Annotated in this window: 104 protein-coding genes, 2 tRNA genes and 2 pseudogenes (2 of these 108 cut by a window edge); 63 read left to right on the plus strand and 45 right to left on the minus strand. The window is 63.8% G+C overall.

Annotated elements, in window-relative coordinates:
• A protein-coding gene (trmL, locus tag L1O02_RS29080) for a tRNA (uridine(34)/cytosine(34)/5-carboxymethylaminomethyluridine(34)-2'-O)-methyltransferase TrmL (protein ID WP_016963309.1) crosses the window boundary here: on the plus strand, positions 1-295 show its 3' portion. It extends 161 nt beyond the left edge of the window; only the last 295 of its 456 coding nucleotides appear in the window; the start codon falls outside the window, past its left edge; its stop codon occupies positions 293-295.
• A gap of 184 nt (positions 296-479) precedes the next feature.
• Here trmL and secB read toward each other — a convergent pair whose 3' ends face one another.
• From secB to L1O02_RS29095, 3 genes are read right to left on the minus strand one after another with little or no spacing between them, the layout of a single operon-like run.
• A complete protein-coding gene (gene secB / locus L1O02_RS29085) occupies positions 480-962 on the minus strand; it encodes a protein-export chaperone SecB (RefSeq protein WP_016963308.1) in 483 nt (160 codons plus the stop codon).
• A gap of 42 nt (positions 963-1,004) precedes the next feature.
• Entirely contained in the window at positions 1,005-1,259 is a 255-nt protein-coding gene (gene grxC / locus L1O02_RS29090; RefSeq protein ID WP_060837109.1) for a glutaredoxin 3, read from the minus strand.
• On the minus strand, positions 1,259-1,672 hold the full coding sequence (locus L1O02_RS29095; protein WP_060837108.1) for a rhodanese-like domain-containing protein: 414 nt from the start codon (positions 1,670-1,672) through the stop codon (positions 1,259-1,261). The genes grxC and L1O02_RS29095 overlap by 1 nt, the downstream gene beginning before the upstream one ends.
• Before the next feature lie 165 nt (positions 1,673-1,837).
• On the opposite strand from L1O02_RS29095, the gene gpmI reads away from it, so the two are divergent.
• From gpmI to L1O02_RS29120, 5 genes are all read left to right on the plus strand, one after another.
• Entirely contained in the window at positions 1,838-3,379 is a 1,542-nt protein-coding gene (gpmI, locus tag L1O02_RS29100; protein WP_060842225.1) for a 2,3-bisphosphoglycerate-independent phosphoglycerate mutase, read from the plus strand.
• Between the two features lie 183 nt (positions 3,380-3,562).
• Positions 3,563-4,483 (plus strand): DUF1460 domain-containing protein, encoded by a 921-nt coding sequence (locus tag L1O02_RS29105; protein ID WP_235759197.1) that lies wholly within the window; start codon positions 3,563-3,565, stop codon positions 4,481-4,483.
• 162 nt (positions 4,484-4,645) lie between these two features.
• Positions 4,646-5,932 carry a murein hydrolase activator EnvC gene (locus L1O02_RS29110; protein ID WP_060837105.1) on the plus strand — a complete coding sequence of 429 codons (1,287 nt, stop codon included), beginning with the start codon at positions 4,646-4,648 and terminating at the stop codon, positions 5,930-5,932.
• A 31-nt stretch (positions 5,933-5,963) separates the two neighbouring features.
• Positions 5,964-7,274, plus strand: coding sequence for a S41 family peptidase (locus tag L1O02_RS29115; RefSeq protein ID WP_016963303.1), 1,311 nt, complete (start codon positions 5,964-5,966; stop codon positions 7,272-7,274).
• 116 nt (positions 7,275-7,390) lie between these two features.
• On the plus strand, positions 7,391-8,197 hold the full coding sequence (locus tag L1O02_RS29120; RefSeq protein ID WP_235759199.1) for a divergent polysaccharide deacetylase family protein: 807 nt from the start codon (positions 7,391-7,393) through the stop codon (positions 8,195-8,197).
• Positions 8,198-8,275: 78 nt separating this feature from the next.
• Here the strand turns inward: L1O02_RS29120 and L1O02_RS29125 are convergent, their stop codons facing one another.
• The 7 genes from L1O02_RS29125 to L1O02_RS29155 form a co-directional block, all read right to left on the minus strand.
• Positions 8,276-9,031 (minus strand): ABC transporter substrate-binding protein, encoded by a 756-nt coding sequence (locus tag L1O02_RS29125; RefSeq protein ID WP_129406281.1) that lies wholly within the window; start codon positions 9,029-9,031, stop codon positions 8,276-8,278.
• Between the two features lie 63 nt (positions 9,032-9,094).
• A complete protein-coding gene (hisF, locus tag L1O02_RS29130; protein WP_060837102.1) occupies positions 9,095-9,865 on the minus strand; it encodes an imidazole glycerol phosphate synthase subunit HisF in 771 nt (256 codons plus the stop codon).
• A gap of 92 nt (positions 9,866-9,957) precedes the next feature.
• The gene (gene hisA / locus L1O02_RS29135) at positions 9,958-10,707 is read right to left on the minus strand and encodes a 1-(5-phosphoribosyl)-5-[(5-phosphoribosylamino)methylideneamino]imidazole-4-carboxamide isomerase (protein ID WP_060837101.1); all 750 of its coding nucleotides are present in this window, start codon (positions 10,705-10,707) and stop codon (positions 9,958-9,960) included.
• 91 nt (positions 10,708-10,798) lie between these two features.
• Entirely contained in the window at positions 10,799-11,062 is a 264-nt protein-coding gene (locus L1O02_RS29140) for a DUF2164 domain-containing protein (RefSeq protein ID WP_060837100.1), read from the minus strand.
• Positions 11,063-11,701 (minus strand): imidazole glycerol phosphate synthase subunit HisH, encoded by a 639-nt coding sequence (hisH, locus tag L1O02_RS29145; protein ID WP_060837099.1) that lies wholly within the window; start codon positions 11,699-11,701, stop codon positions 11,063-11,065.
• On the minus strand, positions 11,701-12,294 hold the full coding sequence (hisB, locus tag L1O02_RS29150; RefSeq protein ID WP_011058736.1) for an imidazoleglycerol-phosphate dehydratase HisB: 594 nt from the start codon (positions 12,292-12,294) through the stop codon (positions 11,701-11,703). Before hisB ends, hisH begins: the two co-directional genes overlap by 1 nt.
• A 236-nt stretch (positions 12,295-12,530) precedes the next feature.
• On the minus strand, positions 12,531-14,192 hold the full coding sequence (locus L1O02_RS29155) for an OFA family MFS transporter (protein WP_235759201.1): 1,662 nt from the start codon (positions 14,190-14,192) through the stop codon (positions 12,531-12,533).
• A 342-nt stretch (positions 14,193-14,534) separates the two neighbouring features.
• Between L1O02_RS29155 and L1O02_RS29160 the strand changes: the two genes are divergently transcribed.
• The 5 genes from L1O02_RS29160 to L1O02_RS29180 all read left to right on the plus strand — a co-directional run bounded on the left by L1O02_RS29160 (position 14,535) and on the right by L1O02_RS29180 (position 19,750).
• Entirely contained in the window at positions 14,535-16,760 is a 2,226-nt protein-coding gene (locus tag L1O02_RS29160; RefSeq protein ID WP_235759203.1) for an AsmA family protein, read from the plus strand.
• Complete coding sequence (gene mutY, locus L1O02_RS29165; RefSeq protein WP_235759205.1) at positions 16,757-17,824, plus strand: A/G-specific adenine glycosylase; 1,068 nt, start codon at positions 16,757-16,759, stop codon at positions 17,822-17,824. The genes L1O02_RS29160 and mutY overlap by 4 nt, the downstream gene beginning before the upstream one ends.
• Positions 17,821-18,093, plus strand: a complete 273-nt coding sequence (locus tag L1O02_RS29170) for an oxidative damage protection protein (protein ID WP_047301095.1) — start codon at positions 17,821-17,823, stop codon at positions 18,091-18,093. Before mutY ends, L1O02_RS29170 begins: the two co-directional genes overlap by 4 nt.
• A gap of 105 nt (positions 18,094-18,198) precedes the next feature.
• Positions 18,199-18,274, plus strand: a tRNA-Phe gene (locus L1O02_RS29175).
• Between the two features lie 321 nt (positions 18,275-18,595).
• Positions 18,596-19,750, plus strand: a complete 1,155-nt coding sequence (locus tag L1O02_RS29180; protein WP_060842216.1) for a Fic family protein — start codon at positions 18,596-18,598, stop codon at positions 19,748-19,750.
• 73 nt (positions 19,751-19,823) lie between these two features.
• On the opposite strand, the gene L1O02_RS29185 is transcribed toward L1O02_RS29180, so the two are convergent.
• From L1O02_RS29185 to L1O02_RS29205, 5 genes are all read right to left on the minus strand, one after another.
• On the minus strand, positions 19,824-20,102 hold the full coding sequence (locus L1O02_RS29185; RefSeq protein ID WP_060842215.1) for a hypothetical protein: 279 nt from the start codon (positions 20,100-20,102) through the stop codon (positions 19,824-19,826).
• Between the two features lie 290 nt (positions 20,103-20,392).
• Positions 20,393-21,433 carry a DMT family transporter gene (locus L1O02_RS29190; protein WP_235759207.1) on the minus strand — a complete coding sequence of 347 codons (1,041 nt, stop codon included), beginning with the start codon at positions 21,431-21,433 and terminating at the stop codon, positions 20,393-20,395.
• Between the two features lie 210 nt (positions 21,434-21,643).
• A complete protein-coding gene (locus L1O02_RS29195; protein WP_129406277.1) occupies positions 21,644-22,102 on the minus strand; it encodes a carboxypeptidase regulatory-like domain-containing protein in 459 nt (152 codons plus the stop codon).
• 258 nt (positions 22,103-22,360) lie between these two features.
• Complete coding sequence (locus tag L1O02_RS29200) at positions 22,361-22,942, minus strand: hypothetical protein (RefSeq protein WP_235759208.1); 582 nt, start codon at positions 22,940-22,942, stop codon at positions 22,361-22,363.
• A 104-nt stretch (positions 22,943-23,046) separates the two neighbouring features.
• Positions 23,047-23,367, minus strand: coding sequence for an isochorismate lyase (locus L1O02_RS29205; protein ID WP_047301081.1), 321 nt, complete (start codon positions 23,365-23,367; stop codon positions 23,047-23,049).
• Between the two features lie 122 nt (positions 23,368-23,489).
• Here L1O02_RS29205 and L1O02_RS29210 point away from each other — a divergent pair, with 122 nt between their 5' ends.
• The 3 genes from L1O02_RS29210 (at position 23,490) to L1O02_RS29220 (ending at position 25,372) form a co-directional block, all read left to right on the plus strand.
• Positions 23,490-23,819, plus strand: a complete 330-nt coding sequence (locus L1O02_RS29210) for a hypothetical protein (protein ID WP_235759210.1) — start codon at positions 23,490-23,492, stop codon at positions 23,817-23,819.
• A 48-nt stretch (positions 23,820-23,867) separates the two neighbouring features.
• Entirely contained in the window at positions 23,868-24,836 is a 969-nt protein-coding gene (locus tag L1O02_RS29215; protein ID WP_235759212.1) for an alpha/beta fold hydrolase, read from the plus strand.
• Between the two features lie 125 nt (positions 24,837-24,961).
• Positions 24,962-25,372 carry a hypothetical protein gene (locus tag L1O02_RS29220; protein ID WP_060837088.1) on the plus strand — a complete coding sequence of 137 codons (411 nt, stop codon included), beginning with the start codon at positions 24,962-24,964 and terminating at the stop codon, positions 25,370-25,372.
• 81 nt (positions 25,373-25,453) lie between these two features.
• Here the strand turns inward: L1O02_RS29220 and L1O02_RS29225 are convergent, their stop codons facing one another.
• Positions 25,454-25,774, minus strand: a complete 321-nt coding sequence (locus L1O02_RS29225; protein WP_060837087.1) for a hypothetical protein — start codon at positions 25,772-25,774, stop codon at positions 25,454-25,456.
• Positions 25,775-26,160: 386 nt separating this feature from the next.
• Complete coding sequence (gene gabP / locus L1O02_RS29230; protein ID WP_060842210.1) at positions 26,161-27,552, minus strand: GABA permease; 1,392 nt, start codon at positions 27,550-27,552, stop codon at positions 26,161-26,163.
• 565 nt (positions 27,553-28,117) lie between these two features.
• Here gabP and L1O02_RS29235 point away from each other — a divergent pair.
• The 6 genes from L1O02_RS29235 to L1O02_RS29260 all read left to right on the plus strand — a co-directional run bounded on the left by L1O02_RS29235 (position 28,118) and on the right by L1O02_RS29260 (position 34,291).
• Positions 28,118-28,891 (plus strand): ABC transporter ATP-binding protein, encoded by a 774-nt coding sequence (locus L1O02_RS29235; RefSeq protein ID WP_016964770.1) that lies wholly within the window; start codon positions 28,118-28,120, stop codon positions 28,889-28,891.
• Between the two features lie 13 nt (positions 28,892-28,904).
• Complete coding sequence (locus L1O02_RS29240) at positions 28,905-29,657, plus strand: ABC transporter substrate-binding protein (RefSeq protein WP_011058718.1); 753 nt, start codon at positions 28,905-28,907, stop codon at positions 29,655-29,657.
• A gap of 65 nt (positions 29,658-29,722) precedes the next feature.
• Positions 29,723-30,415 carry an ABC transporter permease gene (locus tag L1O02_RS29245; protein ID WP_060837085.1) on the plus strand — a complete coding sequence of 231 codons (693 nt, stop codon included), beginning with the start codon at positions 29,723-29,725 and terminating at the stop codon, positions 30,413-30,415.
• Positions 30,415-31,104, plus strand: coding sequence for an ABC transporter permease (locus L1O02_RS29250; protein ID WP_060837084.1), 690 nt, complete (start codon positions 30,415-30,417; stop codon positions 31,102-31,104). The genes L1O02_RS29245 and L1O02_RS29250 overlap by 1 nt, the downstream gene beginning before the upstream one ends.
• 49 nt (positions 31,105-31,153) lie before the next feature.
• A complete protein-coding gene (locus tag L1O02_RS29255; RefSeq protein ID WP_235759214.1) occupies positions 31,154-32,365 on the plus strand; it encodes a methyltransferase in 1,212 nt (403 codons plus the stop codon).
• Between the two features lie 294 nt (positions 32,366-32,659).
• Positions 32,660-34,291, plus strand: coding sequence for a BBE domain-containing protein (locus tag L1O02_RS29260; protein ID WP_235759217.1), 1,632 nt, complete (start codon positions 32,660-32,662; stop codon positions 34,289-34,291).
• 381 nt (positions 34,292-34,672) lie between these two features.
• On the opposite strand, the gene L1O02_RS29265 is transcribed toward L1O02_RS29260, so the two are convergent.
• On the minus strand, positions 34,673-36,256 hold the full coding sequence (locus tag L1O02_RS29265) for an amidohydrolase (protein ID WP_235759219.1): 1,584 nt from the start codon (positions 36,254-36,256) through the stop codon (positions 34,673-34,675).
• A gap of 293 nt (positions 36,257-36,549) precedes the next feature.
• On the opposite strand from L1O02_RS29265, the gene L1O02_RS29270 reads away from it, so the two are divergent.
• The 9 genes from L1O02_RS29270 to L1O02_RS29310 all read left to right on the plus strand — a co-directional run bounded on the left by L1O02_RS29270 (position 36,550) and on the right by L1O02_RS29310 (position 47,254).
• On the plus strand, positions 36,550-37,467 hold the full coding sequence (locus L1O02_RS29270) for a LysR substrate-binding domain-containing protein (protein WP_235759221.1): 918 nt from the start codon (positions 36,550-36,552) through the stop codon (positions 37,465-37,467).
• A gap of 149 nt (positions 37,468-37,616) precedes the next feature.
• The gene (locus L1O02_RS29275; protein ID WP_060837079.1) at positions 37,617-38,708 is read left to right on the plus strand and encodes an ABC transporter ATP-binding protein; all 1,092 of its coding nucleotides are present in this window, start codon (positions 37,617-37,619) and stop codon (positions 38,706-38,708) included.
• 91 nt (positions 38,709-38,799) lie between these two features.
• The gene (locus L1O02_RS29280) at positions 38,800-39,912 is read left to right on the plus strand and encodes an ABC transporter substrate-binding protein (protein ID WP_060842204.1); all 1,113 of its coding nucleotides are present in this window, start codon (positions 38,800-38,802) and stop codon (positions 39,910-39,912) included.
• A 10-nt stretch (positions 39,913-39,922) separates the two neighbouring features.
• On the plus strand, positions 39,923-40,759 hold the full coding sequence (locus tag L1O02_RS29285) for an ABC transporter permease (protein WP_060842203.1): 837 nt from the start codon (positions 39,923-39,925) through the stop codon (positions 40,757-40,759).
• Positions 40,760-40,766: 7 nt separating this feature from the next.
• Complete coding sequence (locus tag L1O02_RS29290) at positions 40,767-41,582, plus strand: ABC transporter permease (RefSeq protein ID WP_060842202.1); 816 nt, start codon at positions 40,767-40,769, stop codon at positions 41,580-41,582.
• Between the two features lie 524 nt (positions 41,583-42,106).
• On the plus strand, positions 42,107-42,583 hold the full coding sequence (locus L1O02_RS29295; protein WP_108545862.1) for a formate dehydrogenase subunit gamma: 477 nt from the start codon (positions 42,107-42,109) through the stop codon (positions 42,581-42,583).
• Positions 42,583-44,142, plus strand: coding sequence for a formate dehydrogenase beta subunit (locus L1O02_RS29300; RefSeq protein WP_235759223.1), 1,560 nt, complete (start codon positions 42,583-42,585; stop codon positions 44,140-44,142). Before L1O02_RS29295 ends, L1O02_RS29300 begins: the two co-directional genes overlap by 1 nt.
• Positions 44,139-47,036, plus strand: coding sequence for a formate dehydrogenase subunit alpha (gene fdhF, locus L1O02_RS29305; RefSeq protein ID WP_060842199.1), 2,898 nt, complete (start codon positions 44,139-44,141; stop codon positions 47,034-47,036). The genes L1O02_RS29300 and fdhF overlap by 4 nt, the downstream gene beginning before the upstream one ends.
• The gene (locus tag L1O02_RS29310) at positions 47,033-47,254 is read left to right on the plus strand and encodes a formate dehydrogenase subunit delta (protein WP_060837073.1); all 222 of its coding nucleotides are present in this window, start codon (positions 47,033-47,035) and stop codon (positions 47,252-47,254) included. Before fdhF ends, L1O02_RS29310 begins: the two co-directional genes overlap by 4 nt.
• A gap of 49 nt (positions 47,255-47,303) precedes the next feature.
• Here L1O02_RS29310 and L1O02_RS29315 read toward each other — a convergent pair whose 3' ends face one another.
• Positions 47,304-47,948, minus strand: a complete 645-nt coding sequence (locus L1O02_RS29315; RefSeq protein ID WP_060837072.1) for a hypothetical protein — start codon at positions 47,946-47,948, stop codon at positions 47,304-47,306.
• Positions 47,949-48,180: 232 nt separating this feature from the next.
• Here L1O02_RS29315 and L1O02_RS29320 point away from each other — a divergent pair.
• From L1O02_RS29320 to L1O02_RS29330, 3 genes are all read left to right on the plus strand, one after another.
• Positions 48,181-48,256, plus strand: a tRNA-Thr gene (locus L1O02_RS29320).
• A 424-nt stretch (positions 48,257-48,680) separates the two neighbouring features.
• A complete protein-coding gene (locus L1O02_RS29325) occupies positions 48,681-49,067 on the plus strand; it encodes a cytochrome c family protein (RefSeq protein WP_108545860.1) in 387 nt (128 codons plus the stop codon).
• Positions 49,068-49,098: 31 nt separating this feature from the next.
• Positions 49,099-50,229 carry a hypothetical protein gene (locus tag L1O02_RS29330; RefSeq protein WP_108545859.1) on the plus strand — a complete coding sequence of 377 codons (1,131 nt, stop codon included), beginning with the start codon at positions 49,099-49,101 and terminating at the stop codon, positions 50,227-50,229.
• A gap of 70 nt (positions 50,230-50,299) precedes the next feature.
• Here L1O02_RS29330 and L1O02_RS29335 read toward each other — a convergent pair whose 3' ends face one another.
• Both L1O02_RS29335 and L1O02_RS29340 read right to left on the minus strand, forming a co-directional pair.
• Complete coding sequence (locus L1O02_RS29335; RefSeq protein ID WP_108545858.1) at positions 50,300-50,995, minus strand: tetratricopeptide repeat protein; 696 nt, start codon at positions 50,993-50,995, stop codon at positions 50,300-50,302.
• A gap of 5 nt (positions 50,996-51,000) precedes the next feature.
• The gene (locus L1O02_RS29340) at positions 51,001-51,666 is read right to left on the minus strand and encodes a hypothetical protein (protein ID WP_235759225.1); all 666 of its coding nucleotides are present in this window, start codon (positions 51,664-51,666) and stop codon (positions 51,001-51,003) included.
• Between the two features lie 136 nt (positions 51,667-51,802).
• On the opposite strand from L1O02_RS29340, the gene L1O02_RS29345 reads away from it, so the two are divergent.
• The gene (locus tag L1O02_RS29345) at positions 51,803-52,651 is read left to right on the plus strand and encodes a hypothetical protein (RefSeq protein WP_146189223.1); all 849 of its coding nucleotides are present in this window, start codon (positions 51,803-51,805) and stop codon (positions 52,649-52,651) included.
• 80 nt (positions 52,652-52,731) lie between these two features.
• Here L1O02_RS29345 and L1O02_RS29350 read toward each other — a convergent pair whose 3' ends face one another.
• The 3 genes from L1O02_RS29350 to L1O02_RS29360 form a co-directional block, all read right to left on the minus strand.
• Complete coding sequence (locus tag L1O02_RS29350) at positions 52,732-54,015, minus strand: OprD family porin (RefSeq protein WP_108545855.1); 1,284 nt, start codon at positions 54,013-54,015, stop codon at positions 52,732-52,734.
• A gap of 239 nt (positions 54,016-54,254) precedes the next feature.
• Positions 54,255-54,644 (minus strand): nuclear transport factor 2 family protein, encoded by a 390-nt coding sequence (locus tag L1O02_RS29355; protein ID WP_016963609.1) that lies wholly within the window; start codon positions 54,642-54,644, stop codon positions 54,255-54,257.
• Positions 54,645-54,671: 27 nt separating this feature from the next.
• On the minus strand, positions 54,672-55,367 hold the full coding sequence (locus L1O02_RS29360; protein WP_060837067.1) for a DsbA family protein: 696 nt from the start codon (positions 55,365-55,367) through the stop codon (positions 54,672-54,674).
• Between the two features lie 263 nt (positions 55,368-55,630).
• Between L1O02_RS29360 and L1O02_RS29365 the strand changes: the two genes are divergently transcribed.
• The gene (locus tag L1O02_RS29365; protein ID WP_235759227.1) at positions 55,631-57,730 is read left to right on the plus strand and encodes a TonB-dependent siderophore receptor; all 2,100 of its coding nucleotides are present in this window, start codon (positions 55,631-55,633) and stop codon (positions 57,728-57,730) included.
• 60 nt (positions 57,731-57,790) lie between these two features.
• Here the strand turns inward: L1O02_RS29365 and L1O02_RS29370 are convergent, their stop codons facing one another.
• From L1O02_RS29370 to L1O02_RS29385, 4 genes are all read right to left on the minus strand, one after another.
• On the minus strand, positions 57,791-57,991 hold the full coding sequence (locus tag L1O02_RS29370; protein WP_016963613.1) for a hypothetical protein: 201 nt from the start codon (positions 57,989-57,991) through the stop codon (positions 57,791-57,793).
• A 238-nt stretch (positions 57,992-58,229) separates the two neighbouring features.
• The gene (gene aguA / locus L1O02_RS29375; RefSeq protein WP_060837065.1) at positions 58,230-59,336 is read right to left on the minus strand and encodes an agmatine deiminase; all 1,107 of its coding nucleotides are present in this window, start codon (positions 59,334-59,336) and stop codon (positions 58,230-58,232) included.
• A 5-nt stretch (positions 59,337-59,341) separates the two neighbouring features.
• Positions 59,342-60,220 carry an N-carbamoylputrescine amidase gene (gene aguB / locus L1O02_RS29380; RefSeq protein ID WP_016963615.1) on the minus strand — a complete coding sequence of 293 codons (879 nt, stop codon included), beginning with the start codon at positions 60,218-60,220 and terminating at the stop codon, positions 59,342-59,344.
• 269 nt (positions 60,221-60,489) lie between these two features.
• Positions 60,490-63,408: an aminotransferase gene (locus L1O02_RS29385; RefSeq protein WP_108545853.1), complete on the minus strand. Its 2,919-nt coding sequence runs from the start codon at positions 63,406-63,408 to the stop codon at positions 60,490-60,492.
• 219 nt (positions 63,409-63,627) lie between these two features.
• Between L1O02_RS29385 and rfbB the strand changes: the two genes are divergently transcribed.
• The 7 genes from rfbB (at position 63,628) to L1O02_RS29420 (ending at position 70,819) form a co-directional block, all read left to right on the plus strand.
• A complete protein-coding gene (gene rfbB, locus L1O02_RS29390) occupies positions 63,628-64,710 on the plus strand; it encodes a dTDP-glucose 4,6-dehydratase (protein WP_108545852.1) in 1,083 nt (360 codons plus the stop codon).
• The gene (gene rfbA, locus L1O02_RS29395) at positions 64,707-65,582 is read left to right on the plus strand and encodes a glucose-1-phosphate thymidylyltransferase RfbA (protein ID WP_060842189.1); all 876 of its coding nucleotides are present in this window, start codon (positions 64,707-64,709) and stop codon (positions 65,580-65,582) included. Before rfbB ends, rfbA begins: the two co-directional genes overlap by 4 nt.
• Positions 65,579-66,124 (plus strand): dTDP-4-dehydrorhamnose 3,5-epimerase, encoded by a 546-nt coding sequence (rfbC, locus tag L1O02_RS29400; protein ID WP_108545851.1) that lies wholly within the window; start codon positions 65,579-65,581, stop codon positions 66,122-66,124. The genes rfbA and rfbC overlap by 4 nt, the downstream gene beginning before the upstream one ends.
• Positions 66,121-67,002 carry a dTDP-4-dehydrorhamnose reductase gene (gene rfbD, locus L1O02_RS29405; protein WP_108545850.1) on the plus strand — a complete coding sequence of 294 codons (882 nt, stop codon included), beginning with the start codon at positions 66,121-66,123 and terminating at the stop codon, positions 67,000-67,002. Before rfbC ends, rfbD begins: the two co-directional genes overlap by 4 nt.
• Positions 67,003-67,036: 34 nt before the next feature.
• On the plus strand, positions 67,037-68,845 hold the full coding sequence (locus L1O02_RS29410) for an ATP-binding protein (RefSeq protein WP_060837059.1): 1,809 nt from the start codon (positions 67,037-67,039) through the stop codon (positions 68,843-68,845).
• Between the two features lie 74 nt (positions 68,846-68,919).
• A complete protein-coding gene (locus tag L1O02_RS29415) occupies positions 68,920-70,326 on the plus strand; it encodes a sigma-54 dependent transcriptional regulator (protein WP_060837058.1) in 1,407 nt (468 codons plus the stop codon).
• 37 nt (positions 70,327-70,363) lie between these two features.
• Positions 70,364-70,819, plus strand: coding sequence for a YiiD C-terminal domain-containing protein (locus tag L1O02_RS29420; protein WP_060837057.1), 456 nt, complete (start codon positions 70,364-70,366; stop codon positions 70,817-70,819).
• Between the two features lie 58 nt (positions 70,820-70,877).
• On the opposite strand, the gene cysQ is transcribed toward L1O02_RS29420, so the two are convergent.
• The gene (cysQ, locus tag L1O02_RS29425) at positions 70,878-71,705 is read right to left on the minus strand and encodes a 3'(2'),5'-bisphosphate nucleotidase CysQ (RefSeq protein ID WP_108545849.1); all 828 of its coding nucleotides are present in this window, start codon (positions 71,703-71,705) and stop codon (positions 70,878-70,880) included.
• A gap of 11 nt (positions 71,706-71,716) precedes the next feature.
• Complete coding sequence (gene nudE / locus L1O02_RS29430; RefSeq protein WP_060837055.1) at positions 71,717-72,283, minus strand: ADP compounds hydrolase NudE; 567 nt, start codon at positions 72,281-72,283, stop codon at positions 71,717-71,719.
• A 65-nt stretch (positions 72,284-72,348) separates the two neighbouring features.
• Here nudE and yrfG point away from each other — a divergent pair, with 65 nt between their 5' ends.
• Complete coding sequence (gene yrfG, locus L1O02_RS29435) at positions 72,349-73,011, plus strand: GMP/IMP nucleotidase (protein WP_060837054.1); 663 nt, start codon at positions 72,349-72,351, stop codon at positions 73,009-73,011.
• A 49-nt stretch (positions 73,012-73,060) separates the two neighbouring features.
• Here the strand turns inward: yrfG and lysM are convergent, their stop codons facing one another.
• Positions 73,061-73,501, minus strand: coding sequence for a peptidoglycan-binding protein LysM (gene lysM, locus L1O02_RS29440; protein ID WP_060837053.1), 441 nt, complete (start codon positions 73,499-73,501; stop codon positions 73,061-73,063).
• A 136-nt stretch (positions 73,502-73,637) separates the two neighbouring features.
• Here lysM and L1O02_RS29445 point away from each other — a divergent pair, with 136 nt between their 5' ends.
• From L1O02_RS29445 to L1O02_RS29460, 4 genes and pseudogenes are all read left to right on the plus strand, one after another.
• Positions 73,638-74,525 carry a LysR family transcriptional regulator gene (locus L1O02_RS29445; RefSeq protein WP_060837052.1) on the plus strand — a complete coding sequence of 296 codons (888 nt, stop codon included), beginning with the start codon at positions 73,638-73,640 and terminating at the stop codon, positions 74,523-74,525.
• 184 nt (positions 74,526-74,709) lie between these two features.
• Positions 74,710-74,808: pseudogene (locus L1O02_RS29450) on the plus strand (sulfurtransferase FdhD); the annotation flags it as partial.
• Positions 74,805-77,153 carry an FdhF/YdeP family oxidoreductase gene (locus tag L1O02_RS29455; RefSeq protein ID WP_108545848.1) on the plus strand — a complete coding sequence of 783 codons (2,349 nt, stop codon included), beginning with the start codon at positions 74,805-74,807 and terminating at the stop codon, positions 77,151-77,153. The pseudogene L1O02_RS29450 and the gene L1O02_RS29455, both read left to right, overlap by 4 nt.
• Positions 77,154-77,452: 299 nt before the next feature.
• Positions 77,453-77,926, plus strand: a complete 474-nt coding sequence (locus tag L1O02_RS29460; protein WP_060837050.1) for a YMGG-like glycine zipper-containing protein — start codon at positions 77,453-77,455, stop codon at positions 77,924-77,926.
• 179 nt (positions 77,927-78,105) lie between these two features.
• Here L1O02_RS29460 and L1O02_RS29465 read toward each other — a convergent pair whose 3' ends face one another.
• From L1O02_RS29465 to L1O02_RS29480, 4 genes are all read right to left on the minus strand, one after another.
• Complete coding sequence (locus tag L1O02_RS29465) at positions 78,106-78,540, minus strand: thioesterase family protein (RefSeq protein WP_108545847.1); 435 nt, start codon at positions 78,538-78,540, stop codon at positions 78,106-78,108.
• A gap of 112 nt (positions 78,541-78,652) precedes the next feature.
• Positions 78,653-80,587 (minus strand): ATP-dependent DNA helicase RecQ, encoded by a 1,935-nt coding sequence (locus tag L1O02_RS29470; protein WP_108545846.1) that lies wholly within the window; start codon positions 80,585-80,587, stop codon positions 78,653-78,655.
• Positions 80,588-80,762: 175 nt separating this feature from the next.
• The gene (locus L1O02_RS29475) at positions 80,763-81,893 is read right to left on the minus strand and encodes a polysaccharide deacetylase family protein (protein ID WP_060837047.1); all 1,131 of its coding nucleotides are present in this window, start codon (positions 81,891-81,893) and stop codon (positions 80,763-80,765) included.
• A gap of 67 nt (positions 81,894-81,960) precedes the next feature.
• The gene (locus L1O02_RS29480) at positions 81,961-83,133 is read right to left on the minus strand and encodes a tetratricopeptide repeat protein (RefSeq protein ID WP_108545845.1); all 1,173 of its coding nucleotides are present in this window, start codon (positions 83,131-83,133) and stop codon (positions 81,961-81,963) included.
• 232 nt (positions 83,134-83,365) lie between these two features.
• On the opposite strand from L1O02_RS29480, the gene L1O02_RS29485 reads away from it, so the two are divergent.
• The 5 genes and pseudogenes from L1O02_RS29485 to L1O02_RS29505 all read left to right on the plus strand — a co-directional run bounded on the left by L1O02_RS29485 (position 83,366) and on the right by L1O02_RS29505 (position 87,012).
• Positions 83,366-83,719 (plus strand): DUF1493 family protein, encoded by a 354-nt coding sequence (locus tag L1O02_RS29485; RefSeq protein ID WP_060837045.1) that lies wholly within the window; start codon positions 83,366-83,368, stop codon positions 83,717-83,719.
• Positions 83,720-83,854: 135 nt separating this feature from the next.
• The gene (locus L1O02_RS29490; protein ID WP_108545844.1) at positions 83,855-84,349 is read left to right on the plus strand and encodes a helix-turn-helix transcriptional regulator; all 495 of its coding nucleotides are present in this window, start codon (positions 83,855-83,857) and stop codon (positions 84,347-84,349) included.
• Positions 84,346-85,618: pseudogene (locus tag L1O02_RS29495) on the plus strand (HipA domain-containing protein). The gene L1O02_RS29490 and the pseudogene L1O02_RS29495 overlap by 4 nt, the downstream one beginning before the upstream one ends.
• Positions 85,619-85,680: 62 nt before the next feature.
• Positions 85,681-86,535, plus strand: coding sequence for a DMT family transporter (locus L1O02_RS29500; protein WP_235760274.1), 855 nt, complete (start codon positions 85,681-85,683; stop codon positions 86,533-86,535).
• A 198-nt stretch (positions 86,536-86,733) separates the two neighbouring features.
• Positions 86,734-87,012, plus strand: coding sequence for a hypothetical protein (locus L1O02_RS29505; protein WP_060837042.1), 279 nt, complete (start codon positions 86,734-86,736; stop codon positions 87,010-87,012).
• A 72-nt stretch (positions 87,013-87,084) separates the two neighbouring features.
• Here L1O02_RS29505 and L1O02_RS29510 read toward each other — a convergent pair whose 3' ends face one another.
• Together L1O02_RS29510 and hslO are read right to left on the minus strand one after the other, a co-directional pair.
• Complete coding sequence (locus tag L1O02_RS29510; RefSeq protein ID WP_060837041.1) at positions 87,085-88,629, minus strand: phosphoenolpyruvate carboxykinase; 1,545 nt, start codon at positions 88,627-88,629, stop codon at positions 87,085-87,087.
• 179 nt (positions 88,630-88,808) lie between these two features.
• Positions 88,809-89,711 carry an Hsp33 family molecular chaperone HslO gene (gene hslO / locus L1O02_RS29515; RefSeq protein ID WP_060837040.1) on the minus strand — a complete coding sequence of 301 codons (903 nt, stop codon included), beginning with the start codon at positions 89,709-89,711 and terminating at the stop codon, positions 88,809-88,811.
• Between the two features lie 99 nt (positions 89,712-89,810).
• Here hslO and L1O02_RS29520 point away from each other — a divergent pair, with 99 nt between their 5' ends.
• Entirely contained in the window at positions 89,811-90,623 is an 813-nt protein-coding gene (locus tag L1O02_RS29520; RefSeq protein WP_060837039.1) for a phosphatase PAP2 family protein, read from the plus strand.
• 77 nt (positions 90,624-90,700) lie between these two features.
• Here L1O02_RS29520 and L1O02_RS29525 read toward each other — a convergent pair whose 3' ends face one another.
• Positions 90,701-91,105, minus strand: a complete 405-nt coding sequence (locus tag L1O02_RS29525; protein ID WP_235759229.1) for a S4 domain-containing protein — start codon at positions 91,103-91,105, stop codon at positions 90,701-90,703.
• Between the two features lie 115 nt (positions 91,106-91,220).
• Here L1O02_RS29525 and L1O02_RS29530 point away from each other — a divergent pair, with 115 nt between their 5' ends.
• The 3 genes from L1O02_RS29530 (at position 91,221) to rimK (ending at position 93,402) form a co-directional block, all read left to right on the plus strand.
• Complete coding sequence (locus L1O02_RS29530; RefSeq protein WP_235759231.1) at positions 91,221-92,000, plus strand: EAL domain-containing protein; 780 nt, start codon at positions 91,221-91,223, stop codon at positions 91,998-92,000.
• Positions 92,001-92,083: 83 nt separating this feature from the next.
• Positions 92,084-92,500: an ATP-dependent zinc protease gene (locus tag L1O02_RS29535; RefSeq protein ID WP_231979043.1), complete on the plus strand. Its 417-nt coding sequence runs from the start codon at positions 92,084-92,086 to the stop codon at positions 92,498-92,500.
• A complete protein-coding gene (gene rimK / locus L1O02_RS29540) occupies positions 92,497-93,402 on the plus strand; it encodes a 30S ribosomal protein S6--L-glutamate ligase (protein WP_007931744.1) in 906 nt (301 codons plus the stop codon). Before L1O02_RS29535 ends, rimK begins: the two co-directional genes overlap by 4 nt.
• A gap of 129 nt (positions 93,403-93,531) precedes the next feature.
• Here the strand turns inward: rimK and L1O02_RS29545 are convergent, their stop codons facing one another.
• Both L1O02_RS29545 and ompR read right to left on the minus strand, forming a co-directional pair.
• A complete protein-coding gene (locus tag L1O02_RS29545; RefSeq protein ID WP_060837036.1) occupies positions 93,532-94,845 on the minus strand; it encodes an ATP-binding protein in 1,314 nt (437 codons plus the stop codon).
• Between the two features lie 105 nt (positions 94,846-94,950).
• Positions 94,951-95,691: a two-component system response regulator OmpR gene (gene ompR / locus L1O02_RS29550; RefSeq protein ID WP_016966992.1), complete on the minus strand. Its 741-nt coding sequence runs from the start codon at positions 95,689-95,691 to the stop codon at positions 94,951-94,953.
• Positions 95,692-96,053: 362 nt separating this feature from the next.
• Here ompR and L1O02_RS29555 point away from each other — a divergent pair, with 362 nt between their 5' ends.
• The 7 genes from L1O02_RS29555 to tauD all read left to right on the plus strand — a co-directional run bounded on the left by L1O02_RS29555 (position 96,054) and on the right by tauD (position 104,472).
• Positions 96,054-98,378 carry a Tex family protein gene (locus tag L1O02_RS29555; protein ID WP_060837035.1) on the plus strand — a complete coding sequence of 775 codons (2,325 nt, stop codon included), beginning with the start codon at positions 96,054-96,056 and terminating at the stop codon, positions 98,376-98,378.
• Entirely contained in the window at positions 98,378-98,761 is a 384-nt protein-coding gene (locus L1O02_RS29560) for a PaaI family thioesterase (RefSeq protein WP_060837034.1), read from the plus strand. Before L1O02_RS29555 ends, L1O02_RS29560 begins: the two co-directional genes overlap by 1 nt.
• A 215-nt stretch (positions 98,762-98,976) precedes the next feature.
• On the plus strand, positions 98,977-100,560 hold the full coding sequence (gshA, locus tag L1O02_RS29565; RefSeq protein WP_060837033.1) for a glutamate--cysteine ligase: 1,584 nt from the start codon (positions 98,977-98,979) through the stop codon (positions 100,558-100,560).
• A 175-nt stretch (positions 100,561-100,735) separates the two neighbouring features.
• The gene (tauA, locus tag L1O02_RS29570) at positions 100,736-101,713 is read left to right on the plus strand and encodes a taurine ABC transporter substrate-binding protein (protein ID WP_060837032.1); all 978 of its coding nucleotides are present in this window, start codon (positions 100,736-100,738) and stop codon (positions 101,711-101,713) included.
• A gap of 27 nt (positions 101,714-101,740) precedes the next feature.
• A complete protein-coding gene (gene tauB / locus L1O02_RS29575; protein ID WP_235759232.1) occupies positions 101,741-102,535 on the plus strand; it encodes a taurine ABC transporter ATP-binding subunit in 795 nt (264 codons plus the stop codon).
• Positions 102,532-103,371, plus strand: a complete 840-nt coding sequence (gene tauC, locus L1O02_RS29580) for a taurine ABC transporter permease TauC (RefSeq protein ID WP_129406249.1) — start codon at positions 102,532-102,534, stop codon at positions 103,369-103,371. The genes tauB and tauC overlap by 4 nt, the downstream gene beginning before the upstream one ends.
• 261 nt (positions 103,372-103,632) lie before the next feature.
• Entirely contained in the window at positions 103,633-104,472 is an 840-nt protein-coding gene (tauD, locus tag L1O02_RS29585) for a taurine dioxygenase (RefSeq protein WP_235759234.1), read from the plus strand.
• 60 nt (positions 104,473-104,532) lie between these two features.
• Here the strand turns inward: tauD and lpdA are convergent, their stop codons facing one another.
• Together lpdA and L1O02_RS29595 are read right to left on the minus strand one after the other, a co-directional pair.
• Entirely contained in the window at positions 104,533-105,987 is a 1,455-nt protein-coding gene (gene lpdA, locus L1O02_RS29590; protein WP_060837028.1) for a dihydrolipoyl dehydrogenase, read from the minus strand.
• Positions 105,988-106,144: 157 nt separating this feature from the next.
• Positions 106,145-107,740, minus strand: a complete 1,596-nt coding sequence (locus tag L1O02_RS29595) for a DHA2 family efflux MFS transporter permease subunit (protein ID WP_235759236.1) — start codon at positions 107,738-107,740, stop codon at positions 106,145-106,147.
• A gap of 76 nt (positions 107,741-107,816) precedes the next feature.
• Here L1O02_RS29595 and L1O02_RS29600 point away from each other — a divergent pair, with 76 nt between their 5' ends.
• Entirely contained in the window at positions 107,817-109,016 is a 1,200-nt protein-coding gene (locus L1O02_RS29600; RefSeq protein WP_235759238.1) for an HlyD family secretion protein, read from the plus strand.
• A gap of 90 nt (positions 109,017-109,106) precedes the next feature.
• Here the strand turns inward: L1O02_RS29600 and mgrA are convergent, their stop codons facing one another.
• The 3 genes from mgrA to L1O02_RS29615 form a co-directional block, all read right to left on the minus strand.
• On the minus strand, positions 109,107-110,144 hold the full coding sequence (gene mgrA, locus L1O02_RS29605) for an L-glyceraldehyde 3-phosphate reductase (protein WP_060837025.1): 1,038 nt from the start codon (positions 110,142-110,144) through the stop codon (positions 109,107-109,109).
• Positions 110,145-110,246: 102 nt separating this feature from the next.
• Positions 110,247-111,575 carry an LLM class flavin-dependent oxidoreductase gene (locus L1O02_RS29610; protein ID WP_235759240.1) on the minus strand — a complete coding sequence of 443 codons (1,329 nt, stop codon included), beginning with the start codon at positions 111,573-111,575 and terminating at the stop codon, positions 110,247-110,249.
• 103 nt (positions 111,576-111,678) lie between these two features.
• Positions 111,679-112,890: the 3' portion of a TonB-dependent receptor gene (locus tag L1O02_RS29615; protein WP_235759242.1), read on the minus strand. 1,047 nt of this gene lie beyond the right edge of the window; 1,212 of the gene's 2,259 nt are visible here — the last part of the coding sequence; its start codon lies beyond the right edge, outside the window — the gene reads right to left on this strand; it ends in the stop codon at positions 111,679-111,681.

Below are 112,890 nucleotides of genomic sequence, written 5' to 3' on the forward strand. Positions count from 1 at the left end.
CGCCACCCTGCAACGCCATGCCGACCTCGCCAGTTGCCTGGAAAGCCTCGGCCATCCGCGCCTGTTCGCCTTCACCACCAAGGGCTCGCGGCCCTTCCATGACGCCAGCTTCAAGGAGGGCGACGCCTTCCTGTTCGGCCCCGAGAGCCGTGGCCTGCCGGCGGACGTGCTGGACGCCCTGCCGGGCGAGCAGCGCCTGCGCTTGCCCATGCGCGAAGGCTGCCGCAGCCTGAACCTGTCCAACACCGTAGCCGTGGCGGTCTATGAAGGCTGGCGACAACTGGGCTTCAAGTAACCATTCTCTGCAGCCGCTGCCGCAGGCTGCGACAAGGCCCGAAGGGCCTTCCTGCAGGCGCGATCACGGCACCCACCTCGTGGTCGATCACAGCCTGCGGCGCCGGCGCCAGGGTTTGGACAGCTGACGCCCGAGCATGAAAAAAGCGCCGTGACAGGCGCTTTTTTCGTACCACAGCCAGTGCTTACTGAACGGTGTTTTCGCCGGCGGACTGCAGGCGTTGCAGTTCCTGGGCGTACAGCGCATCGAAGTTCACCGGGGCCAGCATCAGGGCCGGGAACGAACCGCGGGTCACCAGGCTGTCCAGCGCTTCGCGAGCGTAAGGGAACAGGATGTTCGGGCAGAAGGCACCCAGGGTGTGGCTCATGGAAGCCTCGTCCAGGTTCTTGATCAGGAAGATACCGGCCTGCTGCACTTCAGCGATGAAGGCCACTTCGTCGCCGTTCTTCACGGTCACGGACAGGGTCAGCACCACTTCGTGGAAGTCGGCTTCCAGGGCCTTCTGACGGGTGTTGAGGTCCAGGCCGACGCTTGGCTCCCACTGCTGACGGAAGATGGCCGGGCTTTTCGGCGCTTCGAAGGACAGGTCACGCACGTAGATGCGCTGCAGGGAGAATTGCGGTGCGCTTTCGTCTTCGGCAGCAGCAGTGTTCTGTTGGTCAGTCATCTCAGATCCTTCTTGATCTTGGGTCTAATAGGGTTAGGAATTTCAGGCCGCCAGCAGCGCGTCGAGCTTGCCGGCGCGCTCCAGGGCAAACAAATCATCACAACCACCTACATGGGTGGCGCCGATCCAGATCTGCGGCACGGACGTGCGTCCGGCTTTCTGGGCCATGTCGGCGCGCACCTGCGGCTTGCCATCGACCTTGATCTCTTCGAAGGCTACGCCTTTGCTCCCGAGCAGTTGCTTGGCCCGCGAGCAGTAAGGGCAGTAATCACTGGAGTAGACGATGACCTGGGGCATTACTTCACCAATGGCAGGTTGTCGGCTTTCCAGCTGGAAACACCGCCGGACAGTTTGGCAGCGGTGAAGCCGGACTTCATCAGTTCACGGGCATGGGTGCCGGCGTGCTGGCCTTGGGCGTCCACCAGGATGATGGTCTTGGCCTTGTGCTTCTCCAGTTCGCCGACACGGGCGGCCAGCTTGTCCTGGGGAATGTTCAGCGCGCCGACGATGTGGCCGGCGGCATAGTCCTTGGACGGACGGATATCGATCACTACGCCCTGCTCGCTGTTGACCAGCGCGGTCAGTTCACGGGTGCTGAGGCTGCGGCCACCGCGGCTCAATTCATGAGCGATCAACAGAGCCAGCAGGATGGCGAAGGCGCCGACGAGCAAGTAGTGTTCAGTGGCGAATTGAATCAGGTGAGCAACCATCTAAGGAGGTTCCAGGGCGTTAAAATGTCGGCCAGTATACACAGCCCTCAAGGTCGGCCAAACCCCGCCCGGCGGTGACGCCACCGGAACTTCGCTTTAAACTGCCACTCCGTTTTTCAACACCTCCTTTTTCAACACTTTCCTATCCAGCCACGAGTGGACGCCATGACTACCACGCCTAAACCTTTGGTCCTGATGATTCTGGATGGCTTCGGTCACAGCGAGAGCCACGAATCCAACGCCGTCTATGCGGCCAAGAAGCCGGTCCTGGATCGCTTGTGCGCCAGCATGCCCAACGGCCTGATCTCGGGCTCGGGCATGGACGTCGGCCTGCCGGATGGGCAGATGGGCAACTCCGAGGTGGGCCACATGAACCTGGGCGCCGGTCGCGTGGTGTATCAGGACTTCACCCGGGTGACCAAGGCCATCCGTGACGGCGAGTTCTTCGAGAACCCGACCCTGTGCGCCGCCGTGGACAAGGCCGTGGCCGCCGGCAAGGCCGTGCACATCCTCGGCCTGCTGTCGGACGGCGGCGTGCACAGTCACCAGGACCACCTGATCGCCATGGCCGAGCTGGCCTTCAAGCGCGGTGCCGAGAAGATCTACCTGCACGCCTTCCTCGATGGTCGCGACACCCCGCCCAAGAGCGCCCAGTCGTTCATCGAACTGCTGGACGAAAGCTTCAAGACCCTGGGCAAGGGCCGTATCGCCAGCCTGATCGGCCGCTACTTCGCCATGGACCGTGACAATCGCTGGGACCGCGTGGCCCAGGCCTACAACCTGATCGTCGACGGCCAGGGGCAGTTCAACGCCGCCACCGCCCAGGAAGGCCTGCAAGCGGCCTACGCCCGTGAAGAGAGCGACGAGTTCGTCAAGGCCACCACCATCGGCGAGCCGGTCAAGGTCGAAGACGGCGATGCCGTGGTGTTCATGAACTTCCGTGCCGACCGGGCTCGCGAGCTGACCCGGGTCTTCGTCGAGGACGACTTCAAGGACTTCGAGCGCGCGCGCCAGCCAAAGCTGGCCGGCTTCGTCATGCTCACCCAGTACGCCGCCAGCATCCCCGCGCCGGCAGCCTTTGCTCCGGGCAGCCTGGAAAACGTGCTGGGCGACTATTTGGCGAAAAACGGCAAGACCCAGCTGCGCATCGCCGAAACCGAAAAGTACGCCCACGTGACCTTCTTCTTCTCCGGCGGCCGTGAAGAGCCGTTCCCAGGGGAGGAGCGCATCCTGATCCCGTCGCCGAAAGTCGCCACCTACGACCTGCAGCCGGAAATGAGCGCTCCGGAAGTCACCGACAAGATCGTCGACGCCATCGAGCACCAGCGCTACGACGTGATCATCGTCAACTACGCCAACGGCGACATGGTCGGCCACAGCGGCGTGTTCGCCGCCGCGGTCAAAGCCGTGGAATGCCTGGACCTGTGTGTCGGACGCATCGTCGATGCCCTGGAAAAGGTCGGTGGCGAAGCCCTGATCACCGCGGACCACGGCAACGTCGAGCAGATGTCCGACGCCTCCACCGGTCAGGCCCACACCGCTCACACCACCGAGCCGGTGCCCTTCATCTATTACGGCAAGCGCGCCCTGAAAGTCCGCGAAGGCGGGGTGCTGGCGGATGTGGCACCGACCATGCTCAAGTTGCTGGACCTGCCTCAGCCTGAGGAAATGACCGGCACCTCGATCCTGGTCGATCCTGCGCACTGAAACCCTCAGGTCGCCGTTGCATGAAAAACGCCCGATGCAGTCCATCGGGCGTTTTTCATTGCGGCTTCGCCCCGCTCCAGGCGCGGCGCGAAGGCCCAAGCGCAAGACAGCGCCACCAGACAAACACCTGCCACTTGCTGAATAATGATTATCGTTATCAGAACTGCCCGCAGAGAGAATCCCATGAACAAGATGGCTACGCTGTTTCTAGCCTCCCTCCTGTCAGGCTGCGCAAGCCAGGTTCCTGCCCAACAGTCGCAGGCCCCCGGGGGCAGCGCCCCCGAACAGCCACACACCCAGGTGGCCATGGACCCGCTGACCGCCGGCAAATTGCGCACGCTGTTGAGCATCCAGCCCCAGCAGCACGCTGCCGACATCGGGCAGATGAACGACCTCATTTCACGGGAGTTCCTGCAGACGCCTTATGCGCCGAACAAGCTGCAGGGCTCTGCCACCCTGGCCGAAAAGCTGGTCGTCGACTTCAGGGGCCTGGACTGCTTTACCTACCTGGATTATGTCGAGGCATTGCGCCAGTCCCGCGACGAGGCCGGCTTCATCCACAACCTGGTGCAGATTCGCTACGTCAACGGCGACGTCAATTTCCTCAACCGCCGCCACTTCTTCACCGACTGGGCCCATGCCGGACAGCCCTTGGCCGATGACGTCACCGCCCTGCTGGGTGCCGATGCGGTGACCGTCGCCAAGCACCTCAATCAAAAGGCCGATGGCGGCCATTACCTGGCGGGGCTGCCCGTGGCCGACCGCGACATCACCTACATTCCCAGCGCGCGGATTGACCGGCATGTGCTCGGCAGCCTGCGCACCGGCGACTACATCGGCATCTACACCCCGCTCTCGGGCCTAGACGTCACCCACACCGGGCTGTTCATCAGGACCGCCCAGGGGCCTGTCCTGCGCAATGCGTCCTCGAAGCAGAACCAGCGCGTGGTGATCGACTCGCCGTTCATGGAGTACGTCCGCGACGTCCCGGGCATCGTGGTCCTGCGCGCCCGGCCAACCGACCTGGCCGATCACCCTGCATCCACCTCCCAGAGCAGCGCCCAGGCGCACCAGCATCCGCCCCACGCGCAAGCGCCTGGCTGATCGCCGCGGAAACCGCTGGCAGGCTGATAGCAAATGGCCCAATAACCGCCCGGAAAGGGCTTTTTATGACGAACGCCGCAAAGCAGTTGGCTTTGAGGCGTTTTTTTTGCCGCGATGGGCGGGCATACTAGGCCGTCCCTTTCCCTGGTGTCGCCCGCCTCTATGCTTCGCGCCCTGATTGCCCTTGCTCTGATCTGCCTGCTCCAACCGGCTTTTGCCGACGAGCGCGCGCAAACCCAACAACAGTTGGACGCCACGCGTCAGGACATTGCCGAGCTGAAGAAACTGCTGGGCAAGCTGCAGGAAGAAAAATCCGGGGTGCAGAAAGAACTGCGCGGCACCGAAACCGAGATGGGCAAGCTGGAAAAGCAGGTCGAAGCCCTGCAGAAAGAGCTGAAAAAAAGCGAAGCCGAGCTGCAGCGACTCGATGAGGAGAAAAAAAAACTCCAGAGCGCGCGCACTGAACAGCAGCGACTGATCGCCATCCAGGCCCGCGCCGCCTACCAGAACGGGCGCCAGGAATACCTCAAGCTGCTGCTCAACCAGCAGAATCCGGAAAAATTCGCCCGTACCCTGACTTACTACGACTACCTGAGCCAGGCGCGCCTGGAGCAGTTGAAGAGTTTCAACGAGACCCTGCGCCAGCTGGCCAATGTGGAAAAGGACATCTCGCTGCAACAGGCCCAGTTGCTGGTGCAGAAGAGCAGCCTCGACACCCAGCGTGAAGAACTCGACAAGGTCCGCAAGGAGCGGCAACTGGCCCTGGCCAAGCTCAACGACGACGTGAAGGCCCGGGACGACAAACTCAAGGCCCGCGAGCAGGACCAGGCCGACCTGGCCAAGGTGCTCAAGACCATTGAAGAAACCCTGGCCCGCCAGGCCCGCGAGGCAGAAGAAGCGCGCCAGAAAGCGCTGATCGCCCAGCAGGAAGCCGAAAAAAAGCGTTTACGTGAGGCCCAGGCCGACGCCAGCGATGCCCCGCGCAAGCCCGTCAGATCAAGCCCGGGCGCCTTGGTTTCCAGCGCCGGCCCTTCCTTCGGCGGTGCATTTGCCGCCGCCCGGGGAAAACTTCCATGGCCGGTTGATGGTCGATTGCTGGCACGCTTTGGTGAAACCCGTGGCGATGACTCCCGTTCCAAGTGGGACGGGGTGATGATCAGCGCCGCCGCCGGCAGCCAGGTACACGCCGTGCACGGTGGCCGGGTGGTGTTCGCCGACTGGCTGCGCGGCGCCGGGCTGCTGGTGATCCTCGATCATGGCAACGGCTACCTGAGTCTCTACGGGCACAACCAGACCCTGCTCAAGGAAGCCGGTGATGTGGTCAAGGCCGGAGAGTCCATCTCCACCGTGGGTAATAGTGGCGGACAGGACACTCCTGCGCTGTACTTTGCAATTCGTCAGCAGGGCCGCCCCAGCGACCCGGCACAGTGGTGCCACGCGCAAGGATAAGCGCTGCATCTAAATTAGGAGTTCGTTCGACATGCTGCATTTGTCCCGCCTTACCTCGCTGGCCCTGACGATCGCCCTGGTGATCGGAGCGCCTCTGGCGTTTGCCGCCGAAACCGCTCAATCAGCGACCGCCGCGACCACCAAGGCACCTTTGCCGCTGGAAGAACTGCGCACCTTTGCCGAGGTCATGGACCGGATCAAGGCGGCCTATGTCGAACCCGTGGATGACAAGACCCTGCTGGAGAATGCCATCAAGGGCATGCTCAGCAACCTCGACCCGCACTCGGCCTACCTGGGCCCGGAAGACTTCGCCGAACTGCAGGAAAGCACCAGCGGCGAATTCGGCGGCCTGGGCATCGAAGTGGGCGCCGAAGACGGCTTTATCAAAGTGGTGTCGCCGATCGACGACACGCCAGCGTCCAAGGCCGGCATCCAGGCCGGCGACCTGATCGTCAAGATCAACGGCCAGCCGACCCGTGGCCAGACCATGACCGAAGCCGTGGACAAGATGCGCGGCAAGATCGGCCAGAAAATCACCCTGACCCTGGTGCGCGACGGCGGTACGCCGTTCGACGTGACCCTGGCCCGCGCCACCATCCAGGTGAAGAGCGTGAAGAGCCAGTTGCTGGAGTCGGGCTACGGCTACATCCGCATCACCCAGTTCCAGGTCAAGACCGGCGAGGAAGTCTCCAAGGCCCTGGCCAAGCTGCGCAAGGACAACGGCAAGAAGCTCAACGGCATCATCCTCGACCTGCGCAACAACCCGGGCGGCGTGCTGCAGGCGGCGGTGGAAGTGGTCGACCACTTCATCACCAAGGGCCTGATCGTCTACACCAAGGGCCGCATCGCCAACTCCGAGCTGCGCTTCTCTGCCACCGGCAAGGACGAAAGCGAAGCCGTGCCGATGGTGGTGCTGATCAACGGCGGCAGCGCCTCGGCTTCGGAAATCGTCGCCGGCGCCCTGCAGGACCAGAAACGCGCGGTGCTGATGGGCACCACCAGCTTCGGCAAGGGCTCGGTGCAGACCGTGCTGCCGCTGAACAACGACCGCGCGCTGAAGATCACCACCGCGCTGTACTTCACCCCCAACGGCCGCTCGATCCAGGCCCAGGGCATCGTTCCGGACATCGAAGTGCGCCGCGCCAAGATCACCAGCGAGGCCCAGGACGGCGAGTACTTCAAGGAAGCCGACCTGCAGGGTCACCTGGGCAATGGCAACGGCGGCGCCGACAAGCCGAGCGGTTCGACCAGCAAGGCCAAACCGATGCCACAGGATGACGACTACCAGCTGGCCCAGGCCCTGAGCCTGCTCAAGGGGCTGAGCATCACCCGCGGCAAGTGATTGAACCCTTCGCCGGCAAGCCGGCTCCTACAGGAGCCGGCTTGTGTAGGAGCTGGCTCGCCAGCGAAGCGCCCGCCAGGGCGCCCATTCCCCTATAAGGCCCGATTCCGATCCCCATGATTTCCCGCCGCCCATCCCTGTTCCGCCCGTTCTGGGCCCCGCTGCTGGCCCTGCTGTGCTTCTTCACTGCTGCGACCCACGCTGCCGAACCGGCACCTGCGGCACCCAAGGCCTACCTGAGCCTGATCATCGACGACCTCGGGCAGAACCTGCCCCGCGACCGCCGCGTGCTGGCCCTGCCCGGCCCGGTGACCACGGCGATCATGCCCGACACGCCCCACGCCGCCGAGTTCGCCCGCGAAGCTCACCGGGCCGGCAAGATCGTCATCCTGCACATGCCCATGGACCCGGCCACCGGCCCCTTCGCCTGGCACCCCGAGCTGCCCATCGAGGAGCTGCAAAAGCGCCTGGAGGCTGCCTTCCAGGCCGTGCCCTACACCAGCGGCATCAACAACCACATGGGCAGCCGCATGACCGCCCAACCGCAAGCCATGGCCTGGCTGATGGCCGACTTGCAGCGACGCCACAAATTCTTCGTCGACAGCCGCACCAGCGCCCAGACGGTCGCCGCCGCCGAAGCGCAGAAGATCGGTCTGGCCAGCGTTTCCCGGGATGTGTTCCTGGACGACGAACGGACGGAGGCGGCAATCAGCCAACAGTTGCAGACAGCCATCAAACTGGCGCGCAAACAGGGTTCGGCGGTGATGATCGGCCACCCTTATCCACAGACCCTGGCCGTACTCGAACGCGAACTGCCCACGCTCAAGGCCCAGGGCATCGAGTGGATCGATATCAAGTCGATGATCAGCCTGCGCAGCAACGAAGCCATGGCCGGGCACGGCAAGAACGGCAAGTACAGATAGGACAGCCGCAAGCCTCAAGCTGCAAGCCAAAGCGCCGCCGACCTGCTGTGACTTGTAGCTTGCGGCTTGCGGCTGCTTCTAGAGATAACGCCCCATGATTTCCTCCACCAGCCCCTCTTCACGCATCGCGTCCAGGGCTGCCTGGAGCTTGGCCACCACCTCATCGGACACGTCCTTGTTCAGGGCCAGGTACAGCTCGGCGCTGTTGAAGCGCAGCACAGTCTTGAGGCCGGTGATGCCTTCCTGCTTGGCCAGGTAACGTCCCGCCGGATCGCCGGTGGCCCAGAGATCGATCTGCCCCGCCACCAGCTTTTTGGCGTTGTCCTGGTCCCGCAGCACCACCTGGGGCGCCAGGCCCTGCTTGGCCAGGGTCTGGGCAATGGCATCGCCCTTGTAGGCGCCGATCTTGTAGCTGCGCGCCTGCTCCAGGGATTCGAGGGTGATCTTGCTGCCGGCCTTGGCCAGCATGATCCAGTCGTCCGGGCCGATGGGGCCGACCCACTTGAACAGCGGCTCGCGCTCCGGCAGCCGGGCCATGACGAACACGCCATAGCCCGGCTGTTCCAGGGCCATCTTGTAGATGCGTTCCCAGGGGAAACGCAGGGTCAGGCTGTAATTGATCCCGGCGCGCTTGAACATTTCGCGGACGATATCCACGGCGATGCCGTCGATGTTCTCGCCTTGCGCGAAGTTCTTGCCGTTCTTGGCCATGTTGTAGGGGGGGAAGTTTTCCGTCAGCAGCACCAGGGCGGTGTCGGCAGTTTCAGCGGCGCGGGCCAGAGTGCTCAGGAGCAGGGTCGCGCTGGCGACAACCACAAGAAGACGTTTGAACATGACGGGATACCAGAATCCATGGCGTGCTCAAGAGTGCCGCGAGCACGCCATGCTGTCCAGTGGCTATCGCACCACGATCCCGCGCTGCGCCATGTAGGCCTTGGCCTCGGGAACCGTGTATTCGCCGAAGTGGAAAATGCTCGCCGCCAGCACCGCGCTGGCGTGGCCTTCGATGATGCCGTCGGCCAGATGCTGGAGGTTGCCGACGCCGCCGGAGGCGATGACCGGGATTCCCAGGGCATCGCTGATGGCCCGGGTCACGCCCAGGTCAAAGCCGTTTTTCATGCCGTCCTGATCCATGCTGGTGAGCAGGATCTCGCCGGCGCCCAGGCCTTCCATCTTCTTCGCCCACTCCACCGCGTCCAGACCGGTGGGCTTGCGCCCGCCATGGGTGAAGATTTCCCAGCGCGGGGGTTCGCCCGGGCCGGAGACCTTCTTCGCGTCGATGGCGACCACGATGCATTGCGAGCCGAAATGCTGCGCCGCTTCACCGACAAACTCGGGGTTGAACACCGCCGCGGTGTTGATCGAAACCTTGTCCGCGCCGGCATTGAGCAGGTTGCGGATGTCCTGCACGGTGCGCACGCCACCGCCCACGGTCAGCGGGATGAACACCTGGCTGGCCATGCGCTCGACGGTATGCAAGGTGGTATCACGACCATCGACGCTGGCGGTGATGTCGAGGAAGGTGATTTCGTCGGCACCCTGCTCATCGTAGCGACGGGCGATTTCCACCGGGTCGCCGGCGTCGCGGATGTTCTCGAACTTGACGCCCTTGACCACCCGGCCGTTGTCCACGTCCAGGCAAGGGATGATGCGTTTGGCTAAGGCCATGGGCTTAATCTCCGATGAAGAGTTGCAAGCTGCGGGCTACAAGCGGCAAGTCAGAGCCGATCGCGGTCGGGCGTTGACAGGCCGCTTGCCGCTTATGACTTGCAGCTGGCCGCGTAGCCATCACAAAAGGCCTGGGCTTCTGCCACATCCAGCGTGCCCTCATAAATGGCGCGGCCGGTAATGGCGCCGATGATTCCCGGCGCCTTGGCATCCAGCAGGGCCTTGATGTCGCCCAGGTTGTGGATGCCGCCGGAGGCGATCACCGGAATTTTGGTGGCCGCCGCCAGGGCCGCAGTGAACGGCACGTTGCAGCCCTGCATCATGCCGTCTTTGGCGATGTCGGTATAAACGATGGCGGACACGCCGTCGGCTTCGAAGCGCTTGGCCAGGTCGATCACCTGCACGCTGCTGACTTCAGCCCAGCCGTCGGTGGCGACGAAACCGTCCTTGGCGTCCAGGCCGACGATGACCTTGCCCGGGAACGCGCGGCAGGCCTCGGCAACGAACTCCGGCTCCTTGACCGCCTTGGTGCCGATGATCACGTAGCTCACGCCGGCCTTGACGTAGTGCTCGATGGTTTCCAGGGAACGGATACCACCGCCGATCTGGATCGGCAGGTTCGGGTAGCGCTTGGCGATCGCGGTGACCACCTCGCCGTTGACCGGCTGGCCTTCGAAGGCGCCGTTGAGGTCCACCAGATGCAGACGCCGGCAACCCCCTTCAACCCACTTGGCGGCCATGCTCACCGGGTCATCGGAGAACACCGTGGAATCTTCCATGCGGCCCTGGCGCAGACGCACACAGGCGCCGTCCTTGAGATCGATAGCGGGAATAATCAGCATGCTTTTTCCTTCGTCAAAAGAGCTGCAAGCTGCAAGCCACAAGCTGCAAGCATGCGTGTCTGTTGTTCTTGCAGCTCGAAGCTTGGAGCTTTCAGCTGCTCTTCTCTAATGCCCATAGGTCGCTTTCGATGCTTTCAAACCGCTCTTTGAGGTGGGTCTGCACATCGAAAATCGCCCGGTTGTAATAGTGCGGAGCAATTTCCCGGGTAAAGAGTTCAAGAATCTCCGCCGCCTCGAACGAGCCCAGGTCGAGCTCGAAGCGCTCGGCCATGAAGCGCTTGATCTTGTGCGTCGCCTCACTCTCCTGTTCGGCAGTGAGGCTCAGGATCGGCGGCTTGGATTTCTTGATCGCCATTTACCAGCGACCGTCCCAGGCGGCGAAATTCTGCAGCAACTGCAGGCCGTGGGTATGGCTCTTCTCCGGGTGAAACTGCACGGCGAAACGCGAGCCATCGGCCAGTGCCGCGGCGAAATCCACCCCGTAATGACCGCTGCCCACCACCTGCCGCGCGTTGCCGGCGTTGATGTAGTAACTGTGCACGAAGTAGAAGCGCGCCCGGTCCGGAATGCTGTGCCACAGCGGATGGTCCACCGCCTGCTTCACTTCGTTCCAGCCCATGTGCGGCACCTTCAGGTGCTCGCCGTCCTCGATCAGGCCCTTGCCGAAAAACTTCACCTGGCCGGGAAACAGGCCGATGCAGTCGACGCCCTCGTTCTCTTCGCTGTGGTCGAGCAAAGCTTGCATGCCCACGCAGATCCCGAGGAACGGCCGATCCTGGCTGACTTCACGCACCAGGGAGTCGAAGCCCAGGCGACGGATCTCGGCCATGCAGTCGCGAATCGCGCCCACGCCGGGAAACACCACCCGGTCGGCTTCGCGAATCACGCCGGCATCGCTGGTGATCAGTACCTTGCCGGCGCCCACGTGCTCCAGGGCCTTGGCCACCGAGTGCAGGTTGCCCATGCCGTAGTCGATAACGGCGACGGTCTGCATTACAGCACGCCCTTGGTGGAGGGCATCTGGCCGGCCATGCGCTCGTCCAGCTCCACCGCCATGCGCAGTGCACGGCCGAAGGCCTTGAACACGGTCTCGATCTGGTGGTGGGTGTTGGTGCCGCGCAGGGTGTCGATGTGCAGGGTCACGTTGGCGTGGTTGACGAAGCCCTGGAAGAATTCCTGGAACAGGTCAACGTCGAAACCGCCAACGGTGGCGCGGGTGAAGGGTACGTGCATCTGCAGGCCGGGACGGCCGGAGAAGTCGATCACCACGCGGGACAGGGCTTCATCCAGCGGCACATAGGCGTGGCCGTAGCGACGGATGCCCTTCTTGTCGCCGATGGCCTTGCTGAACGCCTGGCCGAGGGTGATACCGACATCCTCCACGGTGTGGTGGTCGTCGATATGCAGGTCGCCCTTGCTTTCGATGTCCAGGTCGATCAGCCCGTGCCGGGCGATCTGGTCCAGCATGTGCTCAAGGAAGGGCACGCCGATATCGAATCGGGCCTTTCCGGTGCCATCCAGGTTGATCGAGGCTTTGATCTGGGTTTCCAGAGTGTCGCGCTCGACAGATGCCTTACGTTCGGCCATCACCAGCTCCGCAAAATCATTGGGCGAAAAAGGCGAATAGTATAGGCCCGACGGCGGCCAAACAGAAACACGCAGGACAATATCCTGACGGGCGCCAGCCAATGAATACGGGCTGTACCTGTCATGACAACTTCAGGAAATGGCTTGCCGGTGAAGGCGCCGGGGCTTGCCGACCCAGACGCCGGATTCGCCGGCAGCCCGGCCCCTACGCAGGAGCCGGGCTGCCGGCAAAGCCCTTAATTGAACAGCACCGCCGTTTTCTGCAGGGTGACCCACACGCCCCACGCCAGCGGAATGCCCACTGCCAGCCAGGCGGCGATCACCAGCGGCAGGCTGGCGGATGACGCTTTCCACTCCAGCACGACACTGCTGTCGGCGCCCTTGTCGTGGCCCAGGGCCTGCTCGGCCGCCAGTTGCTCGTCGGTCATGAAGTACTTGTCGGCCACCGGGCGCACCAGCAGGTTGCACAGGAAGCCCAGCACCAGCAGGCCGGCGAGGATGTACAGGGTGATGTCATACGCCGCGGCGCGTTCGACGCCGATGCTCAGCTGGTACTCGCGCAGGTAGTTCACCAGCACCGGGCCCAGCACCCCCGCCGCCGCCCAGGCGGTCAGCAGGCGACCGTGGATCGCCCCCACCATCTGCGTGCCGAACAGGTCGGCCAGGTAGGCCGGCACCGTGGCGAAGCCGCCGCCGTACATCGACAGGATGATGCAGAACGCCGCCACGAACAGGGCAATGTTGCCCAGGTGGCCGAGGTTCGGAATCAGCGCGTACAGGGCAAAGCCCAGGGCGAAGAACACGAAGTAGGTGTTCTTGCGTCCCAGGTAGTCGGAGAACGACGCCCAGAAGAACCGCCCGCCGATGTTGAACAGGCTCAACAGACCGGTGAAGCCGGCCGCGATGGCGGCGATCTGCGACAGTTGCCCGGCATCCAGCTGGCTGAAGGTCAGGCCGTTGCCCAGCAGCTTGCCGGCGAACACTTCCTGCAGCAGCGGCGAAGCCATGCCGAGAATGCCGATACCGGCCGAGACGTTGAGGCACAGCACCAGCCAGACCAGGCGGAACTGCGGGGTCTTCCAGGCCACGTTCACGTGCACATGGCGGTGGGTGATCATCGAGTTGGCGGCTTTCTTCGCCGGTGCCGTCCAGCCTTCAGGCTTCCAGCCGGTAGGCGGGACCCGGTACGCCAGGGCGCCGCCGATCATGAACACGAAGTAGATCGCGGCCATCACCAGGAAGCTCTGCCACACGCCAACGCTGGTCGGGGTGGCGAAGTGGCTCATCAGCGCCGCCGCCAGGGGCGCGCCCACCATGGCACCGCCACCGAAGCCCATGATCGCCATGCCGGTGGCCATGCCGCGCTTGTCCGGGAACCACTTGATCAGGGTCGATACCGGGGAGATGTAGCCCAGGCCCAGACCGATGCCGCCGATGACCCCGGAGCCGATCCACATCAGCCAGATCTGGTGGGTATAGACCCCCAGGGCCGAGATCAGCAGGCCGCCGCACCAGCACAGCGCCGAAACCACACCGGCCTTGCGCGGCCCGGCGTGTTCCAGCCAGCCACCCCAGATCGCCGCCGAACAGCCGAGGAAGATGAAGAACAGGGTGTAGATCCAGCCGAGCATGGAGATCGGCCAGTCGCACTGGGACGAGAAGATCTGCGCGATGAAGCCCATGTCCGGTGCGCACGCCACCGGCGCGCTGATGCCCAGCGCCTTGGACAGCGGCAGCCAGAACACCGAGAAGCCGTAGGCCATGCCGATGCACAGGTGAATGGCCAAAGCGGCCGGCGGAACCAGCCAACGGTTGAAACCGGGCTTGGCAATGATGCGTTCCTTGGACAAGAACGCTGGCTGAGCGCCCGAACTGGCGGACGCGATGCTGGAGCTCATGGTTGTTTCCCCCAATTATTAGAATTGTTCATCGGCCACTCCTCTGCGACGACCTTGGCCCATGGGCACGGTCGTTTTATGAGTAAAGCTTCCTTTTGGCAGGCGCGACATTAAGTCGCGGAAGGACGGACGAACCGCGAGAGGTTACCATTTGCGACAAACTAAAAAACCAAACTGCCCCCACCTTTTTTCCGGCAACTGTATTGGCCGCAAGCCTGGCCAGTGGCCAAAAGAGCCCCGCCAAAACGAAAAAACCTCTAACTGCAATGGGTGACCAGCCGTCAGGTTCAGAGCGTTATACTCCCTCGCTAAATTTTGAATTCGACATACAAGGACTCGCCCATGAAAGCGTTCGGCAAAATCCTGGGTCTGGTAATTCTCGGGCTGTTGCTGATCATCGTGGCTCTCGGCTTTGCCCTGACCCACCTGTTTGATCCCAACGACTACAAAGAAGAGATTCGCCAGATAGCCCGCGACAAGGCCCACATCGAGCTGACGCTCAATGGCGACATCGGCTGGAGCCTGTTCCCCTGGCTTGGCCTGGAATTGCATGACGCGGGCGTGGCCACCCTGGCCAATCCGACCCAGCCTTTCGCCGACCTGCAAATGCTCGGCCTGTCGGTGCGAGTCCTGCCGCTGCTGCGCCGCGAAGTGCAGATGAGCGATGTGCGAGTCGAAGGCCTGAACCTGCGCCTGAACCGCAACAAGGAAGGCCACGGCAACTGGCAGGACATCGGCAAGGCCGCCCCGACCGACAAGCAGGCCGAAACCCCGGCCACCAGCACCGGCGAAGCGAGCCCGCCCGGCGGCGCCCCGGACAAGTCGTCACAGCCGATCCGCCTGGACATCGACAGCCTGACCGTGAACAACGCCCGGGTTGAGTACAACGATGAACAGACCGGCAAGCAGTTCACCGCCGAAAGCATCCAACTGAGCACCGGGCCGATACACGAAGCCACCAACACGCCGCTCAAGCTCACCGCGTTCCTGGCCAGCAGCCAGCCCGCCGTGCGCGTGCGCACCGAACTCAATGGCGAACTGCGCTTCGACCGCGCCCTGCAGCGCTATCAGTTCGAAGACATGCGCCTGTCCGGCGAGGCCACCGGCGATCCGTTGCAGGGCAAGACCGTGACCTTCGCCGCCCAGGGCCAGTTGCTGCTGGACAAGGCCGCCAACGTCGGCCAGTGGACCGGCCTCAAGGTCTCCTTCAACCAACTGCGGGCCCTGGGCGAACTCAAGGTCAACGACCTGGACAAGACCCCGCAGATCAGTGGCGGGATTTCCATCGCCCAGTTCGACCTGGCGAAATTCGTCGACAGCATCGGCCAGACCCTGCCGGCCATGGCCGCAGGCAGCCTGAGCAAGGTCGAACTGGTCAGCCGCCTGCAAGGCACGCCCAGCAGCCTGGCCCTGGAAGACCTGAACCTGAAGCTCGACGACAGCACCTTCAGCGGCCGCCTGGCCATCGAGGACTTCGACAAGCAGTCACTGCGCGCCCAGCTCAAGGCCGACACCTTCAATGTCGACCGCTACCTGCCGCCCAAGTCCGCCGAAGCCAACAGTGCCGCCACTGCGCGCAAGGCCGAAGTGCAGAGCAGCGAAGCCGACGCCATGGCCGGCGCCGGCACCACGCCGCTGCCCAACTCGCCGACCAAGGGCGCCTGGAGCACCGACAAACTGCTGCCGGTGGAACGCCTGAACAAGCTCGACGTCGACGCCGACCTGAGCTTCGGCCAACTGACCCTGGACAAGCTGCCGATTCAGAATGCCGCGCTCAAGGCCAGCGGCCAGGGCGGCCTGCTGAAACTGTCCAGCCTGCGCGGCGAGCTGTACAACGGCAGCTTCGAGGCCAACGGCACCCTTGATGTGCGCCAGAGCACACCGCAGTTGAACCTGCAGACCAAGATCAACCGGGTGCCGGTGGAACGCATCCTCGAAAGCCAGGGCCAGACGCCTCCAGTCAAGGGCCTGGTGACCCTCAACAGCAACCTCAGCGGCAACGGCAACAGCCAGAAAGCGCTGATCGACAGCCTCAACGGCAGCGCCAGTTTCGTCATCAACAACGGCGTGCTGCTCAACGCCAACATCGAACAGCAGTTGTGCCAGGGCATCGCCGTGCTCAACCGCAAGAACCTCAGCAGCACGCCCCGGGGCAAGGACACCCCCTTCCAGGAGCTCAAGGGCAACCTGACGCTGCGCAACGGCGTGGCCAGCAACCCGGACCTGAAAGTGCGCATCCCCGGCCTGAGCGTCAACGGCAATGGCGACATCGACCTGCGGGTACTGGGCATGGACTACCGGGTCGGCATCGTCGTCGAGGGCGACCTCAGCGATAACCCGGACCCGGCCTGCCAGGTGGGTGAACGCTTCACCGGCGTTGAACTGCCGCTGCGCTGCCGCGGGCCGCTGGAGCTGGGGGCCAAGGCCTGCCGCCTGGACAAGGACGGCCTAGGCCAGGTCGCGGCCAAGCTGGCCGGTGACCGGCTGCAGCAGAAAATCGACGAAAAGCTGGGTGACAAGGTCAGCCCGGAACTGAAAAACGCGCTCAAGGGGCTGTTCAAACGATGAGAGCCGAGGCGTTTTCAACGGCGGTGCTGGACTGGTACGACCGCCACGGCCGCCATGACCTGCCCTGGCAGCAGGACATCAACCCGTATCGGGTGTGGGTGTCGGAGATCATGCTGCAACAGACCCAGGTCAGCACCGTGCTCAACTACTTCGACCGCTTCATGGCCTCGCTGCCCACGGTGCAGGCCCTGGCCGAGGCCCCGGAAGACGAAGTGCTGCACCTGTGGACCGGCCTGGGCTACTACACCCGGGCGCGCAATCTGCAAAAGACCGCGAAGATCGTCATGGCCGAGTACGGCGGCGAGTTTCCCCGTGACGTGGAAAAACTCACCGAGCTGCCGGGCATCGGCCTGTCTACCGCCGGCGCCATCGCCAGCATCAGCATGGGCCTGCGGGCGCCGATCCTCGACGGCAACGTCAAGCGGGTGCTGGCACGCTTCACCGCCCAGGAGGGCTACCCGGGAGAACCCAAGGTGGCCAAGCAGTTGTGGGCCACTGCGGAACGCTTCACGCCCCACAGCCGGGTCAACCACTACACCCAGGCGATGATGGACCTGGGGGCGACCCTCTGTACCCGGAGCAAGCCCAGTTGCCTGCTGTGCCCCCTGGAGCGCGGCTGCGAAGCCCACATGCTCGGCCTGGAAACCCGCTACCCGATTCCCAAGCCGCGCAAAGAGGTGCCGCAGAAGCGCACCCTGATGCCGTTGCTGGCCAACCGCGAAGGCGCCATCCTGCTTTACCGGCGGCCCTCCAGCGGCCTCTGGGGCGGCTTGTGGAGCCTGCCGGAACTGGACGGCCTGGACGACATTCCGCACCTGGCCTCGCAGCACGCCCTGGAACTGGGCCAGCAACAGCAGATGCCGGAGCTGGTCCACACCTTCAGTCACTTCCAACTGGCCATCGAGCCCTGGCTGATCCGGGTCGAAGAGTCGGCCCTGCACGTCGCCGAGGCCGATTGGCTCTGGTATAACCTCGCCACCCCGCCGCGCCTGGGCCTTGCCGCCCCGGTGAAAACACTGCTCAAACGCGCGGCCGAAGTCTTGAATGCAGGAGAGTCGTCATGACCCGCACCGTAATGTGCCGCAAATACCAGGAAGAACTGCCGGGCCTGGAACGCCCCCCGTACCCGGGCGCCAAAGGCCAGGATATTTTCGAACACGTCTCGGCCAAGGCCTGGGCTGACTGGCAGAAACACCAGACCCTGCTGATCAACGAAAAGCGCCTGAACATGATGAATGCCGAAGACCGCAAATATCTGCAGGGTGAGATGGACAAATTTTTCTCCGGCGAGGAATACGCCAAGGCCGAAGGCTACGTGCCACCGGCTGAGTAAAACCCGCACAAAATCGGGGGCGGAACGTAAGCGGCGGTAATAATTAAACTTTTTTTCAAAACTTGCTTGACGCCCCCCTGAAAAACCCGTTTAATGCGCCCCGTTGCCCAGATAGCTCAGTCGGTAGAGCAGGGGATTGAAAATCCCCGTGTCGGCGGTTCGATTCCGTCTCTGGGCACCACCTTCAGCTTTCAGGTGGTGTTTACATCACGTGAAAGCAACCAAAAAGCCCGCCTAGTGCGGGTTTTTTGTTGCCTGTCATTCAACCCTTCCCTTCCTCCCCGCTCGACACCCCGGCTTTCTTTCCTGCACAACCCAACCGCTGCGCGACCATCACGCCACCCACACAGCGCGTCACGCCTCGGCTTTTCTCAAGTGTTCACTTAAGTGAAGAACCATTTAGAGATAATCATCTTTTGATATTCGAGCAGAACCCATATAGAACAGGGCCTACAGCAAAAAAATCATAGATAATTTTTCCGGCCTTCGAGATGTTTGCACAATGCCTGCATTCCTCCATCAAGACCTTGAGCTGCTAAACCCATCCTTCGACTCCCCTCTGGTGGACGTGCTGAGCGAGCTTGAGCACCTTCGGCGCTTGCGCTTGGAAGGCGATACGCCTCCTGCGGTCTTCTATCAGCTGAAAACAATCTTCCACATCCTGGAAAGCCTGGGTTCGGCGCGCATCGAGGGCAACCACACCACGCTTGCCGACTACATCGAGAGCAAAGTGGAAGGCACAGCCGAGGACACGGACCAGCTACGCGAAGTGGCGAACATCGAAAAAGCCATGGACTACATCGAGCAAACCATTGGCCCGGGAACACCAATCACCGACCTCATCATCAGAGAGCTGCACGCGATGACCGTCCAGGACCTGGGCCGAGAGGGCGACAAGACGCCTGGAGCGTATCGCCAGGGCGCCGTACAGATTGCTCAGGCCGCTCACCTACCTCCTGATGCCCTGATGGTGCCCAGCTACATGCAAGAGCTGGTGGAGTTCGTCAATCGGGAGGACCTGCCCAAATACGACCTGATGAAAGTGGCCTTGACCCATCACCGGTTTGCCTGGATTCACCCATTTGGCAACGGCAATGGCCGCGTGGTGCGCCTCCTGACTTATGCACAGCTGATGAAATATGGCTTCAACGTCGATACGGGTGGCCGCGTACTCAACCCCACTGCCGTTTTCTTCAATGATCGGGAACGCTACTACGCCATGCTCGCCACCGCGGACCAAGGAACCAAGGCCGGGCTGGAGACCTGGTGCACTTATGTTCTGGAGGGCATCAGGGACGACCTGGAAAAGGTCAATCGCCTCACCGACTACCGCTACCTGAGCCGGCACATCCTCGCTCCCACCATTACCTTTGCTCGGGATCGACAATGGATCACTGCTGCGGAAGAAACGGTACTGACCACAGCGATCAAGTCAGGCGTTGTTAAGTCGAGCGACATCGCCCAGGCGCTGCCCAAACTGACTGCCGGACAAAGGACCTATCAAATAAAGAAACTGGTGGACCAGGGCATGCTATTGCCCATCAGCACCAACGCCCGGCAGTACACCATCGGCTTCTCCAACAGCTACCTCATCAGAGGAATGATCAAGGCACTTCGAGAGCAAGGGTTCATACCGGCACCGCTTGAGGCGCCATGACACGCCCTCGGGCTCTCCAAGGGCGACCAGAGTCAAACTAACCCTGGCCGCACTGGCGCACCGCCTGCGCCGATCAGAAGGCCTTATTCGCCCACTCCAGCGCCTGCCCCTGGGCCACATCGAGCAGGGCCACGCCATCACCGAGCAGCAGCGAGGCGATGTCGGCGATCTGGAACAGGTCGCTGGCGTCAGCCGTTTGCGCGGTCATGCCGGACAGGCTGTTCATCAGTTTGTGAAGGGCGCGTATGCGCTGATCGGCACAGGCCAGAAGATCGACCAGCGGCGCATGAGGATTGATCAGCAGGACGGGGTTGTCCGCTGGCGTGTGTTGAAGAGGGATATATCCGTTCATTGGTGACACTCCTTGTGTATGAGGAGCTACCACCCAACTTCCTACCGGCCAGGTGGCAGCTGCACGCGGGGGTAGGAACCGGTCACAAGATCCGGCCACGCCGAAGCGTGCCCGCGTACAGCCGCCATAACGCATAGGCAGCAAACAGCACCCAAAGAGTTGGGTGCTGGTACGCATCTCATGATCGGGTTCCTACGCCCGGCCGCTGATTTGGCAGCGACCGGCGCAGAGTAAAGAGCAGGTCGGATCAGCGCAAGCCCTCACCTGGTGACTGAAAGTAACCAGCCCACTCAGTGTTTGTGCCGATGATGAACATCGGGGAAGTGCGCATGGCTATGCCGGATCGGTGCGTGCTCGTGGGGATGGCTGTGGGGCTCCGAGCCGTCCCACTCAAAGTCGTGTTCATGCTGGTGGTGCTCGTCATGCCGATGGCGATGGTTGTGCGCGAGAGGCTCGTGCTGATGCTCGTGAACGTGGTGTTCCATCAAGTGAATCCACACGCCGATGGCCATCAGTGCCGCAGCCAGCAAAAACCACAGGGAAACCGACTCGCCGAGGATCAGAATCGAGAGCGCTGCGCCAAGGAAAGGCGCCGTGGAGAAGTAGGCCCCGGTGCGCGCACTGCCCAGCCCACGCAGAGCCAGGACGAACAACACCAGGCTGACGCCGTAACCCAAAAAACCCACCAGCAGTATCGGCCCCAGCGTGGCAGCAGCAGGCAGTTGCGCGCCAACAAGCAACGCCAGGCCAGCATTGACCACCCCCGCCACCACTCCCTTGCTACCGGCGATGAATAGCGCATCGGACGCCGAGACGTTACGGGTCAGGTTATTATCGATGGCCCAGCACAGGCAGGCGCAGGCCACCGCCAGTGGCCCCAGCCAGTCATCAGCGCCGGCGTGCTGCTGCGGCCATGACAGAACGATCCCGCCCAACACGATGGCGAGCATGCCGAGCACGATCCGGCGATCGGCGTTCTCCTTGAACACCAGCCACGCCAGCACCGCGGTGAGTACCGACTCCAGGTTGAGCAGCAACGAGGCGGTGGCGCCCGCGGTCCGCGTCAGGCCGAACATCAGCGCGACCGGCGCCAGCACTCCGCCAAACAAAATCGCCCCCAGCAGCCACGGCCACTCGCGCGCCGTCAGCCCCGTCGGTCGCCAACCCCGATCGCGAACGCAACGGACAATGGCCAGGCCGACGCCACTGCCCAGGTACAGCAGCCCAGCCAGGAGCATCGGCGGAACATCCAGCCCCAGCAGCTTGGCCAGCGGCGTACTGGCGCCGAACAAGGCGGCGGCCGCCAAGGCATGGAGCACACTCAGATTCATATTCGGATCGCCTTTCAGACTGGTTGCATGCGGTTGTGCATGATGGCTCTGCCCATGTGGAAAGGATGTGAATCACCCCGCAACGAACAAGCGCATGACCCCGTTTCTGCCCGCCCATAGTAAAAACCCTGAATCTTTCGACTCAGGGTTTTTCAGGCCTGGAATGGGGCATTGTCCCTGTTCAACGCTGGGCAACACTCCCGCCCTCACTCAGTAGGCGTCATTCCAGTGCAGGTTGAGGTCGCGCGTGGCCGCCATCCGCGTATCGACCATGCTGTGTTGCACATGCCCGTTGCGCGTGGTGACGACCTGGTATTTGCCGGCCGGCAACTGCACATAGACGAACGGGCCCACCTGGTTCAGGTTCAGCACCGACCGCCCTTGCAGGTTCTGGATCGCCACGTCGATATCCGAGGTGTATTGGTTTGCCGGCCCCACGGAAAAGGTCATGTGCAGGTTGTAACCCTTGACCAGCTGGATAGCCCGCGACTCGTCCAGGCCAATACCGCCGCACAGATAGGTGATGCCATTCTGTTGTTGCGGCTCCAACTGCACGCCGGCCGGATCGATCGGCTCGCTGCTGATGGCGGCAGACTGCAGGCCAAGTGGCGCCACTGACAGCAGCGCCGCCACAACGCCGGATATGACACTCATAGGAAAGGACTTCATGATGACCACTCCCGGGTTCGTCTCGAACCGGTGAACAGAACACCACCGCCATGTCTTCAGCCCCAGGATGGCGGTGACTGGGTCTCCCCTACTGTCTCTGAATGACCAGCCCCTCTCAGGCAAGCAGCCTTGTGCTTGCAGCTCCTGTTTTAAGTGTATGCCGCGACACAGAGCGGTTTAGAACGATTCGGCGTGAAGTCTTTAACCAAAGGAATCTAGGCTCGCCGACGCGGAGACCTTGCCCGCCCAGCCACTTGTTCACTGCGAACTGGCATCCATCAACACCTTGAGCGCCGCATCGGCCTCGGCACGCTGGGCCTTGGTGGGTTTGCCGGCAAATTGGCTGCGCTGCTTGTTGAGGGTCAAGTAGGCGTTATCGCCATCGCCCCAGATGTAGGAGTAGATCAGCAGGAAACTGTCGGAGCCGGGCTGGCAGTAAGGGGCGACGCTGCGCAGCGGCGCCAGCAGTTGGATCATCTCGCCATAGTTGTCGGTGAACTCCAGCAGGGCGAACTGCCAGCGACCGGTCTGCGGATCATAGTGCGAAGCGCTGCCCGGCCCGGCCCAGATCTGCACCACCTCCTGCAGGCTGCGCGCTCCGGAATCCTGCAACCACTCGGCATCGACCCGGGCCGAGCCGTACATGTCCTTGCTGTCGAACCACTTCTGCCAATCGCTGTAGGAAATCGCCGGGCGTGGCGCTGCCGCCATGGCCTTGGCGTACTGCTCGGGGGTCATGCTGCAGCGCAGATACACCGAGGAAGGCTCGCTCGCCTGCGCCTGCCCGGTCGCCGCCAATAGCGCTGCCAGCGCCAGCCCTGTCCATGAGCGAAATTGCATGGTTGTGGTTCCTGATCGATCGAAAAAGGTCGCCAGCATACCCGCGCCGACACAGATCAAGGACGCTGCCCAATTCGATCAACGCCGAACGCCGGCCTATAAGCTCAAGCTGGCGCCTGCGCCGCCTGCCAATGCTTCATCTCCTCAGCGATAAAGTGCTGCACCAGATCGCTGTACAGCTTCTCGATGGCATCCGCGCTCAAGCCTTCGGCCTCGGCCCATTCGCGGCGGGTGGCGAGCATCGCCTTGAAGCGCTCCTCGGCCCGCACGGTGGCCGCCGAGGTCTTGAACTTCGACGCCGCCAGCACGTACTTGAAACGCGCGCCCAGCAGGGCAATGACCGCCCGATCCAGGTGGTCGATTTCCCGACGGATGTCTTCCATGCCCTGGCATTGTTCCGGGCTCATCTGCTGCTTCACTTCCATGCTCAAGACTCCATCGACGTCTGGGGATACCCGGCTTTGGCCGGGCCCGGATTATTCCCATGACGGCGCAGGGGAGTAAAGTTGCGGGCTCGCGCCCATTCAACTGCCAAGGAACTGCTCGCGTGAACCAGAAGAGAACCCGAGTCCGCCTGCCCCACCCCAAGCCCGGCAAGACCGGCAGGGGCGCCTGGGTATTCCTGCTGATCGGTGGCGTGCTGCTGGCACTCACCGCACTGCTGGGCTGGACCCTGGTGAGCGCGCTGCAGGACGGCCTGATCGTCACCCGCAACCGCGCCGGCCCGAAGCTCGTCTACAGCCAGACACAACAGCCGAACCAGTTCTATATCGAGCTGCTCTGGCAAAGCATCAGCACCCTGTTGCTGGGTGCACTGGCAGTTGCCGCGCTGTGGATCGGCCGGGTATTAATGGGCGCACAAAAAAAACATCGCTGATGCCGGATGCCGCTCCGGCATAGTGCAGCCGCCCAGGAACAAGCGCCCATGTCCCTGTTGTCCCCTCCCGACCTGCCTGCCTCGCGCCTCGCCACGGCCGGCCCAGGCCCCAGCGAAACCTTCAGCGAACCGGCGGCGGATGGCTTTGTGCTTGGCGGTTTTGCCTGGCGCCACCCGCAAGCCGATCCGAGCAGACCGGTGGTCATCATCAACCCCGCGACCTCGGTGCGCTGCCGCTACTACGTGCGTTTCGCCGACTACCTGTTCGCCAATGGCTTCGACGTCATGACTTACGACTATCGCGGCATCGGCGAGTCGCGCCCGGCCTCGCTCAAGGGGCTCAAGGCGTCCTGGTCGGATTGGGGCGCACTGGATTTCGAAGCCATGCTGCAACGGGCCCGGCGCGAGTTTCCCGGGCAGCCGATCGATGTGGTGGGCCACAGCTTCGGCGGCTGCGCCGTGGGCCTGGCGGCCTCCGCCGGGGAGATCCGCCGCGTGGCCACCATGGGCGCGCAGTTCGCCTACTGGCGCGACTACGAGCCCCGGCTACGCTGGCGCATGCTGGGCAAATGGCATGTGCTGATGCCCCTGCTGACCCGCCTTCACGGCTACTTCCCCGGCAAGCGCCTGGGCTGGATGGAGGACACGCCCGCCGGCGTGGTCCGCGACTGGGCCACCCCGCACCCACGCTATGAAGGCCGTCCCAGCGGCCGCAGGCTGGCCGCTGCGCGCAATGGCCAGCCCTTCGCCCAGGTCAGCGCCGCCGTGCTCGCCATCAGCCTCAGCGACGATCCCTTCGGCACGGTGGCGGCCATCGAGCGCCTGCTGGCGTACTTCAGTAACAGTCCGCGCACCCACTTGCGCATCACCCCGCAGGATATCGGCGAAACCGAGGTCGGCCATTTCGCCTTTTTCCACAGCCGTTTCGACACCCGGCTCTGGCCCATCATCCTCGGCTGGCTGCGCCACGGCGAACTCGACCGCAGCAGCCCGGGACGGCTGGTACCGCGCGCCTGAGCCGCCCCGCTCGCCCGGCGGCAGGTGCTCCGGCCTCGATTTGCTGGCATCCTTGGCCGCCTGAAAAGGTCGCCGCTGCCCGGCGACCCACGCGATACACCTCCCAGCATCAAGGTAAGGCGCCCATGGCATCTGCGAACAAGCAACACAAACGGGCCCAGCGGGCGAAAACCAAGGCCAAGCAAAACCGCGCCAAGCGCACCGCTCCCACCTCGGAGCTGGAACTGGACCCCAACGACAGCCGCATCGACTTCGAGTCGGTGGACCTGACCGAGCTGTTCGTGAAAATGCGCGACGCCGAGAAAACCAGCTTGCAGGCCATGTGCACCGTGTTCCTCTCGGACCCGTTGCTGGAGCTGGTGTATGAGCAGGAGGGCGACGAAGGCGCCACGGATTTCATCCTTGCGGCGCTGATCGAGTACCGCAACTGGTCCACCGAGGCCGACGAGGCGGCGGCGCTGGAGTGGATCGAGTCCGAAGCCTTCCGCAACGACTACATGGCCGCGTCCCAGGCCCTGTTCAGCACCAAGGACTGAGCCGCAAACGGGCATGAAAAAAGGGCGCATTCAGCAATGAATGCGCCCTTTTTGTTTCAGCTACAGAAGCCGGGCCTAGACTCAGGCCGCTTCCAGCCGAGGGATTTCCATGCCGATGCGCGAGCTGGCGAAGTTCAGGTCGCCGCTGGCGATGGACTGGGCCTTGAAGCCCGAGCCGATCAGGTCGCGAACATACAGCTTGTTGTACATGAACATGAACACCAGGTTGCTCAGGCCGAAAGTGAACATCGACAGCAGGAACATGATGGCCGCCCATTTCCAGTCAGCGCGGAACAGGGCCGGGATGAAACCGAAGAAGAACACGGTCCAGGAGAAACCAACTGGCGCTTCCTTGATGGCTCCGGTGTTCGGGTTTTTGAAGATGATTTTAGTGAACGCCATGCGCGTCTCCTTGCCGCCCCATTTTGAGGAACCAACGACCGGGCGATCGCCATTGGGCCCTGAATGCTCATTCTTCGAACCGGGACCGTCAGCCATGCCATGGGCAAGTGCGGACAAATCAGGAGCATGGGCCGGCGCGGATGGATCAGGGGGAGGGAAGCAGAAGACGGATTCAGAGTCCCGACAAGCGTTCAATCCCTGGCATGACAGCGCTATTCCATAGCTCCTCTCACGCAGGCACGCAAGAGCTCTTATCGAAGAGCGCGCAGGCTACTATTTCGCCAGCGGGCTGTCCACGAAACGCCAGGTAACAATTCACAAATCCGATAAAAAAGGCCGCGGTCAATGCTGACGGCGGCCTTTTTGTATGGCAAAGCGTCAAACCGTCAGTTCAGTACCAGTGCACCATTGCGCTCGGCCTTGCGCCGACGAGCCACCAACAGCCCCGCAGCGATGACGATGATACTCAGCAGGCCGGTGGCGAGGATCTCCACCCGGTGCTCTTGCTGGAACAGCATGATGCCCAGGATCGCCACGATGAACACGATCACCGCGTAGGTCAGGCCGGGGAACAGCCACATGCGGAAGGCGATCTTCTCGCCGGCGGCCATGCGCTTCTGGCGCATGCGCAGTTGCGATACGGCAATCACCAGGTACACCAGCAGGGCGATGGCGCCGGAACTGGCCAGCAGGAACTCGAACACCGCCGCCGGCGCTACATAGTTGGCGAACACCGCAAGGAAGGCTGCTGCGGTGGACAGGATCACCGCCCAGTAAGGCGTGCCGCTGGCGTTGGTGCGCTTGGCCACAGCCGGAGCGTCGCCCCGCTTGCCCAGGGAGAAGAGCATGCGCGAGGCGGTGTAGAGCGCCGAGTTCAGGCAACTGGTCACCGCCACCAGCACCACCAGGTCGACGATCAGCTTGGCGTTGGGAATGCCCATGCGATCAAGCACAGTCTGGTAGGAACCGACCTGGGCCAGGCTTGGGTCGTTCCATGGCACCAGGGCCACGACGATGAAGATCGACACCAGGTAGAACAAGCCGATGCGCCAGATCACCGAGTTGGTGGCCTTGGAGATCTGCTTGCCCGGGTTGTGGGATTCCGCCGCGGCGATGGTAACGATCTCGGTGCCCATGAAGGAGAACATGGTGGTCAGCATGGCCGCCAGCACCGCGCCCATGCCGTTGGGCATGAAGCCTTGGGTGTCCACCAGATGCGAGACGCCGCTGACCTGACTGTTGGGCAGCAAGCCGCAAATAGCCGCCAGGCCGAGGATCACGAAACCGATGATGGCCACCACCTTGATCAGGGCGAACCAGAACTCGAACTCGCCGTAGTTCTTCACGCTGAACAGGTTGGTGGCGGTCAGCAGCAGGGTGATCACCAAGGTGAAGACCCAGATCGCCACGTTGGGGAACCAGGCATGCAGGATGGTCGCGGCGGCGTTGGCCTCCAGCGGGATCACCAGCACCCAGAACCACCAGTACAGCCAGCCGATGGTGAAGCCGGCCCAGTGGCCGATGGCGCGATCGGCGTAGGTCGAAAACGACCCGGTATCCGGCGAGGCGACGGCCATTTCCGCCAGCATGCGCATCACCAGCACCACCAGGGTGCCGGCAGCGGCATAGGCCAGGAGAACCGCCGGGCCGGCTTCGGCGATGGCGTGGCCGGAGCCGACAAAGAGACCCGCGCCAATCACGCCGGCAATCGACAGCATGGTCACATGCCGTGGTTTGAGCCCCTGTTCGAGGTCATTGGAGAGTTGCGTACCGCTCATGAAAAGCACCTTTGCAACGAAAAAAGAGTCACTCCACCCGGTCGGCATTCGTTCTCGTAAAAAGAATTCAACGGGGCGTTCTTTATTTCGCACGCAAGATTTGCGCCAAAATGTTACAGAGTCCCGGGAAACAAGGCTTGGCGAACCGACCGGCGGAAATCTCAAGTCATTGAGTTCAATGGCATTTCGCCATTTCGTTACTGGCCGACTCACTTTGTAGGACGAAACTGCGCACCAGAAACACACCCCGAAAGTACCCGATGCACAATTAGGTGGCAGATCCATGACCTTTGGCCCGTTAACCCTTCCAACACCCGGCCAAAGCTGGCACCATCGCGCCTTTTTTTACGCGACACCTACCGGATTCCAGGCGGATTCCGGGTTCAAACGGGCGTTCGGTTGTTGATGGGGCGACAGTCTTCTGTGCTGATGCGACAACCTGCCACACGCCGTCTGTTTACCTCCGGTAGCGCTGTTGGCTGCGCTTGGAACCCTATGCTAGCTTGGCGCCTCGCCAGGAAGGCCGCCAACAGCAGGAGCACAATGAACTCTATGAGGACCGCACATGGCTGAGGCCACGCCCGCGCTTGAAATCCGCAACTTGCACAAACGCTACGGCTCTCAGGAGGTACTCAAAGGTATTTCGCTGACCGCACGCGACGGTGACGTGATATCGATCCTGGGTTCCTCCGGCTCCGGCAAGTCCACTTTCCTGCGCTGCATCAACCTGCTGGAAAACCCGCACCAGGGGCAGATCCTGGTCGCCGGCGAAGAGCTCAAGCTCAAGGCCGCGAAAAACGGCGAGCTGGTGGCCGCCGACGGCAAGCAGATCAACCGCCTGCGCAGCGAAATCGGTTTCGTCTTCCAGAATTTCAATCTCTGGCCACACATGAGCGTGCTCGACAACATCATCGAGGCGCCGCGCCGGGTACTGGGCCAAAGCAAGGCCGAGGCCATCGAAGTGGCCGAGGCGCTGCTGGCCAAGGTCGGCATCGCCGACAAACGCCACGCCTACCCGGCCCAGCTGTCCGGCGGCCAGCAGCAACGCGCCGCCATCGCCCGCACCCTGGCGATGCAACCCAAAGTCATCCTGTTCGACGAGCCGACCTCGGCCCTGGACCCGGAAATGGTCCAGGAAGTCCTCAACGTGATCCGCGCCCTGGCCGAAGAAGGCCGTACCATGCTGCTGGTCACCCATGAAATGAGCTTTGCCCGCCAGGTTTCCAGTGAAGTGGTGTTCCTTCACCAGGGCCTGATCGAGGAGCAGGGATCGCCACAGCAGGTCTTCGAGAACCCGCTTTCGGCACGCTGCAAACAATTCATGTCCAGCAACCGCTAACGGAGCTACACGCATGCAGAGCTATAAGAAAATCCTCCTGGCCGCTGCCGTCACTCTGGCTTTCAGCGCCAGCGCTGCCGCCGAAACCCTGAAGATGGGGATCGAGGCCGCCTACCCACCGTTCAACAACAAGGATGCCAGCGGCCAGGTGGTCGGCTTCGACAAGGACATCGGCGACGCCCTGTGCGCCAAGATGAAAGTCGAATGCACCGTGGTCACTTCCGACTGGGACGGCATCATCCCGGCCCTGAACGCGAAGAAATTCGACTTCCTGATCTCTTCGCTGTCGATCACCGACGAGCGCAAGCAGGCGGTGGACTTCACCGACCCGTACTACTCCAACAAGCTGCAGTTCATCGCCCCCAAGGCCAAGACCGACTTCAAGACCGACAAGGCCTCGCTCAAGGGCAAGATCATCGGCGCACAGCGGGCGACCCTGGCCGGCACCTGGCTGGAAGACAACCTGGGCGACGACATCACCATCAAGCTCTACGACACCCAGGAAAACGCCTACCTGGACCTGACCTCCGGTCGCCTGGACGCGATCCTGGCCGACAAGTACGTCAACTACGAGTGGCTCAAGAGCGACGCCGGCAAGCCTTATGAGTTCAAGGGCGAGCCGATGGTGGAAAGCGACAAGATCGGGATTGCCGTGCGCAAGAAAGATCCTCTGCGCGAGAAGCTGAACGCCGCCCTGAAGGAAATCGTGGCCGACGGCACCTACAAGAAGATCAACGACAAGTACTTCCCGTTCAGCATCTATTGATACTGACTTGCCTGACCGGCGCCCGCCCCCTGGGCGCCGGTCCTTAGCAAAGCCATCCAGACCCCATGAATATCGATCTCTTCGGATTCGGCCCGGTGCTCGCCGCCGGCGCGCTGATGACCGTCAAGCTGGCCCTCTCGGCGTTATGCCTGGGACTGGTGCTCGGCCTGCTCGGCGCCTTGGCCAAGACTTCCCCGTACAAGCCACTGCGCTGGCTTGGCGAAACCTATTCGACCATCGTGCGCGGCGTCCCGGAACTGCTGTGGGTGCTGCTGATCTACCTGGGCACGGTGAACATGATGAACGCGCTGGGGGAGCAATTCGGCAACCCCGACCTGGCCCTCAGCCCGTTCGTTGCCGGGGTGATCGCCCTCGGCCTGTGCTTCGGTGCCTATGCCACGGAAGTGTTTCGTGGCGCGATCCTGGCCATCCCCAAGGGCCACCGCGAAGCCGGCATCGCGCTGGGCCTTTCCAAGTGGCGGATCTTCAGCCGCCTGATCCTGCCGCAGATGTGGCGCATCGCCCTGCCGGGCCTGGGCAACCTGTTCATGATCCTGATGAAGGACACCGCCCTGGTGTCGGTGATCGGCCTTGAAGAAATCATGCGCCAGGCGCAGAACGCCGTGACCTTCGCCCGGCATCCGTTCACCTTCTACATGGTTGCGGCCGTCATGTACCTGGGCCTGACCGTGCTGTCCATGATCGGCATGCACTTCCTGGAAAAACGCGCCGCCCGCGGCTTTGTGAGGACGACGTAATGGAATGGGAAGTCATCTACAAATGGCTGCCGAAGTTCATCCAGGGCGCGACGCTGACCCTGGAACTGGTGGGCATCGCCGTGATTCTCGGCCTGCTGCTGGCCATCCCGCTGGGCATCGCCCGCTCGTCCAAGCTCTGGTACGTGCGCGCCCTGCCCTACGCCTACATCTTCTTCTTTCGCGGCACGCCGCTGCTGGTGCAGCTGTTCCTGGTGTATTACGGCCTGGCGCAGTTCGATGCGGTGCGCGAGAGCTTCATGTGGCCCTACCTGCGTGATCCGTTCTGGTGCGCTACCGCCACCATGACCCTGCACACCGCGGCCTACATCGCCGAGATCCTGCGCGGTGCGATCCAGGCCATTCCCCCCGGTGAGATCGAAGCCGCGCGGGCCCTGGGCATGTCCCGGCCCAAGGCGCTGTTCTACATCATCCTGCCGCGGGCGGCGCGCATCGGCCTGCCGGCCTACAGCAACGAAGTGATCCTGATGCTCAAGGCCAGCTCCCTGGCCAGCACCGTGACCCTGCTGGAACTGACCGGCATGGCGCGCACCATCATTGCCCGCAACTACCTGACGGTGGACATGTTCTTCACCGCCGGGGTGTTCTACCTGCTGATGTCGTTCATCCTGGTCCAGGCCTTCCGCCAACTGGAACGCTGGCTGCGGGTCGACGCCTGCCAGGGACGCTGACCTACTCCCGCTCCCGCCCGGGAGCGGGCCTGCCCCGGACTCACCGCCCATGCCCTCGATCCTCCAAGGCCCCGCGCTGCTCGATCGTTTCCAGGCCCTGGACGGCTTCCTGCTTGAACACCAGGCGCTCTGGCGCCCGCGCCCGTTCAACCATCTGCACCTGCCGTGGGAATCCACTCATCCGCAACTGGCCCAGTGGCTACGCCAACGCTCCCTGGAAGACGCCGAAGCCGCCCACAACCATCCGCAGCAGCTCCAGGCGCCGGCGCCCTTTGCCCCACTGGCGGAGCAGGCCCGAGCGCTCGGCACGCTGGGCGACCTCCCCATAAAGGCACTGCCCGCGCCTCACCCGCGCCTCAAGGTCGACGTGCCCGGGCGCAAATGGAAGCAGATCGAAGCCTTCGCCGCCTGCCTGCAATTCCAGCGCCCCCCCACTCACTGGCTCGACTGGTGCTCCGGCAAGGGCCACCTCGGCCGGCGCCTGCTGCAACCCGGGCAACAACTGACCTGCCTGGAATACGACCCGGCGCTGATCGACAGTGGCGAGCAACTGAGCCAGCACCACGGCCTGCCCGCGCGCCATGTGCAACAGGACGTGCTGGCCGATGACACGCTCCAGCAGCTCTGCGCCGAGCACAGCCCGGTGGCCCTGCACGCGTGCGGCGATCTGCATGTGCGCTTGATCCAGCTGGCCAGCCAGCAGGGTTGTCCACAGCTGGCGATTGCCCCTTGCTGCTACAACCGCACCCGCGCCAGCCACTACCAGGGCTTATCCACAGCGGCCCAGGCATCGCGCCTGGAACTGTCCCTGGAAGACCTGGCCCTGCCCATGAGCGAAACCGTCACCGCCGGCACCCGGGTGCGGCGCCAGCGCGACCGCTCCATGGCCCGGCGCCTGGCCTTCGACCTGCTGCAACGGCAAGTGCGCGGGGTCGACCAATACCTGCCAACGCCTTCGCTGCCCAGCCACTGGCTGGACAAACCCTTCGCCGACTACTGCCGCGACCTGGCCGCCCTCAAGGACTTATCCACAGTCGATTGCCAGGATTGGGCCGCCCTCGAAGCCGCCGGCTGGCAGCGCCTGGCCCAGGTGCGCAACCTGGAACTGCTGCGGGGCCTGTTCCGCCGCCCGCTGGAATTGTGGCTGGTGCTGGACCGTGCGCTGTTCCTGCAAGAACAGGGCTACGCCGTGCGCCTCGGAACCTTCTGCCAGGCTCCCTTGACCCCGCGCAATCTGCTCCTGCTGGCAGAGCGCCCTTAACCTGCCGCTGCACCGGCTCTAGCCGAAGTTCGTCGTGCAGGCCCCCTGCGGCCAGTGACCTTGTAAAACGGACATCGGACACCCCATGGGAAAGCCACAACCCATTGAAAGCCGCCGATCAGGCCGGGGGATGTCCGCAACTTCACAAAAGAAAAAAACCAAGCTCATGACGCCTACTAGTCTCTAAGACGTGCAGGGCATATGCCGCACTCAAGCCAAAGCTCTGGCGCAACTCAAGCGGTCATGTTTCGACAGGAAGTCGCCAAGCTCACCATCACTGACAGGGAGTCAACCATGAACATCATCGACCCTCAGGCACCCACCTACGAAACCCTGCAAAAGGGTTTCAACTTGCGCTGGCCACCCAGTATCGAGCAGGGCGCGAACCGAATTTATGTGTGTACGACACCTGATGAAGTTCTGACGGCAGCCAATACAGCACTGCATGATGGCTATCGCATCACGGTGCGCAGTGGCGGCCACTGCTACGAGGGCTTTGTTTCCAACAAGTTGAGCGGCGAGACACAAAACCTGGCGATTATCGACCTCGGTGAAATGAAAGGCCTGAAGTACGACGAGAGCCAAACCATCACTTCGCCCTGGGATCGCCAGAACAAGACGTATCGTTTCATGGCATTGACCGGCAATCAGAACTGGGACGGCTACCTGTCGCTGTACAAGCAGGCCGGGCGCACCCTTCCTGGCGGCTCATGTTATTCGGTCGGTTTGGGCGGGCACATCAGCGGCGGCGGTTACGGTTTGTTATCGCGCCTTCAGGGCTTGACCGTGGACTGGGTCACCGGCGTCGACCTTCTTGTGCCTGTGGAAAACTCGCGGCAACTGAAGTTCCGGCATGTTCGCGCGGACAGCCCGTCGAACAACGACAAGGCATTGTTCACCGCCTGTTGCGGCGCCGGCGGTGGCAACTTCGGCATCATCATCGGCTACTACTTCGAGCAACTGCCCCAAGCCCCGCAACAAGCCTACTGGATTCCCCTGGCCTACCCGTGGAAGGAGCTGATTCCCAACTTCTCGAACTTCCTGCGGGCCTATTGGCAATGGTTCTCGGATAACGACGCCAACGCGACCAGCCCGGTGGAAGGCGTTGGCAACGGTGGCTTGTTCACCCTGCTGAAACTCAACCATGTGGACACCTCCGACCATGTGGTGCTGGCGATCCAGTACACCGGCCCCAATGGCCGGGTCGGCGGCGCCAACGATATCCCGCTCAACGACTTCATCAGCAAGATGAACGCCGCGGCGGGCATCACGCCGACCCTGCATGACGGCTTCATCGCGCCCAACATTGCCCCGCTCAGGCACCCGCTCGCCGGCAGGAAGTTCAGAGGTGCGGTGCCTGAGCACACGGCGATGGACTGGCTGTACGTCACGCAGATGATCAACGGCTCGGGCAACAATCAGCGGGGCAAATACAAGTCTGACTATCAGGTCGAACAGTTCTCCGAACAGGCCTGCAACGCCTTGCTGACGCACTTGACCGAAGCCACGCCAGACAAACGCTTCAGCCAGTCGCTGGTACAGATCGACTCCTACGGCGGGGCGATCAATAAAAAGGGCATGGGCACCACCGCGGTTCCGCAAAGAAGCTCACTGCTCAAAGCCCAATACCAGACGTACTGGACCCACGCTGCCGACGACGCGGTGCAAATCGCCTGGATCCGCAACATCTTCACCGCCGTGCACGGCGGCAAGCCCAAGCGCCCCGCCTACGATGGCTGCTACATCAACTACCCCGATGTCGACATGAAATACACCGCCACCGGCGCGGTGGACCCCGACTGGCTGAACTTGTACTACGGCTGGAACAGCGAACTCATCAACAGACTGTCCAACCTGAAAGCCGCCATCGACCCCAACAACCTGTTTCGTCATGAACTGTCCATCCCGGCCACAAAGGCCGAGTAGGTCGCCGCCTGGCCACCCCCTGCGGCATGACCAGCGCCTGCTCGGCTGAGCCTTCGGCAACCCTGGGCCGCGGGCTCGAAGAGCAGGCTGTGGAGCCGTGCGACAGGCTGTCGCGAGCTGTGGATAAGTCTGTTGATGGAATTCCGGAAAAGCCCGGGATTGCAGGGTTCTTAGCCCCCATCATCAGCTGGTCATTTTTTGTTCACAAAATAAAAGCCCGAAAAAACAGCCAGTTGCATAAAGATGAGAACGGCTCCACAAATCCGACAGTTCCCGGCCCTGGCGACCCATCCGTTGTGCATAAACACCTGAGCGAACGGGCATAACGCCCTGCGCCCAGGTGCCAGGGAGCGACCTCAGGCAAGGGCCTGATAGTGCCCCTTACTCATCGGCCCGCGCCGGGATCCACCACTCTTCGCCCCGGGCGGTGCTGATGTACTCCGGCCAGCGGAAATCATGGGGCACCTTGAAGTCCTCGGGCAGCAGCGGCGCCTGCCAGCAGCTGCCGCCGATACCGCCGCCGGTACGTTCGACGAACTCGGCCTTGGCCGCGCTGAGCAACGCCTCGTCGGTCAGCAGGTCGACCAGGGTCGCGGCGATGGTCTTGGCCGCCACCTCGATCATCGGGTCGATGGTCTGGCGAATGCCGCCCAGGGCGTTGGACACCCAGTCCGGGTAGACCGTGCCCGGCGGCGCGCTGAGCATCGGCCGGGCCACCAGCAGGCGCACGGTCGGGCAGTGCCAGGTGTATTCCGGGTAGTCGTCGGAGGTCAGGTACTGCTGCCAGGCGGGCATTTGCAGGCGCATCTGGCGCTCGCATTCCTGGGGCTCGATCAGTTCTTCGGTGGCCGGCAGGAAGGGCTTGTCCATGGCTTCCAGGCCGAGGTTGCGCTGGATCTCGCGGGCAATCTCCCGCGCTTCTTCATCCCACTGCGGGGCCCCCACCGCCGCCAGGTTGTCGTAGGTGGCCTGGGCCATGACGTGGTTGGGCAGACCGCCCCGGGACTTGCAGACCCAGGTCTTTTTCCAGCGACAACCGGTGGCCATGGCCGCCGCGGCGGCGTTGTTGTCCATCACCTGGGAGATGGTTTCGGCCTGTTCGATGGAGTCGCAACGCAGCAGGTACTGGATCTGCGACAGGTGCGGCGGCAGGTTGTCGGCGGTGGCCTGGCCGGCGGTGAGAATCGCCTCGTTGTAGCTCCACAGGCCGGTGAACGGCAGGGTCGAGCGGCGCAGGCTTTCGTTGAGGGTGTAGAAATGCACCAGGGCGTCATTGGCCCCCGGGGCCCGGGCCGCCAGGTGGTTCTGCGGGATCGGGCTGTAGTGATCGGCGGCGATCCAGTTCTGCGGATCCTCGCAGGTGAAGCTGTAGATGTAGGCGTAGGCGATGCCGCAGTGGGTGTCCCAGGTGGTGGTGTTGTTCAGCGGCAGCATGTAGGTCGGGTGGAAGCTGATGGCCGCGTCCAGGTCATCGTAGTAGCCCTTGGCGGCGTGGACCGGTTTGGAGGCGCGGAGTTTTTCCGCCGGCTCGCCGAAGAACCTGATGCTGCCCTGCAGGCCGAATTCCACCATGGTCGCCTTGGCCGCCAGGGCCCCGCCGAGGGCGCTGATGCCCAGGGCCGAGTGCGGGTCGGTGTGCCCCGGGGCAAAGCGCGACAGGCCCTCGCGCGGCTGCTTGCGGGTGGTCGCCGCCTGACAGTTGCCGGGCACCGCGTCGTACTCGCCGTAGGTGGCCAGCAGCGGCCCCTGGCCCTGGGTGAAGGTGGCGCAGAAGGCCGTGGGCATGCCGCCGCTGCCGCGCTCGACGGTGAAGCCCTCGGCCTCCAGCAGTTCGACATACCAGGCACAGGACTTGTACTCGCGGAACGCCGGCTCGGCGTAATGCCAGATGATCTGGTGCCAGTCCGACAGTTGCTGGCGGTGGCGCTCAACCCAATCGAGAGCGAATGCTTTGTAGCGGGACATGCGCGGCACTCCTGGTTATCCAGATTCCGGCCGGCCGCTGCCCGGACGCCTCGGCGCCCGCGCAAGACCTGCAGGACCTCTTGTTGTTATAGGGATGGTCCGGTCGATTGCGGCCCGGATCGAGGTCCAGTATTGGTGAAGCGGCTGCGACATCAATCGAATTTTTTCGCCAGCAATGTCAAAGAAAATTGACCAGTTCGGCGCCGTCGCGGCCCATACTGCGACGCGGCCAGCCGCGCCTCGGCGCCTTGCCTGGGGCCGTCGTACACAGGTTCCCCCGACTCGGAGGTTGTATGCGTTATCCCTCGATCACCGCCCTGCGCGCCCTCGACGCGGTCGCCCGACTAGGCAGCGTGACCGCCGCCGCCCAGCAACTGAGCCTGACCCGCAGCGCCATCAGCCACCAGATCATCAGCCTGGAACAGAGCCTGGGTTTTGCCCTCACCGAACGGGTCGGGCGCGGCATCGGCCTGACCTACCAGGGCGAGTGCTACGCCCGGGAAGTGCGGCGCATCCTGGCGGACATCCAGGACGCCGGGCGGCGTTTCGACGGCCAGGCGGTGTCGGGCAAATTGCGCATCAGCTGCAATCCGGGCTTTGCCAGTTTCTGGCTGTGCAACCACATCAACGGCTTCCTGCGCCAATACCCCCAGGTGCAGCTGCAGGTGGTCAGCCCTCGGGCCCAGGACGACACCAGCGACGCCGAGGCCGATCTGTTCATCGCCTACGGCATCGGCGACTGGCCGGGGCTGCTGGTGGAGCAGATCGTCACCCTGCGCTTTTCACCGGTGTGCAGTCCGCGCCTGATCAACGCCATCGGCGGTCTGAAGAGCCCGCTGGACCTCAAGGACTTTCCGTTGATCCACATGAGCGACACCAGCGACTGGCGGGTCTGGCTGGCGGCCGCCGGGGCCAGCCAGGTCAATCCCGACCGTGGCATTACCTTCTCCGACGCCCATTGCGCGCAGTCCACCTGCATCGCCGCCCAGGGCGTGGCCATCGGCGACAACCTGCTCAGTGGCGATGCCCTGGCCCGGGGGCTGCTGGTGCGCCCGTTCGATATCAGCATCAGCGCCCTGCGCGGTTATTTCCTGGTGATCGATCCGGCCAAGGCCGAGCGGCCAGCGGTCCAGGCCTTCAGTGACTGGCTGAAAAACCAGCTGCAGGCCAGTGCCCAAAGCATCAGTGACAGCCCGCTGATCGAGCCTTGAAAGCCGGGTCGAATGGGAAATTTCACTCACCAATGAGGCAAAAATTATTCCATTGATGTGGCGTTGCTTTTCACAATAATGAATCCACCACCTGCTGCACTCACAATAAAAATTCAATCGTGCAGGTGGGTTTCCGGGAGATCTCTGTAGTGTCCAGCAGCCCCTCGACTCAACTCAGCGCCCAAGGAATCAGCCAGTATTACGGCAACTTCACCGCCCTGGACGGCATCGATCTGGACGTTCGCCAAGGCGAATTCCTCACCCTGCTGGGCCCCTCCGGCTCAGGCAAGACCACCCTGTTGATGATCCTCGCGGGCTTCCTCAGCCCCAGCGCCGGCAAGCTGCTGGAACGTGGCGTCGACATCAGCCGGCGCCCGGCGGAAAAACGCAACTACGGCATGGTGTTCCAGGGCTACGCCCTGTTCCCGCACATGAGCGTGGCCGACAACGTCGCCTATCCCTTGCGCATTCGTGGAGTGAAGGCCGAGGAGCGCCAGCGCCGGGTCAAGCACATCCTCGACGTGGTGGGCCTGGGGGCTCACCTGCACAAGAAGCCTTCCGAGCTGTCCGGTGGCCAGCAGCAACGGGTGGCCATCGCCCGGGCCCTGGTGTTCGAGCCGGACATGCTGCTGCTGGACGAACCCCTCTCGGCCCTCGACAAGAACCTGCGCGAGCAGTTGCAGACCGAGCTGCAACGCATCCACCGCCAGGTCGGCACCAGCTTCGTCTTCGTCACCCACGACCAGGGTGAAGCCCTGGCCCTGTCGACCCGCATCGCCATCTTCAACCAGGGACGGCTGGCGCAGATCGACACCCCGGAAACCATCTACGACCGCCCGAAAAACCGCTTCGTCGCCGAGTTCCTCGGCAAGATGAACCTGTTCCCGCTGCAGGGTCTTTCCCGCAATGGCAGCCAGGCCAGCGGCCGCTTTGGCGACAGCCCGCTGCACGCCACCACGACCGGTGACATCAGCAGCCAGCCGCAGTTGCTGGCGGTGCGCCCGGAACACATGACCCTGCACACCGAGCGCCCACAAGCCGGCGAACACAACGTGCTGCCCGCCTGCCTTGGCGAGCGGGTCTACCAGGGGTCCAGCACTCATCTGGCGCTGAACATCAGCCCGGAACTGGCACCGGTCAACCTCTCGGTGCCCGGCGATCATCCCGGTGCCCGCTTGCCCAGCGGCACCCCGGTGTGGCTGAGCTGGCCGGTGCGCCACAGCTTCCTGCTGGAAGCCTGAGCCGACCACGCTCGCTGTCGAGCGTTTGCGTAGAAAGCCAATCACACTATCGGCCGGCGCCTGGCGCATCGGCCTCGCGAGGACTTGCCCCATGAGCCAGCACCACCAACGCGACTGCATCGAAATCCTCATCGAAAAAGCCCGTGGCGGGCAGGTCAGCCGCCGCACCTTCCTCCAGGCCATGGGCCTGCTGGCGGCGGTGCCCCTGGCATTGCGCAGCGGCATCAGCTGGGCGGCGGACAAGCCGCTGGTGGTGGTCAACTGGGGCGGCGATGCGCTCAACGCCTTCCGCAGCGCCTGGACCGACAGCTTCACCAAGAGCACTGGCATACCGGTGCGCATCGACGGCGCCGGCCCCACCGAAGGGGCGATCCGCTCGCAGCTGGCCAGCGGCCGGCCGAGCTGGGACGTGGTGGATGTGGACAGCTACAGCGCCATGACCCTGGGCCGCGACAAGGTCCTGCAACCCCTGGACTACAGCGTGGTGCAACGGGACCTGGTGGCCCCGGAGCTGTCCCACGAGCACGGCATCGCCGGCTACCTGTTCAGCTACGTGATCGCCTGGGACAGCCAGAAATACGGCAACCACGGCCCCAAGAACTGGGCGGATTTCTGGAACGTGGAGCAATTCCCCGGCAAGCGCACCCTCTACAAATGGATGAACGGCATGCTCGAAGCCGCGCTGCTGGCCGATGGCGTGGCCGCCGACCAGCTGTACCCGCTGGACGTGCCCCGGGCCTTGCGCAAGATCGATGAACTCAAGCCCCACGTCCTGTCGTTCTGGGGCTCGGGCGCGGAAAGCCAGCAACTGATGATCGAAGGCGAAGCCTCCATGGGCGCCATCTGGCACACCCGCGCCACCCTGCTCCACGAGGACAGCGGCGGCCGCATCCAGTGGGGCTTCGACCATGCCTTCCTCAACGCCAGCAGTTGGGGCGTGCTCAAGGACAACCCGGCAGGCGCCGCACCGGCCATGCAGTTCATCCAGCACGCCTTGCAGCCCGCCGGCCAGCTGAAGCTGTTCGAAGCCCTGGGCAACGGCCCGTCCAACGCCGCCACCCAGCAACTGATGAGCGCCGAACAGCGGGAGATCAACTGCGCCTCCGAAGCCAACATGAAGAAGCAGATCTTCCTCGACACCCAGTGGTACGCCGACCACTACTCCAGCACCCTGGAGCAGTACCTGACCCACCTGTCCAAGTGAGCCGTCGACCATGAGTGCAACTCGAACCGCGCGCCTGGAACGCAGCCTGCTGCTGTTTCCCCTGCCGTTGCTGCTGGTGGTGTTCTACCTGTTGCCGTTCTTCGGCGTGGTGAGCTGGAGCTTCACCCTGCCCGAGCCCGGGATCGAGCAGTACCAGCGCATCGCCACGGACCCGGCGATCCACGACATGCTCCTGCGCACCCTGCGCCTGTGCCTGACCGTGAGCCTGCTGGCCCTGGTGATCGGCTACCTGCTGGCCTACTGCTGGGTGTTCAGCCCGCCGTTCTGGCAGCGCATGGTGGAGATCTGCGTGTTCATCCCGTTCTGGATCTCGGTGCTGGTGCGGGCCTTCGGTTGGCTGATCGCGCTGCGCAGCAACGGCGTGGTCAATGACAGCCTGCTGTCCCTGGGCTGGATCGACCACCCGTTGCAGCTGACCCGCAACGAGCTGGGGGTGGTGATCGGCATGCTGCACTTCATGATTCCGTATGCGCTGTTCCCACTGCTGTCGAGCATGCGCCAGCTGGATCAACGGGTGCTGCTGGCCTCCCGCGGCCTGGGCGCCGGCGCGCTGCGGACCTTCTGGCAAGTGCTGCTGCCCCAGACCCTGCCGGGGCTCTTGGGGGCCTTCATCATGGTCTTCGTGTTCTGCCTGGGCTTCTTCATCACCCCGGTGCTGCTGGGCGGCGGGCAGACGGTGATGATCGCCGAGTACGTGTTCCTGCAGATGTTCCAGACCAGCAACTGGGGCCTGGGCGCGGCCCTGAGCCTGGTGCTGCTGACCCTGGTCAGCGCGCTGATCTGGCTGCTGCTGCGCGTCACCCGTGTCAATCGACTGGTGGGTTGAGGTCACTATGAATACACATCGCACTGCATTGAGTACCCGACTGATCGCCGTGGTCGCCATGGCCTTCATGCTGTTCCCGCTGCTGACGGTGATCCCGGTGTCGTTCACCGCCAAGCGCTACCTGTCGATGCCGGACGGCAACTGGTCGCTGCGGCACTATGAGGCGCTGCTGAGCAACCCCGACTGGCTGTCGAGCATCGGCCAGAGCCTGGCGATTGCCAGCGCTACCAGCCTGATCGCCACCGTGCTGGCGGTGAGCTTCAGCCTCGGCATCTGGTACCTGCGCTCGCGCCTGGCGACCTTGCTGATCGGCCTGGTGCTGCTGCCCATGGCCATTCCGCCGGTGATCTCGGCGCTGGTGCTGTACTTCATGGAAACCAACCTGGGGCGCATCGCCCCGGGCTGGGGCTACGACACCCTGCCCGGGGTGGTGATCGCCCACGTGGTGATGGTGGTGCCCTACGGCGTGGTGACCATGCTGGTGGCCCTGAGCCAGGTGGACCGGCGCATCGAGCTGGCCTCGCGCAACCTCGGGGCAAGCCTGATGCAGACCACCTTCCTGGTGATGCTGCCGAACCTCAAGCTGGGGATCTTCTCCACCGCGCTGCTGAGCTTTGCCCTGTCCTGGGAGGAGGTGGCGGTGACCCTGTTCATCACCAGCGTCGACGTCAACACCTTGCCGCGGCGGATCTGGAGCGGCCTGCGGGACAACGTCGACCCCAGCGTGGCGGCGATCTCGGTGCTGCTGATCGGCCTGACCCTGCTGGTGCTCATGGGCCGCCTGGCCTTGCAGTACGCCGCCCAGCGCCGCGCCCGCCCCTAGCCACCGCTGTGTGGCGGGGGAGCTTGCTCCCGCTGGCTGGCGAAGCCAGCCCAATGCCTGAGTCCCGGCTCTCATCGACGAGTCGCAGGCTCAGGCTCTACGGCCGCTGCGCGCCCGAGCGGGAGCAAGCTCCCTCACCAGGGTGCCCACCCTCCTCCTGCCAACCTCCCCGGCTATAGGCGTTCAAGCTGACCGATGTCATGCCCCGGCCCCGCGTTTTATCCGATAGTGCGCAGCTCGCTCCATCCGCTTGCCCGGGCTCTTCTAGACTCAAGGGGTGGTCGCATTCGGAACCGGACACGTCGCTTTCGTGCGGTTCAATCAGAGGCAGCGTGTCAAGCTGCCCTTTATGCCCTGAACAGGTGCGGCAACGACCGCACCGGGTCCAACAAGATGCCCATTCAGGGTGCATGGCCAACGGCCTGAAACGCCGCGCTACCGTGACGTGGCAAGCAGTGCCGCAGCCGACACTTTCGGACAGCCGACAACCATCAGGTGTGTCCGTGACCGTGAGGAATTGCTGTATGCCTGATGAAACGCTGCATCTGCCGTTGATCCACACCCTGCTGGAGCGCCACAAAGGCGTCCCGGGTGCGCTGTTGCCCCTTCTCCACCAGATCCAGGAAGAGCTCGGCTACATCCCCGATCTGGCCATCCCCGAGATCGCCCACGCGCTCAATCAAAGCCAGGCGGAAGTGCGCGGGGTGATCAGCTTCTACCATGATTTTCGTACCGCGCCGCCGGCGCGGCACATCCTGCGCCTGTGCCGTGCCGAGTCCTGCCAGAGCCGTGGCTCCGAGCAGCTGGCGGCGCAATTGCGCGAGCGTCTGCACCTGGATGACCACGGCAGCAGCGCCGACGGTTCCATCAGCCTGCGACCGGTGTATTGCCTGGGGGCCTGCGCCTGTTCGCCGGCCCTGGAGCTGGACGGGCAACTGCACGCCCGGGTCAGCGCCGAACGCCTGGACGCGCTGCTGGACAGCTGCCGGGAGGACGCGTGATGCCGAGCCTCTATCTGCCCTGTGATTCCCTGGCCCGGGCCGTGGGCGCCGATGCGGTGGCCGAGGCCATCGCCGCCCAGGCCGAGCAGCGCCACCTGCCGTTGCAACTGCAACGCACCAGCTCCCGTGGCCTGTACTGGCTGGAGCCGCTATTGGAAGTCGACACCCCGGACGGACGCCTGGGCTTTGGTCCGCTGAGCGTCGCCGACGTGCCTTCGTTGCTCGATGCCCTGCAAGGCGATCCCGCCAGCCATCCCCTGGCCCTGGGCCGGGTGGAAGACCTGCCCTATCTGAAAAGCCAGCAACGCCTGCTGTTCGCCCGCGCCGGCATAACCCGGCCGCTGTCCCTGGCGGACTATCGGGCCCATGGCGGCTTCGAGGGCATGGGCCGCGCCATCGCCCTGGGCGGTGAGCAGACCGTGGCCGCGGTGCTCGATTCCGGCCTGCGTGGCCGTGGCGGCGCGGCGTTCCCCGCCGGGATCAAATGGCGCACCGTGCGCGACACGCCGCCGCAGCAGAAGTACGTGGTGTGCAACGCCGACGAAGGCGACTCCGGCACCTTCGCCGACCGCATGCTGATGGAAGGCGACCCCTTCCTGCTGATCGAAGGCATGGCCATTGCCGGCCTCGCGGTCGGCGCCAGCTACGGCTACATCTACGTGCGCTCGGAATACCCCCAGGCGGTGGCGACCCTGCGCGAGGCCCTGGACATCGCCCGGGACGCCGGTTACCTCGGGAGCAATCTCGGCGGCAGCGGCCAGGCCTTCGACCTGGAGGTACGGGTCGGCGCCGGGGCCTATATCTGCGGCGAGGAAACCGCCCTGCTGGACTCCCTGGAAGGCAAGCGCGGCATCGTCCGCGCCAAGCCGCCGATCCCGGCGCTGCAAGGCCTGTTCGGCCAGCCGACCCTGGTGCACAACGTGCTGACCCTGGCCTCGGTGCCGCTGATCCTGGAAAAGGGCGCAGCCTTCTATCGCGACTACGGCATGGGCCGCTCCCTGGGCACCATGCCCTTCCAGCTGGCGGGCAACGTGCGTCACGGCGGGCTGGTGGAACGGGCCTTCGGCCTGACCCTGCGCGAGCTGGTGGAAGGCTACGGCGGCGGCACCGCCAGCGGCCGGCCGCTGAAGGCCGCGCAAGTGGGCGGCCCGCTGGGCGCCTGGGTGCCGCCGGCGCAGTTTGATACGCCGCTGGATTACGAAGCCTTCGCCGCCATGGGCGCGATGCTCGGCCACGGTGGCGTGGTGGTGGCCGATGACAGCCTGGACATGGCCCACATGGCGCGCTTCGCCCTGCAATTCTGCGCCGAGGAATCCTGCGGCAAATGCACCCCGTGCCGCATCGGTTCGACCCGCGGCGTGGAGGTCATCGACCGTCTGCTGGCGGCCCCCGATCAAGGCCGCCGCGACGAGCAGGCGCTGATCCTCAAAGACCTGTGCGACACCCTGCAATACGGCTCGCTGTGCGCCCTGGGCGGGATGACGTCCTACCCGGTGGCCAGCGCCCTGAAGCACTTCCCCGCCGACTTCGGTCTGGCGCCCTCGGAGGCCGAGCAATGATCAGTATCTTCGACCCAGCCACAGACATCGACCTCAATGCCGTGGACTTCGGCACCCCGGCCCGCGACAGCCAGGTGCAGGTCAGCCTGAACATCGACGGGCGCAGCATCAGCGTGCCCCAGGGCACTTCGGTAATGCGCGCCGCGGCCCTGCTGGGCACCACCATCCCCAAGCTCTGCGCCACCGACAGCCTGGAAGCCTTCGGCTCGTGCCGCATGTGCCTGGTGGAGATCGACGGCATGCGCGGCTACCCGGCCTCCTGCACCACCCCCGTCAGCGAAGGCATGGTGGTGCATACGCAAACGCCGAAGCTGGCGACCCTGCGGCGCAACGTGATGGAGCTGTACATCTCCGACCACCCGCTGGACTGCCTGACCTGCTCGGCCAACGGCAACTGCGAACTGCAGACCGTGGCCGGCCAGGTGGGCCTGCGGGAAGTGCGCTACGGCTATGACGGCGCCAACCACCTGGACGATCAGAAAGACACCTCCAACCCCTACTTCGACTACGACCCGAGCAAGTGCATCGTCTGCAACCGCTGCGTGCGCGCCTGCGAGGAAACCCAGGGCACCTTCGCCCTGACCATCAGCGGCCGCGGCTTCGAGTCCCGGGTCGCGGCGGCCGGTGGCGACAACTTCCTGGACTCCGAATGCGTGTCCTGCGGTGCCTGCGTGCAGGCCTGCCCCACCGCGACCCTGATGGAAAAAAGCGTGGTGGAAATGGGCCAGCCGGAACGGGCGGTGATCACCACCTGTGCCTACTGCGGGGTCGGCTGCTCGTTCCGCGCCGAGATGAAGGGCGACCAGCTGGTGCGCATGGTTCCGGACAAGAACGGCCAGGCCAACCACGGCCATTCCTGCGTCAAGGGCCGCTTCGCCTGGGGCTACGCCACCCACCCGGACCGCATCACCAAGCCGATGATCCGCAAGCACATCAGCGATCCGTGGCAGGAAGTCAGCTGGGACGAGGCGGTGACCTACGCCGCCAGCGAGCTGCGGCGCATCCAGCTCAAGTACGGCCGCGACTCCATCGGCGGCATCACCTCCAGCCGCTGCACCAACGAAGAAACCTACCTGGTGCAGAAACTGGTGCGGGCGGCCTTCGGCAACAACAACGTCGACACCTGCGCCCGGGTCTGCCACTCGCCCACCGGCTACGGCCTCAAGCAGACCCTGGGGGAATCCGCCGGCACCCAGAGCTTCGACTCGGTGATGCAGGCCGACGTGATCCTGGTGATGGGCGCCAACCCCAGCGACGCGCACCCGGTGTTCGGTTCCCAGCTCAAGCGGCGCCTGCGTGAAGGGGCCAAGCTGATCGTCATCGACCCACGGCGCATCGATCTGGTGGACTCGGTGCACGCCCGCGCCGAACTGCACCTGGCCCTGCGCCCGGGCACCAACGTGGCCATGCTCAATGCCCTGGCCCATGTGATCGTTACCGAGGGCCTGGTCAACCAGGCATTCGTCGAGGCCCGGTGCGAGCCGGAAGCCTTCGCCCAGTGGAGCGCCTTCGTCAGCCGCGCCGACAACTCGCCGGAAGTGCTCGGCGCCATCTGCGGCGTGCCCGCTGCCGACATCCGCGCCGCCGCGCGCCTGTACGCCACCGGCGGCAACGCGGCGATCTACTACGGCCTGGGCGTCACCGAACACAGCCAGGGCAGCACCTCGGTGATGGGCATCGCCAACCTGGCCATGGCCACCGGCAACATCGGTCGCGAAGGGGTGGGGGTGAACCCGCTGCGGGGGCAGAACAACGTCCAGGGTTCCTGCGACATGGGCTCCTTTCCCCACGAGCTGCCGGGCTACCGGCACATCTCCAACCAGGCGGTGCGCCAGGAGTTCGAGCAGGCCTGGAACGTCACCCTGCAAGCCGACCCCGGGCTGCGCATTCCCAACATGTTCGAAGCGGCCCTGGGCGGCAGCTTCAAGGGCCTGTACTGCCAGGGCGAAGACATCGCCCAGAGCGACCCCAACACCCAGCACGTGACCGCGGCCCTGTCGGCCATGGAGTGCGTGGTGGTGCAGGACATCTTCCTCAACGAAACCGCCAAGTTCGCCCACGTGTTCCTGCCGGGCAGCTCGTTCCTGGAAAAGGACGGCACCTTCACCAACGCCGAACGGCGCATCTCGCGGGTGCGCAAGGTCATGGAGCCCCTGGGCGGCAAGGCCGACTGGGAAGGCACCCTGGCCCTGGCGGCGGCCCTGGGCTACCCGATGCACTACAACCATCCCTCGGAAATCATGGATGAAATCGCCCGCCTGACCCCGACCTTCACCGGCGTCAGCTACGCCAGCCTGGATCGCCACGGCAGCCTGCAATGGCCGTGCAACGACGCCGCGCCGGACGGCACGCCGACCATGCACATCGACGAGTTCGTGCGCGGCAAGGGGCGCTTCATGCTCACCGGCTACGTGCCCACCGACGAGAAGGTCAATGGCCGCTACCCGCTGCTGCTGACCACCGGCCGGATCCTCAGCCAGTACAACGTCGGCGCCCAGACCCGACGCACCGACAACGTTGCCTGGCACGCCGAAGACCGCCTGGAAATCCACCCCACCGACGCCGAGAGCCGGGGCATCAACGAAGGCGACTGGGTGGGCATCGGCAGCCGCGCCGGGCAGACCGTGCTGCGCGCCCGGGTCACCGAGCGGGTGGCGCCGGGGGTGGTCTACACCACCTTCCACTTCCCCGAATCGGGGGCCAACGTGATCACCACCGACAACTCCGACTGGGCCACCAACTGTCCGGAGTACAAGGTCACGGCGGTGGAAGTCAGCCGCGTCTACCACCCTTCCGAATGGCAGAAGCGCTACCAGGCATTCAGCGACGAACAGCATCGCCTGCTGGATGAACGCCGGCGCTCCCGGGGCGGCAAGGCGGAGGTGCGCCGATGAGCACCGCCAACCTGATCAAGATGGCCAACCAGATCGCCGCGTACTTTGCCAACGAGCCGGATCAGGCACAGGCGGTGCTGAGCGTGCGCAACCACATGCAGATGTTCTGGACCCCGGCCATGCGCAAGGACCTGCTGGCCTGGCAGACCGAGCAGCAAGGTGCCGAACTACACCCACTGGTGCAGCAAGCGCTGCGCGACACCGGCTGGGAGGCCTGACCCCGTACGCCCCGGCCTGTAGCAGCAGGCCGGGGAACCCTGCAGCGACTCAGTTACCCGGGCACCGTCTGTCCACCGGTGGCTTGGTCTGGAGCGCCAGCGGCATCACCGCCCCCGGCTTGCCCAGAGGCAACAGCTGGTACACCGCAAAGACACACATCGCAGCAGTTTCGCCACTGGCCTGGGGGATGTAGTTCAGGCCGACGTAGGCTTCGTAACTCTTGCCCGGCTCGAACATCACCACCTTCTTCACCTCGGGACAGGTGCGATAGCTGCTGCCGGATCCAGCGGCCGACACCCCGCCCCCTTCCAGCAGGAAAGGCCGACCCGCCGGCACCCGATACTCGGTGACAATCTCGTGGTACGCGCCCTCGCCCATGCGGATCGAGCCGACGTAGGCCGGCAGCTTCGGCGCGAAGCGCGGCAGCATGTCGATCTGCCGCGGCTGCAACGGAAACTGCGGGTAATTGATATTGGCTTGCTGATTGCTGCCAAAACGCCCGGCCTTGGCCAGGCGCTTGCTGTCCCCCAGGCAACCGGCATAAGCCTCCCCACGCACTTCACCGTTGGTGATCACCCGCAACTGCGCGGTCGGCACGCTCAGGGGCGGTTCCGAATAGGGCAACACCGGTTTGACACTGCACGCGCCGAGCAACGACAGCAGCGCCAGCAAGGTGATGTTTCTGGGTTTCATGACTGATCCTTCCTTTGTTTGCAGCGGCATGAGCGGCTGGGCAGGCTATCGGCCGCGTGCCGGCAGTCTGCACTGGACCTTCCGCGATCCGCCACTGGCTCACCGCCTCATCGCGCCTGGGCCCCGAGTGCCGGGAAGCCCTACGACAGAGCTGGCGCAGGCCCACGCAAAAATAGTCAGATTTCAGGGGTTTACAGAACCCCGCCAATCGCTATAATCGTCGCCCTAACACGCCGGTATAGCTCAGTTGGTAGAGCAACTGACTTGTAATCAGTAGGTCCCGGGTTCGACTCCTGGTGCCGGCACCATACAAAACGAAGCCCCTGCAGCAATGCAGGGGCTTTGTTGTTTCCGTACCTCAGAAAAGCCTCACGTCATGTCGTGAGAGCGCCCACAAATTGTCCGCACCTACGCTTTCGCTTCCTGGCCTGCACATTTTTCTTGAGCGTCTCGTCATGCACTCAAAGCCTGCTTTCTTGTGAACGTTATCTGCTCATTCACCAGAAACGCAGATTTTGCCGACACATAAAGCCACTGCCCTCCTGCGCCTTCGATCACTCATAAAATTTCACCTCGCATCGTTAAGGCAGAGCCGTGGCTGACCAACAGCACGTATCGAAATCGAGCTCAAGCACTGATACCGAAGCCAACGAATTGGATAACCGCAACATCCCCAAATCACCGCACTTCATGCTCCAATACCCGCCGATCCCCGTTGTACACAGGCCGCCCATGAAGTCCATTTCCCTATCGATCCTGACCCTGTTGCTCCACTCCCTGCTGTTCAGCGCTCCGGCCCTGGCCGGCGATGCCGAAGCCGGCGCCAAGCTGTTCAAGCGCTTGTGCAGCGGCTGCCACAATATCGGTCCTTCGGTGCGCAGTTCGTTCGGGCCGCAGCTCAATGGCATCATCGATCGCCCGGCTGGCAGTGCCACGGACTATCAATATTCAACCGCCATGAAGTCGTCGGGCATCGTCTGGACCCGGGACAAACTCATCCAGTACCTGGAAGACCCAAAGGCCGTGGTGCCCGGTACCCGGATGATTTTCTGGGGGCTGAGCGATGAAGAAAAAATCGATAATCTGCTGGCCTATCTGCAGACCTTCCCTACCCCCTGATCTGCGCTCGCTTGCCTACAAGGATGTTTTGATGAAATTTGCTCTGCCGTCGCTCGTCGTCACGGGCCTGGCCCTGGCTGTGTGCATGTCCCAGGTGCAGGCCGCCGGTTTTGACTGCGCCAAAGCCTCGACCCTGGTGGAAAAAACCGTCTGCGCCACGCCGACCCTGTCCGCCAAGGACGATGAGTTGAACCGCCGCTACCAGGCCCTCAAGCACCTGCAGGTGTTTCGCCTGTTGCAAACCCAGTGGCTGCGGGAAGTGCGCGACACCTGCATCGACAGCGACTGCCTGGAGTCCGCCTACCGGGCCCAGGTGAAGATGCTCGGGCTGTTGCCGATCCCTCCGGCGCCCGGCAAGGACGAGCTGCTGCCCATGGATCCCACCCGTCAGTACCGCCTGCAGGACCCTGATGACTGGCAGCGCTTCACCCTGGCCAGGTTCACCGCCGCCCCGCCCCAGGGCGATCAGCAGATCGTCGACGCCCAGGTGCTGGAGGGCGTGCTGCATGTGGTGCTGTTCGTCGGTCAGTACCAGAGAGGGCGGGAAGGCTATGTCGGCACCCTCTACGAATACGCCGACGACCAGCCCGGCCTGCACCCCATCGCTCGGGATATCGGTTTTGTCGGCTGGGCCCTGCCGGGGGCCAACGATCAGGGCCAGCGCTTCGCCGGGATCGTTGACGGGGTGTTTTACTACCGCCAGCGCAGCGGCGGCGAGCTGCAGCAGGGCATGCGCTATCGCCTGGGCTCGCGCAGTGCTCCCGAGGCCAGCCAGCTGGTGTTCCAGTCGCTCTCCAACACCCTGCGCCATGCCCGAGCGCGGGTCGGCCAGGATCTGAATCAGGAGAACTACAGCCTGTCCCTGGACTACGACCGGCAGAGCAACAACACCTACTCCGAGAACGTCACCGAACACAATGAAGTCGAGTCCGGCTGGAGCATCGTCAATCCCACCTGGAGCGAAACCCGCCCGGTGATGTATTTCGATAACGAAGGGCCGCGGGCCTGTATCTGGCGGGTCGACGTGCAGCACAAGGTGCTGTCCAAGATCGTCCCGGAGCATGAGGCGATCTCCGCCCGTCCTGTGGATATCCATGGCCGTGAGGCGGTGGTGTACCTGGAAGGCAATCAGCTGAAATTCGCGATCAATCCGGATGACTGATGGGCAAGGTTGCTGAACAAAAAGGCTCGCCATACGGCGAGCCTTTTTTATTGCGTCGGCAAGGCTCTGCTCAGGGCAGGCTGATCTGGTATTCGGCCAGTTTGGCCTGGTGCTGCGGTTCGACGTACTTCTGGTCCACCCGCTTGGCGAACTGGGTAAAGTCGGCGCGAGCATCGTCGGTCAGGCCCAGTTTTTCGTAGGCCAAACCACGATGGTAGAAGGCCCAGGCATAGTCCGGCTGCTTTTGCAGACCGGCGCTATAGGCTTCAGCCGCCTCACGGTATCGCCCCAGGTCGTAGAGGGCCTGGCCCAGGTGGTAGTAGGTCGGCATGTTGAACCCGCTGCCCTTGCCCGCCTCGCCCAGGTTGGCGTCGAGGTTGGACTGCACCAGTTGCAGGGCCTTTTGCGGGTTGCCCGATTCACGATAAAGACGGCTCAGGTCCAGCACCGCACGGGCATCAGGTTTGGGCCCCAGTTCGATGGATTTTTCCTTGGCGCTGATGGCTTCCGGGTAACGCTTGAAGCTGGCGTAGGCGTCGGACTTCAGCCAGTACACCAGGCTCTGCATCGGCTTGGACAGTTGGTTTTTCGACAGGCACAGGTCGGCCTCTTGCAGCACCACATCGAACTTCTCGGCCTTGGAGGCCTGGCCCACCAGGCGGCAATGGGCGTAGTTGATCTGGTCCTGGCTCTGCAGGCTGGCACAGCCAGTGACGGCAAGGGCACACACAAGCAGGATCGACCCGCGTACAGACAATGAAGGCATGTTGTTCAATCCAGCAGGTGAGCGTTGAGGTCAGGGCGATAGACCTGCAGCAGTGGCGCGGTAACCGTGCCCTGCAGGCTGCAGAAGATCGTGGTGCGACCTGAGATCGGCGCGCTGGCGATGCCTTTGTCGATGCTCAATACCCGCTCGACGAAACCGAACGGCGTGGCCACGCCGCCGCCGACCAGACCTTCGGTGCGCCAGCTGTCGATAGGGTCGCCCACCCGGCGGATCTCCACCCGGACCATGGCGCTGCGGTCTGCCTTCAGGCGGTGGTTGTCCACCAGTAGAGGTTTGAGCGCTGCGGCCACTTCACGGGGCTCACCCTCGGCAATAAACCCCCAGAACAGCAGGTTACCCACCGACTTCAGCGACTGGGCTTCGTTGTAGTAGCCCAGCAAGCGCACGCCGTTGACCAGCAGCGGCTGTTCGAACGCCTGGTAGCGGCCGCCTTCCTGCAAGGGGTTCAGGATCTTGGGCGCACTCACCGCACCGTACTTGGCCACGGTCAAGGTCGCGGCCGGCAGTTGGGCGGTGTTCAGGCTCTGGAAAAACTGCGCATCGCAGCGTGAGAACTGGCTGAGCAACTGCTCGGATGCAGTCGCTGGCTGGCCGTGGGCGATGCTGGCGACGCCCAGCAGGCACAGGCCGGATAACAGGGTACGGAACATCGAAATCATCCGTGACAGGAAGGAGCCGCGGACTGTAGCAAGATTGATATCGACCAACCACTCGCCGAAAATCCCGGTGCCCCGTGACCAGGCCATTCATGGCCAGACCTGCCTGCCCCCCAAGGACCACCCGCAGATGGAACTGTCAGAAAGACTACTGAAAATCCTCAAGAACAACCCCAGCTGGATCGGGCGGGTGTATGAGTCATTCATCATTTCGGCGATCAAGGACTTCGAGCGCAACAATCCGCCGGTCCATAGCCCTGACTTTAAGCCAGAGACCAACCGTAGGCCTTACGGTTACCTGCACAACAAGCTGTTCGACCCGGTCAGCGAAGACAATGGCGAAAGCGATGTGGCGGATATTTACTTTGGCTATCCGCAACCGCTCCTGGATTCGTGCAAGGTCACCACTGACCGCCTGAACGAAGACACAGACTGGTTCTGCCGAACCACCTGGAACGGCTGGGCGGTGGAGGTCAAAACCAAGCTCGTCGACAAGACAGAGCGACCTCTTCGTCACCTGGCCCATGCCAACGAACTGAAAACTGCGCTACCGGTGTCTCCCAAGGCAGCCTGGATGCAGACCCGCAATGGCAAGGAATTAACCAGTAATCAGCTCAAACGACGCTGGGCAGACCTCTACGTTTATATCCTCTACCAACTCGACGACGGTATTCCGGACTTCACGGGCGCTACCGGCACCTACATCATGGTGATCCCGACCTTCATCTTGAATGAAGCATTGAAAGACACTGACGAAAACGCGGAGACCATACAGCTCAACAAGCTCATGAAGGTTCTGGCCCCTCACCACCTGCGCTACTTCACCTACCTGACGGAACACATTCCAGGGAAAATGCTTCATCTCGCCAGCGAACATTGGCAAGAAATGTTTGCCTACAAGCGCGAAGGCGACGCCTTGAAAAGACAGTGGTACGAAAACATCCACCTGCCCTCTCTGGCAAAACCCCGCAAGCGATAACCGAACATGAAAAAGCCCCGAACCAGTCGGGGCTTTTTTGCACGACAACCACCCAGAGTCAGGTGGTGATCAAGCGCTCATCAGAACACGTTGATCGGGTAGTCGACGAACACGCGCAGTTCGTTGCCACCTTTGTTGTACTCATACGACTTCTGCGACACACGCAGAACCGAGCTGCGCACTTTGACGCTCAGGTCCTTGGCCGGGCCGCTCTGCACCACGTACTTGAGCTGGTTGAAGATTTCTCGCTCGCTGCCACCCGTGCTGTTGACGGTGGTGATGTTGTCGCCACGCACGTAGGCCACGTTGTAGGTCAGGCCCGGTACGCCGAAGGCGCCGAAGTCCAGACCGTAGCCCAGTTGCCAGCTGCGTTCGTCTTCCGCGTTGAAGTCGGACCAGTAGGAGTTGGCCAGGTAGATGGTGTTGCCGCCATCACCCACATAGCCGGACTTCTGATAACCGCCATAGGCGTAGCCCAGGTGGCTGTCGCCGGTGCTGCGCTGATGGGCGACGGTGAACGAGTGCGGGCCAGTGGCGAAGGTCGCCGCCAGGCTCCAGATCTTGTTGTCCTGGCCGCCGGCGTTGAGGCCCTTGGCGAAGGATTTGTCCAGCTTGGTGCGGTAACCGTTGAAGTCCAGGGTCAGGGACTGGTCGGTGGCCAGTGGGAACACGTAGTTGAGGTTCACGTATTGTTTCTTCAGCACGTCTTCGACGTCGGAAGCGTACAGCGCGCCCTTGAACTGTTCGGTGAACTGGTAGCTACCGCCCAATACGTTGATCGACTTCAGACCGCCGCTGTCACGGCCTTCGGCGCTCTTGCGCGATTCGGCGGTGAAGTGACCGGCGTTCAGCTCCAGGCCCTTGATCTCCTTGGAGGTGATCAGGGTGCCGGTGTAGCTTTCCGGCAGCAGACGCGAGCTGTCGTAGTTGAGTACCGGCAGGGCCGGCATCTGGTCACCGTAGGTCAGCACAGTGTTGGACAGGCGGAACTTGACCGCCGCACCGAACTTGCTCAGGTCATCGGCGGCGTTGCCGCTGTCGCCTTGCTTGAAGAAGTCGATACCGCCAGCGCCGCTGCGGCCCTTGCCGCCGTCCAGGCGCAGTGCGTACAGGCCGAAGGCATCAACGCCCACGCCCACGGTGCCTTGGGTGAAACCGGAAGAAAAGGTGCCGATGGCAGCCTGGCCCCACTCGGCCTTGTCCTTGTTACGGTCTTTGTAGTCACGGTTGATGTAGGCGTTGCGCAGCAGCACTTTCAGGCTGCTGTCTTCGACAAAACCCTTGGCATCGGCCTGGCCGTCGGCCATGGCTTGTGTAGCGCTCAAAATCCCCAGTGCAATCAAGCAAATCCGCTGTTTCAACATTTTATTTTCCTTATTACGGTTAGAGACGCGCTGTGAGCACTCACGGCTATGGCGTTTAAACGCTCTTCTACCGATGAAACAAAAAGACCCGCCCGCGAAGGATCGCGGCGGGCCTTTTATTATTCTGAAATATGGCTCTTGGCCACAGGCGTTGGGGGCGAATCCTATCTGCGCCCTGAACAACGTGTCAATTTCGTGAATCGTCTTTGAATAGCTGAAAATATTCTAAGAACTGCGGGCTAGAGCATTGCCAGCTGCACGCTATGGCTGTCGACGAATTGTTCGAAGTGGGTGACTTTGCCGTTTTTGAGGGTCCACAAGTGGGCCACTCGCACATCGATCGGCTTGCCCGAGGCCTTGTAGATGCCTTGGTAGTTGCCATAGGCGAACACCTTGTCGCCCTGGGCCACGTAGTTTTCCACCTTGAAAGTGAAGTCATGCCATTCCGAGCCCAGGCGCTTGAAGACATGCTCCAGCACCGCCTCGAAACCGACGTAGGTGCCGGCATAGGGAAAGCCCGCCGCTTCGGTCCAACGTGCGTCGGGGGCCAGGGCCGCGGCGGTGTTGCGCGCATTTTCCTGGGAGTTGGCACCTTCGTAGGTGCTCTTGATCAACGCGAGGTTATCCATGGGTGACTCCATGCAGGTCAGGTGGGATCAGAGCGCACAACCGTCCAGGCCACAGGCCTGGAACGCGCCGTCTTGCGGGCCGGAACCGGCGCCCAGTGAGGTTTTAAGCCAGTGGGCGAAAGCCTCGGGTTTGCCCAGCCAGGGGCTGATATCGAGCAACTGATAGCGGCCATCCCGCTCCAGCACCAGGGTCGGGAAACCCTGACCGCCGACTTTGGCCAGCAGCGCGCGGCTGGTCTTTATGTGTTCATCCAGCTCAGTGGCGGTAACCCGATCCAGCGCCGCGGCGAATGCCTCGACAGCCAAGCCCAGGTCCTGCGCCAGTTCCAGCAGGACTTCGCGATCGGCAATCCGCCGGCCTTCCAGGTAATGGGCGGTCTGCAGGCGTCCCAGCAATTGCAGTCCGCGTCCATCCAGGGCCTCGGCCGCCAGTACCGCGGCAATCGGCGGCGCCGAATCGAACACCGCCGAATGGTCGCGCAGCAAGCCTTCGAAATAGGCCTGGCCGAAAGGCTGCCCGGTGTACTCGGCGATACGCCGGTCATGGGGCATGACGTAATCGCGCAGCTGTGGCGACACCGGCTGGCGGTTGCGGCCGGTCATCATGCCGCCCCCATGGGCCTGCACCGGCAACACGGCCAGGGCCGCCTGCACCAGCGGCTTGGCGCCATAGCACCAGCCGCACAACGGGTCATAGATGTAGTGAAGGGTGGCCGAGGACATGGGGGGACTCCAACAGGGTCTTGAGTATTCGATGGCACGCAGACTATGCCCCGGGCGCCAGGGGAAAAACCTCGAAATGGTTTTTAGTCTGTTGCGCGAACCGGACGAATCCCTCTGTTTGGTCCGTGTATGTGGGCAGATACGGCAGCGACACAATTAGAAACAATAGAGCCGGGGAACTATTAGATAATAATTAACGTTAGTAAATAGCACGCATTACCATTTGCATCCTTCGACTCACCTTGCTTTCGGATGCGCTCCAGATGCCTGCCCATTTCCGCCTTACGCCCCTGTCCCTGGGACTCTGCACCCTGCTGACCGCCGGTTTTGCCTGCGCCGCCAGCACCGCCCTGCCAACCACCTCCATCAGCGCCGAAGCCGAGGCCGATCCCGACGATCCCCGAGTCAAGGAAGTCAGTACCGCCACCCGCACCGCCACCGCCGCGCGCTACGTGCCCCAGGCGATCAACACGCTCAAGACCGCCAACGTGCTGGACTACGGCGTCAATGACCTGGGCCGCGCCCTGAGCGGCATACCCAACGTCAGCAGCGGCTCGGACACCCGCTTCGACAGCCTGCGGATCCGCGGCTTCGACGCCAGCAACGACTTCTATCTGGATGGCATCCGCGACGACAGCCAGTACGTGCGCGACCTGCACAACATCGAGCGCATCGAAGTGCTCAAGGGCCCGGCGGCGGTGCTCTATGGCCGTGGCAGCCAGGGCGGTATCGTCAATCGGGTGAGCAAGCTGCCGGAGTTCGGCCGCCGTTCCAGCGTCGAAGTCCAGGGCGGCAGCCAGGACCTGCGCAGCCTGTACGCCGACCTCAGTGCCGATCCGACAGAGAACCTCAGCCTGCGCCTGAACCTGGGCAACCAGGACCAGAACAGTTTCCGCGACGGCGTCAGTGGCAATCGCCAGCTGTTCGCACCGTCCATGAGCTGGCAACTCACCCCGGAGCTGAACTGGCTGGTGCAATACGAGTACAGCCGCTACAACCGCACCCCGGACCGCGGCATCACCAGCCTCAACGGGCGCCCGGCGGACGTCGGCCGCGACACCACCTACGGCGACCACCGCGACTACATCGATGACAAGTCCCAGTCCCTGCGCTCCAAACTGAGCTACGAACTGAGCGACAGCTGGCAGCTGCGCCACACCTTGGGGGTGTTCAAGCTCGACAGCGATTTCGACAACACCTACCAGACCGGCTACAACGCCAGCACCGGCAAGGTGCAGCGCCAACGCTGGCAGCAAGACCTGAAGACCCGCAACATCTACAACAACAGCGAGCTGGAAGGTCGTTTCGACACCTTTGGCCTGGAACACCGCCTGCTCACCGGCCTGGAATTCGGCAGCCAGCGCCGCGACCCGATCCTCTACAACGCCGCCACCTCGGGGCCCGGCAGCCAGGCAGTGCCCGCCGTGGACCTGTACAACCCCAATCCGTACCAGAGCCATACCGGGCGCATGCAGGTTTCCAGCAACAACCACACCGAAGTGGAAAGCCGGGCGCTCTACGTGCAGGACCAACTGCGCCTCAACGAGCAATGGCAACTGCTGGCCGGCCTGCGCTACGACAACTTCGATGTCGAGACCACCAACCGCCGCACCGGGGTTTCCGATAGCCGCAACAGTCACAGCGTCAGCCCGCGCCTGGGGGTGGTCTGGACGCCGCTGGAGCACCACTCGTTCTATGCCTCGTGGAGCAAGTCGTTCGCGCCGGTGGGTGGCGGCCTGATCGGCATCACCCCGAACGCCGCCGGCAACGGCAACGACCTGAGCCCGGAACTGACCCGGCAGAAGGAAGTCGGGGTCAAGAGCGACTGGCTGGGCGAACGCCTGAGCACCACCCTGGCGGTGTATGAGCTGGAACTCTACAACCGTCGTACCACCGACCCGCTGGACCGCAACATCATCCTCATGACCGGCCTGCAACGCTCCCGGGGTGTCGAGCTGACCGCCAGCGGCAAGCTCGTCGGCAACTGGTACCTGCGTGGCGGCATCGGCCTGCAGGACGCGGTAGTGGTCAAGGACAACAACGGCTTCGAAGACAAGCGGGTGAACAACGTGGCCAAGCGCAATGGCAGCCTGTTCATCACCTGGAAACCGGAACTGGGCTGGTACGCCGAAACCGGCCTGACCCTGGTGGGCGACCGTTACGCCGACAGCAGCAACACCGTGGTGCTGCCGGGCTACGGCCGCTGGGACGCCCTGGCCGGCTACCGGCACAAGGACTGGGACGTGCGCGCGGCGCTGAACAACATCGCCGACCGCGAGTACTACAGCTCGGCCACCAGCGCCTATCAGATCCAGCCGGGAGATCCGCGCAGCCTGGTGGTCACTGGCAACTACCGCTTCTAAAACGCCCAGCCAAAAAAAAGCGCTGCCATCCCGGCAGCGCTTTTTACAATCCGTCGTTTTCTATCCTTTGACCACATCCCACAGTGCCTGCAGTTCCGCCTCGCTGAGCAATCCAGCGGGGTAACGCTCAACGATGATCCGGCGCGGATCAGGTTCCCTGATCTGACGCGTTCCATTGGACTTCAACCATTGCGCCAGAGCCTGCAGCGACTCGTTACTCATTGCCAAGGGATGGGACGTCCGCTCGCTGACCATGTTCATTCCAGCGCTCTCTCCTGGTATCTGAGCGGCCTAACTTATCCAAGGTTTATGACAGAACAACAAATGTTCCACATGTCTCAGAATCACCACAAAGCAGATACAAGAGCTATGCCAATGTGTCGGATGGGCCGATATACGGCCATGAAAAAGCCCGCAACCCATCTGGGCTGCGGGCTCGCTGAAATGCCTCAGGAGCGATGCAACGAACGGCCTTGCACAGTCACTGTTACAACGGCACTCAAATTCGCTGTGGCGCAGGCTGTTGTTGGGTAAGGCAATGGATATTGCCGCCCCCCAGTAACAGTTCGCGCCCCGGCACCATCACCACTTCATGCTCGGGGAACAGCGCCTGGAGGATGGACTTGGCCTGAGCATCCATCGGGTCGTCAAAACTCGGCGCAATGATCCCGCCATTGACGATCAGGAAGTTCACATAGGAACCGGCCAGGCGCACGGAGGGATTGCGCTCCTGGCTACCTTGCACGGCATCGACACCGGCGCATTCCTCTTCGGTGGCATACAAGGGGCCGGGAATCGGCATCTTGTGCACCTTGAAGGTGCGGCCCTTGGCGTCGAGGGTGTTTTCCAGCACCTGCATGGCCGCCCGGCAACGTGGATAGTTGGGGTCCTGGGGGTCATCGGTCCAGGCCAGCAACACTTCACCCGGACGCACGTAGCAGCAGAAGTTATCCACATGACCGTCGGTTTCGTCGTTGTACAGGCCGTCCGGCAGCCAGACGATGCGCTCCACTGACAGATGCTCGCGCAGCACCGCCTCGATCTGCTCGCGGGACAGGTGCGGGTTGCGGTTGTGGTTGAGCAGGCATTCCTCGGTGGTGATCAGCGTGCCTTCGCCGTCGACGTGAATCGAGCCGCCCTCAAGCACGAAGCCCTCGGTGCGGTACTCCTGGCAACGCTCGATTTCCAGCACCTTGCTGGCCACCTGTTCGTCACGGTTCCAAGGCGAATACAAGCCGCCCTCGAAACCGCCCCAGGCATTGAAGCCCCAGTGCACACCGCGCACTTCGCCGCTGTGGTTGATGACGAAAGTCGGACCGGTGTCGCGGACCCAGGCATCGTCACTGGACATTTCCACGACGCGGATATTGGGCACGTCCAGGCGCGCCCGGGCGTTTTCATACTGGGCCGCGGACACCGCCACGGTCACCGGTTCAAAGCGTGCAATGGCCTTGGCCACCGCGGCGTGGGCGGCCTGGGCCGGCTTGCCGCCCAGGCGCCAGTTGTCCGGACGCTCGGGCCAAATCATCCAGGTCTGGGTCTGGGTCGCCCATTCGGCCGGCATGTAGAAACCGTCGGCGCGCGGCGTGCTGTGCAAAGTGCTCATAGTGTTCAGGACTCCAGGGAACCGTCGAGGGTTTTCAGCGCGCCATAGAGGTTCGGACGACGGTCACGGAAACTGCCCCAGGCGCTGCGGATGTGTTCGAGCTCGTCGAGGTCGAAGCGGTGCACAAGGATACCTTCTTCAGTTTGGTTGAGCTCCTGAACCTTCTCGCCGAACTGATTGGCGATGAAGGACGAACCGTAGAAGGTGATGTCGTAGCCGTCCTGCTCTTCGTTGCCGATGCGGTTGCTGGCAATCAGCGGCATCAGGTTGGCCCCGGCATGGCCCTGCTGCACACGCTGCCAGTGATCGCGGGAGGAAATGCTGCTGTCGTGGGGCTCGCTGCCGATGGCGGTGGGATAGAACAGCAGCTCCGCGCCTTGCAGGGCCATGCTGCGGGCGCACTCGGGGAACCACTGGTCCCAGCAGATGCCCACGCCGATTTTCGCGTAGCGGGTGTTCCACACCTTGAAGCCGGTATCGCCCGGGTTGAAGTAGTACTTCTCGTGGTAGCCGGGGCCGTCCGGGATATGGCTTTTCCGATAAATCCCCAGGTTGCTGCCGTCGGCATCGATGATCGCGATGCTGTTGAAGCGCGCCCGCCCGGCCAGCTCGTAGAAGCTGATGGGCAGCACCACTTGCAGCTCCCGGGCGACCTTCTGGAAGTGCGCGATGGCGACGTTGCTGTCCACCGTGGTGGCCAGTTGCAGATAGTCCGGGTTGGGCTTCTGGCAGAAGTACGGGGCCTCGAACAGCTCCTGGATGAGGATGATCTGCGCGCCCTTGGCGGCGGCTTCGCGGACCAGTTTTTCGGCGGTTTCGAGGTTGGCCTCAAGGTCCCAGGAACAGGCCATCTGGGTAGCGGCGACGGTAACGATACGGCTCATGGAACAACTCCAGGGCAATGGACGCGGTCGATGACAACGGATAGGAAAAGGACGGGGCACGACAAGGTCGCGCCTGACGACGGTCACTTTATATCCGATAAATATCGACTTAAAAAGCCATATAAATCTTGAACGTGAAAAATATCCGACAAAATACCGATAAAAATCGAGTAACCATATACACATTCGCCGGCAAGCCGGCTCCTACTGAGGCGTGTAGGAGCCGGCTTGCCGGCGAATGGAGATCAACGCAAGCGAACGACGAGCCCCTACAGATCCTCGCCCAGCACCTTGTCCAGCATGTCGACGAAGAAATCCACGCTCTGGCGCGTGGTGACCATCGGCGGCTTGATCTTGAGGATGTTCAAGTGATCGCCGGTGGGTTGCATGAAGATCCCCAGTTCCCGCAGGCGATCGCACAGCAGGGTGGTTTCCTCGGTGGCCGGCTCCAGGGTCTGGTGATTGCGGATCAGCTCCAGCCCCAGGTAGAAACCGGAACCGTGCACCGCCCCCACCAGCGAATGCCGCTCCTTGAGTGCTTCCAGGCGTTGCTTGAAGTGTTCACCCACCATCCGGGCGTTCTCCCAGAGCCCCTCCTCCTGCATCACATCCAGCACCGCGAGGCCGATGCGGCAACTGACCGGGCTGCCGCCGGATGAGGAAAAGAAATAGCCTTCGGCCTCCAGCGCCTCGGCGATCTCGCGCCGGGTGATCACCGCGCCCAGAGGCTGGCCGTTGCCCATGCCCTTGGCCATGGTGATGATGTCCGGCACCACGCCCTGCTCTTCAAAGCCCCAGAAGAACTGGCCCATGCGCCCGTAACCCACCTGGACCTCATCGGCGATGCACACCCCGCCCCGGGCCCGGACCCGTTCGTAGACGGCCTGCAGATAGCCCGGCGGCAGGGAGATGCCCCCCGCGTTGCCATACACCGGTTCGCAGATGAAGCCAGCCAACTGACGGTTCTGCTGCTCCAGCTTGTGCAACTGCTGGTCGACGCTGCGCAGGTACTGCGGTGTGCTGTCCGCGCCGCGGAACTCGCCGCGATAGGTATTGGGCGCCGTCACCGGGTGCACCCAGTCCGGGCGACTGGTGAGGGCCTGGGGGTTGTCGGCGATGGAGGTGGACACCGCATCGGCCGCCACCGACCAGCCGTGATAGGCCTCCAGCACGCTGAGCATGTCGCGCCCGCCGCTGTAGGCCCAGGCCAGGCGGATCGCCAGGTCATTGGCCTCGGTGCCGCTGTTGACCAGGAACACCCGGTCCATGGAGTCCGGCGCCAGGGCCAGCAGGCGCTCGGAGAATTCGGCGATCGCCGCATAGTGAAAACGCGAGTTGGTATTGAGCAGCGACCATTGACGCGCCGCCACGGCCGCCATGCGTGGGTGGCCATGGCCGAGCACCGCGACGTTGTTGAGCATGTCCAGGTAGGAACGCCCCTGCATGTCGATCAGGTGATTGCGCCAGCCGCGTTCGATCCGCGGCGGGTCGACGTAGTAGTGCTTCTGCGAGCGCGCAAAGCTGGCATCGCGGCGTTCCAGCAGGGTCTGTGGATCCAGCTCCGGTTCGGCATCGCAGGCCAGCCCCAGCAGCGCCGCCGGCGAGGGGCACAGGGCTTGCCAGGCCGGGGCCCGGGACGGGCTGCAAAACAGTGGCGGGTCCAGTTCGGCCCCCCGGCACAGCTGGACCCTGAGCCGGCCATCGGCCGCCACTGCGCCCAGCACCTGGCCCTTGACCAGGGCCGCGCCCGGGTGCAGGGAGGGCTCGACACCCCACAGATGCACGCTCAGGGTCGGGCCATCGAGGCGCAACAGGCCCTGCTCGCCACGGTGCAGGACCCCGGCGAACGGCGCTTCCACCGCGGTGCCCGCCGGTACTTGCAGTTGCACGTGCAGGGCGCAGGTGGAGGGCTCCTCGGCACTGTCGGGACGGGTTTGCGACAGGCGGTACTGGCCGTAACGGCTGGCGGCCAGGCCATGGGCTGCGCCGGCTTCGGCCAGCAGCCGATCATCGATCCCCGGTTGCTCCCAGTTGCCCGCTTCGAAGTGCGGGCTGAGCACGCCCAGGTCGATCAGGGCAAACTCGCGGCCCACCAGGCTCGGCAACAGCGGGGCAAAACCCTCGCTACCGATCGCAGGCAGCGACTGGCCGACGGCGCTGAGGATGGCCGCTTCCATGAACTCGAAAGACACGGAACTGGCCACCCGGAAAATTTCCCACTCATGGGCCAGGTTCGCGCGGGAATAGTCGTTGCCCGGATCGATGCTGACCTGCTGCTCGCCACTGAGCACCAGCACGGCGGCACGCGCCACGATCAAAGGCCAGAGCGCCAGCAGCTCCGCCCGTTGCAAGGGATTGACCTGGTGATAGGCCTGGATCGCCGCAAGGATGCGCAGCGGATCGCCCTCGGCGTGATGCAGCAGTGCCGCGCAGGTCACCGACAGATCGGTGATGCGCCAGGTGCGGATCAGGTCGCCAAAATCGATCACCCCCTGCAACTGCCAGTGACGCAGGGCATCGCGCTGCCAGACCACGTTGTCATCGGTGATATCCATATGGATCGCCTGCACCGGCAACTGCGCCAGCAAAGGTTGCAGCCGTCGCTCGGCCCGCTGTGCGCTGTCGGCGATCAAGGCCCGTTGCTGCGGGTCGCGGATCACCGGCAACAGATGCCCGATCAGCGCCTGGGCATGCCGCGCATCCCACTGCAGGGTGCGCTCCAGGCCCGGGTGCTGGAAGTCCGCCAGGGCCAGGTCCATCTGCCCGCAGAGCCGACCCAGGCCCGCCACCAGCTCCACGCTCAGGTGCGGCAGGTGGGTCAGGGAGCGCCCTTCTATATAGTCCAGCAGACGGACGTGCAGCGCTTGCCCGGCTATCTCCAGGGACAGCAGGTCCGCACCGTTCTTCGCCGGAATCACCCTCGGCACTCGCAGCTCGGGATGTTGCTGCAGATGCTTGAGAGCCGCGTGCTGCGCCTGCAACTCCAGGACCGAATAGTCGCCGCGACAGATCTTCAGGACAAAGCGCCCCTGGGGACAGTCGAGGCGATAGTTGAGGTCCTGCTGGCTGCCCAGGGACTGCAGGGTCCCCTGCAGGCCGTAATGGGTTTCCAGCAGGTCCAGCGCTTGCTGCGCGCTAACCTGGGGACTGGGCAGACTGGCACGGTGGATCAAGGTGGCGAGCAACATACAACGACCCCTGGAATTGTTATCGGCCGCTTATATCGCCATTGTGCAGGGCGATACGCAACCCCTCTGAGTAGTCGCAGAAGCACAAAACCGCACCTGAAAAAACTCAGCCACTGTCAATTCGTATGACGGAGTCTGTTGCACCTCAGGAGCTGTATCGACAAGCTATGCTGCACTTTTTGCGGTAAATGACCGTTTTTTGAAAACAGGCCACCCCTCATGCGCATTCTCGTCACTGGCGGAGCCGGTTTTATCGGCTCGGCTCTGATCCGCCATCTGATCCAGCACACGGAACACGAAGTGCTGAACCTGGACAAGCTGACCTACGCAGGCAACCTGGAATCGCTGCAGAGCATCGCCAGCAACAGCCGCTATGAGTTCGTCAAGGCGGACATCGTCGACCAGGCTACCGTCAGCGCCGTGCTGGCACGTTTCCAGCCCCAGGCGATCATGCACCTGGCAGCGGAGTCCCATGTCGACCGCTCCATCGACGGGCCATCGGACTTCATCCAGACCAATATCGTCGGCACCTACAGTCTGCTGGAAGCGACCCGCGCCTACTGGCAAGGCCTGCCCGAAGCGCAAAGACAGGCCTTCCGCTTCCACCATATTTCCACCGACGAGGTCTACGGCGACCTGCATGGCGTCGATGACCTGTTCACCGAAACCACGCCCTACGCCCCCAGCTCGCCCTACTCCGCCAGCAAGGCCGCGTCCGACCATCTGGTCCGCGCCTGGCAGCGCACCTACGGGCTACCGGTGCTAATCACCAACTGCTCCAACAACTACGGCCCGTTCCACTTCCCCGAGAAGCTGATCCCGCTGGTGATCCTCAACGCCCTGGCCGGCAAGCCCCTGCCGGTGTATGGCAACGGCCTGCAGGTTCGCGACTGGCTGTACGTCGAGGATCACGCCCGGGCCCTGTGCAAGGTGGTGACCGAGGGTGTGGTCGGCGAGACCTACAACATCGGCGGCCATAACGAGCAGAAGAATATCGACGTGGTGCGCGGCATCTGCAGCCTGCTGGAAGAGCTGGCCCCGCAAAAACCCCAGGGCGTCGCGCACTACGCCGACCTGATCACCTTCGTCCAGGATCGTCCTGGCCACGACCTGCGTTACGCCATCGATGCCGGCAAGATCGAGCGGGACCTGGGCTGGGTACCGGAAGAAACCTTCACCAGCGGCCTGCGCAAGACCGTGCAGTGGTACCTGGACAACCTCGAGTGGTGCCGCCGGGTACAGGACGGCAGCTACCAGGGCGAACGCCTGGGTTCCACCGACATCAAGGATCTGATTGCATGATCAAAGGCATTGTTCTGGCGGGCGGCTCCGGCACCCGTCTGCACCCCATCACCCTCGGCGTTTCCAAGCAGCTGCTGCCGATCTACGACAAGCCGATGATCTACTACCCGATCTCGGTGCTGATGCTGGCCGGCATCCGGGACATCCTGATCATCTCCACCCCCCAGGACCTGCCGCAGTATCGCAACCTGCTGGGCGATGGCAGCCAGTTCGGGGTGCGCTTCAGCTACGCCGAGCAGCCTTCGCCGGATGGCCTGGCCCAGGCGTTCCTGATCGGCGAGGCGTTCATCGGCAATGACCCGGTGTGCCTGATCCTCGGTGACAACATTTTCCACGGCCAATACTTCGGCACTCAACTGCGCAATGCTGCCAAGCGCAGCTCCGGGGCCACGGTGTTCGGCTACTGGGTCAAGGACCCGGAGCGTTTCGGTGTCATCGATTTCGACAGCGAAGGCCGCGCCCTGTCCATCGAGGAGAAACCCAAGAAGCCAAAATCCAGCTACGCGGTCACCGGCCTGTATTTCTACGACAACGACGTGGTGCAGATCGCCAAAGAGGTCAAGCCTTCGCCCCGTGGCGAACTGGAGATCACCGACGTCAACAACGCCTACCTCAAGCGTGGCGACCTGCATGTGGAACGCTTCGGCCGGGGCTTCGCCTGGCTCGACACCGGCACCCACGACAGCTTGCTGGAAGCCTCGCAGTACGTGCAGACCATCGAGCACCGCCAGGGCCTGAAAGTCGCCTGCCTGGAAGAAATCGCCTACGACAATCGTTGGATCAGCCGCGAGCACCTGCTGGAGCGCGCCGCCTATTTCGGCAAGACCGGCTATGGGCAGTACCTGTTCACTCTGGCAGGGGAGTCGCAATGAAGGTAATCCCCACCGACCTGCCCGGCGTGCTGATCATCGAGCCCAAGGTCTTTGGCGACGAGCGCGGCTTTTTCTACGAGAGCTTCAATGCCAGAGCCTTTGAAGAGGCCACTAGGGTTCGCGTGCAATTCGTCCAGGACAATCACTCCCGCTCGCAAAAAGGCGTGCTGCGCGGCCTGCACTATCAGTTGCAGAACACCCAGGGAAAACTGGTGCGCGTGACCCAGGGCGAAGTGCTCGACGTCGCGGTCGACATCCGTCGCAGTTCCCCCCACTTCGGCCAATGGGTCGCGGTGCGGCTGTCGGCACAGAACCATCGCCAGCTCTGGGTGCCGGAAGGCTTTGCCCATGGTTTCGTGGTGCTCAGCGACTTCGCCGAGTTCCTCTACAAGACCACTGATTACTACACCCCGTCCGCCGAGCGCAGCATCCGCTGGGACGACCCGACGCTCGCCATCGACTGGCAGCTCACCGAGCCGCCGCAACTGTCCGCCAAGGATCAGGCAGGTACCTTGCTGGCAGAGGCTGAAGTCTTCCCATGACCCCCCCCTTGAAAATCCTCATCAGCGGCCGGCACGGCCAGGTCTCCCGGGAGCTGCAGCAGCGACTAGGCGACCTGGGCGAGCTGGTGGTACTGGGCCGCGAGCAGCTGGACCTGAGCCACCCGGAAAAGATCCGCCAGCAAGTCCGAGCCGTGCGGCCGGACCTGATCATCAACGCGGCCGCCCACACCGCTGTCGATCAGGCCGAAAGCGAGCCGGAGCTGGCCTTTGCAATCAACGCCAGGGCCCCCGGGATCTTCGCCGAGGAGGCCAAGGCTCTTGGCGTGCCGCTGATCCATTACTCCACCGACTACGTGTTCGACGGGCGCAAGGACACGCCCTATGTGGAGGACGACGAGCCCAATCCACTGGGGGTCTACGGCCAGAGCAAACTGGCCGGCGAGCAGGCGATTCTTCAGGTTCAGGGGCAGCACCTGATCCTGCGCACCAGCTGGGTCTATGCCAGCCATGGCAAGAACTTCCTGCTGACCATGCAGCGCCTGTTGCAGGAGCGCCCCGAGCTGCGGGTGGTGGCCGACCAGATCGGCGCGCCGACCTGGGCCGGGAGCATCGCCAACAGCACTCGGGCCCTGATCGAACGCTGGCTGGCCGGCAGGCCGGGCGCCTGGGGCACCTACCACCTGACCGCCCAGGGCGAGACTTCCTGGTTCGGTTTCGCCCAGGCCATCGGCGAGCAATTGCTGGCCAACGGCAAGCCCTGCGCCGTGCTGCAAGCCATCCCCGCCAGCGCCTACCCGACGCCGGCCCCGCGGCCGTCGAACTCGCGCCTGGACTGCAGCCGCCTGGCGCGGGAATGGGGCGTGACCCAGCCTGACTGGCACAGCGCACTGCGCGAGTGTCTTGCCGAGCAGGGCTAGGCATAATGCGCCTGTATCCACAGGCGCCATTTCCATGACCGCACCCCTTCCCCGTCGTCCCCGCTGGCGCAGCCTGGCCTTGCTGGCCCTGTGCCTGGCGCCGTTGCTGTGGCCGCTGGAGCACTTGGCCGAACGCTACTACCGCAACGAGCTGACCAGTCAGAATCGCCAGACCCTCGATCTGTACGTGGCCAACCTGCTGGGCACCCTGCACCGCTACGAAGTGCTGCCGCAGATTCTCGGCGACCTGCCGGCCCTGCGTGCCGTGCTGGGCGCGCCCGACGACGGCGTGACCCAGGGCAACGCCAACCGCCTGCTGAAAAACATCAGCGCCCAGACCGGGGCCGAAGTCATGTACCTGATGGACGCCAGCGGCAAGACCCTGGCGGCCTCCAACTGGGACAAGCGCGACAGCTTCGTCGGCCGCAATTTCGCCTTCCGCCCGTATTTCAGCGAAGCCATGGCCGGTCGCCTCGGACGCTTCTTCGGCCTGGGCACCACCTCGGCCAAACGCGGCTACTTTTTCGCCGCCGCGGTGCGCGATGGCGAGCGGATTCTCGGCGTGCTGGTGGTCAAGGTCGACCTGGACCACACCGAAAGCCTCTGGGGACGGACCCCGGAACAATTGCTGCTGACCGACCACAATGGCGTGGTGATCATCACTTCGCGCCCCGAATGGCGCTTTCGCGCGACCCGCCCTTTGAGCGACGAAGAACGCCAGGCGATCGTCGCCATCCAGCCCTACCCGACCCAGGATCCGCGCCCGCTGAACCTCAATCCCGATGCCTGGCTGACCCAGACCCAGCCGATCGAGGAAACCCATTGGAGTGTCAGCATCCTCGCTCCGCGTACCCTGATCGATCGCCCGGTGCGCACCGTGGTGGCGGTCGGCGCCGCGGCGCTGCTGGCGCTGATGCTGCTGCTGGGGCTGATGATGCAGCGCCGCCGCCATTATCTGGAACGGATCGCCTTCGAAGCCAAGGCCCGGCGTGAACTGGAAATGCGCGTGGCCGAACGTACCAGCGACCTGGAAAGCCTCAACCGGCGCCTGAAACAGGAAGTGCTGGAGCGTGAAACCGCCCAGCAGGAACTGGTGCGCGCCCAGGACGATCTGGTCCAGGCCGGCAAGCTCTCGGCCTTGGGCACCATGTCGGCGAGCATCAGCCACGAACTCAACCAACCCCTGGCGGCGATCCGCAGCTACGCGGAAAACGCCGAGGTGCTGCTGGACCATCAGCGCACCGACGATGCCCGGGGCAATCTCAAGCTGATCAGCGAACTGACCGGGCGCATGGCCTCGATCATCGCCCACCTGCGGGCCTTCGCCCGACGCGATCATCACGCCCCGGAGAGCGTGGCCCTGCAGCCGGCGCTGGATGACGCCCTGGCCCTGCTGGCCAAGCGTCGCCGGGCCATGGAAGTGGAACTGATCCGCGACCTGCCGGCCGCCACCCTGTGGGTCGAGGCCGGGGAAACCCGCTTGCGCCAGGTGCTGGGCAACCTGCTGGCCAACGCCCTGGACGCCCTGACCGAAAAGGGCCCGCCGCGCAAACTCTGGCTGAGTGCCGAATCCACCGCCACGGGCGTCAACCTGTACATCCGCGACAACGGTCCCGGTTTCTGCATGGAAGCCCTGGGACGCGCCGGGGAGCCGTTCTACACCACCAAGACACGGACCCAGGGCCTGGGCCTGGGGCTGGCGATCTGCGACACCCTGATGCGCGCCTTCGGCGGCGAGCTGTCGTTCGCCAATCACCGCGAAGGCGGCGCCCTGATCACCCTGCGCTTGCGCGCCGGCGCCCCCGGAGTCAGCCTGCAGCCCTCCGAGGACCGCGGGGTATGACGCGCAGCGGCAATCACCTGGCAACCACGCCCGGCCCGGCGTTGCCGGCCACGACACGACCTGGAAAGTGAGCGATGACCCGTCCCGACAGCCTCGACCCTCAGTTGCAAGTGGTGTTGATCGACGACGATCCGCACCTGCGCCAGGCCCTGAGCCAGACCCTGGACCTGGCCGGGCTCAAGGTGCTGTCCCTGGCCGAGGCCCAGGGCCTGGCGCCGCGCCTGGAGCGGGACTGGCCGGGGGTGGTGGTCAGCGACATCCGCATGCCCGGCATGGATGGACTGGAACTGCTCAACCAGCTGCACGCCCAGGATCCGGAACTGCCGGTGCTGCTGATCACCGGACACGGAGATGTGCCCCTGGCGGTGCAGGCGATGCGCGCCGGCGCCTATGACTTTCTGGAAAAGCCCTTCGCCAGCGACGCCCTGCTGGACAGCGTGCGCCGCGCCCTGGACTGGCGGCGATTGGTCCTGGACAACCGCAGCCTGCGCCTGGCCCTCAGCGATCGCCAGGAGCTCAGTGCGCGGCTGGTGGGCCAGTCGGCGCCGATGCTGCGCCTGCGCCAGCAGATCGGCGCCCTGGCGGCGACCCGCGCCGATGTGCTGATCCTCGGCGAAACCGGCGCCGGCAAGGAAGTGGTGGCCCGCGCCCTGCACGACCTTTCCGGACGGCGCAACGGGCCGTTCGTGGCGATCAATGCCGGAGCCCTGGCCGAGTCGGTGGTGGAAAGCGAGCTGTTCGGCCATGAACCCGGGGCCTTTACCGGCGCGCAGAAGCGCCGCATCGGCAAGTTCGAATTCGCCAACGGCGGCACCCTGTTCCTCGATGAAATCGAAAGCATGAGCCTGGATGTCCAGGTCAAGCTGCTGCGCCTGCTCCAGGAGCGGGTGGTCGAGCGCCTGGGCGGCAACCAGCAGATTCCCCTGGATATCCGCATCATCGCCGCCACCAAGGAAGACCTGCGCCTGGCCGCGGACCAGGGACGCTTTCGCGCCGACCTCTACTACCGCCTGAACGTCGCCCCCTTGCGCATTCCGCCACTGCGCGAACGCGGCGAGGACGTACTGATGCTGTTCCAGCATTTTGCCGACGAGGCCAGTACCCGCCACGGCCTGCCGCTCCAGGAGCTGCAGCCCGGGCATCGTGCCCTGCTGTTGCGACACCCTTGGCCGGGCAACGTGCGCGAGCTGCAAAACGCCGCCGAGCGCTTTGCCCTGGGCCTGGAACTGGCCCTGGACAACAACGAACCGGAACATGGCGCCGTCGCCGCCCCGCCCCTGATCAGCGGCGGCTTGAGCGAGCAGGTGGAACACTTCGAAAAGAGCCTGATCGCCGCCGAAATGGCCCAGCCCCACAGCTCCCTGCGCAGCCTTGCCGAAGCCCTGGGCATTCCGCGCAAGACCCTGCACGACAAGCTGCGCAAACACGGCCTGAGCTTCGCCGACAGCGGAGCCAGCCAGCCCGGCGATGAGTCCGAATGAACCGTACCATCCACCCTTCCACCCTTGAGGCCCGTGCATGAACCGCGACAGTCGATACCTGGAATCCATCCTCCACCACGACATTCCCCTGACCCGGGACATGGGCCTGAAGGTACTCGACTGGCAGGCGCAACAACTGCGCCTGCAACTGCCGCTGGAGGCCAACGTCAACCACAAGAGCACCATGTTCGGTGGCAGCCTGTATTGCGGCGCGGTACTGGCCGGTTGGGGCTGGCTGCATTTGCGGCTCAAGGAAGAAGGGATTGAGGACGGGCATATCGTCATCCAGGAAGGCCAGATCAGCTACCCGCTGCCGGTCACCGGCGATGCCGTGGCCATCTGCCCGGCACCGGAAGACAAGGTCTGGAAGAAATTCCTTGCGACGTACCAGCGTTACGGCCGCGCCCGCCTGACCTTGCACACCCGAGTGGTCAACGCCGGCAGCGAAGAAGACGCCGTGCGCTTTGCCGGGCAGTACGTCCTGCACCGCTGACCCGTTTCGGAACCAGCTCCTACACAAAAGGTGGCAGAGGCAAGTCGCCGTGGGGCGATCAGGCGCGGGCCAGCTCCAGCAGTTTGCCGCGCCACGCCGCCTTGGCCGGTAGCGCCAGGAAGAAGCTGTTGAGCAACGACTCCCGGGGGGGATAGCAGAACGGCGCACCGGCAAGATCCAGCACTTCGCCACCCGCCCCTTCGAGCACGCCCTGGGCCGCCGCGGTGTCCCATTGGGAAGTGGGCGCCAGGCGCGGATAACAGTCGGCCGCGCCTTCGGCCAGCAGGCAGAATTTCAGCGAGCTGCCGATATTGGCCAATTGCAATTCACCCAGGGCCGCGCTCAAGCCACCCAGCAGACGCTCCTGCTCAGGACTCGAATGGCGCCGGCTGGCCACCACGGTAAAGGCCTCGCCAACACCTGGCTGCTCACGCACCCGGATCGCCTGCGGCGCCTGCCCCTGATCCACGCGCCAGGCGCCAAGGCCCGCGCCACCCAGATAGCAACGGCCATTGGTGGGCATCGATACCACGCCAAACACCACCCGCCCCTGTTCGATCAGGGCGATGTTGACGGTGAACTCTTCACTGCCGGAGATGAACTCCTTGGTGCCGTCCAGCGGGTCCACCAGCCACCAGCGCTGCCAGCCGGCACGGATGTCCTGGGGGATGTCGGCATCCTCCTCGGAGAGCACCGGGATGCTGGGGTCCAGGGCCCTGAGGCCAGCGACGATCAAGTGATGGGCCGCAAGGTCCGCGGCGGTCACCGGCGACTCGTCCGCCTTGTGGTTGACCGCCACCTCGGCGCGCCAGAACGGCAGGATCGCCTCGCCAGCGCGCAAGGCCAGCTCGGCCACCGGCGCCAATAAAGGATGGGGAAAATTCATCGAAGTCATGCTCATGCTGGAAAGGCTCCGCGCTGGCTCAGCAGGTCGCGGGTCAGGTACAGCGCGGCCAGGGCCCGGCCTTCGCTGAACTGAGGATTTTGCGCCAGGCTGGCCAGCTCGCGCAGGTTGATCTTGTCGACCCGCATCGGCTCCGGCTCATCGCCCTCCAGGCGCTCTTCATACAAGTCGGTGGCCAATACCACCTGGATCTTCTGGCTCATGTAGCCCGGGGACAACGACAGCTCGGTCAGATGCTCCAGTTGCCGCGCGCCAAACCCGGCTTCTTCCTTGAGTTCACGCTCGGCCGCTGCCAGCACATCTTCCCCCGGCTCGATCAGGCCCTTGGGCAGTGACAGCTCGTAGGCGTCGGTGCCGCCGCAATACTCCTCCACCAGCACCGCATGCTCGGCGTCGAGCATGGCCACGATCATCACCGCGCCATAACCCGCACCCTTGCCCACCAGGCGCTCATAAGTGCGCTCCACGCCATTGGAAAACCGCAACTGCACCTCTTCGACACAGAACAGACGACTGGTGGCGACGATCTCGCGGGCGAGTACAGTGGGTTTCTGGCGCATAGCGGGCTCCTTGGCGATAGCGGGTTACTATACAGGCTGTTTTCTTACCGCTGGAGAAGTGTTCAATGGCCCTGCTGCCCTGGTGCGATATCGATACCGTCCTGCTGGACATGGACGGCACCCTGCTGGATCTGCACTACGACAACCACTTCTGGATGGAACACTTGCCCCAGCGTTACGCCGAGTTGCATGGGGTCAGCCGGGCCATGGCCGAGCTTGAGCTGCAACCGCTGTTCGAACGCAATGCCGGTCAGTTGCAGTGGTATTGCCTGGACTTCTGGAGCGCCGAACTGAAGCTCCCGGTACGCGAGCTGAAGCTGGAAACGGCCCACCTGATTGCCCTGCGTCCGGATGCCGACACCTTTCTCGCCGCCATCAAGAACGCCGGCAAGCGGGTGATCCTGATCACCAACGCCCATCGTGATTCCCTGTCCCTGAAGCTGGAACGGATCGAGCTGGCGCCTTACTTCGAGCGCCTGATCAGCTCTCACGACTACGGGTTCCCCAAGGAAAATCCACAGTTCTGGGATGCGCTGCGGGCCGATATCCAGTTCGATCCGGCCCGCAGCCTGTTCATCGACGACACCTTGCCCATCCTGCGCAGTGCGCGGGATTTCGGTGTGGCGCAGTTGCTGGCGGTCAGCCGGCCGGACAGTCGCAAAGGACCAAAGGACACCGCGGAGTTCGCGGCGCTGGAGGATTACCGGGCGTTGATCGAAGGGCTGTGAGGCCCTTCACGGGCAAGCCCGCTCCTGCGCCCGGCAACGGCTCGATGGGTTACTCGGGAATGCGCAGCACCTGGCCCGGATAGATCTTGTCCGGGTGGGACAGCAGCGGTTTGTTGGCCTCGAAAATCTTGTGGTACTGGTTGGCGTCGCCGTATTGCACCTTGGCAATGGCGCTCAGGGTATCGCCCTTCTTCACGGTGACGAACACGGCGGACACCAGCACCGGGCCGGTCACGCTGATCTGGTCCTCGACACTGCCGACTCCGGCGATGTTGCCCAGGGCCAGGAGGATTTTTTCCTTTTCTTCCTGGCTCGCCACTTCACCGCTGACGATCACCTTGTCGCCTTCCACCGTGGCATGGACATTGGGATTGCCCAGGCCGACCTTTTCAATGTGCTCCTTGAGTTGCTCGCTGGCATTGGTGTTACCCGGGGTCAACAGGTCGATCAGTTTCTCGCCCGCTTCCTTCACAAAGCTGAAAATGCTCATGTCGCACACTCCTTGGTTGATAGATCCAGACGCGAAAGACTAGACCAGCCCCGGACCATGAGGTTCCCGGACGACGAGTGACCCAGGCCCGCGCCTACAGGGTAGAATCCCGGCCTTTTGCCGCGCCGGAGCGACGATGGACCTCAAGCAGCTGAAATTCCTCATCGCCCTCGACGAAACCCGCCACTTCGGCCAGGCCGCCGCGCGCTGCCACATCACCCAGCCGACCCTGTCGATGCGCTTGCGCAGCCTGGAGGAAGAACTCGACCTGCCCCTGGTCAACCGTGGCCAGCGCTTCGAAGGCTTCACCGCCCCCGGCGAGCGGGTCCTGGCCTGGGCCCGCAGCGTGATGACCGCCTATGACGGCCTGCTGGCCGAAGCCGCAGCCTGCCGCGGCAGTCTGGTGGGCACCCTGCGTCTGGGGGTGGTGCCGCTGTCGAGCTTCGATCCGCTGCCGCTGCTGCAGCACCTGCACGCCGAACACCCGAACCTGCGCTTTGAACTCTCGTCCCTGAGCTCGGAGCAGATCCTCGAACAGCTGGCGAGCAATCGCCTGGACCTCGGCGTGTCCTACCTGGAGCGCCTGGACAGCGAGCTCTTCGACTCCCTGCCCCTGGAACCCACCCACATGGGCCTGCTCTATGACCAGCGGCATTTCAGCTTCGGCGAACACCCCCTGAGCTGGGAGTCGCTGATCGAACTGCCCCTGGGCCTGCTCACCAGCGGCATGCACTTTCGCCAGTCCATCGACCATCACTTCCACATTCGCGGCCTGCAGCCACAGCCACTGCTGCAGACCGACGCGGTCCATCAGCTGCTGCGCCTGGTCCACGGCGGCCTGTGTTGCGCGGTGATGCCCCTGGACAGCGGTCTGGAGATCCTCACCGAGCACCTGCGGCTGCAGCCGATCGCCGACGCCCAGACCCTGGCCCGCCTGGGCCTGATCATGCGCCGCAGCGCGCCACGCTCGGCCCTGGCACAAGCCTGCTTCGATCTCTACCGGCAATCCTTCCCCGGCCCTTGATCGACGCCATCTATCAATAGATCAGTACTAGCAATTAGACGCGACACAATGCCGCGCTTAGTCTTGGGACCCGATGGCCGCCGGCCCCTCACCCATGCCAGCCCCGGCAACTCCCGCACCCGCACTCGACGCCAGCCAGACCCACTGCATCCTTGAGCGCCCGTTAGCGGATGACACCAGCCAGGCCGCGCAATGGCCGCGTCATCACTGCCTCAACCCTGCCCACCTGCCGCAGAACCGTGCGCCGCGGGTCCACAGCCCCGCGTTGGAGAATCCCCAGTGAGTACACACCACCAAGCCGATCAGACCCCCGTAGCCCGCTACAAGCCCTACAAGGGCCCGGCCGGTGGCTGGGGCGCCCTGATCAGCGTGGCCCAGGCCTGGCTGACCAGCGACAACGCCCTGAAGAACATCCGCATGATGCTCAAGACCAACCAGAACGGCGGCTTCGACTGCCCGGGCTGCGCCTGGGGCGACTCGCCGGAAAGCGGCATGGTCAAGTTCTGCGAGAACGGCGCCAAGGCGGTGAACTGGGAAGCCACCAAGCGCCGGGTGGACGCGGCCTTCTTCGCCAAGCACAGCGTCACCTCCCTGCTGGAACAAAGCGACTACTGGCTGGAGTACCAGGGCCGGCTGACCGAGCCAATGCGCTACGACGCCGACACCGACCGCTACCGGCCCATCAGCTGGGAAAACGCCTTCAACCTGATCGCCCAGCACCTGCACAACCTGCCCAGCCCGAATATGGCCGAGTTCTATACCTCGGGCCGGGCCAGCAACGAAGCGGCGTACCTGTATCAGCTGTTCGTCCGCGCCTACGGCACCAACAACTTCCCCGACTGCTCGAACATGTGCCACGAAGCCAGCGGCGTGGCCCTGGCGCAAAGCGTCGGAGTCGGCAAGGGCACCGTGACCTTCGACGACTTCGAACACGCGGACGCGATCTTCGTCTGGGGCCAGAACCCCGGCACCAACCACCCGCGGATGCTCGAACCGCTGCGTGAAGCGGTGAAGCGCGGCGCCCAGGTGGTCTGCATCAACCCGTTGAAAGAGCGCGGCCTGGAACGTTTCCAGCACCCGCAGAACCCGCTCGAAATGCTCACCAACGGCAACCGCCCGACCAACACCGCCTACTTCCGCCCGGCCCTGGGCGGCGACATGGCGCTGCTGCGGGGCATGGCCAAGTTCCTCCTGCAGTGGGAACGCGATGCGCAGAAAGCCGGCGCAGAATCGGTGTTCGACCACGACTTCCTCAACGCCCACACCGCCCATGTGCTGGATTACCTGGGCACCCTCGACGACACCCCGTGGGAGCAGATTGTCGAGCAGTCCGGCCTGACCCTGGTGGAGATCGAGCAGGCCGCGCGCATGTACGCCAAGGGCAAGAACGTGATCATGTGCTGGGCCATGGGCATCACCCAGCACCGCCACTCGGTGCCGACCATCCAGGAAATCGCCAACCTGATGCTGCTGCGCGGCAACATCGGCAAGCCCGGTGCCGGCCTGTGCCCGGTGCGTGGCCACAGCAACGTGCAGGGCGACCGCACCATGGGCATCAACGAACGCCCGCCAGTGGCCTTCCTTGACGCCCTGGAGCGGCGCTTCCAGTTCAAGGTGCCGCGGGACAATGGCCACAACGTGGTCGAGGCGATCCACGCCATGCTCGAAGGCCGCTCCAGGGTGTTCATCGGCCTGGGCGGCAACTTCGCCCAAGCCACTCCGGACAGCCCGCGAACCTTCCAGGCCCTGAGCAACTGCGACCTCACCGTGCAGATCAGCACCAAGCTCAACCGCAGCCACCTGGCCCACGGCAAGGACGCGCTGATCCTGCCGTGCCTGGGCCGCACCGACATCGACCAGCAGGCCGGCGGCCCGCAAGCGGTGACCGTGGAAGACTCCTTCAGCATGGTTCACGCCTCCAATGGCCAGTTGCAGCCACTGTCATCGCAGATGCGCTCCGAGCCGTGGATCGTGGCCGGTATCGCTGCCGCGACCCTGGGCAGCCAGCCGGTGGACTGGAACTGGCTGGCTGCGGATTACGGGCGCATCCGCGACCTGATCGCCGACACCATTCCCGGCTTCAAGGACTTCAATGAACGGCTCAAGCACCCGGGCGGGTTCTACCTGGGCAACAGCGCCGGTTCGCGCCAGTGGAACACCCCTTCGGGTCGGGCCAACTTCCGCGCCAACCTGCTGCCCAAGGACCTGATCCACGAACGCACCCGGGCCACCGGTCAACTGCCGGACCTGATCCTGCAATCGATGCGCTCCCACGACCAGTACAACACCACCATCTACGGCCTCGATGACCGCTACCGCGGGGTCAAGGGCCAGCGCGACGTGCTGTTCGCCAACGAAGCGGACATCATCCGCCTGGGCTTCAAGCCGGGGCAGAAAGCCGACATCGTTTCCCTGTGGGATGACGGCCGCGAGCGTCGGGTCAAGGGCTTCACCCTGCTGGCCTTCGACATTCCAGCCGGCCAGGCCGCAGCCTACTACCCGGAAGTGAACCCACTGGTGCCCCTGGAAAGCACCGGCGACGGCAGCCATACACCGACCTCGAAGTTCATCGCCATCCGCCTGGAGGCGGCCAGCGACAATGGTCTGATCATGGCTCGCTCGGCCTGATTCCTGCCTTGAGGGCCTCTTCGCTGGCAAGCCAGCTCCTACGGTTAGCGCGTGAATCGCAGGAGGCGGCTTGCCGGCGACAGCCCCTCCACGCGCCTGAACCGCAGGCACAAAAAAGGCCGCTTTGCTAACAAAGCGGCCATTGCGAAGTAGTTAAAGACCTGCGAAATTCACTTAAGTTCCGTAATAAAAACAGTAAGTTACGAGATTGTGTACAACTCGTGCTATTCGTCGGATTTCGTTTGTAAGCATCGCGGTACAGCCTCAGGATCGCGCCGTCATCCCTTTGAGGCTCCTGTATGAAGTTCTCCTCGATTCTCTTGTTGTCCCTTGGCCTGGTCAGCGGCGTCGCCTCTGCCGGTGGCACCGTTGAAGCCGGTGTGGGCGGCGCATTGGGCGGGGTTCTAGGCTCGGTGGTCGGTCAGCAGATCGGCGGCAACACCGGTTCGGCCATTGGTGCGGCCCTGGGCGGCGCCGGCGGCAGCGCAGTGGGTGCGGACAAACGCAGCCGTGGCCAGGCGGCCATTGGCGGCGCCCTGGGCGCAGCCGGCGGCAACGTGGTGGGCCGCAGCATGGGCGGCAACTCCGGCAGCCTGATCGGTGCCGCGGCAGGCGGTGGCGCCGGCGGTGCACTGGGCAACTACATGGGCAACGAAAGCGCCCGGGAAGATCGCGACTACCGTGGCCGCGACGACCGCCGCTACTACCGCGACGGCCACCGTGGCCGTGGCCACGCCTACGGGCATCGCAAACACCATCACTATCGCGACTGACCCAGCGCCCTGTAGCCGCTGCCGCAGGCTGCGCACGAGGCCGCAGGCCTCGCCAAGCCAGGCGCCGCGGTGGGTCAGTTGCCCCGTGGATTGAGGTTTGGCGTCTCCTGCGGAGCCGATCGCAGCCTTCGGCAGCGGCTACAAATGCCAGTGCCGGGGTTGAGATCGAGTGTCGAAGTTCACGCCAGCAGCAGACGCTCCAGAGCCGCTCGCAATGCGGGCGGAATCGGCAACGGCTGGTTTGACTCCCGATCCACGAACACATGGACGAAACGCCCCGCCGCACAGGCATCCGCCTCTCCCGCCTTGAACACCGCCAGTTCGTACTGCACCGAACTGTTGCCCAGTTTACCGACCCGCAGGCCGATCTCGATTCGCTCGGGGAAAGCGACGGACGCAAAGTAGTCGCAGGCCGAGCTGACCACGAATCCCACCACCTCGCCCCCATGAATATCCAGGCCGCCCTGTTCGATCAGGTAGGTATTCACCGCCGTGTCGAAGAAGCTGTAGTAGGTGACGTTGTTCACATGGCCGTAGACGTCGTTGTCGTGCCAGCGGGTGATGATTGGCTGGAAATGGCGATAGTCGCCGCGTTGCGGCATAGGCTCGGACATCGGGGCTCTCTCCCTTGGATTGCAGACCGGACGATCGGCTGATCGCCGGGCATTTCACCGCAGACGGCCAAGCCTGGGCAAACCCTTTTGCAGCGATCGCCCCGAGGGCCAGTCACGCCGCCAGATGAGCTTCGCACCACTCACGCACCGCGGCGTAAGGGTAATCCTCCAATGCCGCGAAACCGGGAATGCTACGGGCCTTGAGCTTGGTGAACAGCGGCACGCTGATGCCGCAGAGAAAGCGCGTCAGCCGCTCGGCTCCGGGTACATCGCCGGTGTGCTGCTGATGCCTGTGGATAAAATCGCCGCACAGCCCGTCGAAGTTTTTATCCACAAGCGCCGGCAGTGCGGGTGGCTCCGGCAGTCGCGCCACCTGGCCGTGACAGACCGAACAATGCCCACAACGCTGGGACGCCTGATCGTCACCAAAATACTGCGCCAGGCGGTGCCCCAGGCACTGCTCGGTGGCGAACAGGTCGAGCATGGCGTGAATCCGCGCAATCTCGCCGCCCTCATGCCGGGTGAAATAAGCGTGCAAGTCCGTGCTCAAGGCCCCGGCGTCGAAGTCGGTTTGCAGCAGGCTGTAGACCTCGGTCATCTGCTTGCTTTCCAGCTCCACCCAACCCTTTTCCTGGAAGTAATCCAGGGCCTTGACCACCCGGGTGCGCGGTGCCTGGTACTGCTCGTAGAGCGCGTCGAAATTCACCGTGGCCCAAGTCCGGGCCCGGCTCGAGGTGTTGATGATGGCTTCGACAAAGTCCCGGCGCTCGCCTTCGAAACGCGCCAGCAGGGCCTGGGGCTCCTCAAGAAGCTTGAAACGGTATTCGGCGAAATAGGCGTAGCGCGGAGCGATCAGGCCGCGCAGTTCCAGTTGCACCAGCAGGGTCTTGAGCGGCAACTGGCGAATGTTGCTCTGATCCGCCAGGGGCCCGAGCAGGAACTCCCACTGACCTTCGGGCGCCGACGCCTGCAACTCATCCAGCACGCAGCGGATGCCGCTCAGTTCCGGGGTATCGCCGTAGACGAAATTCTCCAGCACGTTGAGGCTGTCGCGGTTGGCCAGCACCAGGCAGTCCGAAGGCTGGCCGTCGCGCCCGGCGCGGCCGATTTCCTGGCTGTAGTTTTCGATGGACTTGGGCAGGTCGAAGTGCACCACGTTACGGATGTCGCTCTTGTCGATGCCCATGCCGAAGGCGATGGTGGCAACGATGCAGTGGCTGCGCCCTTCCATGAACCGCCGCTGGATCGACTCGCGCTGCTCGTGGGGCAGCCCGGCGTGGTAGGCCTCGGCGGCGATGCCCTGGCGGCTCAAGTGCTCGGCGATCTGCTCGGCGGTCTTTTGCAGGGTCACGTAGACAATGCTGGGCTGCCCGGCCCGCTCGCCCATCCACTGCACCAGGCGCCGGCGCTTGTCCGCACCGCGCACCGGCTCCACCAACAGGTTGAGATTGGGCCGGTAGAAGCCGGTGGTCACCACGTCAGCGGCATCAATGGCGAACTTGGCCTGCATGTCGGCGATCACCTTGGGCGTCGCGGTGGCCGTGAGCAACAGGGCCTGGGGAATCCTGAACTGGCGCTGGTAATCCGGCAGCTTCAGGTAGTCGGGACGGAAGTTGTGGCCCCACTCGGAGATGCAGTGAGCCTCATCCACCACCAGCAGGGAGATGGGCACCTGCTGCAGAAAGTTGCGGAAGCGCTCGTTCTTCAGGCGCTCCACCGAGATCATCAGGATCTTCAGCTCACCGGAGCGGGCCCGGGCCATGACGTCATTGGCTTCATCGCGGCCCTGGGCCGAGTCGATGCTGGCGGCGGCAATGCCGTGACGCTGGAGAAAGGCCAACTGGTCCTGCATCAGCGCCAGCAGCGGCGAGACCACCAGGGTCAGGTGCGGCAGCAGCAGGGCCGGCAATTGGTAGCACAGGGACTTGCCGGAGCCGGTGGGGAAGATCGCCGCCGCCGAGCGTCCGGCCAGTACCGCGCTGACCGCGGCCTCCTGGCCCGGACGAAACTGTGGATAACCGAAGACCTGTTCGAGGGTGCTGTGCATAAGGGTCACTCCTTTGACCGCTGACCTGTGTTGAAGACTAGCGGCACAGGTCGGCGGGTCGAGAAAAGGTCGCGCAAAAACGGATACCGGATGCTACCGGGCGATAGCGCTTTGCCTCACAGCCCCGCCCCTGCGCCGGCTGGCCGGCGCCCAGGGGCGAAGCAAGTGGCCAACCCTAACGCAGGTTCCGACAGTCCAGCCATTGCACGCCATTGTGCCGATTGGCCTCAAGCAGTGCCGGCACCGCCCGGGCGGCCTTGGCGTGGGTGTCATGAAACAGAATGATGCCGCGGCGCCAGAGCAGCATCAGGGTCTGCACCCGTTGGGCGGCGGCCGTGGCACTGACCTTCTTGCTCCAGTCCTGGGAGTCGATGTTCCACAGCATCAGCTGCAGCCCCTGAGCCTTGAAGAACCCGGCACTGTCGCTGCGACGCTGGCCGTAGGGCGGGCGAAACAAGGGCAGGTACTGGTCCGCCAGAGTGCGATTGGCCAGGTTGGCGCTGTGGATCACCGAGTTCTGCCACTCGCGCCATGAGGCGTGGGATTTGTGCTCCCAGCCATGTATGCCCACGCACTGGCCGTCATACAGCTCGCGCATCTGCAAGGCCGAGGACTGGCTCAGGCGTGCCTGGAACGAGTCCCCCAGCACAAAGAACAGGCTGTGCAGATCCTGGGCACGCAACACATCGATCAACGGGTCGGTACGTCCATCGCGCGCAGTCGGGCCGTCATCGAACGTCAGCAGGAACTGCCGGTCCGCCAGCTCATCCCCCAGTTGCTCCGCAGGGTCCATCCGCCGGATTTCGCTGCTGACGGTGGGAAACAGCGCCGCCAGACGCAACTGCTCGTTCAGGTACTGCTGGTGAAACACTGCGCTGGCCTCGGCCCAGTGCTCATAGCTGGCCTTGCTGCCAGCGGTGAGGCTGGCCACCAACTGCCGCAGCTCCCCCAGGTTGCGCACCGGCAGGCAGAACGGCATGCCCTCGCAGTCCTGGCTGGCCAGGCGATAGTTGTTCAGCAACAGTTCCCAGAAGCGCTGGCGCACCTGATTCACCGACTTCAGGTCCAGTTGCCTGACGCCCAGGCGCTGCTTCAAGGCCGGCTCGTCCAAGGCTTCACTGTCCAGCAACGCCTTGCCGAACATCAGGATCTCGCCCCGTGAAGCGCTGTCAAAATCCTCTGGCCGGGTCAGGGAATTGGGCCAGCCACTGCGGTCGATGGTGGCGAACATCTGCGGCCCGGCCGCCTGTGCCACACCGCCGGACAGGCACAGCGCCAGCAACCAGGGGAAAACACGAAATCGCATATCAACCTCCATAAATGCACAACGCGCCACTGCCGGCGCGTTGTGGAGATAACTTCTGCCTGTGTGATCAGCGGTTTTGCAGCCGCTCTATGGCCTTGTCGTACACCGGGTTGGCCTTCTGCTCCCGGGCCTTTTGGTAGTGTTCAAGCGCCGTGTCCAACTGCCCGGCGTCCTCGTAGATGCGCGCCATGTCGTAGTAGGCACTGGCGCGAATGGTCGATGCGGCCGGGCCACTGGCCAGGGCGATGGCCTTGCGGTCCGCGGCAATGGCCTCGTCGGGGCGGCTGTTCTTGCGATTGGCCAGGGCCAGGTTGCTGTAGGCCTGGGCAAAGCCCGGCTCCAGCTCGATGGCTTCGCTGTAGAAGATCCGCGCCCCGCCGAAATCGCCCTTGCGGTAAGACTCCTCGCCCTTGAGGTTGAGGCTCTTGGCATCCACCGGCCCGAAGTCCGCACCCACCACTTCATCGATGGACTTGGCATTTTCCAGCAGCGGGTCAAGAACGCTCATGACCGATTCCGGCTCCTCGCTGCCTAGCATCAGCCGATCGATATCCTGCAGGCGGCCATCGGCGGTCAGGCGAAATACCACCCACAGATTGCCCTTGCGGTTCTGCGGCACGCGGTAGCTGCGGATCAGCGCAGCGCCTTTATAGACAAAGACCCGCGCCTGACTGCGGCCCAGGCGCAACGCTTCGTAGGTGGTGCTGTTGGTGAAGTCGTGCACGGCAAAAACGTAGGCGTCGCCCGGCACACGCTGGTCGATGGTGATGGTCTCCGGCCGGCTGCTGTCGCTGCTGTCCGATTCCAGGCGAGCTCCGGGTCCCTTGCCGGTGGCGAAGTACAACAGCTTGTGGGGATAACTCAGGTGGGCATCGAGGTCCTCCCCCGGCGCGCTCCAGCTCAGCACTATCCGCAGGCTTTCCGGGTTGTCCAGCACCGGGCTCAGGGCGTAGTTGAGTCCCTGGCAAGGACACTTGACCCGCAGGTCGGCGTAACCGGCCTTACGGATCAGCAGCTCACTGGCCGGCGAATCGGCCACCTGGGCCGCCAGGGTGACCCGGCCCTGGGCATCGGTGCTACCTGCTACCTGAGTCGCGCCCTGTTGCAGCTGCACCTGGACATCGGCCAGTGGCGCGCCCTTGGCCACCGCGTCCAGCACCTGAATCGACAGGGCCTGAGCCTGTACCGAACCTGCCAGCATCCCTAGCCACAACAGCGCCGCGAGGCGAAAAAAAGCCATAACAAAATCCCTGTAGATAAGGATGACCGGGCCTCTATCCCGGCCCACCAGCCAGCGGCGAACCATACACAGTTTTGCCCGGCAATGCTCGGTCCCACCCGGGAAATCGCGGGTAAAAAGGCCCGCACGTCGTCTCGGGGCGAGCGGCTTGCGCAGCCGCCCGCCGACTTGCAACGCTGCCGGAGAATCGCCGTACACTGCCCCTTCTCAAACACCGCAAGTGAACCCGATCATGCAACTGGCCCCCGGCTTTCCCGACGACCTCGCCATGCGCCAACTGCTGCAGCTGCTGCATGAGGAAATCGGCCTGCCCGAGCGCAAGACCCTGCGCCTGAGCACCGCCATCAACCTCGACCTGGGCTGCGACGGCGCCGATGCCCGGCATTTGCTGCTGGCCCTGGAAGAGCAGTTCGGCATCGATTTTGTCGACTTCGACAGCTACCGCTACTTCCAGCCCGAAGGCTTCGACCCGTTCCAGAAACGCCGGGCCAAGGGCCGGGGCGACAAGGTGCCGCTGACCATCGGCATGCTGTACCAGGCGATCCGGCAACAGCACTGGGACACCCAGGTGCTGGAAGCGCTCTGACCCCGGCAGGGGCAAATCGCCCCGCGAAGAACATCCCCGGCAGTGGCCTGCCCAGCTCTGGAGCGAACTGGCGCATCCGCAATCAAGTGCTAATATTCTGGCAGTTTCAGTAAAAAAACCCAGGAATAATGGCACATGGCTAAGAAAACCGCCCCACTGCTGCCCGCCACAGGCAAGCTGCTGGATGCCTTTGGCGAACGCCTGAAACTGGCTCGCCTGCGGCGCAAGCTGACCGCCAAGCAAGTGGCCGAACGGGCAGGCATGTCACTGACCACCTTGCGCTCCCTGGAGTCTGGCGGGTCCGGCGTGACCATGGGTGCCTACCTGTCGGTGATGCAGGTGCTGGGGCTGGAAAGGGACCTGGAGCAACTGGCGGCCCGCGATGAACTGGGCCGCCAGTTGCAGGATGCCCGGCTCTTGCCGGGAGACAGCAACGCGCCAGGCAAAGCGCGCCGGGCCCCCAGCCTGCGTTCGGCCAAGGCGCCTGCTGCCGGCCTGACGCTGCATGAAACCGCGGCCGAGCCGATCCCCTCCGCCCCGCCCATGGCTGACTTTCCGATCAATACCCAATCGCTGAGCAGCCTGCTGCAGCCCGCGAAAAAGCCCACGCCCAGGATCGATGAGCCATGACCCTGATCGCCGTCTACGCCGATTGGGAGTCCTTGGGCGGGCCAAGGCGCCTGGGCTGGCTGCATGTCGGGACCGTCCGCGCTGTCAGCGTCTTCGAGTTCGAATATGACCCCGCCGCGCTGCTCGATCCTGAGCTGACCAGCATTGCCCTGGACCCGCGCATCGGGCGATTCGCCGGCCGGCAGTTCAGCGGCCAGCAGCAAAACCGCTTTGGCGTGTTTGCCGACTCCAGCCCCGATCTCTGGGGCCATCTGCTGATGCAACGCCGGCTGGAACGGGACATCCGCGACGGCCTGGCGCCCGCCGGCACCCGCCTGCAGGACGCCGACCTGCTGCTGGGGGTGCACGATCTGTATCGCGTCGGCGCCCTGCGCTATCGCCTCGATGACCAAGGCCCGTTCCTGGATGACCGCGACGGCCTCGCAGCGCCACCCTTCGTCGAGCTGCGGGCCCTGGAACAGGCCAGCCGCGCCCTGGAAAACGATCCGCACAACAGCGCCGCCGACGGCGGCCGATGGTTGCGCATGCTGATCGCCCCGGGTGGATCGCTGGGTGGCGCCCGCCCCAAGGCCAGCGTCGCCGACGACAAGGGCCACCTGTGGATCGCCAAGTTTCCCAGCGTCCGCGACGAGCATGACGTCGGCGCCTGGGAGATGCTGGTCAACGCCCTGGCCAGCCATTGCTGGCTTGCGGGTTCCCGAGGCCATGGCGCAACGCTTCGCCAGCGACCAGCACTGTTTCATGATCAAGCGCTTCGACCGCACCGAAACGGGCGGCCGGCTGCACTTTGCCTCGGCCATGACCCTCACCGATCGCAGCGACGGCGACGACGCCTCCACCGGCGCCAGCTACCTGGAACTGGCCGAAGTGCTGATCGCCCACGGCGCGCAGCCCCGTGCCGACCTGCGTGAGCTGTGGTCGCGCATGGTCTTCAACCTGCTGGTGTCCAACAGCGACGACCACCTGCGCAACCATGGCTTCATGCTCGAACCCGGACGCGGCTGGCGCCTGTCCCCGGCCTACGACATGAACCCCTGCGCCCACGCCAACGGGCTGAAACTCAACATCAGCGAAGCCGACAATGCGCTGGACCTTGAACTGGCACGGGAAGTAGCGGCATATTTCCGCCTCGGTCGTGCAGAGGCAGAAGGCATCATCGAACACTGCCAGAGCGTGGTTCGCCAATGGCCCACCCTGGCCCGGGCCCTGGGGCTGTCCCGGCGTGAACAAGAACGCATGGCGCCGGCGTTTCGACTCGCACAGCAGTAAACAGCGCGGCCGTTGGACTCCTCCAACCCGTCAATCGACAAGGACAGTCAGTGGACGTATTGATGGGCTTGCTCGCCGCCCTGCTCTGGGGCGGCACCGATTTTCTCGTGGGGCTCAACGTCCGCGCCGTGGGCGTGAAACGGGCAGTGTTCTTCAGCCAGAGCCTGGGTTTCACCCTGATGAGCCTGCTGCTGGTGATCTTTCCCGCCATCCTCTACAAGGCCATGGCCGCGCCCGCGCAAGTCTGGCTGATGGGCGTGCTCGCCGCGGCCTTTACCGTCTCCGGCGCCCTGGCCCTGGGCAAGGCCTTCGCCCTGGGCAAAGCCTCCATCGTCGCCCCATTGGTGACCTCCTACGGCGTGGTCACCACCCTGCTGTCCTGGGCCAGCGGCGAACAGATCAGCCTGCTGCAACTGCTGTGCATCCTCGTGTGCGTGATCGGCGTCATCCTCTCCAGCCTGCACTCGGACAGTAAACTGCCCCACAGCACCGCCGCCGGCCGCTCGATCTTCTTCGCCCTGCTCTCGGCCATTCTGTATGGCACCAGCTTCTGGCTGCAGGGCCGCTACACCCTGCCGCAACTGGGGCCGATCAGCATGCTCTGGCTGGGTTACGCGGTGGGCAGCGGCGTGATGCTGCTGATGGTGCTCAAAGTCGTGGACGGGCTGAAGATCCCGCCGCTGAAAAACTGCGGCCTGCTGGCCTCCACCAGCCTGATGAACCTGGGCGCGTTCTTCGCCTTTTCCTGGGGCGCCATGAGCGGCTCGGTGTCGGTGGTGACGGTGATCAGCACCCTGTCCGGCGGCATCGCCGCGGTGCTGGGCTATGTGTTCTTCAAGGAGCGGCTGACGGCGGTACAGGTGACGGGAGTGGTGCTGGTGTTGTTGGGGGCGTTGGTGTTGCACTTGAAGACGTGAAGCGAACGGCTATTCGCAGCCCATAAAAGACACGCCCTACAGAAAGCATCGAATTCTGCTGATGGAGAGCACTGAGCGATCGAACCTATAGTTCGGACATCGCTGAAAGATACAGCGAGCGGGTTTGGTCACCCGAGAACAGCAAAACGCACCACACCTCGCGGGTGCATCTGTTTACGACCTGAAGTGACCCATCCCATGAACGCAATGAACCTTGATCGAACCCGCTATCAACCGCTCAAGAGCAACTTCACCGACACTCCGGCCCTGGTAATCGATACCCAGGCCGATGCCCTGGACCTGTATAGCTGCGCAAGACAACGCCTACGGGCGGCCTCCGACTTACTGGAAACCCTCACCTGCCTGAGCTTTGATCAGGCGGACAGCAAAGACACCACCCACGTCGTCAACGCGCTTTATCTGTTGGTGCAGGACGGCTGTGATCTGCTGGAGCACGCCCACCTGCGCATGCCCTGAGCCACTCCGATCTCAAATAGCAGGTACAAAAAAGCCGCCCCGAAGGGCGGCTTTTTCATGACAGGCCGAAGCTTACAGCTTTGGACCTGCAGCCTTGATCGCGTCGCTCACGTCGAACTTCTTGAAGTTCTCGATGAACAGGCCGGCCAGGGCCTTGGCGGCTTCGTCGTAGGCGGCTTTGTCAGCCCAGGTGTTGCGTGGGTTGAGCAGGCCGGTTTCAACGCCCGGTACGGCTTTCGGCACGTCCAGGTTGACGATGTCCAGGTGCTCGGTCTCGGCACCGATCAGCGCGCCGCTCTGGATCGCTGCAATCACGCCACGGGTGGTGGGGATGTTGAAGCGTTTGCCCACGCCGTAGCCACCGCCGGTCCAGCCGGTGTTGACCAGGTAGACCTTGGAGCCGAAGCCGCGGATGCGCTTGATCAGCAGCTCGGCGTATTCGCCGGCCGGACGCGGGAAGAACGGGGCGCCGAAGCAGGTGGAGAAGGTCGACTTGATGCCCGAGCCCGAACCCATTTCAGTCGAGCCCACCAGCGCGGTGTAGCCGGACAGGAAGTGGTAGGCGGCTTGTTCTTCGCTGAGGATCGACACCGGTGGCAGTACGCCGGTCAGGTCGCAAGTCAGGAAGATCACCGCGTTAGGCTCGCCACCGAGGTTCTTCGGTGCGCGTTTTTCGATCAGCTCGCGCGGGTAGGCGGCGCGGCTGTTCTGGGTCAGGCTGTCGTCGGCGTAGTCGGCTTTCTTGGTGACCGGGTCGATCACCACGTTTTCCAGTACGGCGCCGTGCTGGATGGCTTTCCAGATCACCGGCTCGTTCTTTTCCGACAGGTCGATGCACTTGGCATAGCAACCGCCTTCGATGTTGAACACCACGCCCACGCCCCAGCCGTGTTCGTCGTCACCGATCAGGTAACGGCTTTCGTCGGCCGACAGGGTGGTCTTGCCGGTGCCCGACAGACCGAAGAACAGGGTCACGTCGCCGTCTTCGCCCATGTTGGCGGCGCAGTGCATTGGCAGCACGTCGGCAGCTGGCAGCAGGAAGTTCTGCACGGAGAACAGGGCTTTCTTCATCTCACCGGCGTAGCGCATGCCGGCGATCAGCACTTTCTTGGCCGCGAAGTTGAGGATCACGGTGCCGTCGGAGTTGGTGCCGTCGCGCTCAGGCTCGCAAACGAAGTTCGGGGCGTTGAGGATCTGCCACTCATCTTTGCCACCGGCGTTGTACTGCTCGGGGTTGATGAACAGGCAACGGCCGAACAGGTTGTGCCAGGCAGTCTCGGTGGTCATTTTCACTGGCAGGTAGTGCGCCGGATCGGAACCTACATGCACGTGGGAAACAAAACGCTCGCGCTCGCCCAGGTAGGCTTCGACGCGGTCCCACAGGGCGTCGAACTTGGCCGCCGGGAACTTGCGGTTGATCGGGCCCCAGGCGATAGCGTCCTGGGTGGTGGGCTCTTCAACGATGAAACGGTCCACTGGCGAACGGCCGGTACGATGACCGGTGCGAACCACCAGAGCGCCGGTATCGGCCAGTTCGCCCTCACCGCGGTTCAGGGCTTCTTTGACCAGATCATCCACACTCAGATCGGTGTACACGGCGTTATTGGCTTGCGTCATGAGGTTCCCCGTCGGCCATTGGCCGAGTGCTCCAAACGTTTTGTAGTAGAAACTCGCGCACTACTACCGCGAAAAAAGTGCGCCGGATTATGCCAGAAAAGCCCAAAAATAGTAGGGTCCTCCCGTCAGTACGGCGTAATTCCGGCGTTTGCCAGGTGATTTACCTGCGCTGAACCGTTTTAGTGACGAGTATCTGACGGCGTGTCGACGCCCGCACCGGCAAACAATTGGGTGATATCGGCGGCATCGAACAGGTAGCGTTCGTTGCAGAACTGGCAATCGATCTCGATGCTGCCGCCGTGTTCCACCACCAGTTTCTGCGCATCTTCCAGCCCCAGGCTGACCAGCGCATTGCCCGAGCGCTCGCGGGAGCAGCTGCAGCGGAAGCGCAGCGGTTGCACGTCGAACAGGCGCACGGCCTCTTCGTGGTACAGGCGGTGAAGCACGGTTTCGTTGTCCAGGCTCAGCAGTTCATCGGCGGTCAGGGTGCTGGCCAGGGCGGTGAGGTGCTGCCAGTTGGCTTCGCGCTCTTCCGGATCGCGCAGGCGATCGGCAGGCAGTTGTTGCAGGAGCAGGCCGCGGGCATTGCGGCCGTCGGCGTAGAGCCAGAAACGGGTGCCGGTCTGCTGCGACATGACGAAGTAGTTGGTGAAGCATTCGGCCAGGGTGGCGCCGTCCAGGTCGACGATGCCCTGGTAACGCTGGCCCTGGGTCGGGTCCACGGTCAGGGCCAGGACGCCGTTGGGCATCATGTCGGCGAGGGTCGCGTCAGGGGCGATCTGCGACGCGTCGTAGCGGGCCAGGCCGCGGATCTCGCGGTTGCTGGAGCACTCGATCATCAGCAACGGCACCGGGCCTTCGGAGCGGGCCTGGAGAATCAGCAAGCCATCGAACTTCAAGGTGCCAACCAGCAACGACGCCGCCGCCATCAGCTCACCGAGCAGCTGTGCCACCGGCTCGGGATAGGCGTGTTTGGCGAGGACTTCAGCGTAACTGCGCTCCAGCGCCACCAGCTCGCCGCGGGCGTCGCTCTCATCAAAGATGAAGCGTTGAGTGAAGTCGGTATCCGGCAAATCAGTCATAGGTCTGGGTATCTGAATGATGACAAAAAGGTTACAAGCACCGAAAATTGCGGTTTTGCACCATAAGGGTGCAGTTTTTGCGGTGATTGGAGATATTTTATGAACAATCCGGGTTTGTTCCAAGCAAGGTGGAACCTCGGCAAGCTGGTTCTGTGCAATTTACTCCCTTTGGCCCTGCTGGGATTCTGGTTGTGGCCAACCGGGCAGATGTACTGCCTGATGTTCGACGAGTGGCTGTTCCGTCACCTCAACACCCCCCTGGCAACCAACCCCACCTGGCTGCATATCTGGGCGGTGGCCAGCCTGCGCCCCTTCGATATCGTGGTGGGGCTGATCATGCTTGGCCTGCTGATTCGCGGTGATTGGGTGTTCAAGGCGGTGGACGTGCGCCGGGCGTTTTTCGGCTTCCTGTCGATCCTGATTCTTATGGTGGTGATTCGCGCGCTGTTTTCCAAGTTGGTGGCGCTGATGAATTGGCAACACAACAGCCCGTCCATGGTGCTCGAAGGGGCCGTGCACATGAGCGACTACTTCCCCGGCTGGGAGAAGACCTGGGAACTCAAGGACCGCTCCAGCCAGAGCTTCCCCGGCGACCACGCTTCGGTGCTGCTGATCTGGGGGCTGTTCATGGGGATCTTCAGCCGCAGCGTCGGCCAGTTCCTGATCGTCTGGTGCCTGACCCTGCTGTTCATGATGCCGCGCCTGGTGGCCGGCGCGCATTGGGGCCAGGACGACTACATCGGCGGCGTGCTGCTGGCGCTGCTGGCCCTGGGCTGGGGTTACTACACGCCGTATGCGGCGCGGATGTCGAACTTCCTGCTGCGCCTGACGCACCCGCTGTTCAAGCTGATGAGCCGGATGCCGCTGCTGTCGCGCATGAACGTGGTCCGCGCCAGCAGCCTGCTGCGCTGATCAAACCTCGTAGGAGCCGGCTTGCCGGCGAAGGCGTCCTCAAGGGCCCATTCGCCGGCAAGCCGGCTCCTAGGCTTTCATTCGTGGCTGCTGCCGTGGAATTTGAATAGATCGCGGCGCTGTTTCTTGCTCGGTTTGCCATCGGTACTGACGCCCAGGGCGCCAGCCTTGCGCTGGGCCGCAGCGGTTTCGCGTTTGGCGATGCTGGCTTCGGTTTCCGTGTAGAGCGTCTGCGCTTCGAGCGCCCCCCGGCGAACGATGGAAAGGGCCTGGACCACCACGGTGCGCTCGTCGAAGCCGGCGCGAATCTGGTATTCATCACCTACCCGCGGCTCCTTGCCCGGTTTGCAGCGCTCGCCACGGTGATGCACCTTGCCGCTTTCGATGGCCGCCTTGGCCAGGGCACGGGTCTTGTAGAAGCGCGCCGCCCACAGCCATTTATCCAGACGAACCTTGTCCTCTTCTTCCTGCTTGTGCGCCACTGGAATTCCTCTTGCTGAAAAATGTCGCAACGGTAGAGCCTGCAAACGGGCTCTCATATACCCTGCCGCTCACCTAAAATAACCCAGGTTGCGCCCTGATACGCGAGGAGTCACCGTGACTGATTTCCCCACATCCCTGACCTCGCCGGGCAACCGCTGCGAAGGCTGTCAGCAAAGCCAGCCGCTAGGCTTCGATTTTTCCTTCGCCTATCAACCCATAGTCGATCTGCGCGACCGCTCGATCTTTGCTCATGAGGCCCTGGTACGCGGGGTCAATGGCGAAGGCGCCCACACCGTGCTGGAGCAGATCAACGACAGCAACCGCTATCGCTTCGACCAACGCTGCCGGACCCTGGCCATCACCACGGCCGCACAGCTGGGGATGCAAAGCCACCTGTCGATCAACTTCATGCCCAACGCCGTGTACCGCCCGGAACTGTGCATTCGCAGCACCCTGGAAGCCGCCCGCGCCCAGCACTTTCCCCTGGACCGGCTGATTTTCGAAACCCTGGAAAGCCAGCACGTAGATAACAGTCGCCATTTGACCCATATTCTGCGTGAATACCGCGAATTCGGCTTCAAGACCGCCATCGATGACTTCGGCGCGGGATACTCGGGGCTGAACTTGCTGGCGAATTTCCAACCCGACCTGATCAAGCTCGACATGGCGCTGATTCGCGATGTCGACCAGGATCGCGTACGCCAGGCGATCGTCCGTGGGATTGTCACAATCTGTGCGGAGTTGGGGGTTACAGTCATTGCCGAAGGCATTGAAAGCGCTGGTGAACGAGACTTTCTCAGCGACTGTGGAATTTACCTGATGCAGGGTTACTGGTTCGCCAAACCTGCATTCAAAGCCCTGGCCGAGGTTTCGGCCGCGGCCTGGAAAAGCTAATTGCGGATTTCCCCTATTTGAAGACTTTTGACCATTTGACCGTTGTCGGTCTGCGCGAGTGGGTGGCGCTTCCTGATCTGGGAGTGGCCGGCCTGCGCGCCAAGATCGACACCGGCGCCAGTACCTCCAGCCTGCATGCCACCGAGATCGAGCCCTTCGAGCGCGACGGTGAACAGTGGGTGCGTTTCAATGCCCATCTGGGCAGCGTGGTGCAATTGCGTCACCGACGGTGCGAAGCGCCACTGGTGGCGATGAAGACCATCAAGAGTTCCAACGGCCAGGCTCAGGTGCGCTATGTGATCAGCACCACCCTGGCCCTGGGCGATCGCGTGTGGCGGGTGGAATTCACCCTCGCCTGCCGCAAGGCCATGCGCTATCGCCTGCTGCTGGGCTCCAAGGCCCTGATCGACGGCCAACTGGTGGTCAATCCGGGCCTCAAATACGTACAAGACAAACCGGTGTTCCCGGTATCCACTACCTCTGCCACAGGTGTTGCATGAAGATCGCTGTGCTGTCGCGTAACCCGCGTCTGTATTCCACTCGTCGCCTGGTCGAGGCCGGCACCGAGCGTGGCCATGAAATGGTAGTGGTCGATACCCTGCGCGCCTACATGAACATCGCCAGTCACAAACCGCAGATCCATTACCGCGGCAAGCCCCTGGAAGGCTTCGATGCGGTGATCCCGCGGATCGGTGCCTCGGTGACCTTCTATGGCTGCGCGGTGCTGCGCCAGTTCGAGATGATGGGGGTATTCCCCCTCAACGAATCGGTGGCCATCGCCCGCTCCCGGGACAAGTTGCGTTCGCTGCAACTGCTGTCGCGGCGTGGCATCGGCCTGCCAGTGACCGGTTTTGCCCATTCGCCGGACGACATTCCCGACCTGATCGAAATGGTCAACGGCGCGCCCCTGGTGATCAAGGTGCTGGAAGGCACCCAGGGCATCGGCGTGGTGCTGTGTGAAACCGCCACCGCAGCGGAATCGGTGATCGAGGCCTTCATGGGCCTGAAGCAGAACATCATGGTTCAGGAATACATCAAGGAAGCTGGCGGCGCCGACATTCGCTGCTTCGTGGTGGGCGACAAGGTGATCGCGGCGATGAAGCGCCAGGCCAAGCCGGGTGAGTTCCGCTCCAACCTGCATCGCGGCGGCAGCGCCAGCCTGATCAAGATCACCCCGGAAGAACGCATGACCGCGCTACGGGCGGCCAAGGTCATGGGCCTGAGCGTAGCGGGGGTGGATATCCTGCGCTCCAATCACGGGCCGCTGGTGATGGAGGTCAATTCCTCACCAGGCCTGGAAGGCATCGAGACCACCACCGGCAAGAACGTGGCGGGGATCATCATCGAGCACATCGAAAAGAATGGCGGACCGAACATGACCCGGACCAAGGGCAAGGGCTAAGGGGTACGCTCGATCGGCGGTCCCTGTAGCCACTGCCGCAGGCTGTGACCGGCTGCGCAGCAGTCGCGCTTGTGGGCCGCGCAAGGGCCTTCGGCCCTTATCGCAGCCTACGGCAGCGGCTACAGGTGTTCAGTCCGCATCGCGTGGCAGCAACAAGCCCAACGGCAAGCGCACTCGCGCTTCAAGGCCGCCATCGGGGCGATTGCGCAGTTCAACGTTGCCGCCGTGCATGGCGGCAATCCGCTTGACGATGGCCAGGCCCAGGCCGGTGCCCTTGCCGCCCCGGGCACGGTCGCCACGGGTGAAGGGGTTGAAGATCGCTTCCAGCTCCGAAGGGTCGATCCCTGCGCCACGGTCCATCACGCTCAGCACCACATACGGTGCATTGATGTCACCGGACACATAGGCCGCCACCTCGACATCGGTTCCCGCGTGATTCAAGGCGTTGCCAATCAGGTTGTTGAGCAGGCGCTTCATCGATACCCGGCGCAGCGGGAACGGCTGGATCGGCTCCAGGCGCAGGTGCACCCGTTCCTGGTTCTGGTTGTAGGGCGCGGCCACTTCACGCACCAGATCGCTCAAGTCCACCTCTTCCACCGACTCGTCGCGGCCATCGCGGATGAAGGCCAGGAACTGATCGAGAATGGCGTCCATGTCCTCGATGTCCCGCACCATGTCGTCGGTCAGGTCGGTGTGCGCACCCATCAGCTCCAGCGACAGGCGCAAGCGGGTCAGCGGCGTGCGCAGGTCGTGGGACACACCCGCCAGCATCAGTTCCCGCTCACGCCCGGCCTGCTCCACATCCTCGGCCATCTGGTTGAAGGCGCGGTACACCTCGGTCATCTCGCTCGGCGTATCGCTGATCGGCAGGCGCACGCTGCGGCCCTGGCCCAGTTGCCGGGCGGCGTAGACAAGGCGCTTGAGCGGTTGGTTGAGCTGGCTGACGAAGATCCACGCCGAGGCGGTGGACAGCAGGCCGATGGCCAGGAACCAGCCCAGCACGCTCCAGATCTTCTGCCCCCGCAGCGGATGCGGATACAGCGGCACCTTGAGCCAGCCATCCCCCAGGCTCGGCGCCCGCACCCAGAGCGCCGGCGGCGCATGCATGCGCAGGCGCACTTCGGTGTCGGCGCCCAGCTCGGCCTGCATCTGTCGCTGGTAGATCTCGCTGTAGGGCCAGTGCTGCTCGCCGGCCGGCACACCGCTGCCCACCACCTTGATCAGCCCGGCGGCCTCGGCGATCTGGTCGCGGTTGGACTCATCGGCGGCCCAGTAGGCGCGCAGGGTCAGGGCCACACCGTGGCTGTACTGCCGGTCCACCAGCACATCCTCGTTCATCAACAGATAAACCAGGGTCAATGCCTTGGAAAACAGCACCACGATCAGCACCAGCCACAGGGTGCGGGAGAAGAAACTCTGGGGGAACCACAGCGGGGTTTTCATAACAGCCAATACACACTTTGCAGGAGCGGCTCGCGCTCGCGGAGTTGCGGAATGCGAACGCCCGGGTCGTTACCGGCCCGGGCGTTCGCTCCTACAAATCACCTATCACTTGGTCGCGGTGCCATCCGGCACGAAGACATAACCCACGCCCCAGACGGTCTGGATATAACGCGGCTTGGAAGGGTCGGGCTCGATCATCCGCCGCAGGCGGGAGATCTGCACGTCGATGGAACGCTCCAGAGCATCCCACTCGCGGCCACGGGCCAGGTTCATCAGTTTGTCGCGGGTCAGCGGCTGGCGGGCGTTCATCACCAGGGCCTTGAGTACCGCGAACTCACCGGTGGTGAGCATGTGCACTTCATCGCCACGCTTGAGCTCGCGGGTAGCCAGGGACAGTTCGTAGTCACCGAAGGTCACGCTTTCGTCTTCGCTGCCCGGCGCACCCGGCACCGGAGCCGACTGACGACGCAGCACGGCCTTGACCCGGGCCATCAGTTCGTCAGGGTTGAACGGCTTGGCCAGGTAATCGTCGGCGCCCAGCTCCAGGCCCTTGATGCGGCTCAGCTCATCGCCCTTGGCGGTGAGCATGATGATCGGAATCTGGTTGTTGGCACTGCGCAGGCGGCGGCAGGCGGTCAAGCCGTCTTCGCCGGGCAGCATCAGGTCGAGGACCACCAGGTTGAACACTTCGCGACCCAACAGACGGTCCATTTGCTCGGTGTTCGGTACCGCGCGGGCACGGTAGCCCTTGCTGACGAAAAAACGCTCCAGCAGGCTGCTCAGCCCCGGATCGTCGTCAACAATAAGAATTTTTTCGCCTTCAGCAGTTTGTGCAGTGCTGCTCATTGGATGCTCCTCTAATCTCGGTGCGCATTATGGCGTAGCTGCCGTTATACGCACCGTGTGCATTGTTAGCAGATTTTTCCTCTATCGCCAGCAAACCCGCTGTCGGCCTGAGGCCGGCGATCACCCCGAAGACCGTAACGCTGGGTATAATGCGCCGCCTTTTGTGTTGGGCAATATCTGATCAGTACGCCTGCGGCCGGTTTTTTTTATTTGCCTGGGCCGGCAGTATTTTTTCGATTTCACGGGTCAACAGCCAGCCTTTTGATCCAGGTGGCGGCGCGTGCCAGGCCGCTCAACCAGACCCGCCGGGCCTCAACTTCCGTGCCCGCGGGCCTGCTTTCACACATTTGTCAGGTGGTTTTATGGACAGCATCAACAGCCGCATTGCCGAGGAACTCGGCGTACGCCCACAACAGGTCGAAGCGGCCGTCGCTCTATTGGATGAAGGCTCCACCGTGCCCTTCATCGCCCGTTACCGGAAAGAGGTCACCGGCAGCCTCGATGACACCCAACTGCGTCATCTGGAAGAGCGCCTGCGCTACCTGCGAGAACTCGACGAACGGCGGATCAGCATCCTGGCCAGCATCGAAGAGCAGGGCAAGCTGACCCCGGAGCTGGCTCGCGACATCAAGCTGGCCGACACCAAGACCCGCCTCGAAGACCTGTACCTGCCTTATAAGCAGAAGCGCCGCACCAAGGGCCAGATCGCCCTGGAAGCCGGCCTCGGCGAGCTGGCAGACGGCCTGTTCAACGACCCAAGCCTGACTCCGGAAGCCGAAGCCGCGCGCTTCGTCAACGCCGACAAGGGTGTGGCCGACGTCAAGGCGGCCCTGGAAGGCGCCAAGTACATCCTCATGGAGCGCTTCGCCGAAGACGCGGGTTTGCTGGACAAGCTGCGCAACTTCCTCAAGCAGGAAGCCACCCTCAGCGCCCGCGTGGTGGCTGGCAAGGAAGAGGAAGGCGCCAAGTTCCGCGACTACTTCGAACATGACGAACCGCTGAAAAGCATGCCGTCGCACCGCGCCCTGGCGATTTTCCGCGGCCGCAACGAAGGCATTCTCAGCTCCGCGCTGAAAGTCGGTGACGAGCTGCCGGGCACCATGCACCCCTGCGAAGGCATGATCGGCCAGCACGTGGGCATCCAGAACCAGAACCGTGCCGCCGACAAATGGCTGGGTGAAGTGGTGCGCTGGACCTGGAAGGTCAAGCTCTACACCCACCTGGAAACCGACCTGCTGGGCGAGTTGCGCGACAACGCGGAAACCGAGGCGATCAACGTCTTCGCCCACAACCTGCACGACCTGCTGCTGGCCGCTCCGGCCGGCCCGCGTGCCACCCTGGGCCTGGACCCGGGCCTGCGCACCGGCTGCAAGGTGGCGGTGGTGGATGCCACCGGCAAACTGCTGGACCACGCCACGGTCTACCCCCACGTACCCCACAACAAGTGGGACCAGACCCTGGGCATCCTGGCCGCGCTGTGCGCCAAGCACTCGGTGGACCTGATCGCCATCGGCAACGGCACCGCCAGCCGCGAGACCGACAAGCTGGCCGCCGAACTGATCAAAAAATACCCGGCCATGAAGATGACCAAGGTCATGGTTTCCGAAGCCGGTGCATCGGTGTACTCGGCCTCGGAGCTGGCGGCCAAGGAATTCCCGGACCTGGACGTGTCGATCCGTGGCGCGGTGTCCATCGCCCGACGCCTGCAGGACCCACTGGCAGAACTGGTGAAGATCGATCCGAAATCCATCGGTGTCGGCCAGTACCAGCACGACGTCTCGCAGCTGAAACTGGCCCGTGGCCTGGACGCGGTGGTCGAGGACTGCGTGAACGCCGTGGGCGTCGACGTCAACACCGCTTCCGTGGCCCTGTTGGCGCGGATCTCCGGCCTCAACGCGACCCTGGCGCAGAACATCGTCAGCCACCGCGACGAACACGGTGCCTTCAAGACCCGCGCCGCGCTGAAAAAGGTCGCGCGCCTGGGTGAAAAGACCTTCGAACAGGCCGCCGGCTTCCTGCGCGTGATGAACGGCGACAACCCGCTGGACGCCTCGGCGGTGCACCCGGAAGCCTACCCGCTGGTGCAGCGCATCGCCGCCGACACCGGCCGCGACATCCGCTCGCTGATCGGCGACAGCGGCTTCCTCAAGCGCCTGGATCCGAAGAAATTCACCGACGAAACCTTCGGCCTGCCCACCGTCACCGACATCCTTCAGGAACTGGACAAGCCGGGCCGCGACCCACGTCCGGAGTTCAAGACCGCCGAGTTCCAGGACGGCGTCGAGGACCTCAAGGACCTGCAACTGGGGATGATCCTCGAAGGCGTGGTGACCAACGTCACCAACTTCGGGGCCTTCGTCGACATCGGCGTGCACCAGGACGGCCTGGTGCACATCTCGGCGCTGTCGGAGAAGTTCATCAAGGACCCGCGTGAAGCGGTGAAGGCCGGCGACGTGGTCAAGGTCAAGGTCATGGAAGTCGACATCCCGCGTAAACGCGTGGGCCTGTCGATGCGCATGAGCGACACCCCGGGCGAGAAGATCGACGGCGCTCGCGGCTCCCGTCCTGGCTCGGCGCCACGCTCGTCCCAGGGCAGCGCACCGCGCAAGGAAACCGCGACCGCAGCCCCGAGCAACAACGCCATGGCCTCGCTGTTCGCCAACGCCAAGCAGTTGAAGAAGCGCTGATGCAGATCCCTGCCGGCCTGACCGAAAGCGCCTTCAGCCAATTGCTCGGCTGCCGTCTGCAACGCCTGGAAACCGGCGAGGCGGACGTCGCCCTGGAGCTGACCCCGCAGTTGCGCAATCGCGGGCAAAAGCTGCACGGCGGGGCGATCTTCAGCCTGGTGGACATTGCCATGGGGCTGGCCTGTTCCAGCACCCACGGCTTTGACCAGCAGAGCGCCACCATCGAGTGCAAGATCAACTACATCCGCGCCGTGAGCGAGGGCCAGGTGCTGTGCCGGGCCAAAGTGATCCACCCCGGCCGCCGCACCCTGGTGGTGGAAGCGGATGTGATCCAGGGCGACAAACTGGTCGCAAAAGCACAAGGCACCTTCGCGGTCCTATAGCTCCCCGTCATGAATTTGGGTTAATTTCGGCGCTGCGAAAGCGGCGTCGGAGTTTTCTGCCCGCGCTAAAGCCAGATTCAGGGATGAAGGATTGGCGTTTTCAAGCGAGTCGGCTTGACTCAAAAACCAGGCGAAAACGCCAGTTTTAACTTCACCCTTGTAGACCGTCCTGCCCACCCCCATATTGGGGCGACTGACGCGTGAAGGAATCCAACTTGAGCGAACTTCTCAACCGCCGCCTGGCTCTGCTCGGCGAGCGCGCTAACCTCTCCCTGCTCGAGCAGTGCCTGCACGGTATCGAACGTGAATGCCTGCGTGTCACCGGCGAAGGCCGCCTGGCACAGACCCCGCACCCGGAAGAACTGGGTTCCGCGCTGACCAACGAACAGATCACCACCGACTACTCCGAGTCGCTGCTGGAGTTCATCACCCCGGCCCTCGCGGACCCGGCGGATACCCTGGCCAGCCTCGACAAGATTCATCGCTTCGCCTACAGCAAGCTCGGCAACGAGTACCTGTGGAGTCCATCGATGCCGTGCCCGTTGCCGGCCGAGGAAGACATCCCGATCGCCTACTACGGCACCTCCAACATCGGTCAGCTCAAGTACGTGTACCGCAAGGGCCTGGCCCTGCGCTACGGCAAGACCATGCAGTGCATTGCCGGGATCCACTACAACTTTTCCCTGCCGGAACAGCTGTGGCCGCGGCTCAAGGAAGCCGAGGGCTTCGTCGGCAGCGACCGTGACTACCAGTCCTCGGCCTATATCGCGCTGATCCGCAATTTCCGCCGCTACAGCTGGCTGCTGATGTACCTGTTCGGTGCCTCGCCAGCCCTGGACGCAGGGTTCCTGCGCGGCCGCTCGCACCAGCTGGAACAGCTGGACGCCGACACCCTGTACCTGCCTTACGCCACCAGCCTGCGCATGAGCGACCTGGGCTACCAGAGCAAGGCCCAGGCCGGCCTGACCCCCTGCTACAACGATCTGAACAGCTACACCGACAGCCTGCGCAAGGCCGTGGCCACGCCCTACGCGCCTTACGTGGCCGTCGGCACCCACAAGGATGGCGAGTGGGTGCAACTGAACACCAACATCCTGCAGATCGAAAACGAGTACTACTCCAACATCCGTCCCAAACGCGTGACCTACACCGGCGAGCGACCGATCCAGGCGCTGATGGCCCGGGGCATCCAGTACGTCGAAGTGCGCTGCCTGGACATCAACCCCTTCCTGCCCCTGGGTATCGACCTGCAGGAAGCCCGCTTCCTCGACGCCTTCCTGCTGTATTGCGCGCTCAACGACAGCCCGCTGTTTGCGAACAACGAGTGCGGCAACGCCACCTCGAACTTCCTCGCCGTGGTCAAGGAAGGCCGGCGTCCGGGCCTGCAACTGCAACGCCAGGGCCAGCCGGTGGAGATGAAGGAATGGGCGGCCGAGCTCCTGGAGCAGATCGCGCCACTGGCCGCCCTGCTCGACCAGAGCCACGGCAGCGACGTGCACAGCAAGGCGCTGGACGCCCAGCTGGCCAAGGTCAAGGACTCGTCCCTGACCCCATCGGCCCAGGTGCTGGCGGCCATGAGCGAGCACAAGGAGAGCTTCAGCCAGTTCTCCCTGCGCCAGAGCCAGGCGCATGCCGAGCACTTCCGCAGCCAGGCCCTGAGCAAGGAAGAGCAAGCCGCCTTTGAAGACGCGGCGCGCAAATCCCTGGAGCAGCAGACCGAGCTTGAGCAGAACGAAGTGGGTGATTTCGACGTGTTCGTCGGCGCCTACCAGGCCAGCATCCTGGCCATCAGCAACTGACGCTTCACCGCCAAGCCGGCTCCTGCACCCATACCGTAGGAGCCGGCTTGCCGGCGAACAGCACGCTGCCTATTCCCCTCATAAGCTAATGCAAATAAGTTATTTATTTCTTCATTCTTAGATCATTTAGTCTCCTCCCACGCCGATCATCGGCCGCCTATGAGGAGCACCCCCCATGAAACTGCACTTCCCCCTTCGCCTCCTGGCGGCCGCGTCCCTGGCCGCTGCGAGTTTCTTCGCCCAGGCGGCCGACGTCACCGTCGCCTACCAGACCACCGTCGATCCGGCCAAGGTCGCCCAGGCCGACGGCAGCTATGAAAAAGCCACCCAGGCCAAGATCAACTGGCGCAAATTCGACAACGGTGCCGACGTCATCGCCGCCATCGCTTCCGGCGACGTGCAGATCGGCTACCTGGGCTCCAGCCCCCTGACCGCGGCCATCACCCGCAAGGTGCCGGTGCAGACCTTCCTGATCGCCACCCAGATCGGCGCCGCCGAAGCCCTGGTGGCCCGGGACGGTTCCGGGATTACCAACCCCCAGGACCTGATCGGTAAAAAAGTCGCCGTGCCCTTCGTTTCCACCGGCCACTACAGCCTGCTGGCAGCGCTGAAGCACTGGAACATCGACCCCTCGAAAGTGCAGATCCTCAACCTCGCGCCACCGGCGATCATCGCCGCCTGGAAGCGCGGCGATATAGACGCCACCTACGTCTGGGACCCGGCCCTGGGCGTGGCCAAGGAAAACGGCAAGGTGCTGATCACCTCCGGCGAGCTGGCCAAGTTCGGCGCGCCGACCTTCGACGCCTGGATCGTGCGCAAGGATTTCGCCGAGAAGCACCCGGAAATCGTCACGGCCTTTGCCAAGGTGACCCTGGATGCCTACGCCCAGTACCGCAAGGATCCGCAAGCCTGGCTGGCCAACCAGGGCAACGTCGACAAGCTGGTCAAGCTCTCCGGGGCCAAGGCCAGCGATATCCCGCTGCTGCTGCAAGGCAACGTCTACCCACTGGCCGCCGACCAGGTGCTCAGCCTCGGCGCCCCGACCACCAAGGCCATCACCGACACCGCGGTGTTCCTCAAGGAGCAAGGCAAGGTCGAAGCGGTGCTGCCGGACTACGCCCCCTACGTCAGTGCCAAGTTCATCCCTGAATAACCCGCGACCGGACAGGAGATAGCCGTCATGGCCTTGCTACAACTGGAGCGCATCAGCGCACAGTACCCCGGCGCCGCCGAACCGGTGCTGGCGGATATTTCCCTGACCCTGGGGCCACAGCAACTGCTGGTCGCCCTGGGTCCCTCCGGCAGCGGCAAGACCTCGCTGCTGAACCTGATTGCCGGCTTCGTCGACCCCAGCGCCGGGCGCATCAGCCTCGACGGCATGCCGGTCAAGGGCCCCAGCGCCGAACGTGGCGTGGTGTTCCAGGACGACGCCCTGCTGCCCTGGCAGGACGTGCTGGGCAACGTCGCCTTCGGCCTGGAACTGGCCGGCGTGGCCCGCGCCGCGCGTGAAGCCCGGGCCCGGGAGATGCTCGCCCTGGTGGACCTGGCCGGCTTCGACAAGCGCCGCATCTGGCAGCTTTCCGGAGGACAGAAACAGCGCGTGGGCCTGGCCCGCGCCCTGGCTGCCGACCCGCGCGTGCTGCTGATGGACGAACCCTTCGGCGCCCTGGATGCCTTCACCCGCGAACAGATGCAGGAGCTGTTGCTGCAAGTCTGGCGGCGCACCGCCAAACCGGTGTTCCTGATCACCCACGACATCGAGGAAGCGGTATTCCTGGCTACTGACCTGATCCTCCTGGCGCCCAACCCGGGACAGATCGTCGAGCGCCTGAACCTGGACTTCGGCCAGCGCTACGCCGCCGGCGAATCGGCGCGGGCGATCAAGTCCGACCCGTTGTTCATCGAAACCCGCGAACACGTGCTGGCCCGGGTGTTCTCCCAGCGCAGCGCCACCCAGCAGCAGGAGCGCCCATGAGCAGCTACGAGATTCCCGCCACCGCCACCCGCAATGCCAAGCCGAAAGCGCCACACACCGTGCGCCGCAGCCTGAGCACCCGCTGGATCAGCGTGCTGACCCTGATCACCCTGCTGGCCCTGTGGTGGGCGGTGACCGCCAGCGGCCTGATCGAACCGCTGTTCCTGCCTCCGCCTGCCGCCGTGCTGCAAAAAGGCTGGTTGCTGGCCACCAGCGGCTACATGGATTCCACCCTCTGGCAGCACCTGGCGGCGAGCCTGGAGCGCATCGGCCTGGCCCTGGGCTGTGCCGTGCTGACGGCGATTCCGGTGGGCATCGCCATTGGCGCCAACCGCATCGCCCGTGGCGTGCTCGACCCGTTGATCGAGTTCTACCGGCCGATTCCGCCCCTGGCCTACCTGCCGCTGATCGTCATCTGGTGCGGCATTGGCGAACTGTCCAAGGTGCTGCTGATTTACCTGGCGATCTTCGCCCCGATCGCCATTGCCACCGCCACCGGCGTGCGCACCGTCGACCCGGCCAAGCTGCGCGCCGCACAGTCTTTGGGCGCCACCCGGGCCCAGCTGATTCGCCACGTGATCCTGCCCAGCGCCTTGCCGGACATCCTCACCGGCGTGCGCATCGGCCTGGGCGTGGGCTGGTCGACCCTGGTGGCCGCGGAGCTGATTGCCGCCACCAGCGGCCTGGGATTCATGGTGCAGTCCGCCGCGCAGTTCCTGGTCACTGATGTGGTGGTGCTGGGGATACTGGTGATTGCCCTGATCGCCTTCGCCATGGAGATGGGCCTGCGCGCCCTGCAACGCAAGCTGGTGCCCTGGCACGGCCAATCCCACTGACCTGCATGCCCCGCACGCGGCTTACCTGTAGCCGCTGCCGAGCCCTGGCGAGGCTGCGACCGAGCGCGTAGCGCTCGCAGCAATCGATGAGGAAGCCCTCGTTGCATGGGTTTGCTCTACTGCGCCGCCGTTCGCAGCCTCGCCAAGGCTCGACAGCGGCTACAGGGTCACGACACCGCCAGCGCACCCGTTTTTTTAGTTTGATGCCGATAAACCGAATCCGACCACGCCGAGCGTTCGGCGCCGTACAAGAGAACCACCATGAGCCTGACCATCACCCCTTTAAGCTCTGCCCTCGGCGCCCAGATCAGCGGCATCGACATCAGCCAGCCGCTCAGCGTCGAACAGCGCGACGCCATCGAGCAGGCGCTGCTCAAGCATCAGGTACTGTTCTTCCGCGACCAGCCAATCACCCCACAGCAACAGGCGCGTTTCGCCGCCCGCTTCGGTGACCTGCACATCCACCCGATCTACCCCAATGTGCCGGAGCAGCCGGAAGTGCTGATTCTCGACACCGCCGAAACCGACGTGCGCGACAACGCCATCTGGCACACCGACGTGACCTTCCTGCCGACCCCGGCCCTGGGCGCGGTGCTCAGCGCCAAGCTGTTGCCGGCGTTCGGCGGCGACACCCTGTGGGCCAGCGGCATCGCCGCCTACGAGGCGCTGTCCGAGCCCATGAAGAACCTGCTGCAGGGCCTGACCGCGACCCACGAATTCATCAAGTCCTTCCCCCTGGAGCGCTTCGGCAACACCCCCGAGGACCTGGCGCGCTGGGAGGAAACCCGACGCAAGAACCCGCCGCTGTCGCACCCGGTGATCCGCACCCACCCGGTGAGCGGGCGCAAGTCGCTGTTCGTCAACGACGGCTTCACCACCAAGATCAACGAACTGTCCGAGAGCGAAAGCGAGGCCATCCTCAAGCTGCTGTTCGCCCACGCCACCCGCCCGGAATTCACCATTCGCTGGCGCTGGCAGGAAAACGACGTGGCCTTCTGGGACAACCGCGTGACCCAGCACTACGCCGTGGACGACTACCGCCCACAGCGTCGAGTCATGCAGCGCGCGACCATTCTTGGGGATGTGCCGTTTTTTCGCTGAGACGCGGGGAGATGCAACAGGCCCCGGCCGCGCCGGATGAGCGAAGCCGGGCACAGCAGGCTATTTGACGCTGGCGGGAGCTTTCTTCTTGCGATTGCCGATGTGAATCGCCTGGCCATTCACCGCCAGCGCGGCTTCATGCAGGGCTTCGGACAGGGTCGGGTGGGAGAACACCATCATCCCCAGGTCTTCGGCGCTGGTGCCGAATTCCATGCCGATTGCGCCTTGCTGGACCAGTTCCGCAGCGCCCGGCCCTATCACATGCACCCCCAGCACCCGGTCGGTGGCGGCATCGGCAATCACCTTGACCAGCCCGGCGGTGTCGTTGGCCGCCATGGCCCGGCTGCTGGCGGAGAAGGGGAAGGTGCCGATGTTCAGCTCGATGCCCCGGGCCTTGAGGGCCTGCTCGGTCTGGCCGACCCAGGCGATTTCCGGGTGGGTGTAGATCACTGACGGGATCAGCTCGTAATTGAGCGGATGCCGATGCCCGGCGAGGCTCTCGGCCACCATCACCCCCTCCTCCGACGCCTTGTGCGCCAGCATCGGGCCGCGGACCACGTCGCCAATGGCGAACACCCCAGGCACGCTGGTCAGGCACTGGCCATCGACATGAATAAAGCCACGCTCGTCCAACTGCACCCCGCTGTCGGCGGCCAGCAGATCGGTGGTCAGGGGCCGACGCCCCACGGCGACGATCAGGCGATCGAAGGTCTGCTGCTGGTCCTCGCCGCCTTCGCTGAAACGGACCTTGACCCTGTCGCCCTGCACCTCGGAGGCCGTCACCCGGGCCCCCAGGCGGATATCCAGGCCTTGCTTGCCGAGGATCTTCTGCGCCTCCCTGGCGATCTGCACGTCCACTGCCGGCAGGAAGCTGTCGAGGGCTTCGAGCACCGTCACTTCAGCCCCCAGGCGAGCCCAGACCGAGCCCAGTTCCAGGCCGATGACGCCGGCGCCAATCACACCGAGGCGCTGGGGCACGCGGGTGAATTCCAAGGCTCCGGTGGAGTCGACGATCACCTGGTCGGTCAGCGGCGCTGCGGCAATATCGATGGGCCGGGAGCCGGGGGCGAGGATGATGCTGGTGGCGCTGATGCGCCGGGTGCTGCCATCGGCCGCGGTGACTTCCACTTGCTTGTTGGCCAGCAGCTTGCCGTGACCTTCCAGCAAGGCCACGCCATTGGCCTTGAACAGCGAGGCGATGCCACCGTTGAAATTGCGCACCACGCTGTCCTTGCGCGCCAGCATGGCCGGCACATCGATCTGCGGGTTGCTGATGCCGATGCCATGCACGGCAAAGCCGTTGCGCGCTTCGTCGTAGTGATGGGAGCTGTCCAGCAGTGCCTTGGAAGGAATGCAGCCCACATTGAGGCAGGTGCCCCCCAGGGCGGTCTTGCCGTCCTTGCCCTTGTAGCGCTCGATGCAGACCGTCTTCAGTCCCAGCTGCGCCGCCCGGATCGCCGCGACATAGCCGCCGGGACCCGCGCCAATCACGATCACATCGTATTGCTCACTCATAGGTTGCCTTCCTTTGTAGTGACAACATCGACCACGGCTCCCATGGTCCCGTTGTCCTTGAGAATTTTCAGGTGGCCGTGCCCGACCAACCTCCCGAAAGCCACCGGCGCAACGCCCAGTCCGGCGCCTGGACCCTGTAGGGGCCCGGCACGGGCAATCACTTTTCCTTCGCCACCGGCGAGGTCAGCGCCGGGGCCGCCTTGCACCACGGCACCAGCAGCAGCGCCACCACGAACAGCAGCGCCATCAGCCGGAACACATCGCCAAACGCCAGGGTCAGGGCTTCACGTGCCACCAGCCGGCCAAGCATGCCCTGGGCCATCAGATAGGCATGGCCGGAATCCGGAGTCTCGGCGGCGATCCTCAAGGCCAGTTGCCCCATCAGCTCCTGCGCAGCGACAGCCTTGGCGCCCAAGGATTCGGACAAGCGCAGCACCTGGGTGCGGGCATCGTCCTGCAGCCAGGTGTTGACCGTTGCAATGCCGATCGCGCCACCCAGGTTGCGCATCAGGTTGAACAACCCCGAGGCCTGGCGCAGCTCGACGCCCTGGAATGAACTCAAGGCCATGTTGACGCTGGGTACGATGCACAGCATCAGGAACAGGCCGCGGGCCACTTGGGGAACCAGCAGTTCGTCGAACCCCCAGTTGGCGGTGACCCGGGAGGTCAGCCACAGGCTCAGGGCCAGGCCCACAAAGCCCACCGAGATGATCAAGCGCCGATCGACTCTCTCCGAAGCCCGAGCCGCGATGATCGTGCTCACCAGTTGCCCGATCCCCACCACAAACACCGTGGTGCCGATTTCCAGGCTGTCGAAACCGCGCACTCGCCCGAGAAACACCGGAACCAGATAAGTCGAGGAATACAGTCCGAAACCGATCACCAGGTTCAGCAGGCAGGCAATGGAAAAGGTCCGGTCGCGAAAGGGCCGCAGCGACACAATCGGGTTGTTCGAATACAGCGAGCGCTCGATGAACAGTCCAAAGGACACCAGGCAAACCCAGGCGGCGATGACAATCGCGCTATCACTGAACCAGTCCTTGCGCGGCCCCTCCTCCAGCACATACTCGAAACACCCCAGCGCCAGCGCCATGGCCGCAAAGTGCAGCCAGTCGATGCGCCGCAGCATGGACAGGTCGGGCCGATCCACATCGATCAGCAGCGCAGCGCCCATGCACACCAACAGCCCCGGCAACACGTTGATGAAGAAGATCCAGCGCCAGTCCAGGTAGAAGGTCACCAGGCCGCCCACCGTCGGACCCAGTGTCGGCGCCAGAACCGCGGTCATCCCGAGAATGGCCGGGACCATCGCCCGCTGCCTGCCTTCGAACAGCACAAAACCCACGGCAAACACCGTGGGCACCATGGCGCCTCCGGCGAAGCCTTGCAGCGCTCGCAGCACGATCATCGACTCGATGTTCCAGGCCATCCCGCAACCGACGCTGAACAGGGTAAAAAATGCCGCACCGGCAGCGAACAGCCAGCGGGTGGAGATCGCCTGGGCGAGGAAGGCCGAGAAAGGAATCATGATCAGTTCGGCGATCAGATAGGCGGTCTGCACCCAGCTGACCTCATCGGGACCGGCACTGAGGCCGGCCTGCACATCATTGAGGGAAGCCGCCACGATCTGGATATCGATCAGCGCCATGAACATGCCAAAGGCCATGATGGTGAACACCAGAAGCTTGCGGCGGGCGGACTGTTGACCAGGCTGGGCGCCCACATCAGGGAGCTCGGATGCGCTTGTCGTCACGTTCGGTGCTCCCTGTAGTATTGCGACCATCATGTGAATATTATGATCGTAATTCAAAACAGCGTGGAGCTTCAACATGGAGCAGAGCAACCAGACTCAGAACGCCATCCTGCAAGCCGCACACGAGATGGAAAAGCCGCGCAAGCGCTCCAAGCGCCCCGTGATCGCCGGCGCTATCGCCCTGACACTGGTGGCGGTCGGGGTGGCCTGGGTACTGATGGCGCCTTCGACCGAAACCACCGACGACGCCTACATTGCCGCCGATGCGACCTCCGTCGCGCCGCGAGTCCACGGCCTGATCACCGAGGTGCTGGTCAAGGACCACCAAAACGTCACCGCCGGCCAGCCCTTGGTACGCATCAACAGCGAGGAATTCGACAGCCGGGTGACCCTGGCCGCCGGCGACCTGGCCGACAATCAGGCCCAGGTGGCCCTGGCCGAGGCGGCGCTGAAGATTCAACAAGCCGAACAGCGCCTGGCCGACACCCGCGTCCTCGCAGCCCGCACGTCGATCCGCACCACCCAGGCCGAGTCCAAACGCGCCGACGCCGAGCGCAACCGTTTCGACACCCTGGTCACCACCGGAGCCGTGGCGCGCAACGAAGTGGAGAAATACAGCACCCAGGCCATCTCCGCCGAACAAGGCCACGCCTACGCCCAGGCCATGCTGCAAGTGGCGGAAAACGACCTGGCGGTGACCACAGCCCAACGCGAACGCCTGCAAGCACAGCTGCAGATGGCCAAGGCCAGGGTGGTGAGCGCCCAGGCCCGACTCGAACTGGCGCAGCAGGACCTGCGCCACACCACCGTCCATGCGCCAATGGACGGCACCGTCGGCAATCGGCAGGTCCAGGTGGGTGATTACGTGCAACCTGGCTCGCGCCTGCTGACCCTGGTGCCGCTGCACGACCTCTATGTACTGGCCCATTTCAAGGAAACCCAGACCCAGCACATGTCCCCCGGCCAGTCGACCCGGATCAAGATCGATGCCCTGCCGGGGGTGAGCCTCGTCGGCACCGTGGAAAGCCTGGCACCGGGTTCGGGTTCGACCTTCGCCCTGCTGCCCTTCGAGCCGGGCACCGGCAACTTCACCAAGATCGTGCAGCGGGTTCCGGTACGCATCCGCTTCAATGCCGATCAATCCGGCCTCGAACGCCTGCGGCCGGGCCTGTCGGTCACGGCAAAAGTCGATCTGGACAACCCGGGGGAAGGCGCCGTGGCCAGCACCCGGACCACGCTCAAGGTGAGCAGCAACGCGTCCGCAACGGTGCAATGAGCGCCCGCCAAAAAACTCGCCGCTCCTGCCCTGCCCGGTAAAAAAAGCCCCCGGCAAATCACTCTGCCGGGGGCGCGGGACTTGGCGACGTTACTCCGCCAGCGACGGTTTTTCCCACAGGTTGATCCGCCCCTCCTTGGCGAAATGATCGATTTGCGCCAGCTCCTCCACACTGAAACTCAGGTTCTGCAAGGCCCCGACGTTCTCGACGATCTGCTCGGGACGACTGGCACCGATCAAGGCCGAAGTCACCCGCGGATCGCGCAAGGTCCAGGCCAGGGCCAGTTGCGCCAGGCTCTGGCCGCGGTTCCTGGCGATCTCGTTGAGGGCCCGCACATGGGCCAGATTGGCCTCGGACAGGTGCGAAGCCTGCAGCGAGCCTCCACCCGGACGATTGACCCGCGCATCCTCGGGAATGCCATTGAGGTATTTATCGGTGAGCAGCCCCTGGGCCAGGGGAGTAAAGGCGATCACCCCCACGCCCAGCTCATCGGTGGTCTCCAGCAGGTCCTTCTCCACCCAACGATTGAGCATGTTGTAAGCCGGCTGATGGATCAGCAGCGGCACTTTCCACTCCTTGAGCAACGCGGCGATTTCCCGGGTCTTGGCCCCGGAATAGGAGGAAATGCCGATGTACAAGGCCTTGCCCTGCTGCACCGCGCTGGCCAGGGCGCTGGCGGTTTCCTCCAGCGGCGTATCCGGATCGAAGCGGTGGGAATAAAAGATATCCACATAGTCCAGGCCCAGGCGCTGCAGGCTCTGGTCGAGGCTGGCCAGCACATATTTGCGCGAACCGCCGCCCTGGCCGTAAGGCCCGGGCCACATGTCCCAGCCGGCCTTGCTGGAGATGATCAGCTCATCGCGATAGGCCTTGAAGTCCTCCCGCAACAGACGACCGAAATTGATCTCGGCGCTGCCATAGGGCGGGCCATAGTTGTTGGCCAGGTCGAAGTGGTTGATCCCCAGGTCGAAGGCCGTGCGCAACAGGGCACGCTGGGTGTCGATCGGCGTGCTGTCACCGAAGTTGTGCCAAAGCCCCAGGGACAGCGCCGGCAGCACCAGGCCACTGCGGCCGACACGGCGATAAGGGATGGAGTCGTAGCGATTTTCGGCAGCGATATAAGTCATCGAATCCTCTCTGGGTCAGGTCTTTGCAAAACAACTAACGTCGATCATTGCGCCCCGTAGGCGCTAGCTTGCGGGCGAGCCAGCGCCTGCAGCAGGCGGTGGTTACACAAACTGATTCTGCGGCCGCTCCAGCCCCAGGTTCTCGCGCAGCGTGCGGCCCTCGTATTCTGTTCTGAACAGCCCGCGCCGCTGCAGTTCCGGAATCACCCCCACCGCAAAATCCCGCAGGCCGCCCGGCAGATGGGGCACCAGCACATTGAAGCCATCGGCCGCGCCCTCCTCGAACCAGGCCTGCAGTTCGTCGGCAATCTGCGCGGGCGTACCGATCAGGCTGTAGTGCCCACGCCCGCCGGCAATCTTGCGCCCCAGCTGAGCCAGGGTCAGGTTGTCCTTGCCGGCCAGTTCGGTGAGCAACTGCTGGCGGCTTTGCTGACCGCTCTCGGTCAGGGGCAACTGCGGCAAAGGTCCATCCAGCGGATAACCGGACAAATCGAAATTGCCCAGCATCCGTCCGAGCAGGGCCACCCCCACTTCGGGTTCCACCAGTGCCTGGAACGATTCGAACTTCTCCCGGGCCTGGCTTTCGCTGTCGCCCACCACCACGAACACTCCGGGCATGATTTTCAGCGATTCCGTACTACGATCGTACTGCTTGAGACGCCCTTTCAGGTCCGCATAAAAGGCTTGTGCGGCGGCCCGGGACGGTTGCGCGGTGAACACCACCTCGGCCGTCTGCGCCGCCAGGTCGCGGCCACTTTCCGAGGAGCCGGCCTGCACGATCACCGGGTAACCCTGGGGTGGGCGCGGCACATTCAAGGGCCCTTTGACCTGGAAGAATTCGCCGCAATGATCCAGTAAATGCTGCTTGTTCGGGTCGTAATACTCGCCACTGGCCTTGTTCCGGACAAAGGCGTCGTCCTCCCAACTGTCCCACAACCCGGTCACCACCTGATGGAATTCCCGGGCCCTGCGATACCGTTCGGCATGCCCGAAATGTTCATCCCGCCCGAAATTCTGCGCTTCGGCGGCATTGTCCGACGTCACCAGGTTCCACCCCGCCCGGCCCCCTGAAAGATGGTCCAGCGAAGCGAATTTACGTGCTACGTGGTACGGTACGTTATAGCTCGTAGTGGTAGTGGCAATAAGCCCTATCCGCTCGGTCACGGCCGCCAGGGCAGACAGCAAGGTCAAGGGTTCGAAGTAATCGGAACGGGCCATGCGGCTGGCGATGGTGCCGGTCGGCGCTGCCAGGCTGTCGGCGACGAACAGCGCGTCGAAGCGCGCGGCCTCGGCGATCTGCGCCAGTTCTTTATAGACCGCAAAGTCCAGTCCTGCCTGGGCCGGGACCTGCGGATGACGCCAGGCGGCAACGTGGTGACCGGTGGCCATGAGAAAGGCGCCGAGCTTGAGCTGGCGAGTGGAACGAGACATGGGCAACTCCTGTTTCACACTGCAAAAAAAACACCCTCCGCAGCAGCTGGCTTGCCAGCGCAAGCGCCCGCAAGGCCTGGGGCAAGCCGGCGCCTGCAAAGGGTCAGAAGTCCTTGCGCAACTGCACGCCGAAATAACGTTCGTCGTCCCGGGGCACCGCGCGATAGATGTAGTTGCCGCCACTGGCCAGCAACGGCGAATAGGACTTGTCGGCCAGGTTCTTGCCGAGCAATGCCACGCGCCAGCCGTCGTTGTAGTCGGCCAGGGCGATGCTGGCGTTCCAGATGCCGTAGGCGCCCTGCCGGGTGTCGGGGTTTTGGCTGATGTCGTACTGCACTTGGCTTTGCCAGCTGTAGTCGGTGCCCAACTCAAGATCCAGGCCGTTATCCAGGGGAATGCTGTAGTCGGCCCGCACGTAGCTTTTCCAATCCGGGCTGAAGGGCAATGGCTTGCCGTTGACGTTGCAGGAAGCGGCGGCGCCCGCCGGGCAGGCGAACGCATCGATGCGCGCCCGGGTGTAGGCCAGGGCCCCGGAGAACTTCAATTGCTGAGTGGCCTGCAGGGCGTAGTCCAGCTCGACGCCTTCACTGCTGACGCGGCCGGCGTTGATCAGGCGGGTCACCACCTGCCCGGCCACGGTGTCGAAGAAGTTGGCCTGGTAGTTGTCGTACTCGCTGTGGAACACCGCCAGGTTGGTGGTCAGGCGATTGTTCCAGCTGCTGGCCTTGATCCCCGCCTCCCAGGTGTTGGACGTCTCGGGCTTGAGCGCATTGGTGTCCCGCGGCTGCATGTTGAAGAACACGTTGTAGGCCGGGCCCTTGTAGCCGCGGGAATAGGTCAGGTAGCTGGTGACGCTGTCGCTGAGGTCGTATTGCAGGCCCAGGCGACCGGACCAGCCGTCCTCGTCCACCGAACCCGAGCTGCGGGTGCCCGGCTGGATCCCGCTGACCGTGGTGGCCGAGGTCGACACCCGACGGTGGTCGTATTTCAGGTCGTCATGGGTCCAGCGCAAACCGGCGATAGCGCGAAAGTCCTCGGTGAAATTCAAGGTGCTTTCGCCGAAGACCGCGTAGCTGTCGTTGGTGGTGCTGTAGTCGGCAATCCCGCGATTGACGCCGGTGGTGGTGGTCAGGGTGCGCTGGTAGGTTTCCTCGTCCTTGCCATGCAGGTAGAACAGGCCGCCGACGTAATCCAGGAACTGCCCCTTGGGCGAGGCCAGGCGCAGCTCCTGCGAATACTGGTTGTAGTCCAGGTCGCCCTTGTCGGCGGTCCCGGGAAACGCCGCGCTGACCGCGCCAAGACGGTCGCCATCCTG

The sequence above is a fragment of the Pseudomonas sp. BC42 genome (genome assembly GCF_021560055.1).
Lineage (GTDB): Bacteria > Pseudomonadota > Gammaproteobacteria > Pseudomonadales > Pseudomonadaceae > Aquipseudomonas.

Coding starts and splice junctions, on each gene's coding strand:
- L1O02_RS29110 (WP_060837105.1), top strand. CDS start 4,646: ATGCTTCGCGCCCTGATTGCCCTTGCTCTGATCTGCCTGCTCCAACCG.
- gpmI (WP_060842225.1), top strand. CDS start 1,838: ATGACTACCACGCCTAAACCTTTGGTCCTGATGATTCTGGATGGCTTC.
- L1O02_RS29610 (WP_235759240.1), bottom strand. CDS start 111,575: ATGTCTCGTTCCACTCGCCAGCTCAAGCTCGGCGCCTTTCTCATGGCC.
- L1O02_RS29490 (WP_108545844.1), top strand. CDS start 83,855: ATGGCTAAGAAAACCGCCCCACTGCTGCCCGCCACAGGCAAGCTGCTG.
- L1O02_RS29095 (WP_060837108.1), bottom strand. CDS start 1,672: ATGGTTGCTCACCTGATTCAATTCGCCACTGAACACTACTTGCTCGTC.
- L1O02_RS29315 (WP_060837072.1), bottom strand. CDS start 47,948: ATGAAACCCAGAAACATCACCTTGCTGGCGCTGCTGTCGTTGCTCGGC.
- L1O02_RS29270 (WP_235759221.1), top strand. CDS start 36,550: ATGCGTTATCCCTCGATCACCGCCCTGCGCGCCCTCGACGCGGTCGCC.
- L1O02_RS29365 (WP_235759227.1), top strand. CDS start 55,631: ATGCCTGCCCATTTCCGCCTTACGCCCCTGTCCCTGGGACTCTGCACC.
- hisH (WP_060837099.1), bottom strand. CDS start 11,701: ATGCAGACCGTCGCCGTTATCGACTACGGCATGGGCAACCTGCACTCG.
- L1O02_RS29265 (WP_235759219.1), bottom strand. CDS start 36,256: ATGTCCCGCTACAAAGCATTCGCTCTCGATTGGGTTGAGCGCCACCGC.
- L1O02_RS29370 (WP_016963613.1), bottom strand. CDS start 57,991: ATGAACATGGTCAGCGAGCGGACGTCCCATCCCTTGGCAATGAGTAAC.
- L1O02_RS29200 (WP_235759208.1), bottom strand. CDS start 22,942: ATGCAATTTCGCTCATGGACAGGGCTGGCGCTGGCAGCGCTATTGGCG.
- L1O02_RS29520 (WP_060837039.1), top strand. CDS start 89,811: ATGAACAATCCGGGTTTGTTCCAAGCAAGGTGGAACCTCGGCAAGCTG.
- L1O02_RS29125 (WP_129406281.1), bottom strand. CDS start 9,031: ATGTTCAAACGTCTTCTTGTGGTTGTCGCCAGCGCGACCCTGCTCCTG.
- aguA (WP_060837065.1), bottom strand. CDS start 59,336: ATGAGCACTTTGCACAGCACGCCGCGCGCCGACGGTTTCTACATGCCG.
- L1O02_RS29220 (WP_060837088.1), top strand. CDS start 24,962: ATGGCATCTGCGAACAAGCAACACAAACGGGCCCAGCGGGCGAAAACC.
- L1O02_RS29295 (WP_108545862.1), top strand. CDS start 42,107: ATGCCTGATGAAACGCTGCATCTGCCGTTGATCCACACCCTGCTGGAG.
- gabP (WP_060842210.1), bottom strand. CDS start 27,552: ATGAGCGGTACGCAACTCTCCAATGACCTCGAACAGGGGCTCAAACCA.
- L1O02_RS29500 (WP_235760274.1), top strand. CDS start 85,681: ATGGGCTTGCTCGCCGCCCTGCTCTGGGGCGGCACCGATTTTCTCGTG.
- L1O02_RS29480 (WP_108545845.1), bottom strand. CDS start 83,133: ATGGCTTTTTTTCGCCTCGCGGCGCTGTTGTGGCTAGGGATGCTGGCA.
- L1O02_RS29140 (WP_060837100.1), bottom strand. CDS start 11,062: ATGGCGATCAAGAAATCCAAGCCGCCGATCCTGAGCCTCACTGCCGAA.
- L1O02_RS29410 (WP_060837059.1), top strand. CDS start 67,037: ATGACCGCACCCCTTCCCCGTCGTCCCCGCTGGCGCAGCCTGGCCTTG.
- L1O02_RS29215 (WP_235759212.1), top strand. CDS start 23,868: ATGTCCCTGTTGTCCCCTCCCGACCTGCCTGCCTCGCGCCTCGCCACG.
- L1O02_RS29255 (WP_235759214.1), top strand. CDS start 31,154: ATGCCCTCGATCCTCCAAGGCCCCGCGCTGCTCGATCGTTTCCAGGCC.
- hisB (WP_011058736.1), bottom strand. CDS start 12,294: ATGGCCGAACGTAAGGCATCTGTCGAGCGCGACACTCTGGAAACCCAG.
- L1O02_RS29385 (WP_108545853.1), bottom strand. CDS start 63,408: ATGTTGCTCGCCACCTTGATCCACCGTGCCAGTCTGCCCAGTCCCCAG.
- hisA (WP_060837101.1), bottom strand. CDS start 10,707: ATGCTGATTATTCCCGCTATCGATCTCAAGGACGGCGCCTGTGTGCGT.
- L1O02_RS29415 (WP_060837058.1), top strand. CDS start 68,920: ATGACCCGTCCCGACAGCCTCGACCCTCAGTTGCAAGTGGTGTTGATC.
- lpdA (WP_060837028.1), bottom strand. CDS start 105,987: ATGAGTGAGCAATACGATGTGATCGTGATTGGCGCGGGTCCCGGCGGC.
- tauC (WP_129406249.1), top strand. CDS start 102,532: ATGAGCAGCTACGAGATTCCCGCCACCGCCACCCGCAATGCCAAGCCG.
- cysQ (WP_108545849.1), bottom strand. CDS start 71,705: ATGAATTTTCCCCATCCTTTATTGGCGCCGGTGGCCGAGCTGGCCTTG.
- L1O02_RS29240 (WP_011058718.1), top strand. CDS start 28,905: ATGCAGAGCTATAAGAAAATCCTCCTGGCCGCTGCCGTCACTCTGGCT.
- aguB (WP_016963615.1), bottom strand. CDS start 60,220: ATGAGCCGTATCGTTACCGTCGCCGCTACCCAGATGGCCTGTTCCTGG.
- L1O02_RS29355 (WP_016963609.1), bottom strand. CDS start 54,644: ATGGATAACCTCGCGTTGATCAAGAGCACCTACGAAGGTGCCAACTCC.
- mutY (WP_235759205.1), top strand. CDS start 16,757: ATGAGAGCCGAGGCGTTTTCAACGGCGGTGCTGGACTGGTACGACCGC.
- mgrA (WP_060837025.1), bottom strand. CDS start 110,144: ATGACTTATATCGCTGCCGAAAATCGCTACGACTCCATCCCTTATCGC.
- rfbB (WP_108545852.1), top strand. CDS start 63,628: ATGCGCATTCTCGTCACTGGCGGAGCCGGTTTTATCGGCTCGGCTCTG.
- L1O02_RS29160 (WP_235759203.1), top strand. CDS start 14,535: ATGAAAGCGTTCGGCAAAATCCTGGGTCTGGTAATTCTCGGGCTGTTG.
- L1O02_RS29335 (WP_108545858.1), bottom strand. CDS start 50,995: ATGCCTTCATTGTCTGTACGCGGGTCGATCCTGCTTGTGTGTGCCCTT.
- L1O02_RS29350 (WP_108545855.1), bottom strand. CDS start 54,015: ATGTTGAAACAGCGGATTTGCTTGATTGCACTGGGGATTTTGAGCGCT.
- L1O02_RS29600 (WP_235759238.1), top strand. CDS start 107,817: ATGGAGCAGAGCAACCAGACTCAGAACGCCATCCTGCAAGCCGCACAC.
- tauB (WP_235759232.1), top strand. CDS start 101,741: ATGGCCTTGCTACAACTGGAGCGCATCAGCGCACAGTACCCCGGCGCC.
- L1O02_RS29505 (WP_060837042.1), top strand. CDS start 86,734: ATGAACGCAATGAACCTTGATCGAACCCGCTATCAACCGCTCAAGAGC.
- rfbA (WP_060842189.1), top strand. CDS start 64,707: ATGATCAAAGGCATTGTTCTGGCGGGCGGCTCCGGCACCCGTCTGCAC.
- L1O02_RS29560 (WP_060837034.1), top strand. CDS start 98,378: ATGCAGATCCCTGCCGGCCTGACCGAAAGCGCCTTCAGCCAATTGCTC.
- L1O02_RS29485 (WP_060837045.1), top strand. CDS start 83,366: ATGCAACTGGCCCCCGGCTTTCCCGACGACCTCGCCATGCGCCAACTG.
- L1O02_RS29445 (WP_060837052.1), top strand. CDS start 73,638: ATGGACCTCAAGCAGCTGAAATTCCTCATCGCCCTCGACGAAACCCGC.
- L1O02_RS29170 (WP_047301095.1), top strand. CDS start 17,821: ATGACCCGCACCGTAATGTGCCGCAAATACCAGGAAGAACTGCCGGGC.
- L1O02_RS29420 (WP_060837057.1), top strand. CDS start 70,364: ATGAACCGCGACAGTCGATACCTGGAATCCATCCTCCACCACGACATT.
- L1O02_RS29470 (WP_108545846.1), bottom strand. CDS start 80,587: ATGCACAGCACCCTCGAACAGGTCTTCGGTTATCCACAGTTTCGTCCG.
- L1O02_RS29185 (WP_060842215.1), bottom strand. CDS start 20,102: ATGAACGGATATATCCCTCTTCAACACACGCCAGCGGACAACCCCGTC.
- L1O02_RS29330 (WP_108545859.1), top strand. CDS start 49,099: ATGAAATTTGCTCTGCCGTCGCTCGTCGTCACGGGCCTGGCCCTGGCT.
- lysM (WP_060837053.1), bottom strand. CDS start 73,501: ATGAGCATTTTCAGCTTTGTGAAGGAAGCGGGCGAGAAACTGATCGAC.
- ompR (WP_016966992.1), bottom strand. CDS start 95,691: ATGAGCAGCACTGCACAAACTGCTGAAGGCGAAAAAATTCTTATTGTT.
- fdhF (WP_060842199.1), top strand. CDS start 44,139: ATGATCAGTATCTTCGACCCAGCCACAGACATCGACCTCAATGCCGTG.
- L1O02_RS29105 (WP_235759197.1), top strand. CDS start 3,563: ATGAACAAGATGGCTACGCTGTTTCTAGCCTCCCTCCTGTCAGGCTGC.
- hisF (WP_060837102.1), bottom strand. CDS start 9,865: ATGGCCTTAGCCAAACGCATCATCCCTTGCCTGGACGTGGACAACGGC.
- L1O02_RS29300 (WP_235759223.1), top strand. CDS start 42,583: ATGCCGAGCCTCTATCTGCCCTGTGATTCCCTGGCCCGGGCCGTGGGC.
- L1O02_RS29345 (WP_146189223.1), top strand. CDS start 51,803: ATGGAACTGTCAGAAAGACTACTGAAAATCCTCAAGAACAACCCCAGC.
- L1O02_RS29290 (WP_060842202.1), top strand. CDS start 40,767: ATGAATACACATCGCACTGCATTGAGTACCCGACTGATCGCCGTGGTC.
- L1O02_RS29115 (WP_016963303.1), top strand. CDS start 5,964: ATGCTGCATTTGTCCCGCCTTACCTCGCTGGCCCTGACGATCGCCCTG.
- L1O02_RS29190 (WP_235759207.1), bottom strand. CDS start 21,433: ATGAATCTGAGTGTGCTCCATGCCTTGGCGGCCGCCGCCTTGTTCGGC.
- tauA (WP_060837032.1), top strand. CDS start 100,736: ATGAAACTGCACTTCCCCCTTCGCCTCCTGGCGGCCGCGTCCCTGGCC.
- L1O02_RS29205 (WP_047301081.1), bottom strand. CDS start 23,367: ATGGAAGTGAAGCAGCAGATGAGCCCGGAACAATGCCAGGGCATGGAA.
- rfbD (WP_108545850.1), top strand. CDS start 66,121: ATGACCCCCCCCTTGAAAATCCTCATCAGCGGCCGGCACGGCCAGGTC.
- L1O02_RS29225 (WP_060837087.1), bottom strand. CDS start 25,774: ATGGCGTTCACTAAAATCATCTTCAAAAACCCGAACACCGGAGCCATC.
- L1O02_RS29510 (WP_060837041.1), bottom strand. CDS start 88,629: ATGACGCAAGCCAATAACGCCGTGTACACCGATCTGAGTGTGGATGAT.
- rimK (WP_007931744.1), top strand. CDS start 92,497: ATGAAGATCGCTGTGCTGTCGCGTAACCCGCGTCTGTATTCCACTCGT.
- L1O02_RS29250 (WP_060837084.1), top strand. CDS start 30,415: ATGGAATGGGAAGTCATCTACAAATGGCTGCCGAAGTTCATCCAGGGC.
- L1O02_RS29325 (WP_108545860.1), top strand. CDS start 48,681: ATGAAGTCCATTTCCCTATCGATCCTGACCCTGTTGCTCCACTCCCTG.
- L1O02_RS29260 (WP_235759217.1), top strand. CDS start 32,660: ATGAACATCATCGACCCTCAGGCACCCACCTACGAAACCCTGCAAAAG.
- secB (WP_016963308.1), bottom strand. CDS start 962: ATGACTGACCAACAGAACACTGCTGCTGCCGAAGACGAAAGCGCACCG.
- L1O02_RS29475 (WP_060837047.1), bottom strand. CDS start 81,893: ATGCGATTTCGTGTTTTCCCCTGGTTGCTGGCGCTGTGCCTGTCCGGC.
- L1O02_RS29555 (WP_060837035.1), top strand. CDS start 96,054: ATGGACAGCATCAACAGCCGCATTGCCGAGGAACTCGGCGTACGCCCA.
- L1O02_RS29310 (WP_060837073.1), top strand. CDS start 47,033: ATGAGCACCGCCAACCTGATCAAGATGGCCAACCAGATCGCCGCGTAC.
- L1O02_RS29120 (WP_235759199.1), top strand. CDS start 7,391: ATGATTTCCCGCCGCCCATCCCTGTTCCGCCCGTTCTGGGCCCCGCTG.
- grxC (WP_060837109.1), bottom strand. CDS start 1,259: ATGCCCCAGGTCATCGTCTACTCCAGTGATTACTGCCCTTACTGCTCG.
- L1O02_RS29280 (WP_060842204.1), top strand. CDS start 38,800: ATGAGCCAGCACCACCAACGCGACTGCATCGAAATCCTCATCGAAAAA.
- hslO (WP_060837040.1), bottom strand. CDS start 89,711: ATGACTGATTTGCCGGATACCGACTTCACTCAACGCTTCATCTTTGAT.
- L1O02_RS29155 (WP_235759201.1), bottom strand. CDS start 14,192: ATGAGCTCCAGCATCGCGTCCGCCAGTTCGGGCGCTCAGCCAGCGTTC.
- tauD (WP_235759234.1), top strand. CDS start 103,633: ATGAGCCTGACCATCACCCCTTTAAGCTCTGCCCTCGGCGCCCAGATC.
- L1O02_RS29245 (WP_060837085.1), top strand. CDS start 29,723: ATGAATATCGATCTCTTCGGATTCGGCCCGGTGCTCGCCGCCGGCGCG.
- L1O02_RS29545 (WP_060837036.1), bottom strand. CDS start 94,845: ATGAAAACCCCGCTGTGGTTCCCCCAGAGTTTCTTCTCCCGCACCCTG.
- L1O02_RS29285 (WP_060842203.1), top strand. CDS start 39,923: ATGAGTGCAACTCGAACCGCGCGCCTGGAACGCAGCCTGCTGCTGTTT.
- L1O02_RS29235 (WP_016964770.1), top strand. CDS start 28,118: ATGGCTGAGGCCACGCCCGCGCTTGAAATCCGCAACTTGCACAAACGC.
- L1O02_RS29340 (WP_235759225.1), bottom strand. CDS start 51,666: ATGTTCCGTACCCTGTTATCCGGCCTGTGCCTGCTGGGCGTCGCCAGC.
- yrfG (WP_060837054.1), top strand. CDS start 72,349: ATGGCCCTGCTGCCCTGGTGCGATATCGATACCGTCCTGCTGGACATG.
- L1O02_RS29465 (WP_108545847.1), bottom strand. CDS start 78,540: ATGTCCGAGCCTATGCCGCAACGCGGCGACTATCGCCATTTCCAGCCA.
- L1O02_RS29195 (WP_129406277.1), bottom strand. CDS start 22,102: ATGAAGTCCTTTCCTATGAGTGTCATATCCGGCGTTGTGGCGGCGCTG.
- rfbC (WP_108545851.1), top strand. CDS start 65,579: ATGAAGGTAATCCCCACCGACCTGCCCGGCGTGCTGATCATCGAGCCC.
- L1O02_RS29360 (WP_060837067.1), bottom strand. CDS start 55,367: ATGTCCTCGGCCACCCTTCACTACATCTATGACCCGTTGTGCGGCTGG.
- nudE (WP_060837055.1), bottom strand. CDS start 72,283: ATGCGCCAGAAACCCACTGTACTCGCCCGCGAGATCGTCGCCACCAGT.
- L1O02_RS29460 (WP_060837050.1), top strand. CDS start 77,453: ATGAAGTTCTCCTCGATTCTCTTGTTGTCCCTTGGCCTGGTCAGCGGC.
- L1O02_RS29180 (WP_060842216.1), top strand. CDS start 18,596: ATGCCTGCATTCCTCCATCAAGACCTTGAGCTGCTAAACCCATCCTTC.